Source organism: Pyxidicoccus sp. MSG2, assembly GCF_026626705.1.
In the GTDB taxonomy this organism is placed as follows: Bacteria; Myxococcota; Myxococcia; order Myxococcales; family Myxococcaceae; genus Myxococcus.
Genome location: NZ_JAPNKC010000001.1, coordinates 7,435,488 through 7,548,123 on the forward strand (window position 1 = coordinate 7,435,488; position 112,636 = coordinate 7,548,123).

The 112,636-nt window shown below is 70.7% G+C and carries 100 protein-coding genes and 1 pseudogene (1 of these 101 running past the window's edge); 60 read left to right on the forward strand and 41 right to left on the reverse strand.

Annotated features, from left to right (window positions below; genetic code table 11):
- Window positions 1-882 precede the first annotated feature (882 nt).
- The 3 genes from OV427_RS29255 to OV427_RS29265 all read left to right on the forward strand — a co-directional run bounded on the left by OV427_RS29255 (window position 883) and on the right by OV427_RS29265 (window position 4,787).
- Window positions 883-2,508, forward strand: a complete 1,626-nt coding sequence (locus tag OV427_RS29255) for a DUF1800 domain-containing protein (protein ID WP_267859484.1) — start codon at window positions 883-885, stop codon at window positions 2,506-2,508.
- 182 nt (window positions 2,509-2,690) lie between these two features.
- On the forward strand, window positions 2,691-3,935 hold the full coding sequence (locus tag OV427_RS29260; protein WP_267859485.1) for a DUF1501 domain-containing protein: 1,245 nt from the start codon (window positions 2,691-2,693) through the stop codon (window positions 3,933-3,935).
- Between the two features lie 42 nt (window positions 3,936-3,977).
- Window positions 3,978-4,787: an alpha/beta hydrolase gene (locus tag OV427_RS29265; protein ID WP_267859486.1), complete on the forward strand. Its 810-nt coding sequence runs from the start codon at window positions 3,978-3,980 to the stop codon at window positions 4,785-4,787.
- Between the two features lie 59 nt (window positions 4,788-4,846).
- Here the strand turns inward: OV427_RS29265 and OV427_RS29270 are convergent, their stop codons facing one another.
- Together OV427_RS29270 and OV427_RS29275 are read right to left on the reverse strand one after the other, a co-directional pair.
- Window positions 4,847-5,287 (reverse strand): CBS domain-containing protein, encoded by a 441-nt coding sequence (locus tag OV427_RS29270; protein WP_267859487.1) that lies wholly within the window; start codon window positions 5,285-5,287, stop codon window positions 4,847-4,849.
- A gap of 244 nt (window positions 5,288-5,531) precedes the next feature.
- Window positions 5,532-6,710 (reverse strand): SGNH/GDSL hydrolase family protein, encoded by a 1,179-nt coding sequence (locus tag OV427_RS29275; RefSeq protein WP_267859488.1) that lies wholly within the window; start codon window positions 6,708-6,710, stop codon window positions 5,532-5,534.
- Between the two features lie 427 nt (window positions 6,711-7,137).
- Between OV427_RS29275 and OV427_RS29280 the strand changes: the two genes are divergently transcribed.
- Genes OV427_RS29280 through OV427_RS29305 form a run of 6 tightly spaced genes read left to right on the forward strand, consistent with a single transcriptional unit; the run spans window position 7,138 to window position 11,690 of the window.
- On the forward strand, window positions 7,138-7,779 hold the full coding sequence (locus OV427_RS29280; protein ID WP_267859489.1) for a methylthioribulose 1-phosphate dehydratase: 642 nt from the start codon (window positions 7,138-7,140) through the stop codon (window positions 7,777-7,779).
- A complete protein-coding gene (locus OV427_RS29285) occupies window positions 7,776-8,321 on the forward strand; it encodes a 1,2-dihydroxy-3-keto-5-methylthiopentene dioxygenase (protein WP_267859490.1) in 546 nt (181 codons plus the stop codon). Before OV427_RS29280 ends, OV427_RS29285 begins: the two co-directional genes overlap by 4 nt.
- Window positions 8,318-9,013: an acireductone synthase gene (gene mtnC, locus OV427_RS29290; protein WP_267859491.1), complete on the forward strand. Its 696-nt coding sequence runs from the start codon at window positions 8,318-8,320 to the stop codon at window positions 9,011-9,013. The genes OV427_RS29285 and mtnC overlap by 4 nt, the downstream gene beginning before the upstream one ends.
- Window positions 9,014-9,037: 24 nt before the next feature.
- Window positions 9,038-9,922 carry an S-methyl-5'-thioadenosine phosphorylase gene (locus OV427_RS29295; RefSeq protein WP_267859492.1) on the forward strand — a complete coding sequence of 295 codons (885 nt, stop codon included), beginning with the start codon at window positions 9,038-9,040 and terminating at the stop codon, window positions 9,920-9,922.
- Window positions 9,919-11,025, forward strand: a complete 1,107-nt coding sequence (gene mtnA, locus OV427_RS29300) for an S-methyl-5-thioribose-1-phosphate isomerase (RefSeq protein WP_267859493.1) — start codon at window positions 9,919-9,921, stop codon at window positions 11,023-11,025. The genes OV427_RS29295 and mtnA overlap by 4 nt, the downstream gene beginning before the upstream one ends.
- A gap of 29 nt (window positions 11,026-11,054) precedes the next feature.
- Window positions 11,055-11,690, forward strand: a complete 636-nt coding sequence (locus OV427_RS29305; protein WP_267863496.1) for a class II aldolase/adducin family protein — start codon at window positions 11,055-11,057, stop codon at window positions 11,688-11,690.
- 213 nt (window positions 11,691-11,903) lie between these two features.
- Here the strand turns inward: OV427_RS29305 and OV427_RS29310 are convergent, their stop codons facing one another.
- Window positions 11,904-13,094, reverse strand: coding sequence for a metallophosphoesterase (locus tag OV427_RS29310; protein WP_267859494.1), 1,191 nt, complete (start codon window positions 13,092-13,094; stop codon window positions 11,904-11,906).
- 191 nt (window positions 13,095-13,285) lie between these two features.
- Window positions 13,286-13,819 (reverse strand): FHA domain-containing protein, encoded by a 534-nt coding sequence (locus OV427_RS29315; protein ID WP_267859495.1) that lies wholly within the window; start codon window positions 13,817-13,819, stop codon window positions 13,286-13,288.
- Between the two features lie 70 nt (window positions 13,820-13,889).
- On the opposite strand from OV427_RS29315, the gene OV427_RS29320 reads away from it, so the two are divergent.
- The 4 genes from OV427_RS29320 (at window position 13,890) to OV427_RS29335 (ending at window position 18,984) form a co-directional block, all read left to right on the forward strand.
- Window positions 13,890-14,864 carry an alpha/beta hydrolase gene (locus tag OV427_RS29320; RefSeq protein ID WP_267859496.1) on the forward strand — a complete coding sequence of 325 codons (975 nt, stop codon included), beginning with the start codon at window positions 13,890-13,892 and terminating at the stop codon, window positions 14,862-14,864.
- A 333-nt stretch (window positions 14,865-15,197) separates the two neighbouring features.
- Window positions 15,198-17,357 carry a hypothetical protein gene (locus OV427_RS29325; RefSeq protein ID WP_267859497.1) on the forward strand — a complete coding sequence of 720 codons (2,160 nt, stop codon included), beginning with the start codon at window positions 15,198-15,200 and terminating at the stop codon, window positions 17,355-17,357.
- A gap of 97 nt (window positions 17,358-17,454) precedes the next feature.
- Window positions 17,455-18,333 carry a bestrophin family protein gene (locus tag OV427_RS29330; protein ID WP_267859498.1) on the forward strand — a complete coding sequence of 293 codons (879 nt, stop codon included), beginning with the start codon at window positions 17,455-17,457 and terminating at the stop codon, window positions 18,331-18,333.
- Between the two features lie 72 nt (window positions 18,334-18,405).
- Complete coding sequence (locus tag OV427_RS29335; RefSeq protein ID WP_267859499.1) at window positions 18,406-18,984, forward strand: GNAT family N-acetyltransferase; 579 nt, start codon at window positions 18,406-18,408, stop codon at window positions 18,982-18,984.
- Between the two features lie 219 nt (window positions 18,985-19,203).
- Here the strand turns inward: OV427_RS29335 and OV427_RS29340 are convergent, their stop codons facing one another.
- The 4 genes from OV427_RS29340 to OV427_RS29355 are packed head-to-tail and all read right to left on the reverse strand — an operon-like array spanning window position 19,204 to window position 23,454.
- A complete protein-coding gene (locus OV427_RS29340; RefSeq protein WP_267859500.1) occupies window positions 19,204-20,472 on the reverse strand; it encodes a hypothetical protein in 1,269 nt (422 codons plus the stop codon).
- A 14-nt stretch (window positions 20,473-20,486) separates the two neighbouring features.
- Complete coding sequence (locus tag OV427_RS29345; protein ID WP_267859501.1) at window positions 20,487-21,614, reverse strand: hypothetical protein; 1,128 nt, start codon at window positions 21,612-21,614, stop codon at window positions 20,487-20,489.
- Window positions 21,599-22,747, reverse strand: a complete 1,149-nt coding sequence (locus OV427_RS29350; RefSeq protein WP_267859502.1) for a hypothetical protein — start codon at window positions 22,745-22,747, stop codon at window positions 21,599-21,601. The genes OV427_RS29345 and OV427_RS29350 overlap by 16 nt, the downstream gene beginning before the upstream one ends.
- Window positions 22,748-22,752: 5 nt before the next feature.
- Window positions 22,753-23,454: a hypothetical protein gene (locus tag OV427_RS29355; RefSeq protein ID WP_267859503.1), complete on the reverse strand. Its 702-nt coding sequence runs from the start codon at window positions 23,452-23,454 to the stop codon at window positions 22,753-22,755.
- Between the two features lie 358 nt (window positions 23,455-23,812).
- Here OV427_RS29355 and OV427_RS29360 point away from each other — a divergent pair, with 358 nt between their 5' ends.
- From OV427_RS29360 to OV427_RS29375, 4 genes and pseudogenes are all read left to right on the forward strand, one after another.
- The gene (locus tag OV427_RS29360; protein ID WP_267859504.1) at window positions 23,813-24,031 is read left to right on the forward strand and encodes a hypothetical protein; all 219 of its coding nucleotides are present in this window, start codon (window positions 23,813-23,815) and stop codon (window positions 24,029-24,031) included.
- A 69-nt stretch (window positions 24,032-24,100) separates the two neighbouring features.
- Window positions 24,101-24,502: pseudogene (locus tag OV427_RS29365) on the forward strand (IS66 family transposase); the annotation flags it as partial.
- Between the two features lie 113 nt (window positions 24,503-24,615).
- Window positions 24,616-25,389, forward strand: a complete 774-nt coding sequence (locus OV427_RS29370; protein WP_267859505.1) for a hypothetical protein — start codon at window positions 24,616-24,618, stop codon at window positions 25,387-25,389.
- 310 nt (window positions 25,390-25,699) lie between these two features.
- Window positions 25,700-26,050 carry a hypothetical protein gene (locus OV427_RS29375; protein ID WP_267859506.1) on the forward strand — a complete coding sequence of 117 codons (351 nt, stop codon included), beginning with the start codon at window positions 25,700-25,702 and terminating at the stop codon, window positions 26,048-26,050.
- Between the two features lie 92 nt (window positions 26,051-26,142).
- On the opposite strand, the gene OV427_RS29380 is transcribed toward OV427_RS29375, so the two are convergent.
- Window positions 26,143-27,015: an AraC family transcriptional regulator gene (locus OV427_RS29380; RefSeq protein ID WP_267859507.1), complete on the reverse strand. Its 873-nt coding sequence runs from the start codon at window positions 27,013-27,015 to the stop codon at window positions 26,143-26,145.
- 147 nt (window positions 27,016-27,162) lie between these two features.
- Here OV427_RS29380 and OV427_RS29385 point away from each other — a divergent pair, with 147 nt between their 5' ends.
- Window positions 27,163-28,143 (forward strand): alpha/beta fold hydrolase, encoded by a 981-nt coding sequence (locus OV427_RS29385; protein ID WP_267859508.1) that lies wholly within the window; start codon window positions 27,163-27,165, stop codon window positions 28,141-28,143.
- A 77-nt stretch (window positions 28,144-28,220) separates the two neighbouring features.
- Here OV427_RS29385 and OV427_RS29390 read toward each other — a convergent pair whose 3' ends face one another.
- Complete coding sequence (locus OV427_RS29390; RefSeq protein WP_267859509.1) at window positions 28,221-29,132, reverse strand: LysR family transcriptional regulator; 912 nt, start codon at window positions 29,130-29,132, stop codon at window positions 28,221-28,223.
- A 151-nt stretch (window positions 29,133-29,283) separates the two neighbouring features.
- On the opposite strand from OV427_RS29390, the gene OV427_RS29395 reads away from it, so the two are divergent.
- The 3 genes from OV427_RS29395 to OV427_RS29405 all read left to right on the forward strand — a co-directional run bounded on the left by OV427_RS29395 (window position 29,284) and on the right by OV427_RS29405 (window position 31,268).
- Window positions 29,284-30,144, forward strand: a complete 861-nt coding sequence (locus OV427_RS29395; protein WP_267859510.1) for a haloalkane dehalogenase — start codon at window positions 29,284-29,286, stop codon at window positions 30,142-30,144.
- Between the two features lie 363 nt (window positions 30,145-30,507).
- Entirely contained in the window at window positions 30,508-30,810 is a 303-nt protein-coding gene (locus OV427_RS29400; protein ID WP_267859511.1) for a hypothetical protein, read from the forward strand.
- Window positions 30,807-31,268 (forward strand): hypothetical protein, encoded by a 462-nt coding sequence (locus tag OV427_RS29405; protein ID WP_267859512.1) that lies wholly within the window; start codon window positions 30,807-30,809, stop codon window positions 31,266-31,268. The genes OV427_RS29400 and OV427_RS29405 overlap by 4 nt, the downstream gene beginning before the upstream one ends.
- 6 nt (window positions 31,269-31,274) lie before the next feature.
- Here the strand turns inward: OV427_RS29405 and OV427_RS29410 are convergent, their stop codons facing one another.
- The 3 genes from OV427_RS29410 to OV427_RS29420 form a co-directional block, all read right to left on the reverse strand.
- Window positions 31,275-32,918 carry a long-chain fatty acid--CoA ligase gene (locus OV427_RS29410; protein ID WP_267859513.1) on the reverse strand — a complete coding sequence of 548 codons (1,644 nt, stop codon included), beginning with the start codon at window positions 32,916-32,918 and terminating at the stop codon, window positions 31,275-31,277.
- A 93-nt stretch (window positions 32,919-33,011) separates the two neighbouring features.
- Complete coding sequence (locus OV427_RS29415; protein ID WP_267859514.1) at window positions 33,012-34,049, reverse strand: 6-phosphofructokinase; 1,038 nt, start codon at window positions 34,047-34,049, stop codon at window positions 33,012-33,014.
- An 86-nt stretch (window positions 34,050-34,135) separates the two neighbouring features.
- The gene (locus tag OV427_RS29420; protein WP_267859515.1) at window positions 34,136-35,563 is read right to left on the reverse strand and encodes an amidase; all 1,428 of its coding nucleotides are present in this window, start codon (window positions 35,561-35,563) and stop codon (window positions 34,136-34,138) included.
- Window positions 35,564-35,700: 137 nt separating this feature from the next.
- On the opposite strand from OV427_RS29420, the gene nagB reads away from it, so the two are divergent.
- Window positions 35,701-36,447 carry a glucosamine-6-phosphate deaminase gene (gene nagB, locus OV427_RS29425; protein ID WP_267859516.1) on the forward strand — a complete coding sequence of 249 codons (747 nt, stop codon included), beginning with the start codon at window positions 35,701-35,703 and terminating at the stop codon, window positions 36,445-36,447.
- A gap of 158 nt (window positions 36,448-36,605) precedes the next feature.
- Here the strand turns inward: nagB and OV427_RS29430 are convergent, their stop codons facing one another.
- The gene (locus tag OV427_RS29430) at window positions 36,606-38,231 is read right to left on the reverse strand and encodes a vWA domain-containing protein (RefSeq protein WP_267859517.1); all 1,626 of its coding nucleotides are present in this window, start codon (window positions 38,229-38,231) and stop codon (window positions 36,606-36,608) included.
- Window positions 38,232-38,486: 255 nt separating this feature from the next.
- Here OV427_RS29430 and OV427_RS29435 point away from each other — a divergent pair, with 255 nt between their 5' ends.
- Window positions 38,487-39,104 (forward strand): TIGR02265 family protein, encoded by a 618-nt coding sequence (locus OV427_RS29435; RefSeq protein ID WP_267859518.1) that lies wholly within the window; start codon window positions 38,487-38,489, stop codon window positions 39,102-39,104.
- Window positions 39,105-39,116: 12 nt separating this feature from the next.
- Here OV427_RS29435 and OV427_RS29440 read toward each other — a convergent pair whose 3' ends face one another.
- Together OV427_RS29440 and OV427_RS29445 are read right to left on the reverse strand one after the other, a co-directional pair.
- On the reverse strand, window positions 39,117-39,965 hold the full coding sequence (locus OV427_RS29440; RefSeq protein WP_267859519.1) for a lytic transglycosylase domain-containing protein: 849 nt from the start codon (window positions 39,963-39,965) through the stop codon (window positions 39,117-39,119).
- A 9-nt stretch (window positions 39,966-39,974) separates the two neighbouring features.
- The gene (locus OV427_RS29445) at window positions 39,975-40,715 is read right to left on the reverse strand and encodes a TetR/AcrR family transcriptional regulator (protein WP_267859520.1); all 741 of its coding nucleotides are present in this window, start codon (window positions 40,713-40,715) and stop codon (window positions 39,975-39,977) included.
- Window positions 40,716-40,814: 99 nt separating this feature from the next.
- Here OV427_RS29445 and OV427_RS29450 point away from each other — a divergent pair, with 99 nt between their 5' ends.
- Entirely contained in the window at window positions 40,815-41,357 is a 543-nt protein-coding gene (locus tag OV427_RS29450) for a hypothetical protein (protein ID WP_267859521.1), read from the forward strand.
- Window positions 41,358-41,363: 6 nt separating this feature from the next.
- Here OV427_RS29450 and OV427_RS29455 read toward each other — a convergent pair whose 3' ends face one another.
- Together OV427_RS29455 and OV427_RS29460 are read right to left on the reverse strand one after the other, a co-directional pair.
- Window positions 41,364-41,912, reverse strand: coding sequence for a hypothetical protein (locus OV427_RS29455; RefSeq protein ID WP_267859522.1), 549 nt, complete (start codon window positions 41,910-41,912; stop codon window positions 41,364-41,366).
- A gap of 18 nt (window positions 41,913-41,930) precedes the next feature.
- Window positions 41,931-42,566 carry a hypothetical protein gene (locus OV427_RS29460; RefSeq protein WP_267859523.1) on the reverse strand — a complete coding sequence of 212 codons (636 nt, stop codon included), beginning with the start codon at window positions 42,564-42,566 and terminating at the stop codon, window positions 41,931-41,933.
- A gap of 374 nt (window positions 42,567-42,940) precedes the next feature.
- On the opposite strand from OV427_RS29460, the gene OV427_RS29465 reads away from it, so the two are divergent.
- The 15 genes from OV427_RS29465 (at window position 42,941) to OV427_RS29540 (ending at window position 57,255) form a co-directional block, all read left to right on the forward strand.
- Window positions 42,941-44,275: a Tox-REase-5 domain-containing protein gene (locus OV427_RS29465; RefSeq protein WP_324290001.1), complete on the forward strand. Its 1,335-nt coding sequence runs from the start codon at window positions 42,941-42,943 to the stop codon at window positions 44,273-44,275.
- Between the two features lie 17 nt (window positions 44,276-44,292).
- Entirely contained in the window at window positions 44,293-45,018 is a 726-nt protein-coding gene (locus OV427_RS29475) for an immunity 52 family protein (RefSeq protein ID WP_267859524.1), read from the forward strand.
- 245 nt (window positions 45,019-45,263) lie between these two features.
- A complete protein-coding gene (locus tag OV427_RS29480; RefSeq protein WP_267859525.1) occupies window positions 45,264-45,803 on the forward strand; it encodes a hypothetical protein in 540 nt (179 codons plus the stop codon).
- A 186-nt stretch (window positions 45,804-45,989) separates the two neighbouring features.
- Window positions 45,990-46,649 carry a carboxypeptidase-like regulatory domain-containing protein gene (locus tag OV427_RS29485; protein WP_267859526.1) on the forward strand — a complete coding sequence of 220 codons (660 nt, stop codon included), beginning with the start codon at window positions 45,990-45,992 and terminating at the stop codon, window positions 46,647-46,649.
- 1 nt (window position 46,650) lies between these two features.
- Entirely contained in the window at window positions 46,651-47,829 is a 1,179-nt protein-coding gene (locus OV427_RS29490) for a phage tail sheath family protein (RefSeq protein ID WP_267859527.1), read from the forward strand.
- Window positions 47,822-48,310, forward strand: a complete 489-nt coding sequence (locus OV427_RS29495; protein WP_267859528.1) for a phage tail protein — start codon at window positions 47,822-47,824, stop codon at window positions 48,308-48,310. Before OV427_RS29490 ends, OV427_RS29495 begins: the two co-directional genes overlap by 8 nt.
- Entirely contained in the window at window positions 48,303-49,529 is a 1,227-nt protein-coding gene (locus tag OV427_RS29500; RefSeq protein ID WP_267859529.1) for a hypothetical protein, read from the forward strand. The genes OV427_RS29495 and OV427_RS29500 overlap by 8 nt, the downstream gene beginning before the upstream one ends.
- On the forward strand, window positions 49,529-50,272 hold the full coding sequence (locus OV427_RS29505) for a hypothetical protein (RefSeq protein ID WP_267859530.1): 744 nt from the start codon (window positions 49,529-49,531) through the stop codon (window positions 50,270-50,272). The genes OV427_RS29500 and OV427_RS29505 overlap by 1 nt, the downstream gene beginning before the upstream one ends.
- A 5-nt stretch (window positions 50,273-50,277) precedes the next feature.
- On the forward strand, window positions 50,278-51,786 hold the full coding sequence (locus tag OV427_RS29510) for a phage baseplate assembly protein V (RefSeq protein WP_267859531.1): 1,509 nt from the start codon (window positions 50,278-50,280) through the stop codon (window positions 51,784-51,786).
- Window positions 51,786-52,127 carry a hypothetical protein gene (locus OV427_RS29515; RefSeq protein WP_267859532.1) on the forward strand — a complete coding sequence of 114 codons (342 nt, stop codon included), beginning with the start codon at window positions 51,786-51,788 and terminating at the stop codon, window positions 52,125-52,127. Before OV427_RS29510 ends, OV427_RS29515 begins: the two co-directional genes overlap by 1 nt.
- A complete protein-coding gene (locus tag OV427_RS29520; RefSeq protein ID WP_267859533.1) occupies window positions 52,124-52,552 on the forward strand; it encodes a GPW/gp25 family protein in 429 nt (142 codons plus the stop codon). The genes OV427_RS29515 and OV427_RS29520 overlap by 4 nt, the downstream gene beginning before the upstream one ends.
- A complete protein-coding gene (locus tag OV427_RS29525) occupies window positions 52,549-55,140 on the forward strand; it encodes a putative baseplate assembly protein (protein ID WP_267859534.1) in 2,592 nt (863 codons plus the stop codon). Before OV427_RS29520 ends, OV427_RS29525 begins: the two co-directional genes overlap by 4 nt.
- Window positions 55,127-55,642 (forward strand): phage tail protein, encoded by a 516-nt coding sequence (locus tag OV427_RS29530; protein WP_267859535.1) that lies wholly within the window; start codon window positions 55,127-55,129, stop codon window positions 55,640-55,642. Before OV427_RS29525 ends, OV427_RS29530 begins: the two co-directional genes overlap by 14 nt.
- On the forward strand, window positions 55,642-56,730 hold the full coding sequence (locus OV427_RS29535; RefSeq protein WP_267859536.1) for a hypothetical protein: 1,089 nt from the start codon (window positions 55,642-55,644) through the stop codon (window positions 56,728-56,730). The genes OV427_RS29530 and OV427_RS29535 overlap by 1 nt, the downstream gene beginning before the upstream one ends.
- Before the next feature lie 9 nt (window positions 56,731-56,739).
- Window positions 56,740-57,255, forward strand: a complete 516-nt coding sequence (locus tag OV427_RS29540; protein WP_267859537.1) for a hypothetical protein — start codon at window positions 56,740-56,742, stop codon at window positions 57,253-57,255.
- 21 nt (window positions 57,256-57,276) lie between these two features.
- Here OV427_RS29540 and OV427_RS29545 read toward each other — a convergent pair whose 3' ends face one another.
- The 4 genes from OV427_RS29545 to OV427_RS29560 all read right to left on the reverse strand — a co-directional run bounded on the left by OV427_RS29545 (window position 57,277) and on the right by OV427_RS29560 (window position 61,509).
- A complete protein-coding gene (locus OV427_RS29545; protein ID WP_267859538.1) occupies window positions 57,277-57,756 on the reverse strand; it encodes an STAS/SEC14 domain-containing protein in 480 nt (159 codons plus the stop codon).
- A 92-nt stretch (window positions 57,757-57,848) separates the two neighbouring features.
- On the reverse strand, window positions 57,849-58,655 hold the full coding sequence (locus tag OV427_RS29550; protein WP_267859539.1) for a hypothetical protein: 807 nt from the start codon (window positions 58,653-58,655) through the stop codon (window positions 57,849-57,851).
- 297 nt (window positions 58,656-58,952) lie between these two features.
- Window positions 58,953-60,584: a cell wall anchor protein gene (locus OV427_RS29555; protein WP_267859540.1), complete on the reverse strand. Its 1,632-nt coding sequence runs from the start codon at window positions 60,582-60,584 to the stop codon at window positions 58,953-58,955.
- A 103-nt stretch (window positions 60,585-60,687) separates the two neighbouring features.
- A complete protein-coding gene (locus tag OV427_RS29560; protein WP_267859541.1) occupies window positions 60,688-61,509 on the reverse strand; it encodes a hypothetical protein in 822 nt (273 codons plus the stop codon).
- A gap of 161 nt (window positions 61,510-61,670) precedes the next feature.
- Between OV427_RS29560 and OV427_RS29565 the strand changes: the two genes are divergently transcribed.
- Together OV427_RS29565 and OV427_RS29570 are read left to right on the forward strand one after the other, a co-directional pair.
- Window positions 61,671-63,017, forward strand: coding sequence for a hypothetical protein (locus OV427_RS29565; protein WP_267859542.1), 1,347 nt, complete (start codon window positions 61,671-61,673; stop codon window positions 63,015-63,017).
- A gap of 15 nt (window positions 63,018-63,032) precedes the next feature.
- Window positions 63,033-64,349 (forward strand): hypothetical protein, encoded by a 1,317-nt coding sequence (locus OV427_RS29570; protein ID WP_267859543.1) that lies wholly within the window; start codon window positions 63,033-63,035, stop codon window positions 64,347-64,349.
- Here the strand turns inward: OV427_RS29570 and OV427_RS29575 are convergent.
- Both OV427_RS29575 and OV427_RS29580 read right to left on the reverse strand, forming a co-directional pair.
- Entirely contained in the window at window positions 64,346-66,142 is a 1,797-nt protein-coding gene (locus tag OV427_RS29575) for a hypothetical protein (protein WP_267859544.1), read from the reverse strand. The genes OV427_RS29570 and OV427_RS29575 overlap by 4 nt on opposite strands.
- Window positions 66,143-66,154: 12 nt before the next feature.
- A complete protein-coding gene (locus OV427_RS29580; protein ID WP_267859545.1) occupies window positions 66,155-66,511 on the reverse strand; it encodes a hypothetical protein in 357 nt (118 codons plus the stop codon).
- A 180-nt stretch (window positions 66,512-66,691) separates the two neighbouring features.
- Between OV427_RS29580 and OV427_RS29585 the strand changes: the two genes are divergently transcribed.
- On the forward strand, window positions 66,692-68,098 hold the full coding sequence (locus OV427_RS29585) for an FAD-binding oxidoreductase (RefSeq protein WP_267859546.1): 1,407 nt from the start codon (window positions 66,692-66,694) through the stop codon (window positions 68,096-68,098).
- Between the two features lie 24 nt (window positions 68,099-68,122).
- Here the strand turns inward: OV427_RS29585 and serA are convergent, their stop codons facing one another.
- Both serA and OV427_RS29595 read right to left on the reverse strand, forming a co-directional pair.
- A complete protein-coding gene (gene serA, locus OV427_RS29590) occupies window positions 68,123-69,373 on the reverse strand; it encodes a phosphoglycerate dehydrogenase (protein ID WP_267859547.1) in 1,251 nt (416 codons plus the stop codon).
- A gap of 11 nt (window positions 69,374-69,384) precedes the next feature.
- Window positions 69,385-71,043, reverse strand: a complete 1,659-nt coding sequence (locus OV427_RS29595; protein WP_267859548.1) for a sensor histidine kinase — start codon at window positions 71,041-71,043, stop codon at window positions 69,385-69,387.
- 412 nt (window positions 71,044-71,455) lie between these two features.
- Between OV427_RS29595 and OV427_RS29600 the strand changes: the two genes are divergently transcribed.
- Window positions 71,456-73,345, forward strand: a complete 1,890-nt coding sequence (locus tag OV427_RS29600) for a PAS domain S-box protein (protein ID WP_267859549.1) — start codon at window positions 71,456-71,458, stop codon at window positions 73,343-73,345.
- A 185-nt stretch (window positions 73,346-73,530) separates the two neighbouring features.
- Here OV427_RS29600 and OV427_RS29605 read toward each other — a convergent pair whose 3' ends face one another.
- The 4 genes from OV427_RS29605 to OV427_RS29620 form a co-directional block, all read right to left on the reverse strand.
- Window positions 73,531-74,532: a hypothetical protein gene (locus tag OV427_RS29605; RefSeq protein WP_267859550.1), complete on the reverse strand. Its 1,002-nt coding sequence runs from the start codon at window positions 74,530-74,532 to the stop codon at window positions 73,531-73,533.
- Window positions 74,533-74,964: 432 nt separating this feature from the next.
- Window positions 74,965-76,191: a GAF domain-containing sensor histidine kinase gene (locus OV427_RS29610; RefSeq protein WP_267859551.1), complete on the reverse strand. Its 1,227-nt coding sequence runs from the start codon at window positions 76,189-76,191 to the stop codon at window positions 74,965-74,967.
- A 339-nt stretch (window positions 76,192-76,530) separates the two neighbouring features.
- Window positions 76,531-78,162 (reverse strand): trypsin-like serine peptidase, encoded by a 1,632-nt coding sequence (locus OV427_RS29615; protein ID WP_267859552.1) that lies wholly within the window; start codon window positions 78,160-78,162, stop codon window positions 76,531-76,533.
- A 104-nt stretch (window positions 78,163-78,266) separates the two neighbouring features.
- Window positions 78,267-78,644, reverse strand: coding sequence for an STAS/SEC14 domain-containing protein (locus OV427_RS29620; protein ID WP_267859553.1), 378 nt, complete (start codon window positions 78,642-78,644; stop codon window positions 78,267-78,269).
- Between the two features lie 214 nt (window positions 78,645-78,858).
- Here OV427_RS29620 and OV427_RS29625 point away from each other — a divergent pair, with 214 nt between their 5' ends.
- Window positions 78,859-79,161 (forward strand): hypothetical protein, encoded by a 303-nt coding sequence (locus OV427_RS29625; protein WP_267859554.1) that lies wholly within the window; start codon window positions 78,859-78,861, stop codon window positions 79,159-79,161.
- 160 nt (window positions 79,162-79,321) lie between these two features.
- Complete coding sequence (locus tag OV427_RS29630; protein ID WP_324290002.1) at window positions 79,322-81,268, forward strand: TonB family protein; 1,947 nt, start codon at window positions 79,322-79,324, stop codon at window positions 81,266-81,268.
- 14 nt (window positions 81,269-81,282) lie between these two features.
- Here OV427_RS29630 and OV427_RS29635 read toward each other — a convergent pair whose 3' ends face one another.
- Together OV427_RS29635 and OV427_RS29640 are read right to left on the reverse strand one after the other, a co-directional pair.
- Window positions 81,283-83,232 (reverse strand): S9 family peptidase, encoded by a 1,950-nt coding sequence (locus OV427_RS29635; protein ID WP_267859555.1) that lies wholly within the window; start codon window positions 83,230-83,232, stop codon window positions 81,283-81,285.
- 25 nt (window positions 83,233-83,257) lie between these two features.
- Complete coding sequence (locus tag OV427_RS29640) at window positions 83,258-85,183, reverse strand: alpha/beta fold hydrolase (RefSeq protein ID WP_267859556.1); 1,926 nt, start codon at window positions 85,181-85,183, stop codon at window positions 83,258-83,260.
- Window positions 85,184-85,416: 233 nt separating this feature from the next.
- Between OV427_RS29640 and OV427_RS29645 the strand changes: the two genes are divergently transcribed.
- Together OV427_RS29645 and OV427_RS29650 are read left to right on the forward strand one after the other, a co-directional pair.
- On the forward strand, window positions 85,417-85,929 hold the full coding sequence (locus OV427_RS29645; RefSeq protein ID WP_267863499.1) for a pilus assembly protein PilB: 513 nt from the start codon (window positions 85,417-85,419) through the stop codon (window positions 85,927-85,929).
- 127 nt (window positions 85,930-86,056) lie between these two features.
- Window positions 86,057-87,082 carry a class I SAM-dependent methyltransferase gene (locus tag OV427_RS29650; RefSeq protein ID WP_267859557.1) on the forward strand — a complete coding sequence of 342 codons (1,026 nt, stop codon included), beginning with the start codon at window positions 86,057-86,059 and terminating at the stop codon, window positions 87,080-87,082.
- A 28-nt stretch (window positions 87,083-87,110) separates the two neighbouring features.
- On the opposite strand, the gene OV427_RS29655 is transcribed toward OV427_RS29650, so the two are convergent.
- A complete protein-coding gene (locus OV427_RS29655) occupies window positions 87,111-92,075 on the reverse strand; it encodes a protein kinase domain-containing protein (RefSeq protein WP_267859558.1) in 4,965 nt (1,654 codons plus the stop codon).
- Between the two features lie 220 nt (window positions 92,076-92,295).
- Complete coding sequence (locus tag OV427_RS29660; RefSeq protein WP_324290003.1) at window positions 92,296-93,207, reverse strand: LysR family transcriptional regulator; 912 nt, start codon at window positions 93,205-93,207, stop codon at window positions 92,296-92,298.
- A 139-nt stretch (window positions 93,208-93,346) separates the two neighbouring features.
- On the opposite strand from OV427_RS29660, the gene OV427_RS29665 reads away from it, so the two are divergent.
- The 5 genes from OV427_RS29665 to chrA all read left to right on the forward strand — a co-directional run bounded on the left by OV427_RS29665 (window position 93,347) and on the right by chrA (window position 98,257).
- Window positions 93,347-93,847 carry a hypothetical protein gene (locus tag OV427_RS29665; RefSeq protein ID WP_267859559.1) on the forward strand — a complete coding sequence of 167 codons (501 nt, stop codon included), beginning with the start codon at window positions 93,347-93,349 and terminating at the stop codon, window positions 93,845-93,847.
- Window positions 93,848-94,109: 262 nt separating this feature from the next.
- Window positions 94,110-95,090, forward strand: a complete 981-nt coding sequence (locus tag OV427_RS29670; RefSeq protein ID WP_267859560.1) for a fumarylacetoacetate hydrolase family protein — start codon at window positions 94,110-94,112, stop codon at window positions 95,088-95,090.
- Window positions 95,087-95,746: a maleylacetoacetate isomerase gene (maiA, locus tag OV427_RS29675; RefSeq protein WP_267859561.1), complete on the forward strand. Its 660-nt coding sequence runs from the start codon at window positions 95,087-95,089 to the stop codon at window positions 95,744-95,746. The genes OV427_RS29670 and maiA overlap by 4 nt, the downstream gene beginning before the upstream one ends.
- 29 nt (window positions 95,747-95,775) lie before the next feature.
- Window positions 95,776-96,939: a 4-hydroxyphenylpyruvate dioxygenase gene (gene hppD / locus OV427_RS29680; protein ID WP_267859562.1), complete on the forward strand. Its 1,164-nt coding sequence runs from the start codon at window positions 95,776-95,778 to the stop codon at window positions 96,937-96,939.
- Between the two features lie 52 nt (window positions 96,940-96,991).
- A complete protein-coding gene (gene chrA, locus OV427_RS29685; protein ID WP_267859563.1) occupies window positions 96,992-98,257 on the forward strand; it encodes a chromate efflux transporter in 1,266 nt (421 codons plus the stop codon).
- Between the two features lie 6 nt (window positions 98,258-98,263).
- On the opposite strand, the gene OV427_RS29690 is transcribed toward chrA, so the two are convergent.
- Both OV427_RS29690 and OV427_RS29695 read right to left on the reverse strand, forming a co-directional pair.
- Window positions 98,264-99,076 carry a hypothetical protein gene (locus OV427_RS29690; RefSeq protein WP_267859564.1) on the reverse strand — a complete coding sequence of 271 codons (813 nt, stop codon included), beginning with the start codon at window positions 99,074-99,076 and terminating at the stop codon, window positions 98,264-98,266.
- 78 nt (window positions 99,077-99,154) lie between these two features.
- A complete protein-coding gene (locus OV427_RS29695; RefSeq protein ID WP_267859565.1) occupies window positions 99,155-100,228 on the reverse strand; it encodes an aminomethyltransferase family protein in 1,074 nt (357 codons plus the stop codon).
- Between the two features lie 38 nt (window positions 100,229-100,266).
- Here OV427_RS29695 and OV427_RS29700 point away from each other — a divergent pair, with 38 nt between their 5' ends.
- From OV427_RS29700 to OV427_RS29710, 3 genes are read left to right on the forward strand one after another with little or no spacing between them, the layout of a single operon-like run.
- A complete protein-coding gene (locus tag OV427_RS29700) occupies window positions 100,267-100,593 on the forward strand; it encodes a cupin domain-containing protein (RefSeq protein WP_206724673.1) in 327 nt (108 codons plus the stop codon).
- On the forward strand, window positions 100,590-101,993 hold the full coding sequence (locus OV427_RS29705) for a thioredoxin domain-containing protein (RefSeq protein ID WP_267859566.1): 1,404 nt from the start codon (window positions 100,590-100,592) through the stop codon (window positions 101,991-101,993). The genes OV427_RS29700 and OV427_RS29705 overlap by 4 nt, the downstream gene beginning before the upstream one ends.
- Window positions 101,994-102,004: 11 nt before the next feature.
- Window positions 102,005-102,394: a translation initiation factor gene (locus OV427_RS29710; protein ID WP_267859567.1), complete on the forward strand. Its 390-nt coding sequence runs from the start codon at window positions 102,005-102,007 to the stop codon at window positions 102,392-102,394.
- Window positions 102,395-102,457: 63 nt separating this feature from the next.
- On the opposite strand, the gene OV427_RS29715 is transcribed toward OV427_RS29710, so the two are convergent.
- Window positions 102,458-103,462, reverse strand: coding sequence for an isocitrate dehydrogenase (NAD(+)) (locus OV427_RS29715; protein WP_267859568.1), 1,005 nt, complete (start codon window positions 103,460-103,462; stop codon window positions 102,458-102,460).
- 154 nt (window positions 103,463-103,616) lie between these two features.
- Window positions 103,617-104,399 carry a DUF2270 domain-containing protein gene (locus OV427_RS29720; RefSeq protein WP_267859569.1) on the reverse strand — a complete coding sequence of 261 codons (783 nt, stop codon included), beginning with the start codon at window positions 104,397-104,399 and terminating at the stop codon, window positions 103,617-103,619.
- 141 nt (window positions 104,400-104,540) lie between these two features.
- Between OV427_RS29720 and OV427_RS29725 the strand changes: the two genes are divergently transcribed.
- Window positions 104,541-106,613, forward strand: a complete 2,073-nt coding sequence (locus tag OV427_RS29725) for a response regulator (RefSeq protein ID WP_420718371.1) — start codon at window positions 104,541-104,543, stop codon at window positions 106,611-106,613.
- A gap of 56 nt (window positions 106,614-106,669) precedes the next feature.
- Here OV427_RS29725 and OV427_RS29730 read toward each other — a convergent pair whose 3' ends face one another.
- Complete coding sequence (locus OV427_RS29730; RefSeq protein ID WP_267859571.1) at window positions 106,670-107,497, reverse strand: NIPSNAP family protein; 828 nt, start codon at window positions 107,495-107,497, stop codon at window positions 106,670-106,672.
- An 80-nt stretch (window positions 107,498-107,577) separates the two neighbouring features.
- Between OV427_RS29730 and OV427_RS29735 the strand changes: the two genes are divergently transcribed.
- The gene (locus tag OV427_RS29735) at window positions 107,578-109,056 is read left to right on the forward strand and encodes a PLP-dependent aminotransferase family protein (RefSeq protein WP_267859572.1); all 1,479 of its coding nucleotides are present in this window, start codon (window positions 107,578-107,580) and stop codon (window positions 109,054-109,056) included.
- Between the two features lie 11 nt (window positions 109,057-109,067).
- Entirely contained in the window at window positions 109,068-110,369 is a 1,302-nt protein-coding gene (locus tag OV427_RS29740; protein WP_267859573.1) for a tetratricopeptide repeat protein, read from the forward strand.
- A gap of 3 nt (window positions 110,370-110,372) precedes the next feature.
- Here OV427_RS29740 and OV427_RS29745 read toward each other — a convergent pair whose 3' ends face one another.
- Window positions 110,373-110,987 (reverse strand): DUF4230 domain-containing protein, encoded by a 615-nt coding sequence (locus OV427_RS29745; protein WP_267859574.1) that lies wholly within the window; start codon window positions 110,985-110,987, stop codon window positions 110,373-110,375.
- Window positions 110,988-111,071: 84 nt separating this feature from the next.
- Between OV427_RS29745 and OV427_RS29750 the strand changes: the two genes are divergently transcribed.
- Window positions 111,072-111,674 (forward strand): 2OG-Fe(II) oxygenase, encoded by a 603-nt coding sequence (locus tag OV427_RS29750; protein ID WP_267859575.1) that lies wholly within the window; start codon window positions 111,072-111,074, stop codon window positions 111,672-111,674.
- A gap of 9 nt (window positions 111,675-111,683) precedes the next feature.
- On the opposite strand, the gene OV427_RS29755 is transcribed toward OV427_RS29750, so the two are convergent.
- On the reverse strand, window positions 111,684-112,241 hold the full coding sequence (locus OV427_RS29755; RefSeq protein ID WP_267859576.1) for a helix-turn-helix domain-containing protein: 558 nt from the start codon (window positions 112,239-112,241) through the stop codon (window positions 111,684-111,686).
- Window positions 112,242-112,326: 85 nt separating this feature from the next.
- Between OV427_RS29755 and OV427_RS29760 the strand changes: the two genes are divergently transcribed.
- Window positions 112,327-112,636: the 5' portion of an SDR family NAD(P)-dependent oxidoreductase gene (locus OV427_RS29760; protein ID WP_267859577.1), read on the forward strand. It continues 419 nt past the right edge of the window; 310 of the gene's 729 nt are visible here — the first part of the coding sequence; its start codon is at window positions 112,327-112,329; the stop codon falls past the right edge of the window.

Sequence of the window (112,636 nt, forward strand, 5' to 3'; positions counted from 1 at the left end):
CTTCCTGCACAGGCACCCGGAAGTCGAAGGGCAGCCGGCGCCTGGCAGTGCGGCGCGGGCCATGGTGCGAGAGGTGCTCCTGAAGGGAGAGCAGGAGGGGGCGCTGGTGCCCGGCTGCGCCCGGGTGGGCGAAGCGCTGGTGTGGGGCACGCTGGCGGAGTGGGTGCGCGTGCTGACGGAGAGGAACAAGGAGGTGTACCGGGAGGACGTCCTCGAATCGGCGGAGGCCCTCTGGCGCGCGTTGGCGAAGGTGGACGACTCCGGCGGCTCGCGCCGAGACGGCACTCCTCCTGGTGCCACTCAGCCCGAGTCACAGGCGGCTGTGGTCGACTCCGGCGGCTCCCCTGGGGACGGCACTCCTCCTGGTGCCGCTCAACCAGAGTCACCGACGACGGAGGACGACTCCGACGAGCCACGTGATGGCGGCATCTCTCCTGGTGTCGAGCAGCAGGTGCCAGTGGAGGATTCCAACAGGCTTCGTGGGAGCGGTGCTTTGCGTGGCGTCGCACGGCCAGCGCCACGGACGTCGGTGGAGTGCTCTGCCGTCTCCCACGAGGAGGGCACTCCTCTTCCTGGCGCACCCGGTTCGAACCCTCGGTGCCGCCAACGCGCCCGGCAACCCCAGCTTCGTGCCGTGGGAATGGTCAGCAACCGTCTTCCCCGGCATCCGAGTCCACGGAGGCCCGCGCACAAGCGCCCAGCCTGGATGGCGATTGGCGAATCGAGGCGGACCCTTCCTTCGCCCGGAGTGGGCCACGGCAGGCGCTTCGTCTGCATGGGCCTGGACGGACGTGCGCCGTTTTCTCCCGTGTCTCGAATGAGCCCGGCCTTTCGGAAGGCGCCACGTAACTTCCGGCCGCCTCCCGGGTTGAACCCCCTGCCATGCGTTTTCTGCCCCTCTGGTCCGTGGTGGCCGTCCTGCTCTCGTGTGCGGGCAATTCCCACCCGCCGGTCGCGTCTCCCTCCGAGCCGCCGCCCTTTGACGAGGCGCGCGCGGTACATGTCCTCCGCCGCCTGGCCTTCGGACCTTCCGCCAGGGATATGGGCGAGGTGCGGCGGTTGGGCGTGGAGGGCTGGGTGGAGGCGCAGCTCGCCCGCTCGGACGGGAAGCCACCGCCGGAACTGGAGGCGAAGCTCCAGGCGCTCCCCACGCTGACGATGTCGATGGCCGACCTCGCGCGCGACTTCCCGGCGAAGAAGCAGCGGGAACAGGCGCTGCTGGACGGGCGCGAGCTGCAGCGTCCCGCGCTCATCGTCTACGACCTGTCCGCCGCCAAGGTGCTGCGCGCGGTGGAGAGTCCGAACCAGCTCGAAGAGGTGCTGGTGGACTTCTGGTTCAACCACTTCAACGTGTCGGCGGAGAAGGGCGCGGCGCGGTGGATGGTGACGTCCTACGAGCGCGACGCCATCCGCCCACACGTCTTCGGCCGCTTCCGAGAGTTGCTCGGAGCGACGGCCCGCCACCCGGCGATGCTCTTCTACCTGGACAACTGGCGGAGCACCCGCGACGGCATGCCGAGGCTCCTGCGCCGGGACGCGCGGCCCGCGGACCTGTCCGGGGACGACGCCATGGCGGAGCCGGACGAAGAGGAGGAGCCCCGGCCCGGCCTCAACGAGAACTACGCGCGCGAGCTGCTCGAGCTGCACACGCTGGGCGTGGACGGCGGCTACACGCAGCAGGACGTTCGCGAGGTGGCGCGCTGCTTCACCGGCTGGAGCATCCGTCGGCCACGCCGCGAGCCCGAGTTCGTCTTCCGCCGCAGGGCGCATGACCCGGACGAGAAGCGCGTGCTCGGGCAGCGCATTGCCTCGGGAGGGAACCTGGAGGATGGCGAGCGGGTGCTGGACCTGCTCGCGCGTCACCCCGCCACCGCGCGGCACCTCGCGACGAAGCTGGCGCAGCGGTTCGTCTCGGACACGCCGCCGCCCGCGCTGGTGGAGCGGGTGGCGAAGGCGTTTCTCGACTCGGATGGAGATTTGCGCACGGTGTACCGCGCGCTCTTCCAGGCGCCGGAGTTCTGGGCGTCCGAGGCGCGAGGGGCCAAGGTGAAGACGCCCTTCGAGTTCGTGGTGTCGGCGCTGCGGGCCACGGGGGCGGAGGTGACGGTGCGGCCGAGGCTCGTGCAGTCCCTGGCCCGGATGGGCGAGCCGCTCTACCGCGCGCCCGCGCCCACGGGCTTCCCGGAAGTCTCGGGGCCCTGGGTGAACAGCGGCGCGCTGGTGGCCCGGCTCAACTTCAGCCTGGAACTGGTCTCCGGACGGCTGCCCGGGACGCGCGTGACGTTGGGGGCACGGGCCACGCCGGCTACCCGCACCGCGGAAGACACAGTGGATGCGCTCGGCCACGCGCTGATGGGAGCACCGCCCTCGGCGGAGACACGGGCCACCATCCTCGCCGCGCTGTCGAAGCGGGCAGAGGCAGCCAGCGCCGAGGGCGAGCAGGGCCCCGTGGACATTCCCCTCATCGCCGGGCTGCTGCTCGGCTCGCCGGAGTTCCAGAAGCAATGAGCCCGCGACGCGCCTTCCGCCCCTTCGCCGGGCTGTTGCTCCGTGTGCCGGAGGTCACGAACCCATGAGCGTCTTCCGCCCCTTCGCCGGGCTGTTGCTCCGTGTGCCGGAGGTCACGAACCCATGAGCGTCTTCCGCCCCTTCGCCGGGCTGTTGCTCCGTGTGCCGGAGGTCACGAACCCATGAGCGCCTCGCTCTCCCGCCGCCACCTGCTGCGCGTCCTGGGACTCTCGGGCGCGGGCCTCGTCCTCGCTCCGGGCTTCCTGGGCCGCGCGCTGGCCGCCAGTGCCAACAGCCCCGCTCGCCGCGCACTCGTCACCGTCTTCCTGCGCGGCGGCGTGGACGGCCTGTCCCTGGTGCCACCAGTGGAAGACTCGGCGTACCACCGTGCGCGTCCCACGCTGGCGCTGAAGTCGCCGGGCAGCGGCCCGGACGCCGCGCTGAAGCTGGACGGGCGCTTCGGCCTGCACCCGAAGCTGGAGCCCCTGCTCCCGCTGTGGAACGAGGGCCGGCTGGCGGTGCTGCACGGCGTGGGGCTGCCGGAGCCGGTGCGCTCGCACTTCGATGCGCAGGACTTCGTGGAGTCGGGCACGCCCGGGCGCAAGTCCACGCCGGACGGGTGGCTCAACCGCGCGCTGGAGGACGAGGAGGGAAGCGCCGCGCTGCGAGCGGTGGCACTCCAGCCCACGCTGCCCCGGGCGTTGTTCGGAAGCTCGGGCGCGCTGGCCATGGGACGCCTGGAGGAGTTCCGGCTCCGCGGAGGAAGGCGCGGCGAGGAGGCCGCCAGTGGCTTCAGCGCGCTCTACGCGGGCGCGGTGGATGAAGCCCTGCGCACCACCGGGCAGGGCGCCTTCGAGGCGCTGTCGCGGCTGGACGAGGAGCGCCTGTCACGGCTGGCCCCGGCCTCGACGGTGGAGTACCCCAGGGGCCCGCTGGGACAGCGACTGCGGGACATCGCGAGGCTCCTCCGGGGCGACGTGGGGGTGGAGGTCGCGGCCACGGAGATGGGCGGCTGGGACACGCACGCGGCGCAGGGCGCGGCGGCGGGCGTCTTCGCCAACCGGTGCCAGGAACTGGCGGGCGCGCTGTCGGCCTTCGCCGCGGACCTGGGGCCGAAGCTGGAGCAGGTGACAGTGGTGGTGCTGACGGAGTTCGGCCGCACGGTGCGGGAGAATGGCAGCCGGGGCACGGACCACGGCGTGGGCAGTGCCATGCTGGTGCTCGGCGGAGGCGTGCGGGGCCGGAAGGTGTACGGCCGCTTCGACTCGCTGGCACCGGAGCACCTTCAGGACGGGCGCGACGTGCCCTCGTGGACGGACGTGCGCGCGCCGCTCGCGGAGGCGCTGCGCGCGTGCCGCCCTGGAGTGGACCTGGCGAAGGTGTTCCCGGGCTTCACTCCGCCAGCGCCACTGGGGCTGTTCGCGTAGCCCAGGCATTCGGGGGCGAGCCTGAGGCAGACTGGGGCCTTCATGCTCCGGCTCCGCCGCATGCTCACCCTCCTTCTCTCCCTCGTCGCGATTCTCTACGTGGTGCTGTGCGTGGCCGCCTTCGCGCTCCAGCGCCCCATGCTCTTCCCCGCGCCCAGGGCGGCCATCGACCTCCCGAAGAGCCAGGGGTTCGACCGCCTGCCGCTGGGGGGAGACCTGTACGTGGACACGTACTACCTGCCCGCGCCTCCTGGAGCGCCGACGGTGGTGCACTTCCATGGCAACGGCGAACAGCTCCTGGACCAGTTGGACATCGGCGCCAGGATGCACACGTGGGGCCTGGGCTTCCTCGCCGTCGAGTACCCCGGCTATGGCGCCTCGCCCGGCAGCCCCTCCGAGGACGGCATCTATGCCGCCGCGGACGCGGCGCTCGCCTGGCTGCGGGCGCGGGGCGTGCCGCCGGAGCGCACGGTGCTCAGCGGCCGAAGCCTCGGCACCGGCGTGGCGGTGGAGATGGCGCGGCGTGGATACGGCTCGCGGATGATGCTCGTGTCGCCCTACACCTCCATCCCGGCCATGGCGGGCCTGAGCTTTCCCTTCCTGCCCACCCGGCTGCTGGTGAGGGACCGCTTCGACACCTTCTCCAAGGCGCCCGAGCTGAAGCTGCCGGTGCTCATCATCCACGGCGAAGAGGACACGCTCATCCCGGTGGCGATGGGGCGCGAGCTCGGGACGCGCTTCCCCCATGTCACGGTGGAGACGGTGGCGGGGGCCGGGCACAACGACGTCCTGGAGCGCTCCGGCCCGGCGCGCGTGGACCGCATGGCCGCCTTCGCGCTCGGCGGTCCGTGAGCGGCACGGCCAGCTCGCGAGGGCCCGAGTCCTCCCGCGAAGTCCGTGCCTCGGCGTCTTCAGTGAAGCATCGACGGCGTTCTCGTGTGCGAGGAGACCTCGCGCACCAGCTCGGCGGTGTCCTCGGCCTCCATGTGCTGGGCGAGGTCCGCCTGGGACACCATGCCGCAGACGGTGCCGTCATCGTCGATGACAATCATCCGGCGGACCTGGTTCTCCTCCATCAAGTCGCGGCAGTCCTCCAGGCTCGTGTCCCTGTACACGGTGGCCGTGGAGTGCGTCATCGCGTCATCCACGTGCAGGGAGTAGGGGTCCTTCCCGTTCGCGATGATGCGGCAGGTGATGTCCCTGTCGGTGATGACGCCCAGCGGCTTGTTGTCGATGTCGATGACGGGCAGGGCGCCGCAATCACCATCGACCATCCAGCGGGCCGCCTGCTGGAGGCTCGTGTCCGGCATGCAGGTGACCGGGTTCTCGGTCATGACCTCTTCGACCTTCATGGGCCTTCTCCGGAAGTGAGGGGTTTGCCCATTCAAGGTGATGCGCCCGCGCGAAGACGGCAGAGGCCGTCCCAGGGGTCCGCCACCCGGGCGACCCGGCGCTCACGGACGCGGTGGCCCGCTCGGATGCCTGGGCGAACCGGAGGCTCGCACGATGGGCGCGCGGCCGGGCGTGGAGGCGCCTTCCGGCGCGCCGGGGCAGGGTCCGGAATCCGCTCGGCGGGAGGCCGTGCCGTGCGCCGGCTCAGCGCGACCTTTCCAGCCGCAACGAGCCGAGCATCCGGTCGAGCGTCCTGGCGTCCTCCTGCACCGCCGTGCCCACCAGCCTCCCGTCGGCGGACAGCACCGCCTCGTAGCGCACCTCGCCCGGGAGGTTTCCGCTGAACGGGGCGGTGAAGCGCAGCGTTCCTTCCGGGGAGCGCTCCGCTCGCATGTCGAAGGGGCCCTCGCCGCGTCCGTCCGCGAAGGTGATGCGAAGCACGCCGTCGTACCGCTCCCCGTCGGGGGACAGCTCCAGCCGCATCATGGCGGGCGAGTGGCCCATCTCCTCGGAATAGAAGCGCAGCTCGCCCTTCCAGGTGCCGGGGAGCGCGTCCCAGCGCATGCTCGTGCCCTTCGGGAGCGACGGAAGCGTTCTCGGCGGGAGTGGCTCGACGGCGTCGACCCGGGCCTTCAGCGCTTCGACACTCCGCCAGGCGGTCTGCTGGAGCAGCCTCGCGGTGGGCTCGGGAAGTGACACGAGGGTGGTCTCCCCTCCACGAGGCTCCCCGTCGGGCGTGGGGACTCCGCGCACGGTGGAGGTCAGTCCCTCCGGTGAGCGTCCGAACAGCGCCGCGTACAGCGTGCATGCCGCCAGGTAGGTGCCGGTGGGGTTGGGGTGGCTTCCGTCGGCGAGGTACAGGGCGAGGTCGGGGTGCTGCTCGCGCACGGTCAGCCACGCGGGCCCCATGGGGACGACGGTGGCCTTCAATTCGCGGCCCAGGGACAGGAACGCGTGGTTCAGCAGGGCCTGGGCCTCCGGGGCCCGCCGTCGGGACCACGTGAGCGAGAGGACGGTCCGCGCGCCGCGCTTCTGCGCCTCCGCGTGGAACCTGCGCGCGTAGGGGAAGAAGACGCGCTCGGGGTCATTGATTTCGTTCCGCCCGTCCACCCGCAGCTCGCCCAGCGTGCTCTGCTCCTGGAGGATGACGTAGTCCCAGCCGCCCTCGCGCAGGGCCTTCACCGCGTCCTCGTCGTCCCAGTGGGTCTTCAGCCGCGCGCCTCCCACCGTCACCGCGTGCGTCTCCAACGGGATGGGCGGGGACGCGGAGGCGGCCAGGGCCTCCAGCATCCGGGGCAGGTTGTTGTAGTAGGTGTAGCTGTTGCCAATGAAGAGCACGCGCGTCGCGCGCGGCCCCGCCGGTGTGTCCCCGCCGGCTTGCACGCGGCGAGCACCGAGAAGCCGACCGCCAGCGCGAGGAGGAACGTGCGCCGCGTACGAGAAGCTCTTGCCATGATGTCGCTCATCCCTTCCGATTCTCCTCGAGTGGGACGAGCTGGCCGTCGCGCACGTCGAAGTGGACGAGCCTGCCGGGGACGTCGAAGTCGGAGAGCCAGACGGAGGCCATGGGCGCGGAGGATAGCCCGGCGGGTTCTCGAAGCCGCGGGACCCGGCGGAGCAGGTCCGGAGCGCCCACCCACGCGCAGTGTATCCGTTACCCACCCGGTAGCCCGGTGGGGAGTGCCCGCGCCCACGAGGCCGGCTCCCTCCGTGGCCTCGCTTGCGTGGGGTGGGGCCCGGCCCATACGCTCGGACTCCTCGGAAACCTCCCCCCGCTCCCGTCTTCCGGGGAGCCCCCAAGAGAGTACGGATGAGTGCCCCGGCAGTCGCTTCCACCCCCACCTCCACCACGCTGGCGGATGCCGCGCGGGAAATCGTCGAGGTGGGCCGCTTCCTCAGCGTCCGTCATTTCGTCCCCGCCACCAGCGGCAACTTCTCGCGGCGCCTGGACGCCCGCACCGCCGCCGTCACGCGCTCGGGCGTGGACAAGGGCGAGCTGACCGAGACCGACATCTGGGCGCTGGACATCCACGCCCCGCCTCCGCCCGGCTCCTCCGCGGAGACGCACCTGCACCTGCACCTCTACCGAGATCGCCCGCACGTGCAGGCCGTGCTGCACACGCACTCCATGGTCTCCGCGCTGCTGTCCAACCTGCGCAAGGCCGAGGGCGAGCTGCCCCTGAGCGACTACGAGTTGCTCAAGGCCCTGGGCGACACCCGCACCCACGAGACGACGGTCTCCATCCCCATCTTCCCCAATGACCAGGACGTGCCCCGGCTCGCCGCGCGCGCGTCGGAGCTGCTGGCGAAGCGCCCGGAGTGCGTGGCCTACCTCATCGCCGGCCACGGCCTCTACACCTGGGGCCGCTCCATGGCCGAGGCCCGCCGCCACACCGTGGCCCTGGAACACCTGCTGACGTACGAGCTCGAAACGATGAAGGTGCGACGATGAGCCAGCTGACCATCTACCCCGACGCCCACCCCGAGTCCCCCGTGGGCACGTACACCGAAGTCGACTCCATCCGCCGCGAGCTCAACGCCATTGGCGTGCGCTTCGAGCGCGTGGACGCCTCCATTCCCCTGCCGGACGGCGCCGGTCAGGACGACGTGCTCGCCGCGTACAAGCACGTGGTGGACGCGGAGAAGGCGAAGCACGGCTACAACACCGTGGACGTCGCGCGAATCAAGCCGGACGCCCCCAACGCCGCGCAGGCCCGCCAGAAGTTCCTCTCCGAGCACACCCACACCGAGGACGAGTCCCGCGTCATGGTGGAGGGCAGCGGCTGCTTCTACCTGCGCACGCAGGGCAAGGTGTTCCAGATTGTCTGCACGCGCGGAGACCTCATCAGCGTGCCCGAGGGCATGCGCCATTGGTTCGACATGGGCCCCCGCCCCGAGTTCGCCGCCATCCGCTTCTTCATCCGTCCGGACGGCTGGGTGGGCAACTTCACCGGTGACGCCATCGCCGACAGCTTCCCCCGCTACGAGACATGAGCGGCATTCGCGCCATCGTCACCGACATCGAGGGCACCACCAGCTCCATCTCCTTCGTGAAGGACGTGCTGTTCCCCTTCGCGAAGCGCAACCTGGAGGCCTTCGTCACCGCCCACGCCCACGAGCCCCGGGTGCGCGAGTGCCTGGACGGCGCTCGCTCGCTCGCGGGCACCCCCGGCCTGTCCGACGCGGACACCGTGGCCCTGCTGCGCCAGTGGATTGACGAGGACAAGAAGGCCACGCCCCTCAAGTCGCTCCAGGGCCTCATCTGGGGGCAGGCGTACACGAGCGGCGAGGTCCAGGGCCACGTGTACCCCGACGCGGTGGACGGCCTGCGCGCCTGGCACGGGCGGGGCTTTCGCCTGTACGTCTACTCGTCGGGCTCCATCGCGGCGCAGAAGCTCATCTTCGGCCACACGGCCTCGGGTGATTTGACGCCGCTGTTCTCCGGCTACTTCGACACCACCACCGGCCCCAAGGTGGAGAGCCCTTCCTACGCGAAGATTGCGCAGGTCATCGGCCTGCCTCCGGCGGAGGTGCTCTTCCTGTCGGACAGCGTCGCGGAGCTGGATGCCGCCCGCTCGGCCGGTATGCACACGGCCTGTCTGGACAGGGGGGAAGCCATCATCCCCGCCGGGCATGGCCACCCCACGTTTCACGGTTTCGCCACGCTGGACCCGTCCGCCCTCTAAACCCCCGAGCCGGGAGTCCCCACCATGTCCACCCCCACCACGCCCGTCATCGGCATCCTCGGCGGCAGCGGCCTGTACCAGATTGACGGTCTGAAGGACGTCACCTGGAAGAAGGTGTCGTCGCCCTTCGGCGAGCCCTCGGACGAGCTGTGCTTCGGCACGCTCGACGGGGTCCGCGTCGTCTTCCTCCCGCGCCACGGCCGGGGCCACCGCGTGTCGCCCAGCGAAATCAACTACCGGGCGAACATCGACGCGCTCAAGCGCAGCGGCGTCACCGATTTGCTCTCGCTGTCCGCCGTGGGCAGCCTGCGCGAGGACCTGCCCCCCGGCACCTTCGTGGTGACGGACCAGTTCATCGACCGCACCTTTGCGCGCGAGAAGTCCTTCTTCACCACCGGCATGGTGGCCCACGTGTCCATGGCGAAGCCGGTGTGCGGGCGCCTGGGTGACGCGCTGGTGGCCGCGTGCGAGGGCCTGGGCGTCAACGTGAAGCGCGGCGGCACGTACCTCGTCATGGAGGGGCCGCAGTTCTCCTCGCTCGCGGAGAGCCGCATGTACCGCGGCTGGGGCTGCGACGTCATCGGCATGACCAACATGCCGGAGGCCAAGCTCGCCCGTGAGGCGGAGATCTGCTACGCGACGGTGGCCATGGTCACCGACTTCGACTGCTGGCACCCGGACCATGACGCCGTCACCGTGGACCAGGTCATCGCGCATCTCTTGGGCAACGCCGGCAAGGCGCGCGGGCTGGTGAAGAACGTGGTGCCGCTGCTCGGCACGCACACGGGCCCGTGCAACAAGGGCTGCCAGACCGCGCTGGACCACGCGCTCATCACCTCGCCGGAAGCGAGAGACCCGGCGCTGCTGGAGAAGCTGTCCGCCGTGGCCGGCCGGGTGCTGCGCAAGTGAAGGTCCACGGCAAGCCGATGCGCTCCATCTGGGTCGAGCCCGACGGCACCGCCGCCGGCGTCATCGACCAGACGCGCCTGCCGCACGCCTTCGTCACGGTGCGGCTGTCCACGCTCGACGAGGCGGCGCACGCCATCCGCAGCATGCTGGTGCGGGGTGCTCCGCTCATCGGCGCCACCGCGGCCTATGGCGTGTGGCTGGCCCTGCGCGCGGACGCGTCCGACGGGGCGCTGGAGAAGGCCCTCACGGTGCTGCGCGGCACGCGGCCCACCGCCGTCAACCTGCACTGGGCGCTGGATGAGATGCGCCGCGCCCTGGCCCCGCTGCCTCCGGGCCAGCGCGTGGCCGCCGCCCTGCGCCGCGCTGGCGAAATCTGCGACGAGGACGTGGCCATCAACCGCTCCATCGGCGAGCACGCGCTGAAGCTCTTCGAGGCGGCGTGGGAGAAGAAGGGCCGCAAGGGGCGGCTCAACGTCCTCACCCACTGCAACGCGGGCTGGCTGGCCACGGTGGACTGGGGCACGGCGCTGGCGCCCATGTACCTGGCGCACGACGCGGGCCTGCCCATCCACGTCTGGGTGGACGAGACGCGCCCGCGCAACCAGGGCGCGGTGCTGACAGCGTGGGAGCTGGGACAGCACGGCGTCCCGCACACCGTCATCGCCGACAACGTGGGCGGCCACCTCATGCAGCACGGCGAGGTGGACCTGTGCATCGTCGGCACGGACCGCACCACCTCGCACGGTGACGTGGCGAACAAGATTGGCACGTACCTCAAGGCGCTGGCCGCGAAGGACAACGGCGTGCCCTTCTACGTGGCACTGCCGTCGCCCACCATCGACTGGACGCTGAAGGACGGGGTGAAGGAAATCCCGATTGAGCAGCGCGAGGGCACGGAGCTCAGCGACGTCACCGGGCGCCTGCGCTCGGGGGAAATCGCCACGGTGCGGATTACGCCCGATGGAAGTCCCGCGGCCAACTACGCCTTCGACGTGACGCCCGCGCGGCTGGTGACGGCGCTCGTCACGGAGCGCGGCGTGTGTCCGGCCACCGAGGAGGGCCTCTTGTCCCTCTTCCCGGAGCGGCGGGGGAAGGCGGCGTGAGCGTGGAGCACCGGGCGCTGCGCGAGGCGATGATTGCCACCGCCCGGAGGATGAACACGGCGGGGCTCAACCAGGGGACCTCCGGCAACCTGAGCGTCCGGGTGGAGGGCGGCTTCCTGCTGACCCCCACCGGCATGGAGTACGACGCGCTGGTGCCGGAGGACCTGGTCCTCATGCGCTTCGACGGGAGCCACGAGGGGCGGCGCCGGCCGTCCTCGGAGTGGCAGCTCCACCGGGACATCCTGGCCGCGCGGCCGGAGGCGGGGGCGATTCTGCACGCGCACTCCATGTTCAGCACCACGCTGGCGTGCCTGCGCCGGGGCATCCCCGCCTTCCACTACATGATTTCGGCGGCGGGGGGCTCGGACGTGCGCTGCGCGCCCTACGCCACCTTCGGCACTCCGGAGTTGGCGAAGAGCGCGCTGGATGCGCTGGAGGGGCGCAAGGCGTGCCTGCTGGCCAACCACGGCATGCTCGCGCTGGGGAAGGACCTGGCGGGCGCCTTCAAGCTGGCAGTGGAGGTGGAGACGCTCGCGGCCATGTACTGGCGCGCGCTCCAGGTGGGCGAGCCCGTGCTCCTCGATGGCGCGGAGATGGAGCGCGTCATCGACAAGTTCAAGACGTACGGGCAGCAGCCCGGCCCCGGCGGCGGCGAGCCGCGATAGGGCTCACGGAAGGGTCTGCCCGGGCCCCGCGGCCGACAGCCGGCGGACGTGGAAGGAAGGTTCATTCCACGAGCCGGCCGCCCGGAGGGGGACATGGAAGGAAGGTTCATTCCACGAGCCGGCCGCCCGGAAGGGGACGGGGAAGGAACGTTCATTCCACCTGAGCCGGCCGCCCGGAAGGAGGCACGGTGCGGCGTCTTCTCGCGCCGCGAGTCAGGCCGCTCGCAGGGTGAGAATCGTCACCTCGGTGGGCACGCCCAGGCGGAAGGGCATCCAGTGTCCCGTGCCGCCGGACACGTAGAGCTGGTGGTCGCCCTGCCGGTAGCGGCCGAGCATGTACTTGAAGGCGAACCAGAAGGCCGGCACGCCGAGGAAGGCCACCTGTCCTCCGTGCGTGTGCCCGGCCAGCGTGAGCCGTGCGCCACGCTCCGCCGCGTGCGGGAAGAAGTCCGGGTGGTGCGAGAGGCACAGCAGCACCTCCTCCGGCGAGGCGTCGCGGAAGGACTGCTCCGCGGACTGCTGCATCCGCTCGGCCTTCACGCGGTGGCTGCGGCCGGACATGGGGTAGTCCACGCCCACCACGCGCACGCGCTGGCCCTCGTGTTCGAAGCGGTGGGACGCGTCCACCAGCAGGCGCACCGGGCCGCCACGTGCCTCCAGGTCCGCATAGGCGCGGCGGATGGGGCCCAGCCCGCGCCAGTGCTCGTGGTTGCCGAGCACGGCCAGCATGCCGTGGCGGGCCTTGCACGCGGACAGCGCGGCCATGGTGCCGTCGAGCTGGTCCAGGTCGTCGATGAGGTCGCCCGTCATCACCTGGAGGTCCACCTGCGCGTCGTTCATCGCCTGCACCGCGGCGTGCAGGTACTCGGTGTCGATGAAGGTGCCCACATGGACGTCGGTAATCTGTCCGATGCGGAAGCCGTCCAGCGCCTTGGGCAGGCCGGGCAGCCGCACCTCCACCGGGCGCACCGTGAAGCCGGACACGCCGCTGGCGAGCCCCGCCGAGCTCGTCGTCGCCGCCAGCACCGGCACCGCGCGGCCCACGTTCGTCAGCAGGCTGCGGCGGCTCAGGTTCACCCCCTGCGCGGGGGCGCTCGGAGAGGCGGCGCGTCTGGCGCTCCGGCGCTCCGCCCACGCACGCACCAGTGCGACGGGTGTGCCGAACAGGACCACCATGATGGCGGTGAGCGTCCACCCCGCCGCGAGGACGCGGAAGAGGGCATTTCCCACGGGCAGCTCTGCCTGGTGTCCCGCCAGCATCGGGAAGGCCAGGATGGTGAGTGACAGGAGCGTCCCCGCGACGAAGAGGCCCAGCCGCCACCTCCGCAGCAGTCCGGGCCAGAGCGAGCGCAGGACGGCCCAGGCGGCCACGTTGACCCCGAGGAAAAGCAGCAGCCTGACCATCTACGACGCTCCCTTGCGGTTGGAGGGAGCACTCATAGCGGGGCGGGAGGGCCGGTGCCGTACGAATGCAGTGAGTGGGACCCCTGGAGCCGCGAACGGGCGGAAAGCGGAATTGGCCGGTCGGAGGACCGGGCCCCCGCCCGGCCGAGGGCCTGCCCTACACGCGACGCGAGGGGCGCATTCCCCAGTCGTCACCCGCGACCGGGCGAGGCCATGCGCAGGTGTGCGTGCAGTGTCTCCGTGCGGAGGTAGAGGAACTGCGCGTCGCCGAAGGACAGCGCGTCGCCGTCGTTGAGCATGCGCTCCTGCTCCGGCCCCAGGGCCTGGGCGTTGACCCAGGTGCCATTCATGGAGCCCGCGTCGCGGACGGAGCAGTCATGGGCCTCCGTGTGCCAGCGCAGCGTCGCGTGGTGCTTGGACACGGACGGGTCCGGCACCACGAGCGTGCAGCCCTCGACGCGGCCCACGGTGAAGGACTGGCCGTCGGCGTCGGGCCGGAGGAAGTGCACCTCCAGGGCGTCGAAGCCGCGCAGCATGACGAAGAGCCGGTCCACCAACCGGCTGCGGTGGGCCATGCCCACGGTGCGGGCCTCGCCCAGGCGCATCGCCACCTGCTGGAAGACGGGCTCGGGGGGCTGCTGGACGAGGACCACCGGGCCGGAGGCCTCGAGAAAGGCCTCCAGCGTTGCCAGGGCGAACGGGCGAAGTTGCTTCACGGACGGCATGGTGGGGTGACGTTACCCCGGAGCCCGCGGTTCTTGCCCCTCATGGTGGCCGGGCCGTAAGGAAGTCGTCATGTCCCGGACTCCCACGCCCCTGCCGACGTATGCGACCCATGAGACGGGCTGGCGCCACATCCAGGCGCTACTGCCTCCGGCCCTCCGGCTCGGCGGAGCCCAGGCCCCCATGCCGGAGGAGGAGTGGCTCGACGTGGGCGCCTTCCGTGTCCACCTGGACTGCTGGCGCAGGCCGGATGCACCTGCCACGGTGGTGCTGGTGCACGGCGGTGGAGGCAACGGCCGGCTGCTCTCGCCCTTCGGGGCGATGCTCGCCGGGCTCGGGTACGAAGTCGTCGCGCCGGACCTGCCGGGCTATGGGCTGACGCGGGTGGAGCACAAGCGCGCGCTCGTCTACGACGACTGGCGGGACACCCTGGCCGCCGTGGTGGAGACGGAGGCTGGCCGCTCGCGGCGCCCGCTCGTCATGTTCGGCGCGAGCATGGGCGGCATGCTCGCGTACGACGTGACGGCTCGCACGCGCCTCCCCGCCGGACTGGTGGCGACGTGCTTCCTCGCGCCCCGCGACCCGGTGGTGCGCCGCCGCATGGTGCGCTGGCCCTGGATGGCGGGGCTCGCGGGACCGATGCTGACGGCGCTGCCCTTCCTCACGGACCCGCTGCCGGTGCCCATGGGGCTGGCAGGCAACATGCTCGCCATCACCAACTCCGCCGAGCTGTCACGCGCCATCGCGAGGGATTCGCTGGCGGGAGGGACGTGGATGCCCGGGCGGTTCCTGCGCACGTTCCTCGAGTCCGAGCCCCTGGTTCCGCCGGAGTCCTTCGACATGTGCCCCGTGTTGCTGACCCACCCGGCCGCGGACCGGTGGACGCCCGTCTCCGCGTCCCAGCCGTTCTTCGACCGCCTGCGCGTGCCGAAGCGGCGGGTGATGCTGGAGAACGCCGGCCACTTTCCGGTGGAGGAGCCCGGCGTGTCGCAGCTCCGCCAGGCCATGTCCGACTTCCTGCGCGAGCGGGCCGCGCATCCACGGTAGGGGTGGCCCTCGCCTGAGTGCTGCTCCGCTGCTCCCGGCCACCGGGAAGCCAGTGGGCCCGTTCGTGGGAGAACGGGTGGCGGCTGTCACCGTGTGGCGCGACGCGTCGCGAGCGCGAGCCCGTGCAGGTGCTTCCCCTCTCCGGGCGCGTTCGGTTACATCCGTGTCACGCGAGTGACTCCGAAGTGTGAGCCCGAGCCGTGCGCGGGGTGAACCGGGGCCAGTCGGAGCGTCGCGAGGCCCCAGGGGCCGGGTGGGTGTCACGAGGTCCTGTGTCCGGGGGGAGGCTTCAGGAGCGCCCGCCGCCATGCCGACACAGGAGCGAGCGACAACATGAGTGAGCAGAGGCGGAAGTACAGCGCGCTGGCGCTGGTGACGATGCTGCTGGTGGTGCCCGCGTGCTCGGACGACCCGGAAGAGGTGCCCCAGCAGGACGCGGGGCCCCAGGTGCGGGACGCGGGCCACGACGCGGGTACGTCCGGGGAGGACTCGGGCACGGTTGACGCGGGTGATGATGCGGGCACGTCCGGGGAAGACTCGGGTACCGCCGATGCGGGCGACGATGCAGGCTCGTCCGGGGAGGACTCGGGCACTCCGGACGCGGGTGGCGACGCGGGTACGCAGTTGCCGCCGCTGGAGGTGACGCAGGGCTGCAACCCGATTGCGGCGGAGCATGACTGCCTCCTGCCGTTCCCCTCGGACTACTTCCTCGCGGAGGACGCGACGCTGCCCTCGGGCCACCGCGTGCGCCTCACCGAGGCGGCGAAGCTGAAGATGCCGGATGGTGGCTCGTTCGACTTCACGGACCTCCACCCGGCGGATGGCTGGTCTCATGGCACGCAGGTGCTCGCGCTCTTCCCGGGCGGCGTGGATGCCACGAACCTCCCAGCGCTGGCGAGCCCGACGGCGGCGACCACGGGGAGCACGGTGCTGCTCGACGCGGAGCGGGGCGAGGGCGTGCTCCACTTCGCGGAGCTGGACCCGCGCGCTTCGAGCGACGCCCGCCGCGCGCTGTTCGTGAGGCCGCTGGCCCGGCTGCGCAATGGGGCCCGCTACATCGTCGCGCTGCGCGGGCTGAAGGCGAAGGACGGCACCCCGGTGCCCGTGCCCGAGGGCTTCCGCCGCATCCGAGACGGGCAGACAGCGGGCGACCCGCTCCTGGCGCCGATTGCGGCGCGGTACGAAGAGGACGTCTTCCCGGCACTGGCGGCCGCGGGAGTGCCGCGCGCGGAATTGCAGCTCGCGTGGGACTTCACCACCGAGTCGGAGGAGAACGTCACCCGGGACATGCTCGACGTGCGGAGCCTGGCGATGGAGGCGCTGGCGGCCACTCCACCCGCCGTCACGGTGACGGAGGTGAAGGATGACGTGGACGCGAACGTCGCCCGCCGCATCAAGGGCACGATTCTCGTACCCCTCTTCCTGGAGAGCACCCAGCCGGGAGCGCTGCTGACGCGGGACACGCAGGGCCGCGTGCGGCGCAACGGTGAGGCGGCCGTGCCCTTCACGCTGCAGATTCCCCGGAGTGTCTGGGGGCAGGGCGTGGCGCCGGTGCGCTTCATCCAGTACGGACACGGCTTCTTCGGGAGCCAGGCCGAGGCGGATGGCTTGTTCGTGCGGCCGTTCATCCAGGCGACGCAGACGGTGGTGATGACGGTGGACTGGTGGGGCATGTCCAACGTGGACGCCCCGGGCGTGCTGCAGGCAATGGGCAGCAATCCCACCCAGACGCTGCGCTTCACCGACCGCGTGCACCAGGGCATGGCGAATCAACTCGCCGTCACCTACGCGGCGCGCACCACGCTCAAGGAAGTGCCGGAGCTGCAGGACAAGGGCGTGCTCGTATATGACCCGGAGCAGACGTACTTCTACGGCATCAGCCAGGGGCACATCCTGGGAGGCACCTACGTGGCGCTCTCGCCGCACGTCTCGCGAGCGGTGCTGAGCGTGGGCGGGGCGGACTTCTCGCTGATGATGTTCCGGGCGAGGCCCTTCAGCCCGTTCCTCAACAGCATCGCCCAGACGGTGCCGGACGCGCTGGACCAGCAGAAGTTCGCGGCGCTGACGCAGACGGGCTTCGACCGCATCGACCCGATGACCTACGCGCGGCATGTCCTGACGGACCTGTACCCGGGAGCACCGGCGTCGCGCCGGGTGCTGGCGCAGTACGGCCTGGGAGACGCGTCCGTGCCCAACGTGGCGACGGAGCTGCACGCGCGGGCGATGGGGCTGACACAACAGCTCCCGGCGACGTGGCGCGTGCCGCTGCTGGCCGCGCAGGAGGGGGCGATTGATGGCTCCGGGCTGGTGCAGTTCGACTTCGGGCTGCCCGCGCCGCTGCCGGGGACGGAGGCAAACCTCCCGGCGCAGGACAACGCCGTGCACGAGGGCGTCCGCCGGGACGATGAAGGCCGCGAGCAGGTGAACCGCTTCCTGCGGCCGGACGGGCAGGTGGAAGTCACGTGCTCCGGCATCTGCCGGGGCGGGAACTGAGGGCGGGGTAGGGGGCTGACGTCGCGTGCCGGATGTCACGGGCGCGCGGCGTCACCCGGGCTCGCGGGTCCTTGCTATACGCAGGACCCGCACAGCCATGATTGATTACAACCCCAAGGACTGGTTCACCTTCATCTTCCGGTTCCACCAGGCGGACACCGTCCGGAAGCTGTTCCCGATGCTCATCGCCATCAGCGTGTACTCGGCGCTGGTGGCGTGGCTGGAGCAGGCGGTCTGGAAGCTGCCGGACGACAGCCGCGTGAAGAACATCTCAGTGCTGCACAGCCTGCTGGGGTTCGTCCTCTCGCTGCTCCTCGCCTTCCGCTCCAACAGTGCGTACGACCGGTGGTGGGAGGGACGGAAGCTGTGGGGCTCGCTGGTGAACAGCAGCCGGAACTTCGCCCTGAAGCTGCACGCCCTCCTGCCCGCGGAGGACGTGGAGAGCCGGCGGTTGTTCCGGGCGATGATTCCCAACTACGCCTTCGCCCTGAAGAACCACCTCCAGGGAAAGCACCGTCCGGAGGAGCTGGTGGCGGCAGGCGGCTTCGAGCTCCACCAGGTGGACCCGGCGAAGCACGTGCCGAACCAACTGGCTTCCGTGCTCGTCCAGAAGACCTACGCGCTGCAGCGGCAGGGCGTGCTGACGGGGGAGCAATTGCTGTCGGTGAACGCGGAGCTCCAGTCGTTCACGGATGTCTGTGGCGCGTGTGAGCGCATCCTCAGCACTCCGGTTCCGTTCTCGTACTCGGTGTTCCTGAAGAAGTTCATCTTCTTCTACGTGATGACGCTGCCGTTCGGCCTGGCCTTCAGCCTGGGCTATTACGTCATCCTCGCGGTGGCCTTCACGTTCTACGTCCTCGCGTCGCTGGAGCTCATCGCGGAGGAAATCGAGAACCCGTTCGGCACGGATGCCAACGACCTGCCCACCGACCGCATCAGCGCCAACATCCGCCGGCACGTCGAGGAAATCCTCTGAGGCTTCACCTGTCCTCCGGTGTCAGGAAGTCGGAGTTGCACCGCGTCCGCGTCGCCGAGGAGGGATGACCACATGGCGGCACCGGAGTTCGACAGGGTGGAGAGTCCGAGGCTCGTGTTGAGGCGGCTGCGCGCGGAGGACCTGGACGCGCTGGTGGCCTACCGGAGCGATTCCGAGGTGGCGCGGTACCAGAGCTGGAGCGACTACGACGCCGAGCGGGGACGGAAGCTCATCGAGTCGATGCAGGGACGCCAACCCGGTGAGCCCGGCTGGTTCCAGTTCGCGATTGCCCTGAAGGACACGGACGCGCTGATTGGCGACTGCGCGCTGCGGACGGACGAGTACGACGCTCGCCTGGGCGAGATTGGCTTCACGCTGGCCCGGGAGCACCAGGGGCGGGGACTGGGCACGGAGGCGGTGAAGGCGCTGCTGGGCTACGTGTTCGGCGCGTTGAACCTGCACCGGGTCATCGCCGTGACGGACGCGAAGAACACCGCCGCCGCCACCGTGCTGGAGCGCGTGGGGATGCGCCGCGAGGGGCACTTCATCGAGAACATCTTCTTCAAGGGCGCCTGGGGGGATGAGTTCCTGTACGCGCTGCTCGGACGGGAGTGGGTGTGGCAGACCTCAAGAATCGCGTCCTCGAAGTAGTTGAACGGACGCGGATGATCTGGAGGCAGAGACCATCCGAGTAGTGCTCGACAACCGCTCCACGCACAGCCCCAAGCACGCCAGTGGGTTGAACATGGTGGAGATTGAAATCGGCATGCTGAACCGCCAATGCCCGGACAGGCGAATCGCCAACAAGGCCATCCTGAGGCGGGAGGTGGCCCGCTGGGAGCGGATGCGCAACAAACTCCCTGTGCCGAGCTACTGGTACTCTGGGTTCTCTGGAATGTGGACCCACCTGCCGTTGAGCGCCAGGAACAGCAAGGAATCCCGCTCGCCGGCCGACTCCAGGTCCAGCTCACAGAACCAGAGGTCCTGCTTCAGGCCCAGGAGTTCGACACGGCTGATGAAGAGTTCCTGTAGGTCATGGAGTCTGGCTTTCGCGAAACGCATGGGGATCAGACCGCAGCGCGGGAGTGAAGGGACTTTCATCATCGAACGCGCCAGGGCGAGCCCCTCGCGAGCCATGGGCCCGGATTCAGTGGGCGAGGGCTCCAGATTGGCCAGACCCTCCTGGTAATTCGCCCAGAGGCTTCCGGGCACCTTCTCGACGAAGACGGCACGGAAGTCCTCCTCTGTCGCGGCGAACCGGCGCGCGAACTGCCTCTGAGGATCCATCCCAAGCGTGAGAAGCTCGGCCTGCACCGCCGCCCAGAGGCCAGGCTCCGTGCACATCAGGTCCTCGGCACGGACCTCCGCCTGGCTCTTCGTCATGAGCCGCTGGGCGGCACACCCACAGGTTGGCATGACGTTCCAGGTCAGGCTGACCTCCGTGTTCCCCTCCCCCTTCATCAGGGTGTCCTGGATTCGATCAAATGGAATCCCCTTGGAGACGCCGTCCTTCCCCTCGCTCGCGGTGCTGATTCCAATGACGGTATTCACGTAGTCGATGATGGGGGCTCCGGAGCCCCCGCGGATGGTCCCCAGCCCCTGGAACAGGAGCCTTCCGGCCTCATCACTCCGCACCCAGCTTCCCCAGAGGGGCTCGAAGAGCGCGCGGGGCAGGCCCAGCATCATCCGGGACGCTGGCCTGAGCATGTCCGTACACCCCACCGCCACGGAGTAGGACGCCGGGGCCTCGCCGACCGGCACCACGACCATCGCGGTATCATCCCCGGCATCGAACAGCCCGAGCGGCAGGGCCATTCTCGGACCGCCGACATCCCACTGGGAGCGCACCTGGATGCGGGCAGCGGGCTGCCCATCCGGCCGCCGCACGAGGTGGTTGGCCGTGACGACGAGCAATCCCTTCTCGATGCACGCAAGGCGGATCGCCGCTGGGCCCGAGCGAGGCTGTTCCGAATCACAGCCCTCCCCGCTGAGCTGGCCCACAATCAGGCCATGACCGTGCTCGGCTCCGCCGTCGCGATGCTGTGCGTCGATCTCCACGACGAACTCCCACCAATGCCGCACGGGAGGCCCTTCTTCGTCCGCCCGGGCCTGGGAGGTTGGCACCAGCGCGGCGACCAACAGGATGAAGCACCTCAATCGGTCGGCAGCCATATCCACCTCCCGTTCACCAGTACGAACAACGCAAGGGTGTTGTCATCGGGAAGCACGGTGACCTCGCAGGCCACCGCCTCCCGGCTCTTCTCGAAGTGATACGGAGACTCCGGGTCGCCCGCGAGCTCGTTGAGCGAAAAGCACCAGGTCAGGACATCCATCCTACCTAGCGAAGGCCCTTCGTACCGTCCCTCCCCGACTTCGGCGACCTTCTCGTACAGCACGGCCTTGATGGCCTGGAAGGCTTCCGGCCCGAAAAGCCAGAGCAGCTCCGCATCCGAGGGCGCGAACGCGCGATGTATCTCGCTCCAGCTCCGCCCCGGCACGAACTGCTCGGCGATGAGGGAGCGCAGCCTCCTGCTCTCGGGCTGGGGCGCGAGCCGATCCCAGAGACAGCCTGCCTGCGGCATCATCGCGGGGGAGATTCCGTGCTTCGCCAGGAGCAGCATCAGGCCTTCAATCGAGGCCACCTGGAGGACGGGGGCCTCCCCCTCCGCGGGGAGGCCCACGACGAGCCCGGCGATGACGTCGCCCAGGAGCACGGGCGCGCCCAGGAGCTCTCCGGCCTCGGTGGGGCGGAACGCCATGCGGAGCTGTGCACGGCCCTTCTCGAACGGACGGATGAACATGCCTGGGATTGTCTCCAGCTCGCCGGTCCGGGAGCTCCGGCGAAATACCGTCGCGCGCGCTCCGGCCTCGACCAGTTGCTCGCACCCATGAGTGGGCGGCTCCCCTCCCAGGCTGCCCTCCACGAACAGGAGGCCCAGGTTCCGGTCGTGGTCGCGGAACTCCAGCAGGCTCGCGGGCACGGGTTCCATGAAGCCGGCCCGCGCGACGCGGAGCGAGCTCACCTCGACCTCCGGTAACTCGGAGCGCAGCAGGCTGTTCGCGCTGACGAGCAGCACGCCTCCACGATGGCTCGCACACGCAAGCGCCTGGCCCTTCCGGGTCGTGCCATCCGTCATCACGGCCTCCACCTCCACCAGATAGTCCGCCTGGAAATCGACGCTGCCCCGTGGGCTTGCCTCCTGTGCCGCCCCGGGTGCCGCCATCACACAGCACAGCGCCAAGCCCAGCGGGCCGCTCGCGCGCCTCAGCCACCGAGCCATCGCTTCACGCTCCATAGAACCCCCCATACGAAGGCCGCCGCGCCCCAGAGGAGCTCGCGCTGTCTGGCGTTGTAGAAATACTCGAGGTACGTCGGGGTCAGCTCCTGGGCGAAGTCCTCGGGCCCTACCCAGACTCCCGAGGCCCGGCCTTCCGCGCGGAGCAGCATCGTGCCGCCAATCCGCAGCTCGCTCACGCGCCCGTTGAACTCCAGCAGCCGCAGCCGCGCCCCTTCCGGGAGCACCACCGTTTGTCCCGAGTCCGCCAGGAAGAGCTCCGCGCGCCGCACCGTGGACACGACGGTGTGGGTCCCCGGCTCCCCGGGAACCTCTCGAACGAACGCCAGACCTTTCACCTCCAGGTCCCTGAAGACGAGCTCCGAGCCGGCGTCCAGGGAGAAGTCCAGCTGGGTGGGGTTCCGGGGGCTACCCGTGGCGGCGAGCTCGAGGGACTCGGCCAGCGGCTTGTCGATGACCTCGACACCGCCTGCACTCGCGTTCTCCTTGCAGCGCTCTCGGGACAACAGGACCGGCCCCCACAGGCCCAAGCCGAGGGTCAGGGTCGAGCGCCAGATGAACCACCTCGGGAGCCCCGCCTGATGCAGCTGGACCTCGACGCTCGAGACCGCTGGTCGTCCGTCACCCGCGTCCGCATCCGGCGCGGCGGGCACCACCTGGAGCCCCTCCAGGATGAACTGGCCCTGGCACAAGTGAAGCGTACCCGCGGAGGAGGCGCCCGCCAGGGGCAGGCCTGTTTCCGCCCGGAGTGCCTCGCTCCCGGAGACAGACAGCAGCTGGCCGGTGGCACGACCTCTCTCGGGGAGCGCATCCTTCAAGGGCGCCTTCAAGTCCATCCGCACGCCCGACACCTCGCTCGTCAAGACGATGCGGGTCGGGGTCTTCCGAATCGTCCACGCGAAGCCCGCGCCCACGATGCTGAGCATGGCGATGACCAGGGGAAGGAGCAGCCGCCGATACCAGGGCACCGGGAGCTGCTCCAGCAGCTCCCGGTAGATTTCCAGTCGCTTGTGCCGGGCCTCCAGCTCCCGTGGGTCCCCCGAGGTGGCCTCCTCCACCATGCTCTCGAGCAGGGCCTTGAAGCGCTTCTGCAGCCTGGCGCGAGCCGAACCCTTCATGGCGCTCAAAGCCGGACGTGCAGAGTGATGCGCTCCGGGATATCCCGGTCCGCCGGCTGCCCATGGACATCCACGGTCATGACGCCTTGGAGCCCTGGTGGGATGATGAGCTCGAGAGGCTCTCCTGGCGGGAAGGTTCCGTCGAGCTCGCGCCAGCCCGCCTCGGCCGTTCCTCGAGTCATTGGAGAGTGGATTCGCCACTTCACCCACTCGAAGCGGAGGGGTGAGCGGACGACCAGGGTGAGCGGAGCGTCCTGGGCGCGCACCGTGGGCACTTGCTGGAACACGGTCAGGGGCACGAAGACGTTCTCCCCCTCGCCGCTCACCCAGCCGAGATAGCCGAGATCCGTCATCGACAGGCCCTTCTTGTCCAGCACCGTGCCGGTGGACCAGGACACGGTGGTCGCGGACCTGCCATGGGCATCGAGTTGGTAGTAGGTCTTCTCGCGCAGCGCCCGGACCTGGATGCGCACGTCGCTACCGGGCCCTTCGGGAATCAACGGGAGCAGGACCCCGATGCTCCCAGCCAGGTCGGAGTCCGGCTCCGGGACACGGGCGAAGGAGAGGACCTCGAAGGCCGCGCTGGTCGGTGCTTCGTAGATCCCCTCGCACAGGTCCCCGCCGCGGGGCTGATATCCGAGCTGGCCCTCAATGGGGCGCAGGCCGGGTGCGCACGGCGGGTCGGCGCGTGCCGGCGCCTGCGCCATCAAGGCAGTCAGTAATGGGAGCACTTGCATGCTGGGAAGGCACTTGAACCGGCGCGTCCTCATGCTTCACAGGTGGCCCTCTTCATGCGTCAGGACCAGTGCTCACAGGGAGGAGCGACAGGTGTGCGGCTTCATACACCCATGTGAAGAGAGCAGCCCATCAGGTGCCAGCACGGACGAAGGGCGGAGACCGCCTCGCCCTGGGAACGACCCGCTTGGCGAGCGGGTCTCCACGCCGGGAGCCTGCCCTCGCACGTGATACCTCCGCGAGAAACAATTCGCCCTGCTCGGGGAGGCCACGAGGGCGAACAGCGCCCTCCCCGCCCGCGCTCATCACCCTCCTGGAGGCGAAGACACCATGGAGATCAGGAGCACGGTGTTCCTCGCGCGGCATGAGTCCGTGGTCGCGGACTTCGGAGAGGGCGCATGGCGCTCGTTCCTGGCGGAGTACGCGAAGACGGCCCCCGTTTTCGCGAAGCTGGTGCTGTCCGTCTGTGTCCGTCCGGTGAACGCCGTGCCGGACTGCTTGAGGACGAACGGGAGCTGTGCGCGGCGGTGGTCGCGAGCCCTGACGTGAGCGGGCTGATGAACTCCCGCTGCGTCTGCTCGCTCGCTTCGAACTCCTCGGCGATGCGCAGCCACTGAGGACTTCGAGCGAAGGATGCCCGAGGTGGAGCGAGAGCTGGGCTGCCTGTTGCGCCGGGCCGTGGTGCGCGCGGAGAAGAAGACGGTCGGCATGGCCTGCGAGATTCTCAGGCGGGAGAAGTGCCTGCGGACGTTTGTCGACGTGCCGGGCCTGGAGCCGACGAACAACTTCGGCGAGAGGTGCCTGCGTCACGCCGTCATGTACCGCAAGACTTCCTTCGGGACGCAAGGCCCCGAGGGCAGCCGCTTCGTGGAGCGAATCCTCACGGCCGTCACCACGCTCGAGTTGCAACGGCGCTGCGTCCTGGACTTCCTGACGAACCCCCTGCACGCGCATCAGCATCGCCCTCCATCCCCCTCGCTGCTGCCGACTGCCGCGGTGATTCAAGTTGCGAACGCCGCCTGGGGGGCCGGTGAACGGTTACTCCGCTGGCTCTTCACCATGCCAAAGGCCCCAGCGAAGTTCCGTTACTGCCCACCACACTTCACCCGGTCAAAGAACTAAAGAACCCGCTGATGGATTGGCCCCTTGTCATCGAGTTCATCCGGCAGCGCGACCCGGCCTTCCTGTCCCGCGTGGAGGGGGTGCCGGCCGCCGCCGTCGCAGCCCTGGCTGCCGGCCGCGGCGTCACGCTGCCTGTCTCCTATGTGGAGTTTTTGCGGCGCATGGGTGTCAACAGCAATGGCTATGCCCCATTTGGCTCCATGCAGGACCACTGCTTCGCCGCCATCTCCGAGCGACTCGACGACGAAGACGCTGCGCCGGCCGGTCGCTTCTTCCCGGTGGCCATCGAAACCGACCCATCGATGGTGGTGTTGTATGACCACTGCCTCGACCTGCAGCGCAGTGATGGCGATGACGCGCCGCTCGTGATGCTGGAACAGGGCGTGTCACTCGAATTGCAGACGCCGGTCGAGACCCACGAAACCTTCGGCGAACGCATCACCGCCAGCGTGTTCAACCACTTCGCGCTGCGCCGCCTCGCCAGACGCGAAGTGGTCTCCGTGGGCGGCGGCACGCTACAGGCAGGCGGAGGCCGTGCCGCGTTGCAGCGGGCCCTGGTGCTGCTGCAACGCGCCGGGTTCGCACCTGTCCTGCCGCTATCGGGCCGCGTGGCCTGTCTCCAGGCGGGGCCGCTCAGCGTGTATGCCCGGGTGAACGACAACTACGAGTTGCTGACGCTGCGGCTCGGCGGCGACGACCCTCGGGCCGTAACGGCGTTGGTCGAGCAGTTGCTCACCGACCTCCCCGGCGCGCGGAGGCCGGCCGGCCCTCGTCACCGGGACTGAGCTCGTCGCGTCAGGTGGCCGGGGAAACGCGGGGCCGGATTCGGAGTGGAGCGCCGGACGGGACCAGTCGCGGCGCCGAACCAGACTGTCGCGTACTTCACCGTGGCTGATCCGCATATCTCGGAAGGTTCCACGTCTGGCGGTGCCGGGCTCGCGTGGCCGCACCGATACTGAGATGCTGTAACAACTGACCACACAACCGCATAGCCGCAATCCACGAGACGGTTCTCCACGATAGCGAAGGGGCCGCGAAAGGCGGCACATGGGCGGCGGAGTCCGGCCGGTGGGCTCCATCACCCAGGAGAACAACATGAAGACGCTATCGTTGGTCGTGGCGGCGGGGCTGGCGCTGGGGCTGCTCGCGGGTTGCGGTCCAGAGGATGCGCAGCCGGCGGATGCGGAGGCCACGCAGGGGCCCCGCTATGTCGCCACCCGCGCGGACGGCAGCCTCGTGACGATTCGGGACGCCACGGGCGAGAATCTGGCGAGCGCCCAGGCCATCGACGGAGAGCGGACCGTCAACGCCCAGGGTTGCTGGGTGACGCTCCAGTGGTGTTCCGAGCCGGGCACCGGAGATGCCGTCTGCACCCAGAACGGCCAGTGCACGCTCCAGCAGTTCGTCAGCGCCTGCCTGTCGCTGATTGACGACATCTGCGGGTAGCTGTCACCGCTGAGCTCGCGCGGGAGGAGCCCGGCCCCGGCATCCGCTGGGGCCGGGCTCGGGGTTCGGTCGTCAGACGCCTGCTGCACCACTCACCGAGACGAACCCGCGATTTGCGAGGGGCTCAGCCCCAACACGCGACGCATGCAGCGGGCCATGTGACTCGGGTGCGAGAAGCCTGCCTCCAGCGCGATTTCCGTCAGGCTCCTTCCTCCTTCGAGCAGCCGCAGCCGCGCGCGCTCCACGCGCCGCTCGAGGACGAAGCGATGCACCGGCATCCCCATGGCCTGCCTGAACAGGGGTTTGAAGTGCGACAGGCTGAATTCCGCCACGCGTGCGAGCTCGGCGAGCGTGAGGTCTTCATCGAGGTGCGCCTCGATGTACTCGAGCACACGGCGCAGCCGCCAGGCCGGCAGCGCGCGACCTGGCTTGGAGGTCGTGGTGTCCTTGCGCGATTGCAGCGCGAAGAGGCGCGCGGCGAGCGCGGTGGCGAGACTGTCCGCGAACAGCCGGCCCCCCGGATAGCCGTCATGGTCTTCGGCCTGCATCATCCAGCCGATGCGTTCGACCTGGGGGTCGCGGATGTGAATCGAAGGCGCGAGCTCGGTACCTCCCGAGCCCAGGCCCATGGCCTCCGCCGTGTCCAGCAGGAGCGAGGGCGTCAGCCGCAGCAGCAGCGAGCGCGCGGGCCTCGACACCGTCCAGCGAGTGCTCGAGCGCGCGGGCACGACGCAGAACTGACCGTGGAGTCGCATCCCCTGCCGCTCGTGGTTGCCCACGCGGTAGGAGACGGGGACGGGGTCTCCCAGGTGCAGGCAGAGGACATGACGGTCATCCAGCGGCGAGTTGAACAGTCCAGATGGCACCGGAGAGGTGAGGACGTCGAGGAGCGGCAGGCGCTCCGTCCCGACGCTCGACATCAGCGCGGCCGGAGGGCCCGGGTAGCACGAGGGTCTGTCGCTCATCGCCTCAACCTTCTCTCCGGCCCCGGCCTGGTGCAAGCGCCGAGAGTCATCCGTCTGTGCTCGGCACCGGCCGTCTGTGCGCGCGCGGCGGCGGCTGCGGTGGAAGCATTCTCGCAGGCAGCAGCACTCGTCGCCTGGAGACTCGCAATGAGACGTAGACAGTTCCTGATGTTGACCGGTGCCACGTTCGCCGCCGGTGTCGTCAGCGCGTGCGTGTCGCGCGTGGACACCGGCCGTGGCGCGGTGGGCCCGGCCCCGTCACAACCGACAGACGCAGAGGCCTTTCGCGCGGCGCGGCGTTTCGCCGACCTCCCGTTCGGCAGGATTGCCTATGTCGAGCGCGGCTCGGGCGAGGCCGCGCTGTTCCTGCACGGCGCTCCACTCAACGGCTTTCAGTGGCGCGGCGCGATGGACCGGCTGTCCGCATACCGGCGATGCGTCGCACCCGACTTCATGGGCCTCGGGTACTCGCAGGTTCCCGAGCACCAGTCGCTGGCGGCGGACGCCCAGGCCGCGATGCTGGTGGCGTTGCTCGACGCGCTCGCGATTTCCAAGGTCGATATCGTGGCAAGCGATAGCGGCGGCACGGTCGCGCAGTTGTTCATGGTCCGTCATCCCGAGCGTGTCCGGACGCTGCTCCTGACGAACTGCGACACCGAGCCCAACAGCCCTCCGCCCAAGGTGATGCCGGTGATAGAGATGGCGCGCGCCGGAACACTCGCGGATGCAACCGCCCAGTGGCTGACCGACAAGGCGCTGGCGCGCTCCACGTTCGGCGCGGCCGTCTTTCGCGACCCCAGCCGCTTCGCTGACGAGACCATCGAGTACTACGCCAGGCCGCTCGCGAGCTCACCGTTGCGCAGGGCGCAGTACCACGCGTTCCACCTCGCGCTGGAGCCCAACCCGCTGGCTGGCATCGAACCAGAGCTCAAGCGCAGCAAGGTTCCGGTGCGAATCGTGTGGGGTGCGGACGACGACATCTTCTCGACAGCGGACGCCAGCTACCTCGACCGCACGTTCCCGCGGTCCCAAGGCGTCCGCTTCGTGCCCGGAGGGAAGCTGTTCTTTCCAGAGGAGTTCCCCGACGTCATCGCCGAGGAGGCGCGGCGCTTGTGGCGTGTGGTCTGAGGGGAGTGGGGCCACGGGCGCGGCTTGACTCCATTTCGTCGCGCCAGGCTCGCCGGAGGAGCCGGTGTTCGAGCCTGTCACTCTTCCAGGACTGCGCGCCGGACGAGCCCGCGAAACCACTGCGCCGCGGGGTCGGCGTGGGTGCGCTCGTGCCAGCACAGGGAGAGCTTGACGACGTGCGCGGGTAGCGGCGCGTTGACGGGGCGCACGCCCAGGCGCGCGCCCTGTGCTGCGACGAGTGACTCCGGCAGCGTCGCGACGAGGTCGGTCTCGGCCACGACCGCGGCGGCGGTCGTGAACGAGGGCACTGTCATCGCGACCTCTCGGCGGATGCTCGCGCGCGCGTACGCGGCACCGACGAGGTCACGGAAGCCCTTGCCCGGCACCATCTCCACGCCGACGTGCCGGAGCTCACCGAGGGCGCGCGCGGACAGGCGCTTGCCAAGCGCGGGATGGCCTTCGCGAGCCACGAGGAGGGTGCGCTCGACCCGCAGCGGCTCGATGTGCAGGCCCGCGCCCTTTCCGGCGAGACCGATGTGCAGATCGATGTGGGACGAGGCCAGGTCGCCGAGCGAGACGAGCGAGGCGATACCGACGACGGAGAGGCGCGCGCTCGGCATCTCCGCGGTCATCAAGGCGGCAATCCGTGGCACCCAGGTGAGCTGACCCGCATCCGCGACGGCGAGGGTGAAGGTGCGCGTGCAGCGCGTCGGGTCGAACGGGGCCTCGTGGATCGCGACCTCCAGTTCGTGCAGGGCGCGCGCGATGGCTGGCGCGAGCGCACTCGCGCGCGGCGTGGGGACGATGCCACGGCCGTTGCGCGTCACCAGCGGGTCTCCGAGCGCGGAGCGGAGGCGGGCGAGGCCGTTGCTGATGGCGGACGGCGTGACGTGGAGTCGCTCCGCCGCGCGCGCCACGCTGCGCTCGGAGAGGACGGTGTGGAGCATCAGGAGGAGGTTGAGGTCGAGGGACGCAATCGAAATGCTCACGGTTGGTGAGCTTAACGCTCACGAATCATCACTACCAGGGAGGAGTCCCGGGGCCCATATTTCGGGCATGCACAGATTGCTCGGCTGCCTCATCGCGGGCGCGCTCGTCGCGTGCCACCCATCCACTCCTCTTCGTCCCCGGAGCACTCCCATGGCCACGGCTCAGCACATCCAGGTCCTCGACTCGTTCATCTCGTACCGCGAGGCCGGGACGGGCTCGCCCATCGTGTTCCTGCACGGCAACCCCACGTCCTCGCACGTGTGGCGCAACGTCATCCCGCAGCTTGCCGACCGCGGCCGATGCCTCGCGCCCGACCTCATCGGGATGGGGAGCTCGGGCAAGCCCGACATCGCGTATCGATTCGCGGACCATGCGCGGTACCTCGATGCGTGGTTCGAGGCGCTCGACCTGCGCGACGTCGTGCTCGTCGGGTACGACTGGGGCGGTGTGCTCGCCCTGGATTGGGCGCGGCGGCACCCGAACCGCGTGCGCGGCGTAGTCGTCTTCGAGACCTTCCTCCGGCCGATGCACTGGAGCGATTGGCCTCCGCAGGGCGAGCAACTGTTCCGCGCGCTGCGCACTCCGGGAGTCGGCGAGAAGCTGGTGCTCGAGCAGAACGAGTTCCTCGCGAAGTCGTTCGCGAACGGCGTCCAGCACGGGCTCTCGGAGCGTGACCGCGGCGTGTATTACGCCCCGTACCCAGATGCGGCGTCGCGCCGCCCGGTGCTGCAGTGGCCTCGTGAGATTCCCATCGACGGCGAGCCCGCCGACGTCGCGGCGGTCATCGAGCGCTACGACGCGTGGCTCGCGCGCCCGTCAGGGAAGCCGGCGCTCCTGCTGACGTTCGGGGACACCGGGCTCAGCGCGCCGAAGATTGTCGAGTGGGCGCGCAGCACGCTCACGGCGCTCGAAGTCGTCCCGCTCGGCCGTGCGGGGCACCATGCGCCCGAGGACGCGCCGGATGAGATTGCTCAGGCCATCCGGAGCTGGCTCGACCGCAAGGCGCTGTGAGCGACCGGCGCGTCACTGTCTTCAAGGGTGCCTGGAGTGACGATCTCCTGTACGCGCTGCTCGGGCGGCAGTGGGCGCGGAAGGTCATGAAAATCGAGTTCTCGGGGGAGTGCTCACGGCCACCTGGTGCGTGCATTGCACGGAGTGAGGTCCAGCACCTCAAAACGGCTGCGACCATCTCGATAGTGAGACTCCATGCAACCACCCCGAAAGAGACGCTCCGGACCTGCACACTCGTCCATTTCACGGACGGCCATGAATGGAGGGCAGCACCGTGTTGACGGTCCACGACCTGAGTGGGACGTTGCTCCTGCTCGTTCGGATGGCCGACACGGTGTGCCCGGGGCCGGTAAAGGAGGCAGCATGGCCAGGTACTGGCTCTCGTATGACCTGGGACTGCGCGGTAACTACGACGACCTCTACAGGTGGTTGGCCAAACACGACGCCAGGGAGTGTGGAGACGGCGTCGCGACCTTCACCGCGGACCTGACGCCCGAGCAAATCAAGAGAGCGCTCAAGTCCATCGTGGGCAAGAAGGGGCGCGCCTATCTGGTGGGCGCCGGCAAGGATGGAAAGTGGAGTGGCAAGTGGCTCTTCGGCAGCAGAAGGCCGGCCCCGTGGGTTGGCTATGCCGAGGTCGCGGACGAGGAGCAGGACGACGCATGAACGTCTGCGTGGATGCCTGCTTCATGCTCGCGCTGTATGACAAGAAGGACGGACACCACGAGGTCGCGACAGAGCTCTTTCAGCAACTCTTCGACTCGGCGTCCCACCAGCTCGTCGTTCCCTGGCCCATCCTGTACGAGACGGTCTCGACCCGTATGACACGGCGACGCGAGTCGATGGAGTTCCTCGAACGCGACCTGACGCGCCTTCGGCGGCAGAACCGTCTGTTGATGCTGTTCGACAGGAAGATGCGCGAACAGGCGCTGGGTGAGTGCTTCGACGAGTTGAGACGGCGCGGAAGTAGCTACCGCGCCTTGAGCCTGGTCGACAGGGTCATGAGGCTGATGCTGCTCAACCCGAAGCATCGCCTGCATGCCCTCATCACCTTCAACAGGGATGACTTCGAGGATGTGTGCGTGAGCCGGAAGATCCGGCTCATCGACTCGTCGGACGGTTGAGCGCGCCTACCCTGCCGAGCTCACGCCCGTGTTCTTCAGCAGGTAGTCGCCGAACTCCTCGCGCAGCTTCGACTTGAGGAACTTGCCCGTCGAGTTGCGAGGAATCTGCGGGATGAACAGGTAGTCATCCGGCATCCAGAACTTCGCGAACTGCTTCTCCAGGACCGCGGCCAGCTCTTGCTTCGTCGCCGTCTGTCCCGGCTTCAACACCACCGCCGCCAGGGGCCGCTCGTCCCACTTCGCGTGCTTGCCGGCGAACACGGCCGCCTCCAGCACCGCCGGGTGCGCCATCAGCGCGTTCTCCAGCGCCACCGAGGAAATCCACTCGCCGCCGGACTTGATGACCTCCTTCGCCCGGTCGCAGATGCGGACATAGCCATCCTTGTCGATGGTGACCACGTCCCCCGTCTTGAACCACCCGTCCGCCGTCCAGCGGTCCTTCCCCTCGTCGCCGAAGTACGAGCCCGCCACCCACGGCCCGCGCACCTCCAGCTCGCCCATCGTCCGTCCGTCCCACGGCAGGTGCTTGCCGTCGTCCGCCACCACCCGTGTCTCCACGAAGGGCAGCGCGAAGCCCTGCGAGGCCCGCGCCGCCAGCTGCGCCTCCTGCGCCGCGTCCCGCAAGTCGCCCTTCAGCTTCGCCATGGTGCCCACGGGGCTCAGCTCCGTCATGCCCCACGCGTGGACGACTTCGAGCCCGTGCCGCTGCTTGAAGCCGTCAATCAGCGACGGCGGCGCCGCCGAGCCGCCAATCAACATCGAGCGCACCGTGCTCAAATCCCACTGCTTCGGCGTCGCATCCAGCAGCGCGAGGATTCCCAGCCAGATGGTGGGCACGCCGCCGGCAATCGTGACTTTCGTCTCGTTCATCAAGTCCAGCAGCGACTGCGGGTCCAGGTGCGGCCCGGGGAACACCAGCGTCGCCCCGGTGAAGATGGCGTCGAACGCGAGCCCCCACGCGGCCGCGTGGAACATGGGCACCACCGGCATCACCCGGTCCGCCTCGCGCATCCCCGTCGCATCCGGGAGACACGACGCCATGGTGTGCAGGACGATGGAGCGGTGGCTGTACAGCACGCCCTTCGGGTTGCCCGTCGTGCCCGACGTGTAGCAGAGCATCGCCGCCGTGCCCTCCTCCAGCTTCGGGAAGTCGAACGTTTCCGACTCCGCCGCGAGGAGCTGCTCGTAGTCCAGCTTCCCCTCCGGCGCGGGCCCGGCGTCCGGCACCACGATGATGTGGCGGAAGCTCGGCACCTGCGCGGAGAACTTGTCGAACAGCGGCAGGAGCGAGCGGTCCACCACCAGCACCGAGTCCTCCGCGTGCCGCGCGATGTAGCCCAAGTCGTTCGGGTGCAATCTCAGGTTGAGCGTGTGCACCACCGCGCCCATGGCCGGCACGGCGTAGTACGTCTCCAGGTGCCGGTAGTGGTTCCAGCTCAGCGTGGCCACCCTGTCGCCCGCCTTCACGCCCAGGCGCGTCAGTGCGTTCGCCAGCTTGCACGTGCGCTTGTAGAAGTCCGCGAAGGTGTAGCGGTGCAGCGACTTGTCGGGATTGCGGCTGATGACTTCCGAGCGCGGATAGTACGTGCGCGCGCGCTCCAGGAAGTGGGTCAGCGTGAGCGGGAAGTCCATCATCCGTCCGGCGAGCATTGGCACCATCCCTTGTCCGTGAGGGGTGAGGGTGCCGATGCTACCGGAACCCCGGGCCCTCGTTTCAGGGCCTCCGGGCGATACCGCGTTGCGTCAGCCGAAGAACACCTGGGCCACTTCGAAGAACTCCTTGGGCACCTTCTTCAGCTCGCGGGTGGCGTCCGCCAGGTCCACGGTGATGATGTCGTTGCCCTTGAGCGCGGCCATCTTCCCGAACTCGCCGCGGGCCACCATGTCGCAGGCGTGGACGCCGTAGCGGGTGGCCAGCACGCGGTCATGCGGGGTGGGCGCGCCGCCGCGCTGGATGTGGCCCAGCACCGACACGCGCGTCTCGAAGCCGGTGCGCCGCTCGATTTCCGCCCCGACGATGTTGCCCACACCGCCCAGGCGCGGCCGGCCCGCCTCGTCCAGGGCGCCCGTGGTGACGAGGTGCTCGCTCTGGTCCTGGGACGTCTTGATGCGCGTGCCCTCCGCCACCACGACGATGGAGAACGTGCGCCCGCCCGCGTGGCGGCGCTGGATGTGCTCGGCCACCTTCGTCAAATCCGCGGGGACTTCCGGCACCAGGATGACGTCCGCGCCGCCGGCGATTCCCGCGTACGTCGCAATCCACCCCACGTGCCGTCCCATGACCTCGCAGACGATGACGCGCTTGTGGGACTCGGCGGTGGAGTGCAGCCGGTCGATGGCCTCCGTCGCAATCTGCACCGCGGTGTCGAAGCCGAAGGTGAAGTCGGTGGCGTTGATGTCGTTGTCGATGGTCTTGGGCACGCCGACGATGCGCAGGCCTTCCTGCGACATGCGCGTGGCGGCGGACAGCGTGCCCTCGCCGCCGATGGCGATGATGGCGTGGATGCCGTTGCGCTCGACGGCGCGCTTCACGCGCTCCAGCCCGTTCTCCACCTTGAACGGGTTGACGCGCGAGGTGCCGAGGATGGTGCCGCCGCGGTGGAGGATGCCCGACGTGGTTTCACGCGTGAGGCGGAAGTGGTTGTCCTCCAGCAACCCCTTCCAGCCATCCCGGAGGCCCATCATCTCGAAGCCGTGCTCGGCGGCGCGGCGGACGACGGCGCGGATGACGGCGTTGAGACCGGGGCAGTCACCCCCACCAGTGAGGACAGCGACTTTCATATGGGAATGTTCTATCTCGCCCGGCGCCGGACGGAACCCCTCAATTGCGCCTGAGCGCTCACCGGGGGACTTTCCGCCTACCCGAGCTACCCGAACACGGCCGGGCGGCGGTGCGTCCACGGGTGGGCGGACTCCAGCTGGGCGGCCAGCCGGAAGAGGGTGGCCTCGTCCCCGAAGCGGCCGATGAACTGCACGCCCACGGGCAGCCCCTCCGGGCTCCAGTGCAGCGGCACGCTCATGGCCGGACACCCCGTCATGTTCGCCATCGGGCAGTAGGGTGTGAAGGCGGCGGCTCGGAAGAGGGGCGCCAGCGGCTCGTCCGGCGGCGCGGCGAAGGTGCCCAGCGGCGCGGGCGGCTCGGTGACGGTGGGCAGCAGCCAGACGTCCACGTCCTCGAAGCGGCGGGCGATGAGCCGGCTGAAGCGCTGCAATTCCGCCTGGGCCAGCAGGTAGGCTGACAGCCCCTGGCCCAGGCCGAACTGGTAGAGGGCCCAGGTGAAGGGCTCGAAGTGCCCGGCTTCCGGCGCGCGGCCGGAGCGCTGCGCCATCCGGTCCACGGCGTAGACGACGCCCGCGGCCCACACCGTCATGAAGTGCTGGCCGAGGGCCTCGTCGCCGGGCGCTTCCAGGCTGAGCTCGAGGACGGAGTGGCCCAGCCCCTCCAGCAGCCGGGCGGTGGCGGCGACCGCGGCCAGGCACTCCGGGTGGACGGGGGCGCCCACGGAGTTGCGCAGCGCCAGGCCGACGCGCAGCCGCCCCGGCGGGGCTCCCGCCTCCAGGGCATAGGGCCGCGCCTTGGGCGGGGCGATGTACGGGGCGCCCACGTCGGGCCCCTCCGTGGCGTCGAGCAGGGCCGCGCTGTCGCGCACGGAGCGGGTGAGGGCGTGGTCCGCGACGAGCCAGTGGTAGGGGTCCGCGAGGTCCGGCCCCATGGGGTTGCGGCCGCGCGTGGGCTTGAGGCCGAAGAGGCCGCAGCTCGACGCGGGGATGCGGATGGAGCCGCCGCCGTCGGACGCGTGCGCGAAGGGCACCATGCCGCTGGCCACCGCCGCCGCCGCGCCGCCGCTGGAGCCTCCCGTGGAGCGCTCCAGGTTCCACGGGTTGCGGCAGGGGCCGAGCAGCTCGCTCTCCGTGGTGGGCAACAGGCCCAGTTCGGGAGTGTTCGTCTTGCCCAGCACCACGAGCCCGGCGCGCAGGTGGCGCTTCACCAGCTCGCTGTCGTGGTCGGGCACGAAGTCCTTCATGAAGCGCGAGCCAGCGGTGAGGGGTTGGCCCTCCTGCGCGGCGAGCAGGTCCTTGAGCAGGAAGGGGACGCCGGTGAAGGGGCCTTGCGGCAGCGCGCCCTTCGCCCGCAGGCGGGCCGTGTCGAACTGCTTCTGCGTCACGGCGTTGAGCTTCGGGTTGTGACGCTCGATGCGGGCGATGGCCGCATCCACCAGCTCCAGCGGAGTGACTTCACCCCGGCGGACGAGCTCCGCCTGGGCCGTCGCGTCGAGGCTGACAAAGGGGTCCATGGTGGGACTCTAGCGCTTCCGAGGCACGGGCCGGCTGTCCGTCGTGGACACACCGGTCATGTCGCGCCGCATTGAAGTGAACGGGGCGGGCACTTCCGCGCTCCCGCGCGGGCCTGGGCTCCCTATGGTCCGCTTCCGTGAAACTCCGCGTCTTCGACTCAGAGCAGCAAGCCGCCGCCGCCTGCGCGGCCCACATCGCAGAGGCGGTGCGTGCGCGGCCCTCCCTGGTACTGGGATTGCCCACGGGCCGCACGCCACTCAATGTCTACCGTGAGCTGGTTGCCCTGTCCGCGCGCGGGGCGTTGGACCTGTCGCGCGCCAGCAGCTTCAACCTGGATGAGTTCTTCGGGCTTGTGCCCGAGGATGCGGGCAGCTTCCGCGCGTACATGGAGCGGCACTTCTTCCAGCATGTGAAGCTGCCTCGCGAGCGCATCCACTTCCTCGACGGGAGCGCGCCGGACGCGGAGGCGGAGTGCGCCCGCTACGACGCGGAACTGGCCGCGGCGGGAGGGCTGGACGTGGTGCTGCTGGGCATCGGTGGCAACGGACACATCGCCTTCAACGAGCCTGGGGACAGCCTGCTGGCGCCGTGTCACCGGGTGAAGCTGGGGCGCGAGACGCGGCTGGCCAACGCCGGGCTCTTCGGGGATGACCCGACGCGCGTGCCCATGGAAGCGCTCACGCTGGGCATGGGCGCCATCCTCCAGGCGAAGCGCGTGGTGCTGCTCGCGTTCGGCGAGGGCAAGGCGGAGGCGGTGGCGGCGATGGTGGAGGGGCCGGTGACGCCTCGCTGCCCGGCGTCCTTCCTCCAGTTGCACCGCGATGCGGAGGTGTGGGTGGACCCGGAGGCCGGCCGACGCGTGTCCGCGCAGGCCCGGCCGTAGTGCGTGAGCGCAACGGAAGGAAGGTTCATTCCGGAGTACCGCCCGAGCAGGGGCGGCCCTCGTGAGCGCAACGGAAGGAACGCTCATTCCGGAGCGGCAGCCGGGCAGGGGGGACCCGGGGAGTGGGCCCGCTCCAGCGCTTCCGGCTGCAATACGTCTCAGTACTTCCTGGCGGCCTCGGCCCAGTTGTTCCGGGGCAGTATCGAGCGCACGCGGCGCAGCAGTGAGAGGAACTCCTCGCGGTCCTGCTGGTCGTCCAGCGCATCCTCCACCAGCGACTCCGCCGTCTCGAGGCTCATGCCCGAGGCCTCACGCGCTCCACGGAGCAGGTCCGCCGTGCCCGCCACCGCCGCGGCGAAGCGCAGGTCCGACGACGCCTCCGCCAGCGAGGCGTGGACCTGGTGGCGCTCCAGCGTGAAGCGCTGCTCGGCCGCTTCCTCGCCGCGCGGGCGCTTCGCCCGGACGCGCACGGTGGCCAGGCGCGTGCCCTCTCCCGTGAGCTCCACCTCGTACAGCGCGGTGACGGAGTGGCCCACGCCAATCTCGCCCCCGTCCACCCTGTCGTCGCGGAAGTCCTTGTCCGCCACGTCGCGATTCTCGTAGCCCACCAGCCGGTAGCCGCGCACCGCGTCGGGCTCGAAGTCCACCTGCACCTTCACGTCCTGGGCAATCACCTCCAGCGTGCCGGCCAATTGCTCCTGGAAGACCTTCCGGGCCTCGCGCTCCGAGTCGATGTAGAAGGAGTTGCCGTTGCCCTTGTCCGCCAGCCGCTCCATCAGGTCATCGCGGTAGTTGCCCATGCCGAAGCCGATGGTGGACAGCGTCACGCCCGCGCGGACGTAGCGGGCCACGCTCTCCAGCATCGCGTCCGCGGTGAGGTTCTTCCCGAGGTTGGTGTCCCCATCCGTGAGCACCACCACGCGTGACACGTTGTCCGCGCCCACCATTCGCACCGCGTGCTGGTAGGCCAGTTCCAGGCCGTCGCCCATGGCCGTGCCGCCGCCCGTGCAGAGCGAGTCGATGGCGTCCTCGATGTGCCCGCGCTCCGACGCCGGCGTGGTCTCCAGCACGGTGCGCACGTCGCCCGCGTAGGTGGTGATGGCCACCGTGTCCGTCTCATTGAGCCCGCCCACCGCCAGCTTCATCGCCTTCTTCGCCAGCTCCAGCCGGTCCTCTCCGGACATGGAGCCGCTGGTGTCCACCAGGAAGACCAGGTGCGTGGGCTTGCGCTGGCTCTTCGCCACCCGCCGCCCCTGGAGCCCCACCTTCAGCAGGTGACGGTCCATCGAGAAGGGAGACGGCGCCATCTCCAGGTCCACGTGGAAGTCTCCCTCGTCGGGCCGCGGCTCCGGCAGGCGGTAGCGGAAGGCGTTCACCCACTCCTCCACTCGCACCGAGCTCGGGTGCGGCAGTTGGTTCTCCTGCTGCACCGCGCGGCGGAACAGCGAATAGGACGCGGTGTCCACGTCCACCGCGAAGGTGGAGAGCCGGTCCTCCCGGGTGAGGGTGAAGGCGTTGGGCTCATGCCGCGTGTGTGTGTTTCCGGAGGCCAGCGGCTCGGCCGCAGCTGGCGCCCTGCTCGCCGCCACGGGCTGCGCGTCCGGGGACTTCACTCCGAAGGAGCGCATCGCCTTGCGCGAGGGGCCCGCCTCGGGCGAGCCGGCCAGGGACGTGGAGGAGGCGCCGAACAGCTTGCGGATGTTGTCGCCGTACAGTGTCACCCCTCCGACAATTCCAAGGACGGTCAGCAGGGCGATGAAGCTGAGGGTGAAGGTTCGGCTCATGGACGCCTCGGGGAGTGGCGGGAAACGCGGTATGGGCGCCCTTGTCCCATGGGCCGTGAAGGCCTCGCGTCCGTCATCCGCCCGAGGTCGGTCAATGGGAGGAGGTCGGTCAATGGGCGGATGGCGCGGACCGTGTTACGCAGGTGCCGCGGTCGGCGAGGACGTGCCGTGGCGCGCAACGCTCGGAGGATTCGGGCGTCGGAGCGCGCGCCAGGGTGGTCGGATGCGGTGCTTCGGAATCTGATGAGGCGTCACATGGAATGGAACGAGACCACGACAGGGCAGGGCACGGTGGACCGGGTCCGGGACCTGGAGGAGCGGCTGGCGCTCGCAACGCCAGACAAGACGTGCCGGGGCATGTTCCTGAAGGGCGTCCTCCAGGTGGTGGGCTCGTACGGGGACGAGGCCGTGGTGCAGCGGTGCCTCGAGGCCGGTGGGCAGACGCGCATCACCGACTTCTCCAACTACCCCATGGCCGCGCGGCTGCGGATGACCTGGGTCGCCGCGGAGTTCATGGCGCCGAAGGTGGGCGGCTTCGACGCGGCGCTGCGACTGATTGGCCGGCAGGCGACGGCGGACTTCATGGCCTCGCTGGCGGGGCGGACGATTCTGGCGCTGACGGCGCGGGACGTCGTGAAGATGGTGAACAGCCTGCCCACGGCCTTCGGCGCGTCCATCAACTACGGGAAGTACACGGTGGAGTGGACGGGCCCCAGGAGCGGCCGCTTCTTCCTCGACGGTGACCTCATGCCCGAGCCCACCAACTCCGGAATCATGGACGCCGTCCTCGCGGCGGGGAACGTGAAGGGCGCGAAGGTGCGGGGACGCCAGCTCGCGCTGACGCAGTGCGAGCACCTGTTCTCCTGGGAGTGAGGCCGGGCCTGCTCAGCCGCGCCGCGCGCTCGCGGTGACGCCCGGCTTTGCCTGCACGTCCGCGGACGCAGGAGCCTTCGCGGCGGGCTTCGCACGGGCGACGGGCCTCACGGCCGGAGCGGGCTTCGCCGTCGGCGCGGGCTTCGTCGCGGTCTGCGCCGCCTGCCTCGTGACGGGGGCGGGCTTTACCGCCGGCCGGGCACTCACGCGCGCCGTCACGGGAGCGGGCGCTTTCGGTACCGTCCGCGCCGCCACGGCGGGCGTGGCCGGCCGCGTGTGCTTCCAGGCCGCGAGCACCTTGGGCACGTAGTACTCCGTCTCGCCGTTGCGAGGCACGCGGCCATTCACCGCGCCCGGGCCCGCGTTGTACGCGGCCACCGCGAGCCGCACGTCCCCGAAACGCCGGAGCTGCTCGGCCAGGTAGCGCGCGCTCGCGTCGATGGCGGGCGCCGGGTCGAACGGGTCCTCCACGCCCAGCATGGACGCCGTCGTCGGCATGAGCTGCCCGGGGCCCATGGCACCCGCCGGGGAAATCCGGTGCACGCGCGTCTCCGACTCCACCTGCACCAGCGCTCGCAAGAGCCCCGGAGGCAGCCGGTGCCGGCGCTCGGCGGCGTCGATGAGGGGCTCGAGCTCCGCATGCCCCTCCAGCAGGCACGAGGGCCGGTGCTCCGCGTACGCGCGCAGCGCCCCGGCCTTGGCCTCCAGGAAGGAGAACGACAGCGGGGACACCGTCGTCCCGCCCAGCCAGGAGATGCCCACGTTGAGCAGCACCACCGGCACGAGCGCGCACGGCACCAGCCAGGCCCACCCGGGGATGCCGAACCCGCCGCCGCCGCTCCTGGCCCGCTTGCTTGCCACGCCCCACCCTTAAGGGCGCTTGGGGCCTCCGTCCAGCTTCCGGCGCCCGGGCTTGTTGACTCCGGGAGGCAGCCGCAGCCCGTCCAGCACCAGCGCCGTCAGCGCGTCCGGCAGCTCCAGCGGGTTGCCGATGTCCTCCTCGCTCAGCACCGCCAGCAGCAGCCGCTCCACCGCGCCCACCACCGCGAGTCCGCTCACCGCCGGGCGGATGGGCCTGAGCAGCCCGTGCGTGTGAGCCTTCTGCGTGATGTCCACCGCGTGTCGGGCCACCAGCCGGGACAACTCGGCCACCTGGGTGCGCGCGCCCACCGCCGGCCCGCGGCTCTCCTGGAGGTACAGCCGCACCACGCCCGGGTACTGGAGGAGCGCACCGACGATGACGGCCGCCACCGCGCGGTAGGCGTCGAACATGGCCTCCACGTCGCGCGCCTGCGCGAGGGAGCGGCCGCACGCCTCCATCCCCGCGAGCAGCTCGCCGCGCACCGGCGCCAGCAGCGCGTCCACCAGGGCGGCCTTGTCGTCGAAGTACCGGTAGAACGTCCCCTTGGCCACCCCGGCCGCCTGGGTGATGTCGTCGATGGTGACCGCGTCCAGCCCCCGCTCCACGAAGAGCTTCAGCGCCGCGTCCTCCAGTTCCTTCGTCCGCTCGCGCCGGTGGGCTTCCCGCCGCCCGCCCGGACGCCCGGGCCTGCTTCCCACCCCCGCGGAGGTGTCCCCTCCCTCGCTTCGTGGGCCCGCTCTGGTCGCCATTCGCGTGCACTCCGTCTTCTTGCGTTATAGAAAAAGAGTGACCAAATAGTCATCATTCGCAGCGTGGCGTCGGCCGGGCGCCCGCCGGAGAGAGCAACCATGATCGGCATTCCACTCGGCTGGGCGTACTCCAATTTCGGGGAATGGGTGCTGCACCGCTATGTGCTGCACGGCCTGGGGAAGCACCGGGGGAGCCTCTGGAGCTTCCACTGGCACGAGCACCACCAGAAGTCGCGGCGGCACGACATGGTGGACGACCAGTACCTGCGCTCGCTGTGGACCTGGTCGGCGAAGACGAAGGAGTTGCTGTCGCTGGCGGCGCTGGCGGTGGCGCACGCGCCGCTATTCCCCGTGGCGCCCTTCTTCGTGGGCACGGTGTGGGCCTGCGCGGTGAACTACTACCGGGTGCACCGGCGCGCGCACCTGGACCCGGCGTGGGCGCGCGAGCACCTGCCCTGGCACTACGACCACCACATGGGCCGCAACCAGAATGCCAACTGGTGCGTGACGCACCCGTTCTTCGACCTCGTGCTGGGCACGCGGCGCGAGTTCCTCGGCATCCAGCCGCCCGCGCCGGTGGCAGCCTGTGTGCCCGTGGAGGCCAGGGAGCCCACGGCCTGCGTGTCCCCTGGCCTCCGCTGAGCGGCCTCAGAAGATGAGGTCGAAGTAGTTCGCCTTGGCGCGGATGCCGGCGCACGCCCGGAGGGTGGCCGTCCACGACTCGGTGGGCAGCGAGCCCCGGGCGTCGAAGACGAAGTCCAGCTCGTCCTGACGGGCCAGGTCCAGCAGGTCCACGGCGCCGCTGCCGGACAGGCGCAAGGTCTGCGTGGGGCCGCCGGAGCCGGTGCGGCGGAACTCGCCGATGAGGATGGTGTCCTCGCTGCCCGGCTTGCGCACGGACACGCTGGCGCGCTCGATGCCGCTGATGTCCGTGTCGGCCGTCACCTCGAAGACCTTGAGGCGCAATTCGGTCTCCAGGTCGGCCTCCTCGGGGAGCGGGTCGGCGAAGTCGCCCAGGGGGAAGGTGAGGGTCTGCTGGACGCTCGCGGTGCCGGGGAAGGCGGCGGGGAAGGAGAGGTCCGGCTCCGTCTTGCAGATTTCCTCGGCCTCGGCCTCGATGGCGAAGAGCGAGTCACAGCCGGTGGCGAAGAGCGCCGCGGAGGAGAGCAGCAGGGCGCGGAAGGAAGTCGTTCGCATGGTGGGTGGGCTCCGGCTCTAGAAGAAGTACAGGAGGAACCCCACCTTGACGGAGGGGATGGTGGCTCGCACGGAGAGGTTGCGGGCGGTGACGCTGGGGTCGTCGGTGGCGTCCTGGATGAGGGCGCTCGCGTCGTCCACCTTGAGGGCCACGTAGCTCAGGCCCAGGTGGAGGAAGAAGTTGAAGCGGCTGGCCGAGCCGATTTCCAGGCCCACGCTGCCGCCGACGTAGTCGTAGGTGACGTCGCGGATGGCGGCGGCGGCGCTGCTCGGGGTGGCGCCGAGCCAGTCGACGACGTCGTTGTAGTCGGAGCCGAAGTAGTGCCCCGCCTCGGCGTTGAGGGAGGGGGCGACGAAGGTCTGGAAGGGGAGGAGGCTGACGCCGCCGCGCAGGCCGAAGCTGAGCGTGTTGGTGGTGGGGCCCGCCTGGAGCCGCAGCCAGGGCAGCGGCCGCAGCACCGCCGATACGCCGACGCCGTGCGGGGCGCCCGCGTCCAGCAGGACGCCGAAGCGGCGCAGCTGCGGCTCACCGGCGCCGTCCTGGGCCAGGGCCGGTGAGGCGGCCAGGAGCGCCAGGAGACAGGCCCATGCGGCGGCGTGCTGTCTTGGGGGGAGTGCCGTGCGTCTACTCGTCGAGGATGTCGCCATCGTCATAGGGATGTTCCAGCGTGGTTCCGGCCCGGCGCCATCATTTCGCGCGCCCGGGCGGAAAGAGAAGCCACGTCGAGGGAAATGACCCGGGAGTGGTGGTGTGCGGACAGGGGTGGCTGTCGTGGGGACCTGCCTGGAGGCTCGGGGGCCACGATTTCCGGGGCTGTCGTATAGCCTGGAGGTTCACGCGCCCGAGGTGGAGCGCTGGCGACTGGAGGCTCCTGATGGGGAGAGGCTGGGTCTGGCTGCTGGCGTGCGTCGTCACGGGTTGCGCTTCGGTGCCTGCGACTCCTGGTTCCGAGGGGGCCTTGAGGTACGGCTCGCGTCGCGGCACGGGAGATACAGGACGCCCGTCACACCGGGGCGCGCAGGTTGAGATGGCGAGCCCCGCGGACCTGGCCGTGCGAGCCGTCGCGCAGGGGGTGGTGCGGCGCGACGCCTTCGAGGAACTGCTGGTCGCCGCCGGGCTGGACAGTACGGCCACGCTGCCACTTCGCGAGGATGTGTCACCGCGCGAGGCCGCGCGGGTGCTCGCAACGCTGCTGTCGAGGCCCGTGACGCTGGGCAACTTTCCGCCCCGACTTGCCGCGAGCCATCTGCTGCGCGAGGTGCTGGCGGGCGGCGAGGTGTCTCGGGAGGAGCTGCTGCGAAGGGTGGAGGGCTTCGCCAACGTGGCAGTGCTGCGGCCGGATGGGTACCTGGCCTGGGCTCGCAGCGGGCGCACGCAGCAGCGCGTGGGGCCGGTGCAGTGGAATGACGGTTCCTTCCGCGCGGGCCCCTTCGAGCTGGGGCGCTTCTACTCGGGGAAGGGTGGGGCGTTCCGACTGCTGGACGACCGGCTGAGGGACGCGGGCGGAGGTGCGCTGGCTGAGGTGTACGACGACGCCGACTACCTGGGGCGCTCACTGGATGGCGCGGAAGAGGCGTTCGTCGAGCTGGCCGCGGCGCTGGGGCAGTTGCTGACGTACCCGACGGACAGTGTCCTGGCGCTTCGGAGCCTGCCGGCGGGGCTCGCGGCCCTGGTGGCTTCGTCACCGGAGTACCTGGAGCGCTTCCGTCACATGACGCGCGGTGAGCAGGTGAAGGCGCTCTCGAAGCTGACCACCAACCTCATCGCAACGTGGGGCGCTGCTTCTGGTGTGACACGCACGGTGACGGGAGCGCTGCGTGGCGTGGAGGCCAGCGTGCCGGTGCTGTCGCTGTCCGCCGAGGGCGTGCTGGTGATGGAGCGGGTCTCGGTACCGGTGGGCCAGGCGGCCACGGTGCTGGGAGGCGGGCCCGGCGCGGCCATCATTCTCCAGAAGGCGCGCACTGGAAGCCAGGCTTCGCCGCCTGCTGATGGTCCGGGGAGGTGGGAGTCCGCGCACGAGAGCATGAGCCAAGCCTCGCGTGAGTATCAGGCCCAGGTTACCGGTGCCCCCGAAGGACTGGCCTACAACGTCCGGGGCGTGAAGTTTGATGGCTACACGAACGGCGTGCTGTTGGAGACCAAGGGACCGGGCTACGCAAAGTTCCTCAAGAATGGGAGTTTCAGGTCATGGTTCCGAGGTGCGGACGGAATGCTTCAGCAGGCGGAACGCCAGTTCAAGGCAGCCATGGGGACGCCCATCGAGTGGCACTTCGCCGAGCGTGAGGTCGCTGATGCCGTCAGAGCCATGCTTCGTGAGAGCGAGCTCGGAGACATCCAGGTGGTCGTCTCGCCAGTCCGCTAACAGGGAGCATCCGAAGCATGATTGAGACGTACTACGCAGGCGCGTACTGGTCCGGCCGGGTCGAAACGCTCGATGCCTATGCTCGGCGCGCCGAGGTCTTCTTCCGCCTGCTTGCCGTTGCTGACGAGAGCTTCGCCCGGTGGCTCGAAAAGGCGGATTCCCGCTCGGCGGCGCTCAAGCTCCCGTTCACGCCGGATGCCGAAACGTTGCGCGGCCTGTTCGAGAAGAAGAAATACCGGCGCGACGAGACCGGCATTGCCTTCTCCGCCTGGAACGGAGCGCCAGATGGGGCCAGCAGTGGGGTCAGGTTTGCTTGTGGCTCCGACTCCCCGCTCCTGGGAGACCTCTGCACGCTGAGCCTTCCCACAGAGGGGGCCGTCCGGGAGCGTGTCCTGTCAGCCGCCACGCTCGCGAAGGTCCTGCGAGCCATGGCCCTGGCCTGGGAGCCGGCGTGGGGCATCGCTACGTCCCAGGTTCATCGGGATGAGGTCTTGAAGCGCTCCAAGGCCGGGACGTTTGTCGGCTGGGTCACGTACTTCGCACACAGCCGGGGGACGCTGCCCCGGTTGCCTGACCCTGTTCGCACGGAGCCCGTGGGCGACAAGGGAACTCTCGTCATCCTCACTCCCGAGCGCTTCACGGCCAGCAGCCCGGCGCATGTCGAATTGGCGGCGCATGTTCAGGACCTGCTGGAGCAGGCGGGACTGCTGAAGCCACTCAATGCAGCAGCGGCTTCCGGGTGAAGGCGTTCCCTGTGGGCGACACCCCGCCTGCGGCGCGTGCTGCGGGGTCTCCGCAAAGAGCGGCGCGGGCGCGCACCGGGAAGGTGTCCCTACACTTGCAAGGTTCCGGACCTCCTCAACGCAGGAGTGCCGGACGACACTGGAGGCGACACTGAAGAGGATGTCTGAAGAGATACCCACTCCTGGAAGACTGCTCCACATCACAGGGTTGCCTCCCATTCATACAACCCGGTAGGTTGACCGGCATGGGTGACTACTTCCAGAACATCGTGGCCCGGGACGTCTCCGCCGAGGACGCCCCGCGCCTCGCAGCGAAGATTCGGGACTGGCTCATCGCACGTCGCATCATCGAGCCCGAGCTCTCCGACTGCACGTTGGGTGACCCGGGTCATCGCCCCGGGCCCGAGTATGCGCTCGCCCAGGAAACACCCAACTCCGACGTCCTGCACCTGTCGACGAACGGCCTGCAAATCGAAGTGGGCCGGACGGTCCTCTACAACCTGCAACCTGAGCTGACCTGCCGCGTCTGCGGTGCCCGCTTCGAGCCCGGGCGTGGCTACCAGGATGCCGTGAGCATCTGGTTCGAGGGCAACGACGCCGTCACCTTCGGCTGCCCTCAATGCCATACACCCGAACGCCTCACCCAGTGGGACGGTGCCTCTCCGTGGGGCTTTAGCCACCTGGGTTTCACGTTCTGGAACTGGTCGGTCCTGTCCGAGCGCTTCATCCGCGAGGTCTCCGAGCAACTCGGTCGCCGCACGCTCGTGGTGCGCGACAAGCTCTAATCAACGCACCAGTTCGCTCCGCCTCCTGTTGAAGTCCCGACGTCCCTCCGCCCCGCGGGTCACTACCTGAGCCCAGGGGCGGGTGAGACCTTGCCATCCCGGAAAGCACGGGCGGCGAGGCGCTGCACGTGAGCTCCGGCCCAGGACCCTGGGGGGGACCGGATGATCGACGAAGTCGATCAACGCATGAAAGCGTGGGTGGGCCGCATTGCCGGTGACGTCCCCGTGTTCCTCGGGGTGCCGGACCGTGAGTCCCTCGAGCGCGGCGTGTGCCTCTACCTGCTCGAGCTGGGCCCCGCCCCGCCCGCGCGAGGTGGCGGCCGTCCGCCCCTGCAAATCTCCGTCTGCTACCTCGTCACAGCCGGCGGCGAGTCCCCCGAGCGCGCCCACCGCCTCCTCGGTGAGCTCGTCTTCGCCGCCATGGAGGAGACCGACTTCGACGTGGAGCTCACCCCCGTCCCCACCACCGTGTGGGCCGGCCTCCGCGCCGCGCCGCGCCCCGGCTTCCGCCTGCGCGTCCCCGTGCGCCGCGAGCGCCCGCAGCCCGTGGTGCACCGCGTGCGCTTCCCCGTCGTCACCACTGCCGTCCCAGCCGAGGCGCTGCTCGGCTGCGTGGTGGGACCCGGCGACGTGCCCATTCCGGGCGCCCTGGTGGAGCTGCCGTCGCTGAGGCTCACCACGCGCACGGACGCGCAGGGCTGCTTTCGTTTTCCCCGCGTGCCGCCAGTGGCCACGCTGGGGCGGCTGGAGGTGCGGGCGAAGGGGGAGGTGCTCGCGCTGGGACCGGAGGCGCTCGCCGCCGAGCCACAGCCGCTGCTCATCCGCCTGCCGCTGAAGGAGGAGTGACGTGCCGAATTACCTGACACCCGGCGTCTACGTGGAGGAGGTTCCCAGCGGCTCACGCTCCATCCAGGGCGTGGGTACCACCACCGCCGCCTTCATCGGCCGCGCACCCGCCGCGGACGCTCGCGTCCACCAGGCCGTCGCCGTGAATGGCTGGGCCCAGTTCGTGAAGGAGTTCGCCCCACCCGGCACGCCGAGCACGCCGCTCGCTCGCGCCGTGTACGGCTACTTCGCCAACGGCGGCCGCCGCTGCTTCATCGTCAACATCGGCGACAGCGAGAGCCTCGTGGGCGACGCGCGCCGACGCCAGGGCGTGGCCGTGCTGGAGGAAATCAGCGAGGTGGCCATGGTGGCCGCGCCCGGCTTCGCCAACGCCCCCGCCTGGGACGCGCTGCTCACCCACTGCGAGAAGATGCGCGACCGCTTCGCCATCCTCGACGCACCCGAGGACGTGGACGACGTGGGACGCCTCACCAAGGTGTCCACCGGCGACGCCGGCGGCGGCCTGCGCCCCCGCACGTCGGACCAGGGCTACGGCGCCTTCTACTACCCGTGGTTCTCCACGCCGGACCCCCTGGGGGACGGGAAGACACTGGTGAATGTGCCGCCGTCCGGCCACATGGCGGGCATCTACGCGCGCACGGACATCACCCGCGGCGTGCACAAGGCCCCGGCCAATGAAGTCGTGCGCGGGGCCCTGCGGCTGGTGCGCGACGTGACGCCGGAGGAGCAGGGCGAGCTCAACCAGGTGGGCGTCAACTGCATCCGCTACTTCCCGCGCGGCGGCATCCGCGTGTGGGGCGCGCGCACGGTGGCGGGTGACGACAGCGAGTGGCGCTACATCAACGTGCGCCGGCTCTTCAACTTCGTGGAGGAGTCCATCGCGCTGGGCACCAACTGGTCGGTGTTCGAGCCGAACGACTCCAAGCTGTGGAAGTCCCTCGCGCGCGACGCGCACGCCTTCCTGCTGCGGCTGTGGCGGGACGGGGCGCTGATGGGGCGCACCCCGGAGGAGGCGTTCTTCGTGCAGTGCGACGAGCAGACGAACACGAAGGAGACCATCGACGCCGGGCAGCTCTTCGCGGTCATCGGCCTGGCGCCGGTGAAGCCCGCGGAGTTCATCGTCTTCCGAATCGGCCAGCACGCGGGCGGCGCGGAAGTGGAGGAGGTGACCAATGGCTGAGGCCAAGACTCCCGAGGCGCCGCCGCCGGACCAGCCCGCGGGCGCGCAGCCCGGTGGGCAGTTGGAGATGTTCCGGGGTTACAACTTCAACCTGCTCATCGACGGCATCAACGCGGGGCACTTCCTGTTCTGCTCCGAGCTGCAGGTGAAGGTGGCCGCGCTGCGCTACCGCGAGGCCGGCGCCGGGCCGGTGGTGCGGCGGCTGCCGGGCCCCGTCTCCCACGCGGACGTGACGCTGCGCTGCGGCTTCACGCAGTCGCCGGAGCTGTGGGCCTGGTTCCTCGCGTCGATGAGCGGCCTGCCGCAGCGCAAGAACGTGTCCATCCTCATGCTCGACGTCGATGGGGTGACCGAGCGGCTGCGGTGGAACCTCAACGAGTGCTGGCCGTCGGAGTGGAAGGTGCATCCGCTGGATGCGCTCGGCCAGGAGATTGCCATCGCCTCGCTCACGATGGTCTACGAGTCGCTCACCCGTGGCTGAGACGTCCCAGACACCCTGGCGCCCCGCCTGGGTGCGCGCCGTGGCCCGGCGGATGAAGGCGTGGGCGGAGTCCGTGCTCGCCGAGGAGCCGGATTCCTCCGCGACGCCCGGGACGGCTCCGCGCCCGGAGTCCGTCGCGGCGGGCTCGCGAGGCGCGGAGGGTGTCGCGCCGCCCTCGCCCACGGCGCCGGAGCCCTCGTTCGAGGACCTGGAGGCGCGCTGGCTCCGCGACCTCGAGGCGCGCCGGAGCGTTCCGCTCGGGGACTGGGTGGCTCGCGTGCGCCGGGGCGCGCCCCGGTTCCTGGAGGAGGTGCAGCGCGACGGGCTCGTGCCCGCTCCGCCTCGTGGGGCTCGGAGCGTGACTGGCACGACTGCGCACGGACCACCGCCGCCCGCGTGGACGGCGCCGAATGAGCTTCCTCCTCCTCCGCCCCCGTCTCCGCCCGACGTCCAGGCGGAAGGCGGGGAGGTGCACGCACGCCGCGAGTCCCCTCCGGCCATTCGCAGCTCCAGCGCTTCGAGGCCGTCCCCTCCGCCCGCGGTTCCGTTCTGGACGGCGGCGCCGTCACCCCGGCCGGAAGCCGACGTCGCTCGGAGCGCGCCGTCCACCCCTCCCAGCCCCGAGCCGCGCGCCGCCTTCCGCGCGCCATCGGCGCCGGAGCGCCCTCCCGTCGGCGACGAGTCCTGGCCCGCTCCCGCGCCTCGCGCACCGCCCCTGCACGAGGCAGGCGCTCCGGTCCAGCGCTCACCCTGGGACGACTTCCCGCCCTTTGCGAGCGAGGGGCGCACCACGCGGACACCCACGCGCGTGCCGTCCCCCGTGCCGCCACGCGCCGAGGAGGAATCGCCCTCGCCCACGGAGCGCGTGAAGGTGTTGCCGAGGCCAGCCCCTCCCCGGGCCCAGACTCCCTGGGTGGAGGCGGACGCCGGTCCCCGCTTCGCGCCGCGCGAGCCCCCGCGCAATCAGGTGTCCTCCCGGGAAGACGAAGGCACGTGGGACGGCGACCGTTCCCCGCACATGTGGAGGCCCCGCCTGGTGGAGGCGCCTCCACCCACGCAGCCCGAGTTCTCCGCCACGCCTGACGAGCCCGCGGCGGGCCCTGCGAATCCCTGGCCCGAGCTTCCGCCCGTCCCCGTTCCGGAGAGCACGGAGACGGTGGTGGAGCTACGTCAGTGGGAGCGGCGCCGTCGGCTGGACCGTGAACAGCGAGGCGAGTGATGGAGCGCGTGGCCTTCCTCATCGAGCCCGGCGGCGAGCGCATCGGGTGCCTGCTCAACCCGGAGACGCTCGTCATCCGTCGCGTGGCCGGCCTGCAGCCGAGGCGCGCGCTGGGGGGCTCGCTGCCGTGGGGGGGGCCCGGGGACGACCCGCTCCTCTTCACCGGCGGGGGAAGCACGGAGCTGACGCTGGACCTGCTCTTCGACGTCTCGCTCTCCGACTCCACGCTCCAGACGGAGGACGTGCGCGAGCTGACCGACCCGCTGTGGCGGCTGGCGGAGAACGGGCTGCGGGAGGACGGCAGCATGCGGCCGTCACTGGCGCGGCTCGTCTGGGGCAAGTGGCTCAACTACCTCGGCGTGGTGGCCGCGGTGGCAGAGCGCCTGGAGCAGTTCACCTCCACAGGCGCGCCCCGCCGCTCGTGGCTGCGCATGCGCCTGTTGCGCGTGGAGGACGAGACGGGCCCGCAGGAGCCCGTGCTCGCGAGCGAGCCGCCGGACGCGGACGCGGTGGCGGCGGCGCTGGGACCGGAGGACTACGAGGCGCACACGGTGCTCGGCGCGAGCGAGGAGGAAGGCGCGCCCGGTGGACAGCGCCTGGATGAAATCGCCTACCAGCGCTACGGCGACCCGTCGCTGTGGCGGCTCGTGGCCGGGCTCAACGGCGTGGCGGACCCCAACAACCTCCCAGCGGGACAGGTGCTGCGACTGCCCACCGCCGAGGCGCTCCGGAGGGTGATGTGAGCCGCATGCGCGGACTGCCAGAGCTGCGCATCGAGGCCGGGGGCTCGCCCCTGTCGGTGGCGGACCTGCGCAGCCTCTCTTCCGTGCGCGTGCAGCAGCGGCTGGCGACGCCCGCGCAGTGCGAGCTGACCTTCACGGACCCTCGCGGCACCCTGGCTTCCTCGGGCCTTCCGCCGGGGACTTCCCTGCGCGTGGCGGCCGGCGCGGGCACGGAGAACCTCTTCACCGGCGAGGTGACGGCCGTCGAGTTCGCCCACGCCACAGGGGGCGCGCGCGAGGTGCGGGTGCGCGGCTATGACGTGCTCCACCGCCTGCGCAAGCGCCAGCCGGTGCGCGCGCACGTGCAGGTGACGCTGGAGGACCTGGCGCGCGAGCTGGCGTCGGGGCTGGGCCTCTCCGTCGACGCGGCGGCGCCCGGGCCGCTGTGGCGCCACCTCATCCAGCACGGCCAGTCCGACCTGGACTTCCTCGTGGAGCGCGCGGACCGCTGCGGCCTCTACCCCGTGCTGCATGGCGACACGCTGAAGCTGGTGACGCTGGAGGGCGAGGGCACGCCGGTGCCGCTGCTCCTGGGCGAGTCGCTGCTGGAGGTCACCGTCGAGGTGAATGGTGACGCCTCCTGTCGCGAGGTGTCCGCGGAGGGCTGGGACGCCCTGCGCGCGGAGTCCCACGCCGGCCATGCGGAGTCGCCGCGCGTGGGGCGCCGCGTGGACGCGGAGGTGTCCCCGGGGAGCGTGGGCGGCGAGGACCGGCGCTCGCTGGTGGACGAGGCGACGGAGGGCATTCCCCACGCCGACGCCGCGGCCCAGGCGGAGCTGGACCACCGCGCCGCCCGCGAGGTGGTGCTCACCGCGGCAGCGGAGGGCGATGCTCGGCTGCGGCCGGGGGCCCGCGTGGAGGTGAGCGGGGTGGCGGCCTCCGTGGCGGGCCGCTACGTGCTCACCGCCGTCACCCACCGCGTGGACGCGCGCCACGGCTTCATCTCCGAGCTGTCCTCCATGCCTCCGCCCCGCCGCGCGCGGGCCCGGGGCTCGGCGGTGACGCTGGGCGTGGTCAGCCGCGTGGACGACCCGGACGGCAAGGGCCGCGTGCGCGCCACGCTGCCGGCCTATGGCGGCGTGGAGACGGACTGGATGCAGGTGCTCGCGGCGGGCGGTGGCTCCGGCAAGGGGCTGATGCTGTTGCCGGACGTGGGGGACACGGTGCTGCTCGCGCTGGGCGGCGAGGACCCGGCGCGCGGCGTGGTGGTGGGCGGCCTGTACGGCGGCGGCGGGTATCCGGACGCGGGCGTGGAGGGGGGCGCGGTGCGGCGCTACACGCTGCTGACGGCGGGCGGGCACAAGCTGCGGCTGGACGACGAGGGCCGCACGCTGCGGCTGGAGGACACCACGGGCAGCTACCTGGAGCTGACGCCGAAGGGCGTGCGCCTGCACTCGGAGGTGTCGCTCGACATCGAGGCGCCCGGCCAGGACGTGGTCATCCGTGGGCGCTCCATCGACTTCCGGAGAGGGTAATGCGGGTCCTGACGGTGGATGCGCTGGTGGTGTGTGCCCATGAGCTGGGACGGGTGGGGCTCATCCACTCGCAGTCCTTCGTGACGGTGGAGGGCCGGCCCGTGCTCGTGCGCGCGGACCCGGAGGGACGCCCCATCGGCGGGTGTCCCAACATCGGCCCCACCATCAAACCCTGTACCTCCACGCTCGCGGTGCAGAAGGGCTACTCCACGCTGGCGACGATTGACGGGAAGCCCATGTGTCTGGACTCGCTGACGGGGCTGACGGACGGCACCCCGCCCGGCACGGTGAAGTACAAGGTCAACGCCCCCGGGCAGACGCTGGTGACGGAGGCCGGATGAGCGCACCCCGCTACCGCACCTGGCGCTTCGCGCATCCCGACTTCGAGATGGCGGAGCTCTCCGGCCTGCGCCTCGCCCCCACGGGCAGGGCGGAGATGGTGGAGGAGCACGCCTCCATCCGCCAGGCCGTGCTGCTGCTGCTCACCACCACGCCCGGTGAGCGCGTCATGCGCCCGGACTATGGCTGCGAGCTGCACCGCCTGCTGTTCGCCAGCAATGACGACACCACCGCCGGCCTCGCCATCCACTACGTGCGCCGCGCGCTGGAGCGCTGGGAGCCGCGAATCGCGGTGCTCCACCTGGACGCCACGCGCAGCTCGGACGAGCCTCACCGGCTGGACATCTCCCTGGAGTACCGCGTGCGCGCCACCGGCCGCACCGAGCGGCTCGCCTATCCCTTCTCGCTCACGGGAGGCCCGACATGACCTCGCTCCCGTCGCCGCGCCTGGATGACCGCAGCTTCGCGCAGCTCGTGGAGCAGGCGCGTGCCCGCGTCCAGGCGTCGTGCCCGGACTGGACGGACCTCACCCCGCATGACCCGGGCATGGTGCTGCTGGAGGTGTTCTCCCACCTCACGGAGACCATGCTGTACCGGCTCAACCGGCTGCCGGAGAAGGCGTACGTGGAGTTCCTGCGCCTGCTCGGCGTGCGCCTCCAGCCGCCCGCCGCCGCGTCGGTGCGCCTGAGCTTCACGCTGGCGCGCCCGGCCGAGCGGCCCGTGGAGGTGCCACGCAACACCCCCGTCACCCTGGCCCGGGCGGGCGCGGGCGCGGAGCCCGTCGTCTTCCACACCGCGGACTCGGTGACGATTCCGGTGGGGAGCACGGAGGTGGAGGTGCTCGCCTACCACTGCGACCAGGTGGACGCGGAGGTGGCGGGGCAGGGCACCGGCCAGCCGGGCCTCACCGTGCAGGCGCGGCGCCCGCCAATTGTCGCGCCCACCGGCGACTCGCTGGACCTGGTGGTGGGCGTGGAGGCATCGCCCGGCGAGCTGGACGCGCGCGCCCCGGCCCGCCGCCATGAGGGCCGCACCTACCGCATCTGGCGCGAGGTGGAGAACTTCGCCGCGCTGGCGCCGGAGGAGCCCGCCTACGTCGTGGACCGGATGACGGGCACGATTACCTTCGCCCCCTCCGCGCGGCTGGCAAACGAGGCCGGGGAGCTGGACGCGCCGCGCGCGCTGGCCGGGACTCCGCGCGACGGGAGCAAAATCCTCCTCTGGTACCGGCGCGGCGGAGGCGACCGGGGCAACCTGCCCTCGGGCACGCTGGAGCTGCTCAAGGTCCCCATTCCGGGCGTGAAGGTGACCAACCCCCGCCCGGCCACGGGCGGCCGGCCCGCGGAGACGCTGGACAATGCGCTCCTGCGCGGGCCGCAGGAGCTGCACTCGCTGCGGCGGGCCGTGACGGCGGGCGACTTCGAGCTGCTGGCGCTTCGCAGCTCCGGCGCGGTGGCGCGCGCGAAGGCCGTCACCCTGGCGCAATTGTGGGCGCACGCGCCCGCGGGCACGGTGGAGGTACTGCTGGTGCCGCACCTGCCGCCGGACGTGCAGGGCACCGCGGGCGAAGGCATCACCGAGGACACGCTGCGCGTCCACGAGACGGAGGAAGCGCGCGCCCGCATCCTCGCGGAGCTGGACGTGCGCCGGCCGCTGGGCACCGCGTGCCACGTGGAGTGGGCGCGCTACAAGACGGTGCGCGTGCAGGCGCGCGTGGTGGCGCACCGCGAGGAGGATGCCGCCGCGCTGCGCACGCGCCTCATCGAGCGGCTCCACCGCACCCTCACGCCGCTGCCCTCGCCGCTGCAGCCGGAGGGCTGGCGCTTCGGCCAGGCGCTGCGGGCCTCGCACGTGTACGACGCGCTGCTGGCCGAGCCGGGCGTCAGCTACCTGGACAAGGTGCGCCTCATGGTGGACGAGGTGCCGCGCGAGGTGCGCACCCTCGCGGCGGACACCTTCCAGCCGGGCACCTTCTACGCGGGCGGCGGTGAGACGCTGTTCCGCACCGTGAATGACGCGGACGGCTGGGAGAAGGCGGGCCTGTTCCCCGGCGAGGACGTGGACGCGGTGGAGGCGCACCCGCAGCGCGCGGGCTACGTGGCCGTGTCCGGGCGGCTGGCGAGCGACGCGAAGCGCTCGCGCATCCACGTGTCCTTCGACTGCGGCGAGACGTGGGAGTCCGCCACGCACACGCTGGACGCGGTGGAGGACATGGCGTGGGCGGAGCGGGACGGGGTGCCCGTGCTGCTGCTCGCCACGCGCGTGGGCCTCTTCGAGCTGATGGTCCGCCCGGGCGCCACGCCGATTCAGGTGCTGGTGGACCCGGCGAGCCAGGACCTGGGCTTCTTCGCGGTGGCGGCCACCACGGACGCGCGCGGCGCCGTCAACGTGGCGGTGGCGGCCATGGGCACGCGCGGCGTCTTCCTCTCCGCCGGTGGCGGGCGCAGCGGCACCTTCCGCCCCATTGGCCCGCGCGGCGCGGACGTGCGCGTGCTGGAGGTGCAGAAGGACGGGCCGCGCTCCTTCCTCTGGGCGGGGCTCGCCGCCGCCAGCGGCGCGGACCCGGGCAAGGGCTGCCTGTACTGGGAGTTGATGGGCACCGCGGACCCGCCGGACGGGTGGCGGCCCTTCGACAAGGGCTGGGACGGCGGTAGCTGTCTCACGCTCGCCTTCAGCGGCTCCACCGTGTACGCAGGCAGCCACCGCGTGGGCGTGCTGTGGCTGGACGCCAGTCGCCCGGGCGCGACGTGGAAGCGGCCCGAAGTGGGCAGCGGCCTCCCGCTGCGCGAGGCCGAGCGCCTCTTCCAGCCCGTGTACGCGCTGGCCACGTCACCGAAAGGCGCGCCGCTGTTGGCCGGCGGCCCGGACGGCGTCTTCCGCAGGCCCTCGGGCAGCGAGCGCTACGAGCCCGTCTCCACGCGCGAGTTCACCGAGAAGGTGACGCTGCCGCCCACCTGGCTCCTCTGCTCCGGCGCCCACGTGCTGGAGGTGGTGACGGACGATGCGGAGCCCTGAAATCGAGCGCCTGCTGCCGGGCGTCTTCCAGCGTACCGTGCAGCCCGAGTCCCCCCTGGCCGCGCTGCTGGAGGTGATGGAGGCGCTGCACGCGCCCAGCGAGGAGGTGCTGTCCCACCTGGAGGCGCACTTCGACCCGCGCCGGGCGCCGGACCGCTTCGTGCCCTTTCTCGCCCGCTGGGTGGGCATGGATTTGCCGGTGACGACGGGCCTGGGCCGCCTGCGCGAGTTGGTGGCCGCGGCGGTGGAGATTTCACGGTGGCGCGGCACGGCGCGCGGCCTGCTCCTGTTCCTGACCACGGCCACGGGGCGCACGGACTTCGCGGTGGACGAGCAGGTGCCCGGGCCGGACGGCCGGCCGCGTCCCTTCCACGTCCGGGTGCGCGCGCCCGCGGAAGTCGCCACCCACCGGTTGCTGCTGGAGCGAATCATCGAGCGGGAGAAGCCCGCCTACGTCACCTACGAGCTGTACTTCGTGCAGCCGCCCAAAGGAGCAGGTTGATGCCACGCGCCTTCGACATCACCGCCGTGACGGACTCCATCCGTCTGAATTCGGCGGGACAGGGGGAGGTGGCCTTCACGGTCTCCAACGCGCTGCGCGCCGCCGTGCGCGCCCGCGCCTCCGTGGTGCCCGGCCCCGGCGCGAAGGCCGAGTGGTTCACCATCGACGGCGAGGCGGAGCGGGACTTCCCTCCGGATGGCACGCAGCAGCTCTCCGTGAAGGTCCGCGTGCCTCCGGGCACGCCGCCGGGCCGGCTCACCTTCCACGTGCTGGTGGTGGACGTCCTCAACCCGGACGAGAGCTACGCGGAGGGGCCCTCCACCGCCTTCGAGGTGGTGGCCGCGCCCGTCCCGAAGAAGCCCTTCCCGTGGATATGGGTGGCCCTGGCGGCGGGCATCGTCCTCATCCTCGGGACGGTGATTGGCATCATCTCCTCGCGCGGGGGCAGGCCGGAGCTGAAGGAGTCGTGTCCGGAGGGGGAGTGCGACAAGGGCCTGACCTGCACGGGCCAGGACGGTGGTGTGTGCCTGCTGGCGGCGGGACAGGCGTGCGACGGGGGCGCCATCTGCTACACCGGCTTCTGCAACCGGAGCAGCGTGTGCGAGCTGCCGCTGGGCGAGGCGTGCACGAGCGAGGCGGACTGCAAGGGCCCGCTGAATTGCACCCAGGTGCTCGGCAATCGCATCTGCATGTTGAAGCCGGACGCGCCCTGCGAGCGGGACAGCGACTGCTCCAGCTTCTTCTGCCGGCCGGACAACAAGTGCAACCGGGACGACGGGCGCTGCGACAGCAACGCGGAGTGCCGGACTCCGTCCACGTGCAGCCCCACCAAGCTGTGTCAGCTTCCCGATGGGCAGCAGTGCACGCGCAATGAGACGTGCCTGTCCGGCTTCTGCTCGGGCACCTGCCAGCCCGCGCCCGCCGGCTCCCTGTGTCCCGCCGGGTGCCCGCCCTTCTCCGCGTGCAGCTTCGGAAGATGCATCCCGGTGGCGGGGCAGACCATCAACCAGGACGTCCTCATGGGCTCACCGAAGACGCGCGAGAGCATCCGGCAACAGCAGCAGCTCCAGCTGAACCTCCAGCGGTAGCCACACGCCATGCCCGAGCTGAAGCCCATCCACGCAGTGCTCATCCTCGCCATCATCGCGATTGTCGCGCTGTACGTGCTCGGCGTGGGGTTGGGGGCGACGAGCGACTCGCCGCGCGCGGTGGACCCGGCGGCGTCGGCCGAGAAGCTGAAGGAGCGCTTCCTGAAGCCCCGCCCGGTGACGGCGGAGGACCTGGCCACGGCGTGCCCCTTCGAGGACGGCGCGCTGGCCGTGTCTCGCGCTGCGACGTGCACCGTGGACGTGAAGGCGTCGGATACACGCTCCCGCTCGATGGAGCTGGTCCCCCGCTCGCCGTCCTCGGTCAAGGTGCAGTGGGCGCCGCGCGGGAAGCCGTCGGTGCCGGCGACCTTCAACACGCTCGACGAGGCGAAGAAGCTGGATGTGACGAAGGAGGGCGCGGAGCTGAAGGTGACGTGCCTCGTGCCCCTGCCACCGCTCCCGTTCTGCGAGCTGCGCCTGCTCCCTTCGGCCACCTCGCGAGCGGACGCCGGGCGCCAGGAGTGAGCCGCAGGGAGCCCGTGACGCTCAGGGCAGCAGCGCCTGGGCAACGTCCATCAGGCGCCGGACCTGCTCGTCGGTCATCTTCAGGTGCCAGGCCGCGGCCTGCAGGTCCTCCGGTGGGAAGGCGCGCATGGCCCGCGGGGTGAACCAGTTGAAGAGGGTGACGATGCCGCGCACCATGGCGGAGCGGGTGAGGACGGCCGTGGGCGGAATGACGGCGCCTGGTGCTCCCCGATTGAGCGCCTGCTGGCGTTGGGTGGCGTTCGGACCGGGCCCATCCGCCAGCACGAACTGCGCGCTCATGGTGGGCAGGTACCTGGAGATGAGGTCGCAGTAGCGCACCCACTCCTCCTGCGCGGGATGCTGCGCGTCGTGCGCAATCACCAGCACGTCTCCCACCATGGCCACACCCATGGTGCGGCCCTTGAATACGTCCCGTACGTCCGGTGCGTCGAGCTTCCCCTGTGCCGTCGAGAGACCCGCCTGTCCGGAGACTCCGCTCATGCCGGGATGCTCCCCGCAAGCCGCGCGCGCCGCAACCCTCCGCGCCCCAGCAGGCACCTCCGAGCGAGGTCAGGGGCGCCCCATGTCACGTTTCAATACATCGACTGGCACACGGACCTGCTCGCGTCACGGGTGTCCCAGTCGCTGACGACGCAGGTGTTGCCGTAACGGTCGCGCTGGACGGAGCCGCCTCCGGAGAGCCTCGCGATGTCGGACGTTCCGAGCAGCGGGCAGATTTCCCCCAGTCGTTGCCGGGCGTCGTTGGGCGACACGAGCCCCTGCCACGGCGCGCAGGGCCAGTCACCGGCCTTGCGCTCGAAGGCGAGCTGTGTGGGCTTGCAGAGCGACCAGCCCATGACTGCCGGGTCCTGGTCCTGGATGGTGCAGTAGGTGCTGTAGCCCTTCCCGGTGATGGAGCCTCCTCCCGAGAGGCGGACGTGGTCCCACCGGCCGATGGAGTTGCACAGGTCCAGTCCGCCGTTGCGCGCCTCCTGGGGACTCATGAGCTCGGAGCCCTGCGGGCAGGACCCGTCGCCCTTCTGCTCGAACCAGGGCACGGGCGGCGGCATGCACAGGCTGCCCAGTCGCTTGCTATCGGTGACGTCGTAGATGGCGCAGTTGTATGCGGTCCCACCCATCGCGCCGCCTCCCCCCAGCCGGACGAAGTCCCCCGGGGCGAGCCTGTAGCAGACGGGCTTCAGGTTGGCGCGGGCCACCGAGACGGGCATCAGATAGGTGCCCGGCGCGCACGTCGAGTCGCCGGCGACCACCTCGAGTTGCCCGACGAGGGGCGCCCGGCTCCGGGCCGTTTCCTCCGGGAGTGGCTCGGGTGACTCGGTGCTACCGCCGCATCCAGTCGAGGCCAGCAATGACAGACAGACGAACAGGTGCTTCCTCATGTGTGGCTCCAGGGCTGTGCCGCGAGCGCGTGGGGCGCTCGCGGCGTGACGGGAGGGCACATGAGCAATGGCGGGACCAGGGCGCTGGCACCGGGCCCGGCGCACGGAAATCAACGGGTTGGCGCCGGAGTTCTGGCCCCATCGCGGCTGCGGCAGGTGGAACGTGCCAGTCCTGGCACGCGCGAGGCGGCCTTCGGTGGACAGGGATGTCACGCCCCTCGAAAAGAGTCGTGAGGTTCGAGGTGCGCCATGGCGGGCGCCCCCGCGTGAGTCCGGGAGCGCCACACCTCGCGATGGTTACTGCCGGACGACGCGCTTGAGCTTGAAGGGCGAGGGGCTCTCGCTCATCGTGAAGTAGCTCGCGCCGTTGGCCTCGTACTCGATGGCCTCGCCCTGGCCCTCCACGGTGTCCGTCAGCGTCACCGGCGCCGCCGCGAAGGCGGCCTCGAAGCCGCTGCCCGCGGGCGCGCGGAACTCATAGACGACGCGGTACGTGCGCAGCAGGAAGCGGTTGGCGCAGGGGTGGATGGCGCCGGCCGTCGCGTAGGAGAAGTTCGGGTCCGTCGTCGTGGGAAGCTGGAGGTTCGACACGAAGACGAGCGTGGACATGGTGCCCGGCGCGGGCAGCGGCTGGGGGAACTTGTAGACCTTGCTCGCCCCCGTGCTCGACTTGGTGATGACGTAGATGTCGCCGGTGGTCGGGTGCACCATGATGGTCTCCGCGTCCTTCGGCGAGTCCGGGTACTGGAAGGGGAACTTCTCCGCCGTCAGGCTGCCGCTCGTCTGGCCGGCGCCGATGTTGGGCTCGGGAATCCGGTACACGGCGAAGGTGGACGGAGGCGTGGGGAAGTTGGCGCTCGCCCGGCCGATGTCGCCCATGTAGATGCACTGGCCGGCGGGGCAGGGGCCGGTGGCGACATCCTCCCAGTCGGCCGGCGTCACGTCGGCGACGTTGAACGTGCCCAGCGTGCTCGCGTTGGCGGTGCTGATGGCGACCACGGCGGTGGTGTCCTCGTTGTGCACGTAGATGACGCCCGGCGTGAGGCGGCTGGCGGCGAGGCCCGACGGCTCGACGATGGCGGTGGACGCCACGGTGCCCACCGTCGTGTACGTGCTGGCGTACGTGTCACCCACGGTGCACGTGGGTGCGCCCGCCGGCCGCAGCGCGACGACCTGCGCGATGTTCGTCTCGGCGTATGGAGAGCTTCCGTTGAACGCCGGCTGCGCCCCCGCGGCGCCCAGGCCCAGGTACGCCGCGTCGAAGATGAGCCCCGTGGACGAGGAGACGAGGCACGTGTCGAACGCCTCGGTGAAGCCCGTGGGCGGGACGATGGGGCTCGCCGGGCAGGCCGCGCCGGTCCAGATTTGCGAGCCGAACCACACCGCCAGGCCGTCGGCCGAGGTGGTGGTGATGGCGGGGGTGATGAAGCTGGCGGTGAGCCCGTTCTTCTGCCCGCTCTGCGTGTCGATGGGGTTGGCGGTGTCGACGCCGGAGAACGCGGAGACGCTGCCCGCCATGTAGCTCGCCAGGTCGATGGTGAAGCTGTAGCTCGCGGGCTCGGAGGCGCCGGCGACCTTGTAGAGGACCCAGGCCTTGATTTGAGACGCGCTCTGGTCCGAGCGCAGCACCGTCCAGCCCGTGGGCGGCGTCAGCACGGCGGCGACGTTGTTGCGGTTGATGATGCGCGCGAGGAGCACGTCCCCCTGCACCGTCCCGGCTGGCGTGTTGATGGCGAGCGAGGTGATGCTCTTCCCGCTGGCGGTGGTGCTGCTCCGGTAGCCGATGGTCGTCAGCGCCTGGGCCTGGGACGGGGAGCCGGACTCGAGGGGGGCCTCCTGTGTCTCCACCGGCCCGCAGCCCAGCAGGGCGAGGAGTGGGAGCGCGCAGGCGAGGCGTGTGGCGTTCAGCCTGAAGACCTTCAATGTCATTACAATCTCCGAGGGGGCTGCCCCGCGGATTCGCTGGGCATTGCGTCTGTGTTACATCAGCAATGCCTTCAATGTATATGTATCGCTGACGGCGGCCCGCGGCTCACGCCGTGGCCATGCGCTTGAGGCGCAACACCTTGACGATGGACACCAGCGCGCCCACCAGCAGCAGCACGGCCCAGATGAGCCCGAGGATGGCGACGATGATGGCGCCCACCGCGTCGGTGATGCTCACCAGGATGCCGGGGACCATGCCGTGGAGGAAGGACACCACGGCGTTGGCCAGCAGCGAGGTGAGGTAGAGCAGCACCAGTCCCTTGTTCTGCAGGAAGCGCTGGTGCGCGAGCACGAGGCACACGCCCGCCGCCAGCTTGAAGGTCATCAAGAGCCCCAGCGTGCCGGCCGCGCCGCCCCGGTTGAAGAAGCCCCATACCGCCAGGTATGCGAGGGTGCCGAAGGGCGCGGCGCACAGCAGGCTCACCATGGTGATGAGCAGGGCGATGGCTGCGATGAGCAGGCCAATCCCCGACAGCAGCGCCACCACCGCGCCAATCAGCGTGGCCAGCCCCTGCACGCGCCCGTGGACACGCTCGGGGATGATGAGGCTGGCCCCCATCAGCGCGAGGGTGAGCAGCAAAAGCCCGTCCACCAGCGCGAGGTAGGGGATGCCCATTCCGGGCGTGGGCGGGTTCTCCTGCTGCGTGCGCAGTACGTCGTCCGGGTCCACGCCCTCGCCCTCGCACACGGACTTGTGGAGGGGTAGGCACGCGTCGGGGAGGGCGGCGGGCGGAGGCGCGCACGGCTTCGTGCCCCGCAACGCCGAGCAGTCCGGCGGCTTCTGCGGCAGCAGCACGGGAGAGCCCACCTCCACGAGCACCGACAGCGCCAGCAGCACCAGCGCGGCGATGAAGAATGGTTTGCGCAAGCCACCCATGCGGCGTCCCCCCGGCCGGCGCGCGTTGCGGTCGCGCGCGAGGAGGATAGGCATGGCGCCAGCGGGTACCCCGGCGGGACGGCACGGACTGTCCGGCGGCGCACCGGGACTCCTCCCGGAGGGCAGCGCCGCGCCGGTATGCTGCGGAAGCAATGTCCGAACGCGCACGCGCCAGGGGGATGGTCCGGGAGGAGCTCCTCGCCACGGACGAGGACACGCGCCGCAAGTTGGAGGGGCGCGTCGAGCTGCTGGAGGCAGGCCTGCAGCGCTACCGGTGGCTCGACGACGCGCTGAAGGGCGGCGACTGGGAGGATTTGCTGCGGGCTCAACCCGCGCTCATCCAGGAGGTGCTGGAGCGGGACGCGGCGTGTCTGGAAGCGGTGGAGCGCGTGGGGAAGCGCGCGGAGGTGGAGGGCTGGCGTGAGGACGCGCCGGTGCTCGGGCTCGCCTGCGAGGTGACGGCGAGCCGGGCGCAGCTGGAGACATGGGTGCGCAAGCGGTTGGGCTCGGTGACGACCGTGCGCGGCGCGCTCTCGCTGGAGGAGGCGCTGCGCCGGCTGGAGTCCATCGTCCGCGTCCCGGTGTCCCTGGTGCGCGAGCCGGGAGAGTCCTTCTCGCTGCCGTGCGGGACGCTGGATGCGTGGAAGCAGAACCTGACGGCCGCTACCTACCTGCTGTCGCTGGTGGGCATCATGGGCCTTGCCCTGTTCGCGTTGGTTCGGTGGCCGTCGTTGAACGACCTGGCGTGGCTGCTGTGCCCGGCACCGTTCCTGTTGACCGGGGGCGCCATCCTCGCCTTCCGCCGGCTGCGCCCGGGCGTGCTCTGGCTCACGCCCCGGCGCCTGGTGTGGGCGCCCTCCCGGAGCGAGCCCGTCGAGCTGCGCCTGGACTCCATCCCGGAAGGAGGCATCGAGATGAAGTGGGGCAGTCTCCGGGTCGAGGGCGGCCGGCTGATGCACCTGCGCGGGCTCGGAGAAGTTCCTGCGAAGAAGCTGCGGCTGTGGCTGGAGCTGCTGGTCCGGCAGCCGGAGCTGCGGGAGCGGACCGCGCTCGTGGAGCAGCCGGTGGATGTGGTCTGCTTTCCGGCCCTCCTCCGCCGCAACAAGATGTGGGAGCCGGGACAGGCGGTGTTGCTGCGGCGCATGCTCTTCTTCCTTCCCGGGGAGGACGCCGGAGCGACCCTGGTGCGGGCCGCGACGGGGCGGACGCTGGACTTCCACGCCGAACCGTCATGGGTGCTGAGCCTGCTCCGCTGGCAGCCCGAGTCCGACCTCGACGCGTACCTGCTCCGGGCGGTCAAGGCGAGCCGTGGCGTCGCGTGGCCCTCGGACCTCGCCCGCCACTCCCGGGGCGTCCCACTGGAGCAGGAAATCCACATCACCTACGGAGACGACGTGCTCGCGGGCCGGGCGCCGGGCAGAGACCTGCCGCCCATCGCGCGCATCCTCGAGTCCTGGGAAGTGTCCGGGACGTTTTCCCCGCCGGGGCGCGGCGCTTAAGCTCTCCACCCTCACATGGCCGAACGCACCCGCACCGGCGGCGTCACGGGAGAAGGGCTCTCCACCGAGGACATCCACCGCCGCCTGGAGGGACGGGCGGAGGTCCTCGAGGCCGCCCGCGCGCGCCAGGCCACGCTGGAGTCGGTGCTGGGCGCGCGGCGGTGGAAGCGCCAGCTCCGCGCCCTGCCGGAGCTGATTCCAGAGTGGCTGAAGCACGCGCCCGCCGTCACCGAGGCGCTGGAGCGCACGCGCCGCCGCGCGGAGCTGGAGGGCTGGCCCGAGGACACCCCGGTGCTGGTGGCCGCGCGCGAGCTGGTGGACGGCGGGAAGCGGTTGTCGGCGCTGGCGCGAAGCCGGCTGGCCGCGCTCGCGCCCGTGTCCGGGGCAGCGTCGCTCCAGGAGGACCTGTCGCGGCTGGACGCGCTGGTGCGCAAGACGGCGGCGCTCACGCTGGAACCGGGGGAGGTGCTCGTCTTCGAGGGCCAGCAGAAGTGGCAGGCCTCGCCCCACATCTCGCCGCTGGTGGCGGTGCTGCTGCTCGGCACCGGGGCGCTCATGCTCTCCGCCATCCTGGTGGACAAGTTCATCGGCTTTGGCGGCGGGGTGGCCCTGCTGCTGATGATGGCCGCCGTCGTGCCGTGGATGGTGGTGGCGATGCGCTCCGGGCGGGCGTGGCTGACCAGCGAGCGGCTGTTGTGGCAGCCCGTGCTCGGAGAAGCGGTGTCCGTGCCGCTGGCGTCCATTCACCCGGGTGGCGTCTACGTGGACCCGGGGCTGCTCAACGTCCGAGTGGAGGGGGAGCGCCGGGCCGACGTGCGCCACCTCCAGGACGCCCACCAGCTCGGCGTGCTCGTGGAAATGCACCGCCAGCCTCCGCTGCGCGGCGTGGCCCGGGCCGGGGTGCGGCTGGCGGACGTGGCCATCTACCCCGCCGAGCTGCGCGGCGAGGCCACCGGGCCGCGGAAGGGCCATGCCGTGCTGCGCCCGGACGGCGTGTCCTTCATCCCCGAGGGAGCCGCGCTGGTGGCCCTGCGCGCGGTGACGGGGAGCGCGGCGGACCTGCCGGTGGAGACGGAGTGGGTGCTGGAGCAGCTGCGCTGGCTGCCGGACACGGAGTTCGACGCGTACGTGGCGCGCGTGGTGAAGGCCACGGGCGGCCAGCGCTGGTCGGCCTGGGACGCGAGCTACCGCCCGGGGACGCCCGTCTGGAAGGAGGTACGCATCACCCGGGGCCCCGTGGTGCTGATGGGAGGGGTGGACTGGTCCCGGCAGGATGCCACCGAGCGCATCCTCCGCTCGTGGCCCCGGCCCACCCCGGGTGAGTCCCGTTAGGGCGACAGGATGAGCTCCACGAGCAGGTCCTCGTCCTCATCCTCCTGGACGGCCGCGTCCACGTCGTCCACGTCGTACCCCTTGAACGAGAAGCCCGCCGGCATTCCCTGGCCGAGACACGCAAGGCTTCGCGGCGGCGCGCCCACGCCGTCCCCATCCTCGTCCCCGTAGACGACGGCCCAGCGGAAGAGGTCCGGCGCCGTGTCGTCGCAGTCGTTGCCCGTCGCCTGCGTGAAGTAGGGCGCCGGCAGCGCGGCACCCACGCACTGCTGTCCCTGCTCGGGCGTGGTGTGGCCGTCCGCGTCCCGGTCCACGTGGAAGTAGGAGCGCGTCTGCCAGCGCGTGCCGTCCTCGGCGGCGCAGTCCGTCCCGGTGGTGGACCAGGGCGCGCGCACGGTTCCATCCGTACACAGCATCGTCGCGGTGCCAGCGCCCACGCCGTCCGCGTCCGTGTCCGCCCAGGCCTGCAGGCGCAGGTGCACGGTGAGGTTCGCGTCGTCGCAGTCGAAGCCATTGGACGCGGTGCGGAAGCCGGGCGGAAGCGCGGCGCCCGAGCACAACAGGCCCGACTCCGGCACGGTGTAGCCGTCGCCGTCCATGTCCCGGTGCAGATAGGACAGCAACTGCCACGCGGCGGCGTTCATGGACGCGCAGTCGGTGTCCACGAAGGAGTAGCCCTGGGGCCGCTGAGGTCCTGCGCACAAGGTCTCCCGGGCTCCCGAGCCCACTCCGTCCCCGTCGGTGTCCGGGTACAGGCTCCAGCTCACCCGGACGTCGCGGTTCCCATCGTCGCAGTCGTGGCCGAGGGGCCCTTCGTGATGTCCCTCCGGCAGCGCTCCAGCGGTGCACAGCACGCCGCTCTCCGGCACCGTGGCCCCGTCGCCGTCATGGTCGCGGTGCGAATAGGAGCGCCACTGCCAGAGGGTGCGGTCCTCGGGGGCACAGTCCTCTCCCTCCGCCGCGTAGCCCGGGTCCGGCGTGGCGCCCATGCACCGTGACTCAGACGCTCCGACGCCGAAGCCGTCCCCGTCCGTGTCCACGTACGTGTCGCTCAGGGCCCAACGCGTGCGGTCCGTGTCGTCACAGTCGCGGCCGCTCTCCACGTTGGTGTAGCCAATGGGCAGCCGCGCGGCGCACAGGGTGCCCGACTCGGGCACGGTGGCGCCGTCCACATCCCTGTCCCGGTACAGATAGGGGAGTAGCTCCGAGCGCGAGGAGTCATCGGGCGCGCAGTCGCCATCGAGCGCGGCGTAGCCCGGCGGAGGTCTCGCGCCCAGGCAGTAGGACACGCTCTCTCCGCTGCCGACGCCGTCCCCATCCGAGTCGAGCCAGCCCGGGGTCGACTGCTGGAAGCGGGGCGCGGCGTCATCACAGTCCGGAGCACCGGGCGCCTCGCGGTAGCCGGCCAGGGAGTCGCCCACGCATGCCGTCACCGGCCCCGTCGCCGTCGCGCCGTCCCCGTCCAGGTCGGGGTAGAGGCCCTCCACCTGTCTCCACCGGGTGGAATCCGCGTCGTCGCAGTCGCCCGCTTCGGGGGCCCAGCCGTCGGGCAGCGTCCCAGCGGTGCACGGCGTCGCCAGGGGCCCCGCGCCCAGGCCGTCTCCGTCCGTGTCGCGGTAGCCCGGCAGCGGCTGCCAGGCCTGCGCGGAGTGGGCGGCGCAGTCTTCGGCATCCGCCACGCCGTCACCATCCGAGTCCGGCCCGGTGCCCTCCGCGCCGCCGCCGGAGCACGCGGACTGGAGTCCCACCAGGACCAGCACCAGGGCCAGCCATGTGCTTCGCATCGTGCCCATGAGTGGAGTCCGTCAGCGACGCGTCAGCCGGCAGGTGGGGGCGATGTAGGAATCCGCCCCTTGCACCATCTCGAAGGAGTAGAGGCCCGGTTTGCTCATGGCGAGCAGGGCCATCCGGTCGCAACGGGTGAAAAGCAGGTGGGGGTTGCTGATGGCGTTTGCACTGAAGGCAAAGGTCCGCGGGGCGCTCTCGCCTTGAAGGATGCCGGTGACCTCGACCCTGCGTTCGTTGACGACGACGTAGCTGTCCACCGTCTCGAAGATGTAGGGCTTGTTCGACTGCGGCGTCTCCGCCGCCAGGGCGGAAGGGGCCAATCCCAGGGAGGCGGCCAGCAGCGCGGCGAAACGGAGGGAGCGGTTGTTCAACATCGCGGAATTCCTCGTGGGGGACGGTGGCGAAGCCGGTGCCTGGAGGCGCCGCCTCGTATACGGAGCGAGCGGACTTTCCTGATCATTTCCAGGCGTTTCCGGCGTCCTCCCGACGCAAGTCGCGTCCCCGGGCCACGCTCCGTCTTGTCACGGCGCGGCCCCTGCAATACGCCTGGAGGCATGTCCTCCCCCGTGCTCCCCGCCGACTTCCTCCGCGCCATCGCCGAGGGCTTCCCCCCGGACTTCCTCACCCGGGAGCCGGCCGAGTTGCAGGAGTTCGGCCGCGACTGGACGCGCGTCTACACGCCGGCCCCCAGCGCGGTGGCGCTGCCCCGGAGCACGGACGAGGTGGCCCGGCTGTTGGCGCTGTGCCACCAGCACCGCGTGGCGGTGGTGCCCTCCGGAGGCCGCACGGGCCTGGCGGGCGGCGCGGTGGCGGCCCGGGGCGAGGTGGTGCTGTCGCTCCAGCGCATGGCGCGCATGGGCCCGGTGGACCTGCTCGGCAACACCGTGCGCGTGCAGGCGGGCGCGGTGACGGAGGCCGTGCACCACCACTGCGCCGGGCACGGCCTCACCTGGCCGGTGGACTTCGCCTCCAAGGGCTCCAGCACGGTGGGCGGCAACATCGCCACCAACGCGGGCGGCGTGAAGGTCATCAAGTACGGCCTCACCCGTCAGTGGGTGCTGGGCCTTCAAGTGGTGACGGCCCAGGGCCAGGTGCTGGAGCTCAACGGCGCGCTGGAGAAGAACAACACCGGCACCGACTTGCGGCAGCTCTTCATCGGCAGCGAGGGCACCCTGGGCGTCATCACCGAGGCCACCCTCAAGCTCACGCAGCTTCCCGGGAAGCTGGACGTGTTCCTCTTCGCCGTGCCGGACGTGGCCGCCGTGCTGCGGCTGTTCCGCGACGCGCGCCAGCAGACGGCCTTCGGCATCTCCGCCTACGAGTTCTTCACCGACAAGTGCCTGGCGCGCCTGCAGCGCCACCGCAAGCTGCGCTCACCCTTCGACGCGTCCAGTGGCTGCTACGTGCTGCTGGAGGCCGAGCCCCGTGACGCGGCGGCGGTGGAGGTGTGGCTGGGCTCGCTGTTCGAGCGCGGGCTGGTGACAGACGGTACCCAGGCGCAGGGTGCGTCGCAGGCGGCGGAGTTGTGGGCGCTGCGCGAGGGCATCAGCGAGAGCCTCTCCGCCACCGGCATGCCGCACAAGAACGACATCTCCCTGCCCGTGGCGGGACTGGAGGGCTTCTGCGCGGAGCTGGAGTCCGTCTTCGCCGCGCGCTACCCGGGCTGGGAAATCTGCCTCTTCGGCCACATCGGCGACGGCAACCTGCACGTCAACATCATGAAGCCGGACGACATGGAGAAGGCCGAGTTCCTCTCTCGCACGAAGCAGGCCGACCCCACCATGTTCGAGCTGGTGAGGAAGCACGGCGGCAGCATCTCCGCCGAGCACGGCATCGGCCTGTTGAAGAAGGACTACCTCGGCTACTCGCGCTCCCCGGCGGAGCTGGAACTGCTGCGCGCGCTCAAGCGGGCGATGGACCCCCAGGGCATCCTCAACCCCGGGAAGGTCATCGACGCGTGAATCGCGCGAGGAGCGCCGCGGACGTCAGGACACGATGCGCGTCTTGATGTCCGTCTGCAGGCCGGCGATGGCGTTGCAGACCGGCTGCGACACGTCCTGGTCCAGGTCCATGACGAGGTAGCCGATGTTGGCGTCCGTGCTGAGCACCTGCGCGTGGATGTTGGCGTTGAGGTCCGAGACGATGCGGTTGATGTCGCGGAGCACGCCGGGGATGTTGCGGTGCACGTTGAGGATGCGGTGCGTGCCGGGGATGAGCGGCGCCTCCACGTTGGGGAAGTTCACCGCGCCCGTCGTCGCGCCCGCCCGGTAGAACTTGAGGAGGCTGGTGGCCACCTCCTTGCCGATGGCCGCCTGCGCCTCTTCCGTGGAGCCGCCGATGTGCGGCGTGAGCACCACGTTGGGCAGGCCCTGAAGCTCGGTGACGAAGCCGTCCGAGTTGCTCTCCGGCTCCTCCGGGTAGACGTCCACCGCGGCGCCGCCCAGGTGCTTGGAGGTGAGCGCCCGCGCCAGCGCGGGGATGTCCACCACCGTGCCGCGGCTGGCGTTGATGAGGCACGCGCCCTTCTTCATCCGCGCGAGCTGCTCCGCGCCCATCATCATGTGCGTGGACGCCAGCGCCGGCACGTGCAGGGTGACGAAGTCCGACACCGCCAGGAGCTCGTCCAGCGTGGTCGCGGACTGCGCGTTGCCCAGGGGCAGCTTCGTCATCACGTCGTAGTACAGCACGCGCATGCCCAAGGACTCGGCCAGCACGCCCAGCTGCGAGCCGATGTGGCCATAGCCGATGATGCCCAGCGTCTTGCCGCGCACCTCGCGGCTGCCGGTGGCCACCTTGCGCCACTGGCCGGCGTGCACCTCGCGGCTGCGGTCGAAGAGCTGGCGCGTCAGCACCACGACCTCCGCCAGCACCATCTCCGCCACGCTGCGCGTGTTGCTGAATGGGGCGTTGAACACGGGGATGCCGTGCGTGTTGGCCGCCGTCAGCTCCACCTGGTTGGTGCCGATGCAGAAGGCGCCAATGGCCAGCAACTCCTCCGCGTGCACCAGCGCGGAGGCCGGCACCGTCGTCTTGCTGCGGATGCCCAGCAGGTGCACGCCCCGCAGGCGCTCCGCCAGCTCCTCCGGCTTGAGGGCGGAGGAGGTCCGCTCCACCTGGAAGCCCTCGGCGGCCAGCATCTCCTCCGCGGAGGGGTGGATGTTCTCCAGCAGCAGGGCGCGGAAGGGGCCCGTGTTGCTGATGGGACGCGTGGGCGAGGGGAACCGGGCAGTGTTCATGGCGCTTTGCGTTAGACCTCGGCTCCGGAGCTGTCAAGCGTGGGGTGAGCGAGCCGCCGCCCGGGTGGCTGCGGGAGCGTGAAAGTGAATGTGCTGCCGGCGCCGGTGACGCTCTCCACCCACAGCCGGCCGCCGTGGGCCTCCACCAGCCCCCGGGCGATGTAGAGGCCCAGGCCGCTGCCCTGGTGCGCGGTGTCCCGGGACTGCCAGTAGCGCTCGAAGAGGCGGGGTTGCTCGTCCTCGGGGATGCCGGGGCCGGTGTCCCGCACGGCCACGCGTACCTCGCCCTCCTCGGCGCGGGCCTCCACCGTCACGGTGCCACCCGCCGGGGTGAACTTCACCGCGTTGCCCAGCAGGTTGGCCAGCACCTGGAGGATGCGCTCGCGGTCGCACAGGCCCATCAGCCCCGGAGGCAGGTGCTGCTCCAGCCGGAGCCCCCCGCGCGTGGCCTGGGGCTCAATCAGGGCGAGCGCCTCGCCGATGAGCTCGCCCACCGGCTCCGGCCGGGGCTCCACCGCCAGCGGCTGGCCCGCGTCCAGGCGGGCCGCGTCCAGCAAGTCGGTGATGAGGCCGAGCATGTGCACCGCGGCCCGGTCCATGGCACCCACCCGGCCCACCAGCCCCTCGCCGCCGGGCAGCCGCGCCAGCTTCTGCTGGAGCACCGCGGCGCTCAGCCGCACCGTGGCCAGCGGGTTCTTCAAGTCGTGGGAGACGATGGCCAGCACGTCCTCCCGCTCGCGCGCAGCGGCCTCGGCGAGCCGGGCCAGCCGCGCGTTCTCCACCGCCAGCCGGCGTTGCTGCTCGGCCTCCTCGCCCGCCTGCTTCCATGCGCGGACCTGTTCCTGGTGCAGGCGGTTGCTCTCCCCGGCCGCCCGCCACACCACGGCCGTCAGGGCCACCGTCATCGCCGTCGCGAAGAGGGGCCGCGCCAGCCGCGCCTCCAGGAAGCCCCGCCGCGCGCCCAGGTCCACCAGCACGCCCACCACCAGCGGCAGCAGGCCCGCGAAGATGAGCCGGCGCGCCATGACGCCGCCCGCCGCCACCGACGTCACCGTCGCCACGGGCCCCTGGTCCGGGCGGAGGAAGAGGATGCCCAGCGCCAGCAGGAGCTGCCCCGCCGCGTTGTGGGGGGCGGCGCCAATGCCGCCTCCCAGGCGGTAGATGCGGTGCTCCGCGAAGGCGTAGCCCAGCAGTACCGTCAGGGGGATGAGCATGGCGGCCAGCGCGAGGAGCTGGGAGCGCGCCGTGCCCCACCGTCCCCTGCGGTCCACGGTGAGCAGCGACAGCCCGAGCAGCGTCAGCGCCGACGCCGTGTGCGGCGACATGCGGCGCCCGGACAGCAGGCCGGACAGCTCCATGCCCACCGGGCGCCAGGCGTACGACAGGAGCGTGAGGACGCCCGCCGCCGTCACCAGCGCCGCGGCGATTCCCGCCAGCCAGTGGCGGGTGGGGCTCCCCCTCAGCAGCCACGCGATGGCCACCGCCGTGAGCGTGAGGCACGCGGCGGAGGTGGGCACCATGGCGGGCACGCCGGGGCGGGCGAGCACGTCCTCGCCCTGGAGCACCCAGCCGGCCAGCACTCCCGCGCAGAGGGGCAGCACCAGGGCCACGGCGACTCGAGGCAGCCTTCCCGCCCTGCGCCAGAGCCGCAGCTGTTGCGCTTCGTCCACGCACCGCCCCCTGGCCTCGGCCCTTCAACCTATGAATCACCCCGGCGGGCCGCCCGGGCGGGGGAGCGGGCCCTGTCCGGACTGGCGCCCCACGCCAGGCTGGAAGGTTGCCGGGCGGTGGGGGGTGGGCGCTCGCCGTCGGGAGGCCGCGTCATCCCGGCACCGTTTCTGTTATGTCGAGCCGCGTGCCGGGCGCAGGGGGGGCTCGTCCACCTGCTCCCAGCATGACGCGACTCGCGCTCCGCCTCCCGAACTCGACCGCCTGACTGGTTTCTGGGTAGCCTCCTCCCCACCCGGGACGGCCGGAACGCCGGCCCGGCCCAGCCCCCTCCCGTCCCTCGTGAGCATGTCCATGCACGGCCCAGGACCCGCGGCTGCTCCCCCTCTCGCGGCAGGGGCCTCGCGGGTGTGGGTGGTTGATGACAGCCCGACGCAACTGGACCGGGCCCTCAAGCTCCTTGCGAAGCGCTACGCGGTCGAGTCCTTCCGCGACGCGGAGGAGATGCTGGAGCGGCTCGCCGATGGCCCGCCGCCCGACGTGCTGCTGCTGGACTGGGAGCTGCCAGGCGTCTCCGGCCTGGACGCGTGCCGCTACGTGCGCGACCTCTACGATGACGTCACGCTCCCCATCCTGATGGTGTCCTCTCGCGGAGCCCACGCGGACTTCACGGAGGGGCTCCAGGCGGGGGCCAGTGACTACGTCGCCAAGCCGTTCGACGACGCGGAGCTGCTCGCACGGGTGGCCAGCCTCCTCCGCATCCGCGACCAGGGCCAGCGGCTGCGCGAGCGCGAGGCGTACCTGGCCACGACGCTGTCCAGCATCGGCGATGCCGTCGTCACCACGGACCGGGCCGGGCGCATCACCTTCCTCAACCCCGTGGCCGTTCGCCTCACCGGCTGGACTGACGGTGACGCCCGCCAGCGGCCTGTGTCCGAGGTCGTCCGCCTCGTCGACGCCTCGTCGCGGACCCCGGTGGAGAACCCCGTCAGCCGGGCGCTCGCGCTCGGCACCCACCAGGGGCCCGACCACCCGACGCTGCTCATCCGCAAGGACGGCTCGGAGGTTCCCATCGACGACAGCGCGGCCCCCATCCGCGCTGGAACGAGCGAGCTCATCGGCGCCGTTCTCGTCTTCCGCGACGTCACCGAGCAGGCCCAGGCACGGCTGCTTGGCGAGGCGCTCGCGGCCAAGGTCCGTGCCAGTGAGACCGAGCTGCGCGTCCTGCTGGACGCCATCCCCGTCCTCGTGTCGTTCGTCACCGCGGACGAGCGCTACGGCCGGGTCAACAAGGCGTACGAGGACTGGTTCGGGATATCGCAAGAAGACCTCCGCGGCCGGAAGATCCGCGAGGTCATCGGGGAGGCGGCGTACGCCGTGCTCGGCCCCTACGTGAAGCGGGGGCTGAGCGGAGAGAGCTTCTCGTTCGAGCAGTACGATGTGCCCTACCGTCTGGGCGGCGTGCGTGACGTGAAGGTGACCTTCATCGCGCAACAGGAGCCGGGCGGGCCGGTGCGGGGCTACGTCGCCCTCCTCCAGGACATCACACTCCAGAGGACACTGGAGAAGGAGCGCGAGCGGTACATCCAGCAGCAGCAGCGGCAAGCCGAAATCGAGCAGCAGCTCATCGGCATCGTGAGCCACGACCTGCGCAACCCCCTGAGCGCCATCCTGCTGGGGGCCGCCCGGCTGAATCAGCGAGACGACCTGGACGCGAGCGCCCGCAGGGTGACGGCGCGCATCGAGTCGTCCGCCGCACGGGCAGTGCGGATGGTGAACGACCTGCTGGACTTCACCCAGGCCCGGCTCGGCGGCGGCATCCGAATCGCGCGCGCCCCCACGGACCTCCACGCGCTCAGCCGGGTCGTGACGGAGGAGGTGGAAGCGGCCCAGCCTTCCGTCATGCTGGAGGTCCGGGCGAGCGGGAACGGACAGGGCCTGTGGGACGCGGACCGTCTCTCCCAGGTCATCCAGAACCTGGTGACGAACGCCGTGAAGTACGGCGAGCCCGGGAGGCCCGTCCAGGTCTCCACCGAGGGTGACGGCACGCGGGCGACGCTCCGCGTGCACAACGATGGCACGCCCATCCCGCCCGAGCAGCTCGCGACGCTCTTCCAGCCCCTCCAGCGGGGCACCGACGCGGTGGACCGGACGGGCCGCAGCGTGGGGCTCGGCCTCTTCATCGTGAGGTCGATTGTCGAGGCGCACCAGGGCCACATCGAGGTGGAGTCCGCTCCCGGGCAGGGCACCACCTTCGTCGTGAGCCTGCCGCGGCAGCCGGTCGAGCATTCGGCGCCCCACTGACTCGCGGCGCCACTTCTGTAGCTGGCCTTCCGGGGGCTGCTGGAAGGCGGCTGGCGTGACAGCGCACGGGCCACGGTTCCGTAGGCGCAGGGTGCTGGGGACAGATGGACGTGCCCCTGACACGCCGAGGGTGTCAGGGGCACGCCCCAATGCAGGTGCTGTCTTTCGTCAGCACTGGCGTTGGCCTACCCACCCGTCATGCGCCGGAAAAGGCCGCCCAGTCCCTGCGTCTTGTTGCCCGGCCCGCCCTGGCTCGGAGCGACGGGCACGGGAATGCTGGGGCCGCGCTCCTCGGGGCCCTGGGCCTTCACTCCGGGAGCGACGACCGCCGGGTACTCCTTCGCGGCGGGGACATTCGGAATGTGGGAGGCATCATTCACCGCGCCCTGCAGCTGCGCCGCCGGGCTTGCCGGGACGGCGATGTTGTCGTTGTGGGCCATGTCCCGAGCCGGCGTCGCGGTAGACGCAGGCGCCGGAGGGGAGGGGGCGTCGTTGTGCGCCGCACCGCGTGCTTCGGGCGCAACGAGGGCATGGGTGGGCTCGTCCACCAATGCCGCCGCCAGCCGCTTCATCTCCTTCTCCGGGATGTCTCGCAGGGTGATGAAGAGCTCGCCGAGGTGGTTGCGCGCGTCCACCCGGATGCTGAGCCGGTCGGTGAAGTGCCGCTGGAGGTTGTCGCGGTAGTGCTGCACGCGGGCCGCGGCGGCTTCCGGCAGCGACTGGGACGGCGCTCGCTTGTGCCTCATCGCGCTCTGCAGGTCTTCCACGGAGCAGTCCGCGAAGGGCTTGGACTGCACCACTCCATCCTTCTGTGGAACCGCGATGGGCAGGTCTCCCGGGTCGCTCTGCTCCACCGTGAGGCCTTCCAGCTTCGCGTACGCCAGGAGCATATAGAGGTTGCGCATGCCGTACTTCACCGCCACTTCCTCGGTGAAGGAGCGGGCTACCGCGCCGTTCATCGACAGCACGGTTTGGCTGACCACCTTGACGCGCTGCTTGAAGAAGTCCTGTGCGTCCTTGAAGCCGCCCTTCTGCGCCAGCTCGCTGTTGACGACGTAGTTGTAGAGCCGACCAATGTGATGGCCATTCCGGTGGCCCTTCTCGACGAGCGTCAGGATGCGCTTGTGCACCTGCTCCAGCGTCAGGTCAGGCGAGCGCGCGGGGGTGTTTCCGTTGAAGTGTTCCATGGGTGCTTTCACTGATGTGTCGCGTGATTGCGACGCAGCAGGCGAGAGCAGGCACCAGGCCAGCGCTGAAAACCTGTGATTGAGGATGGTTACGCGCCATGCCGGGCAACGCTGCGTCCGGGAACGCGCCGTGTCATCTCATTCGCGAGACGGTCGGCCGTCATTCTGCATCTTCGAGCGTGGCCGTTGTTCCCGGGCGTTCTACTTCCGCACGTGCGGAAGTGAGGAGCCCGACGAGGTGGGGCTGGGGCTCTACTTCCGCACGTGCGGAAGTGAGGAGCCCGGCGAGGTGGGGCTGGGGCTCTACTTCCGCACGTGCGGAAGTGAGGAGCCCGGCGAGGTGGGGCTGGGGCTCTACTTCCGCACGTGCGGAAGTGAGGCTCTCCCAAGGAAGGCGAGGCGGGCACTCGCGAGGTGGCCCGCCGGGCCCCTTCAGGCCGTGGGAAGGGTGAACAGGAACGTGGTGCCCCGGCCCACCTCGCTTACCACCCGGAGCGAGCCGCCATGGGCCTCGACGATGCCGCGGGTGATGGAGAGCCCCAGCCCCACGCCGCTGCCGGGCACGCGTGCGGGCGGCCGCTGGACGCGGTCGAACAGGACGGGCAGCACGTCTGGATCGATGCCCGTGCCGGTGTCCGACACGCTCAGCTCCACCTGGCTCTCCCGGATGGTGGCCGCGAGCTGGATGAGGCCGCCCGCGGGCGTGTAGCGGACGGCATTGCCCACCAGGTTGGAGAACACCTGGTGGATGCGGTCCGGGTCGCACCGCACGGCGATGTCCCGCTCGGGCGGCCGGAGTTCCAGGCCGATGCCGCGCTCATGGGCCAGCGGCCCCAGCTCCGCGGCCTGCTCCATCAGCGTCGTAATCGTCAGCGGGACGGGCGCCAGCCGGAAGGAGCCGGCTTCAATCGCCGCGAAGTCCAGCAGGTCATGGATGAGCCGGTCCATGCGCAGCGCCGAGCGGTTGATGGTGTCCAGGTGGTTGCGGGCGCGCCCGTTGAGCGGGGCCAGCAGCGGGCCCAGCAGCGACGTCGTCATGGTGATGACGCCCAGCGGGTTGCGCAAATCGTGGGACACCATGGCCAGCAATTCCTTGCGCAGCCGCGTCTCGGCCTCCGCGGCCTGGCGCGCGGCGCGCTCCGCCGAATAGAGCCGCCCGTTCTCCACGGCGACCGCGGCGGAGTCCGCCAGGGCCTGGAGCAGCGCCACCTGCCGCGTTCCGGGCGTGGTGCGCTCCGCCCAGTACGCGCCAATGGAGCCAATGGGCTCCGCGCGGCGGATGGGCACCATGGCCAGGCTCTTCACGAAGGTGGGACGGTACGCGTCGGCGGGGATGCGCTCGTCGGCGTAGATGTCCTCGATGACGGCCGGCGTGCGGTTGAGCATCACCCAGCCGGAGATGCACGCGTGGATGGGGAAGCGGCGGCCCTTCCACAGCGGGGAGATGGCCTCCTCGTCCGCGTAGTGGACGAGGTCCCCCTCGCGCAGCACGAAGGTGACACCGTCCGCGCCACTCAATTGGCGGGCGGCGCGACGCACCAGCGCCATGATGTCCTCGAGCTCCCGTAGGTGGGCGAGCTCACGGACGACCTCCAGCAGCACGAGCGCGTCGTCGTGTGACAACTCCTCGAACGGAAGCGGGTCCTGGAACCTACGCAAGGAGCTCCTCCTCGGTCGGATGGACTCAAGCAACATGGTCGGGAGGCGATACGTTCATTCGCTCGGCGCGGATGGACGGAGGCACACCAGTCAGTCGCGGGCTTGCTTGCATGGCCGGCCATATAGGAATTGCCCGGATGGGTCGCAAGCCCGCGTGGTGGGAGTCAGCGTCGGGTATCCAACAGGCGCTTGGAGGGGCCGAAGACACCCCTCGGCACTCGGTTCCACGTGGCCAGCGGCGCCTGTCGAAGCACCGGAGGCCGGACGTGAAAACGGCGGGAGCCCGGGTCCGAAGACCGGCCTCCCGCCGTCAGGTGAGTCCGTGGTGGGCGTTCCCGGCTACTGGATGGTCCAGGCCACCGTGCCGCCGCAGCTCGTGCTGCCGTAGCAGCCCGCGCGGAGCTGGTACGTGCCGCCCGCGCCCGTGGGCACGGTGTACGTGGCGTATGACAGGGAGCCGCAGGCGTCGTCGTTGACCACCACCTGCTGGCCGGCGGCGTTGTACAGGCGCAGGTAGGTGTCCCCGGTGCCGGAGGCGCCCGCGACGGTGCAGGTGCCGAAGGCGATGCTCTGGCCGGCGGTGAGGGCGATGTCGCGGTTGGTGGTGTTCTGCTGGGCGTTGTTGGTGTTGGTGGCGTTGAACGCGAGCGAGCCGCCGGCCGGCGGGGTGCCCGTCTCGATTGTCCACGCCACCGTGCCGCCGCAACTGCCGGTGGAGTAGCAGCCCGCGCGGATTTCGTAGTTGCCGGCGGTGGCGGCGGTGAACGTCAGGCTGGAGCCGCGCCCACCGCAGGCGTCGTCGTTGGAGCTCACCTCGGTGGCGGCCGGCCCGTACAGGCGCAGGTACGTGTCCCCTGTGAAGCTGGAGCCCGTCACGCCGCAGGTGCCCACGGTGATTTTCTGCCCCGCGGTCAGGGCCACCACCTTGTTGGTGGTGCCGACGGTGGCGCCGTTGGTGTTGGTGGCCGTGTACGTGAAGTTGGTGCTCGGAGGGGGAGTGGTGTTGCACAGGCGGGCGCTGGTGGAGGCCGCGCAGAGTGCGTCCACGGCGGGCTTCACGTAGGTGATGTCCTCGCCGCGGCAGCCCGTCTCCGTGCACGTGTTGACGATGTAGCAGCTCCCGTTCGCGCGGTAGTCCGTCTCGCCGCGCACCAGGATGCCGGCCACCGTGTAGCCGCCCGTCTCGTACACGCCCGAGCCGGAGTTGCCGCCGAAGGTGTCCGTGCTGGCGACGAAGTAGTCCAGCGTGCTCGCGCGCGCGTTGCGCACCGAGCCGCCCGAGTCAATCTTGAAGGGGATGCCGCTGCCCGAGCCGATGACGGCCACGTTGGCACCCACCGCCAGCGCGGTGGCGGCCGTGCGCACCGGGGCCGGCGTGAAGCGCGGGGTGGCCGCGCGGTCCAGCCGGACAATGGCGAAGTCCAGGGTGCGCCCGTTCACCGTGGCCTCCTGGCGCACGACGATGGAGCTGCAGGAGAAGATGTCCTGCGTCGTCACCGTCTGCATGCCGCTGGCGGACGTGCGGTAGAAGTTGAAGACGAAGCGTGTGTCGCTGCACTCCGAGGCGTTGGTGACGCAGTGGCCCGCGGTGAGCACCAGGTCATCGTCGATGAGCGTGCCCGAGCAGAACGCCGGCGTCAGGTCGTTCAGGAAGCGCTGGTTGCTGCACAGGCCGTAGGCGTCCTCCAGCGTGTCCGCGATGAAGGTGACGTCGTTGGGGTTGGACGCGTCGATTTCCGACGGGGTCATCAGCGCTACGGTGGCCTGCTGGGCGCGGGCGCGCAGGGTGGCGTCCGCGTGCGCGTACACGTCCATGCGGTTGTCCGTGCCGTAGACGACGGGCTGCTTCCCGGTGCCCGTGGGCGTGGCGGCCGGCTCGGCCCCCGGCGTCGGCCCGCAGGCCGCGACGGAGAGGGTGCACAACAGCGCGCCGAGCAGCTTCCTGCGGGCGTCGGTCCAGGGGAGGTACATGGGACGGCTACTCCTACGAGCGGGGAAGAGACGGCCTGCCCGGGGGGCAGGCGGGCCCACTATAGGTGAAAAGTTGGAGTGCTGTCAGAATGCCGAGCCGGAGCTCAGTCGGCCTCGGGGTCCTTCAGCCACCCCAGGGCCTCGCCGCGCGTCTCGAAGGTGCGGGTGGGGATGGTGAGCATGGCCCGCTTCGTCATGCGCCAGGCCTGGAGGCCGGAGGGCGGGTCGATGACCACGCGCGCCGAGCGCTTCATGCCGTGCAACTGCGCGTAGGCATTGAGGCTGGCCATGGCGCTCACCACGTCGCCGGGCATCACCCGCAGCTGCGACTGGTCCACCAGCGCGGACCACTCCCCGTCGAAGGAGGCCATGGCCTTCTTCACCTCGGCCAGGTACTCGGCGAGGTCCCCCGCCGTGACTTGCGGGGGATAGACGACCTCGAGGATGCGGTCCTGCGCGTGGACGGTGATCTGGAAGGGCATATGCGGTGACGGCTCCGGACGGGCGCGCCATCCTAGCCGCAGCCGGTGACAAACCGATACCAGACGACGCGCCACCCTCCCTGCGGGGTGGTCCCCTGCCCTGTCCGGGAGTCCGGGAAATGTCAGATCCGGATGGTACCTACGTCCTTCCGGCTGCCCCGGTACCGCCGCGCCGAGGGGGCGTGGCGGCGGAGGTGCCCGGTAAGGGGGTCTCATGAACACGAAGCTCTACGTCCTGGGTGCGGTGCTGGGTGCCGTTCCGGGGCTGCCGCCGGAGGCGCTGTCGGCCCCGGTGGCTCCACCGCAGGAGTCGCGTCCCGACTCGCGCGGGGCTTCGCGCAAGAGCCGCGGAGGCCGCGCGACGGGCGCGACGACGCGCAACACGAGTGACGCGGAGGTGCCGCGTCACCCGTGCGAGCTCATCACCATCATGCAGGTGCCTTGCGACGCGTCGAAGGCCACCTGCGAGTACACGTACTGGAAGTGCCCGGAGGTCGTGAGTCCGCTCCGGTCCTGAGCCACGAATGAGCGCGCGGGCGGCCGGTTCCGCCCGCGCCATGCAGTGACTGGCGCGGTGGGCCGGCCTCGAAGCGGGAGGCCGGCCCACCGCGCCGGTGTTTTGACGGGCGCCATGTTGCGCCGTGTTGGCGGCGCCGTGACTGCCTCTCGACGGTGCCGTGACGGCCGCGTGCAACGGTGCCCCCGAGGTCATCGCCATGCAGACAGACTCGCGCGTGTCTTCCAGCGTCGTCGTGGACCCCTCCGCCGATGTGTTGATTGGCCAGGTCCTCCACGGCCGCTTCAAGGTGCTGGAGCCGCTGGGCGCCGGCGGAATGGGGCGGGTGTACCGGGCGCTGCAGCTCCCGCTGGAGCGCGTGGTGGCGCTCAAGGTGCTGAGCCCTTCCTTCTCCACGGTGCTGGACCCGGACTTCCAGCGCCGCTTCCTCCTGGAGGCGAGCGTCACCGCGAAGCTGCGCCACCCCAACACCGTCACCGTCATCGACTACGGCAAGACGGATGACGGCACCTTCTACATCGCCATGGAGTTGCTGGAGGGGCGCACGCTGGCGGAGCACCTCGCGTCCGGCCCGCTGCCCTGGGCGCGCGCGGTGGACATCGCGCAGGGCATCTGCCGCTCGCTGCGCGAGGCGCACCGGCTGGGCGTGGTGCACCGCGACCTCAAGCCCGCCAACGTCATGCTGGTGGCGGAGGAGGGCGGCCGCGAGCGGGACCACGTGAAGGTGCTGGACTTCGGCCTGGTGAAGTCCTTCGTGGTGGATGAGGGCCGGCGGGCCATGCCGGAAATCACCCAGGGCGGCACCTTCCTCGGCTCGCCCACGTACATGGCGCCGGAGCAGGCGCGCAACGTGGCGGACGCGAGGAGCGACATCTACTCGCTGGGCGTGCTGCTCTTCCATGCGCTGGTGGGCCGGCCTCCCTTCGTGTCGAAGGACCCGCTGGAGCTCATCTTCGCGCACCACAAGGAGGCGCCCCCGCACCTGCGCGCGCTGCGTCCGGACCTGGCCATCCCCGGGGCGGTGGAGGCCGTGGTGCGCCGCTGCCTGGAGAAGCTCCCCGAGCAGCGCTACGCCACCATGGACGAGGTGCTGGACGCGCTGCACGGAGCCTCCGGTCAGACGGGCAGTGGCCCCGTCAGCGCCCCGCACGCCGCGCTGTCCACCGCTCCCCACGCGCAGCCGCAGGGCACCATGGTGCTGGACATCAGCGTGGACGAGGACGCCGTGCGCGGCCCCCGTCGTGTCGTGCCATGGGTGGCCGTGGCCGTGGGCGTGCTGGCGCTGCTGGGCCTTGGCGCGGGTGCGTACCTGCTGGGCGCGCGCGGTGGGCCCGCGTCCGTGGCTCCGGTGGCCGCGCCCGCTGCTCCGGTGGCTGCCGCTCCGGAGCCTGTCGCGCGGGCGCCCCTCGCTCCGGTGCGCTTCCGCGTCTCCAGCGAGCCCGCGGGGGCGCGCGTCTTCTGGAAGGGACAGGAGCGCGGCGTCACGCCGCTGCTGCTGGAGGTGCTGCCGGACGCGGATGGCGTGGCCACCGCGGAGCTGACCTTCGTGCTGGAGGGCTACTCGACGGACCGCGTGGTGGCGGGAGGCTCGGGCGAGGTGCACTTCACCCAGCGCTTGCAGCGCCAGCGGGGCGGAGGGAGCCGGCCCGCCGTGGCGGCCACCTCCGAGCCTGCGTCCGCGTCCGCGCTTGGAGAAGGGAGCCTGAGCGCGCCGGAACTGCTGAGTGCCCCGACGCCCCTGGAGGCGCCTCTTCCGGTACGGCCCGCGGTGGGAGGGGCCCTGGAGAAGCCGGCGGGCGCGGCGGCGCGGCCCTCGGGGCCCATCAACCTGCCGGAGGACGCGAGGCCGCCGGTGGAGTCGGCCGCCAACGTACCGCCCGAGTTCCCCCAGTCCGCGCGCGCCGCCGGGCGGGAGGGGCAGGTCATCCTCAAGGTCGTCGTCACCGAGACGGGCCAGGTGCGCGACGTCAGCGTCCTGAGGGGCGAGGAGCCCTTCGTCTCCGCGGCGGTGCGTGCGGTGGGCACCTGGCGCTACCAGCCGGCCCTGCTGGAGGGCCGGCCCATTGCCGTCTACCGCGTGGTGAAGGTGCCCTTCCGCCTGCGCTGAAGGGCAGCCTTCGCTCAGTTCGTCGCGCTGGCCTGCTTGAGGTACTGGTCCAGGAAGGCACGCGTGCGCGAGTAGGCCTCAATCTCGTTCTTCTTCTTGGTGAAGCCGTGGCCCTCGTCGGGGAAGACGACGTACTCGACGGGCACCTTGTTCTTCTTCACCGCCTGGACGATTTCGTCCGACTCCACCTTCAACACGCGCGGGTCATTGGCGCCCTGGATGACGAGCAGCGGCTTTCGAATCTTGTCCGCGTGGAAGAGCGGCGACGCGGCGCGGAGCATCTCCTCCTGCGTCTCCGGGTTGCCCATCTCCTGGTAGAGCGCCTGGCGGAAGGACTCCCAGTAGGGCGGCACGTTCTTCAGCGTGCGCAGCCAGTTGGACACGCCGAAGATGTCCACGCCCACGTTGAAGCTGTCCGGGTGGAAGGCCAGGGCCGCCAGCGTCATGTAGCCGCCGTAGCTGCCGCCGATGATGCCGATGCGCGAGGCGTCCACGTACGGCAGGCTGGCGAGGTACTTCTTCGCCTCCAGACAGTCCTGGAGCGGCTCCTTGCCGTGCTTCTGGTCGTCCGCCGTGAAGAACGTCTTGCCGTAGCCGGAGCTGCCGCGGTTGTTGATGCCCAGCACCACGTAGCCGCTATTGACGAGGTACTGGAAGAGCGGGTTGTAGCCCTTGCGCGTCTGCCCACCCGGCCCACCGTGCACATAGACGAGCGCGGGCAGCTTGTTCTCGGGCGTGGCCTGGTGCGGCTTGTAGAGGACGTTCGGAATCTCCATCCCGTCGAAGGACTTGAAGCGCACCCCTTGCGAGTCCACCAGGTCCTTCGGGTCGATTTCGGGGTTGAGCGAGTCCGTCAGTCGCAGGGTCTTCTTCGTGCCGAAGTCATGGACGTACAGGTCCGTGGGCGCGCGGTCGCCCTTCACGAAGAAGGCCATGCGCTTCTCGCTGCGGGCCATCACCACGCCGTTGAGGTCGCCCTCGGGCAGTTGCGGCAGGGTGAGCGGCTTGCCGGCCTTCACGTCGTGGATGCGGATGACGGTGCGGGCGTCCTCGTTGATGCCGGTGACACGCCAGGCGCCGTTGCGCGAGAAGGACGTGTACATGATGTCCCAGTCCGCCTTCTCCACCTCCTCCATCTTCCCGGTGGCCAGCACGTAGCGGACGATGCGGGTGAACTCCGAGCCCTCGTCGGTGTGCAGGTACAGCGCGGAGGAGTCCGGGGTGAAGGTGGCCGTCCTCCAGGCCGCGGCGCCCTTGTGCGGCGTCAGGTGCTTCAGCTCCTTCGTGGCGACGTTGTAGAGGTAGACGTCGCTGTCGGACGTGGTGTTGGACTTGTCGAGCGCCAACCACTTCTGGTCCGGGGACACGTCGGCGGGGTCATTGCCGTCGTCGTTCTGGTAGAACAGGGTGCGCGCGTACGTCTTCACGTCGTAGCGGTACAGGTCCATGAAGCGCTCGTCGCGCTCGTTGCTGCGCAGGAAGAAGGCGGAGTCGTCATGGCTCCAGCCGAAGAAGTCCGCGCGGTGCTTGTCGCCCGGCGTCAGGTCCTTCTCCTTGCCGTCCGGCGTACGGACGTAGACGTGGGACAGCTCGTTGCCGCCCTGGTCCCTCTCGAAGAGGATGCGCTCGTCCTTCGGGAAGTAGCCCACGGCCCAGGTGCTGTCCGTGGCGCGCGTGAGCTGCGTGGGCTTGCCGCCCGCCACCGGCACGGAGAAGAGGTTGTAGATGCCCGTCTGGTTGGACGAGAAGAGCAGCCGCTTCTCGTCCGGGGAGAAGGACGCGCCCCGCACGCTGGTCGTCTTCATGAACTGCTCGACGGTGTACTGCTTCGACGGGCGCGGGGTGAGCTTCGCGGCGGGCGCCTTCGTGGGCGGCGGGGCCGGCGGCTGCGGCGTGGCCAGCGCCAGGGTGGGCACGAGCGCCATGGCGGCGAGTGCTCGGGACAAAGGGGACCAGGGTGGCATGGGAATCTCCGGGAGAAGGGGACGCTCAGTTCGCGGGCCGAGCCGTCGCGGGGGACTGCTTGAGGTACGTGTCCAGGAAGGTGCGGATGCGGGTGGAGCTCTCCAGCTCGCTCTTCTTGCTGCTGAAGCCGTGGCCCTCGTCCGGGAGGACCAGGTAGTCGACGGGGACGTTGTTCTTCTTCACGGCCTCGACCATCTGGTCCGACTGCGCCTTGAGCACCTTCGGGTCATTGGCGCCCTGGATGACGAGCAGCGGCTTGCGAATGGTGTACGCATGGAAGGCGGGGGAGATTGCACGCAGTTGCTCCGCTTCCGTGTCCGGGTTGCCCAGCTCCTGGTACATCGCCTGGCGGAAGGACTCCCAGTACGGGGGGATGTTCTTCAGCATGCTCACCCAGTCGGACGGGCCGAAGGCGTCCACGCCCACGTCGAAGGTGTCCGGGTGGAAGGCCAGGGCGGCCAGCGCCATGTAGCCGCCGTAGCTCGCGCCGAGGACGCCCACGCGGGAGCCGTCCACGTACGGCAGGCCGGTGAGGTACTTCTTCGCCTCCACGACGTCCCGGAGCGGCTCCTTGCCGTGCTTCTTGTCATCCGCCGTGACGAACGCCTTGCCGTAGCCGGAGCTGCCGCGGTTGTTGGGCGCGAGCACCACGTAGCCCGCGTTGACGAGGTACTGGATGAAGCTGATGTAGCCCCGGTACGCCTGGTCACCGGGGCCGCCGTGCACCCAGACGACCGCGGGCAGCTTGTTCTGGGGCGTGGCCTGGAGCGGCTTGTAGAGGATGCTCGGAATCTCCAGTCCGTCGAAGGACGTGTAGCGGACCACCTCGGCGACCACGAGGTCCTTCGCGTCGATGGCGGGGCTGAGCGTGTCCGTCAGCCGCGTGGCCTTCTTCGTGCCGAAGTCGAAGACGTAGAGGTTGTTGGGCGCGCGGTCATCGGTCAGGTGGAAGGCCATGCGCTTCCCTCCGCGGGCCAGTTCCACGTCGGAGATGCTGCCCTCGGGAAGCTTCACGGCGAGCGGCCTGCCCGCCTTCACGTCGTGGACCCGGAGCAGGGCGCGGCCATGCTCGTTGATGCCGGTGACGCGCCACGCGCCATTGCGCGAGAAGGCCATGGACGTGATGTCCCAGTCCGCCTTCTCCATTTCTTCCCGCTTCCCGGTGGCCAGCACGTAGCGCACCACGCGGGTGAACTCGGAGCCCTCGTTGGTGAGCAGGTACATCGCGGAGGAGTCCGGCGCGAAGGTCGCCGTCTTCCAGCTGGCGTCGCCCTGGTGCGGGGTGAGGTGCTTCACCTCCTTCGTGCCGAAGTCATACAGGTGCACATCGCTGTCGGACAGGGAGCGGGACTTCTCCAGGGAGAGCCGCTGGCCGTCCGGGGACACCTTCCCCAAATCGAAGCCGTCGTCGTTCTGGAAGACGAGGGTGCCCGCGTACGTCTTCGTGTCATGGCGGTACAGGTCCATGAAGCGCTCATCGCGCGCGTTGCTGGAGACGTAGAAGGCGGAGCCGTCGTGGCTCCAGCCCTGGAAGCCGGCGCGCACCTTGTCGCCGGGGGTGAGGTCCGTCTCCTTGCCGTCCGGCGTGCGCACGTAGAGGTGCGTCAGCCCGTTGCCCGCCTGGTCTCGCGTGAAGAGGACGCGCTCGTCCTTCGGGAAGTAGCCCACGGCGAACGTCGCGTCCGTGGTGGAGTGGGTGAGCTGCGTCGGCTTGCCGCCCGTCACCGGCACGGAGAAGACGTTGAAGACGCCCGTCGGGTTGGACGTGAAGAGCACCCGCTTCTCGTCGGGGGAGAAGGACGCGCCGAACACGTCCGTCGTCTCCATGAACTGCTCGATGGTGTACTGCTTCGACGGGCGGGTGACGGGCGGCCGCGGCGCGGCCGGCGCCAGGGTGGGGACGAGCGCCAGGGCTGTGAGCGCGAGGGACACGGCCTGCCAGGACGGCATGAGCTCTCCAGGGAGCGAGGAAGGGCCGCGAATCTCGCGCAACGCCTCACGCAAGGCGAGGTTCTCGACACTTCCCGTCACGGGCTGTCATTCCGAAAGCCAGGCGGTGGAAAAGGTTTCACCCGGGCTGAGCATGCCCGGTGCAACCGTGCGGAAGCACTGGGCCACTGTGTGGCACGGCGTACGCACGTCCCACTCCGCGAAGCATGCCGTGGGGGTGGGTCGTGCGGCGCATGCGGTTGGGGGAGCTGCTGCTTCACCTGGGACTGGTGACGCGGGAGCAATTGGAAGCGGCGCTGGCGTACCACTCGCGGTGGCACTGCCGGCTGGGCGAGGCGCTGGTGTACCTGCGGCTGCTCACGCCGGAGCAGGTACAGCGAGCGCTGTCCAGCCAGCTCAGGGTGCCCTTCGTCCGGGGTGAGCAGATGGAGAAGGTGCCGGCCGCGGTGGTGAGGAGCGTCCCGGCGGACGTGCTGACGCGGCTGAGGGTGTGCCCGCTGCGCGTGGAACGCCAGGGCTCGCGCGGCATCCTCTACGTGGCGACCGACCAGCCAGAGAACCTGCCTGCCCTGGACGAGCTGTCGTTCATCACCCACTTTACCGTGCGCCCGGTGCTCGCCCTGCCGGACGACATCGAGCGGACGCTGCGCCACCACGGCCTGTCCGGCACGCGGGGCATCGCCCCCCTGGAGCTGGCGCCCGACGACGGGCCCGCCCTGGAAATCACGCGGGGAGGTGAGCCCTAGCCCCACCTCGCCTGCCGTCCTGGAGTGAGCCACCAGGGTCGCGCCTGTCCGGTCGCCTGAAATGCGGGGCGGGTGGGGGCTGCTTCTGGGGGAAGTGAAAGCCATCCCCTTCCGCGTTGTGTTGGCGATGCACGATTCCCAGACCACTCCCATCAGCACCGCCCCGAACCTGCTCCCTGCCCAGCGCAACCAGCTGGTCGTCCCGGTGCCCGAGGACTCGTTCCGGGAAGCCTTCGAGGAAGCACGAGAGTGGCTCGACAACGTCCACGAGCGGATGTTGGGCGGCCCCGACGAGGTACTGCGGCAGAACATGCACTCGTTGCACCTGGGCCTCATCACCCTGCGACGGCGGTGGAGCCCGGAGGTATGGCGGCGCTTCTGCAAGGAGACGGCGAAGAAGCACCCGCTGCGGCCCTTCCTGCACCAGTGCCCCTTCACGCGCCGCGCGTTCGAGCGCCCCCGCGGGTACGCCGGGGACGCGGTCCTCATCGACTACCTCTACATGGACCGGGCCGCGGACGAGCTGCACGCGGGCCGTGAAATCTACAAGTACATGCACCAGCAGCCCAGCTCGCTCAGCGTCCGCGAGCGGAAGCTCCTGCTGGCGCGGGCCATCGACGACACGGCCGAGCGCGTCCCCGGCGGCGCGCGCATCCTCTCCGTGGCGTGTGGCCACCTGCGCGAGGCCGAGTCCTCGCGCGCGGTGGTCGAGCACCGCGTGGGTGAGCTCATCGCCTTCGACCAGGACCCGCTGAGCCTGGCGGAGATTTCCCACCACAACCCGCTCGACGTGGTGAAGCCGGTGTGCGGCTCGGTGCGCGCGCTCCTGTCGGGCAAGACGAAGTTCCAGGACATGGACTTCGTCTACTCGGCGGGCCTCTACGACTACCTCTCGGACTCCGTGGCCACGCGCCTTACCGGGCTGCTGTTCGGCATGCTGCGCTCGGGCGGGAGGATGCTGGTGGCCAACTTCGCCATGTACCCGCCGGAGACGGGCTACATGGAGGCCTTCATGGACTGGTGGCTCATCTACCGCGACGAGGACGGCATGCGCGCGCTGCTGGGCGAGGTGCCCCTGGACCAGCTCGCCTCCGTGCGCCTGTACCGGGACAGTCAGGACAACGTCATCTACCTGGAGCTGACGCGGCGTTGACGCGCGCACGGCGCGCGGGGCTCGGATTTCAGTGCACGGGCCCCGAGCGGGGCAGGGTGACGGTGAAGGTGGAGCCCTGGCCCGGGGTGCTCTCCACGTCGATGGCGCCGCCCAGGGCCTGCACGATTTCGCGGACAATCCACAGGCCCAGGCCGAAGCCGCCGTAGTGGCGCACGGACACCGCGCGCTCGAAGCGCTCGAAGATGCGCTCGCGGTCCTCCTCCGCGATGCCGATGCCGAAGTCGCTCACCTTCAGCCGGACGATGCCGTCGTTCTCCTGCAGGTCGATTTCGATGGGCTTGCCCGCGCCGTACTTCATGGCGTTGGCCAGCAGGTTGCCCACCACCTGCTCCAGCCTCATGGCGTCCCAGCGGCCCACCATGGCGGGCGCGGAGGTGCGCAGGCGGGCGGGGCACTCGGCGCGGGTGAGCGCCTCGCGGCTGCGCTCCAGCTGACCCTTCACCAGCGCCACCAGGTCCACGTCCTCCAGCTTGATGTGGAGCTGGCCCTGGGCGATGCGGGAGATGTCCAGCAAGTCATTCACCAGCCGCCCCAGCCGCTGCGTCTGCGAGTAGGCGGACTCCAGCTTGGCGCCGAGCTTCTCCGGGGACAGCGGCTTCTGCGTGCCCGCGCGCACCTGGGACTGGAGCCCCTGGATGTGGAGCTGCAGGGAGGTGAGCGGCGTCTTCAATTCATGCGCGGCGATGGAGAGGAAGTCGTCGCGCCGGCGCACGGCCTCCTGCTCGGCGCGGTACAGGCGGCCCTGCTCCTCGGAGAGGGCGGCGATGCGGGCGAAGTTCTCCGCGTTCTCCAGGGCGGCGCCCGCCAGCACGGTGACGAACTCCGCCAGCCGCTCCTCGTCCTCACCGAAGAGCGCGCCCACCTGCCGGTGGCTCGCCACCACGCAGGCCACCGTCTTGCCGCGCACCTGGATGGGCGCGCACAGCAGCGAGCGCACCCCGAGCAGCTCCATGCTCTCGCTCACCCCGCCGGGCAGCCCCTGGCCCATGACGGCGATGCGGCCCGTCTCCAGCGTGCGGGCCAGCGCCGTGCGGCTGACGCCCTGGGCCTGCAGTTCCTCGTCGGGCAGCAAGACTTGCGGGTCCAGCACCACGCAGTGCTCGGCGCGCAGGAGCTCCAGCATGGACTGGCGCACGGCCTCGATGACGGCCTCTCGCGACAGGGCGGAGGCCAGGCGGCGGCCGGCCTCGAGCACGCGCGGGAAGCGGTCCACCAGCGACAGCGTGCCCACGCCGCCGTTGTCGCGCTCGGCCTCGGGGGTGACGCCCTCCCCCAGGGCCTCCAGCTCGCGGGTGGCCTCCGCCACGTCCTCCACGGCGCCGGGCCAGTCCAGCGCCCGCCCCAGTTCGCCGCGCGCCTTGAGCGTCAGCGCGCGCTCCTCGCGCATCTCCTGGGCCTCGGCCACGCGCAGGGACTGCTCCAGGTAGCGGCGCGCGCGCCGGGGGTGGCCGCGCATGGCGGCCAGCAGGCCCCGCTCGCGCAGCGCGTGGGGGAGGTTGTTGTGGTACGTGCGGGCCGTCTGGTGGGCGCGCTTCGCCACCGCGTCCGCGCGCTCCAGCAGCGCGTCGCGGCGGGCGGGGTGCAGGCTGGAGGTGCCCTCGGCGAGCTGGCGCAGGGCGGTGGCGAGCCAGGGAGCAATCGGCGCCACGTACTCCTGCCGCAGGTGGGCCTCGTCGACGAGCCGCTCGGCGCGCTCCAGCACCTCCACCGCGCCGGCGGCGTCGCCCAGGCGCAGCAGGCGGATGGCCTCGGCCTGGAGGACGCCCGCGTAGCTCTGCGGGTCCGGTTGGTCCGGGTTGGTGAGCTCGGCCTCCAGGAGCGAGCCGGGGATGCGGCCGCCGGCGGCCTTGGCCCAGGCCTCCAGGCCCAGCCGCTGCGCGTAGCGGTCCCCCAGCGCCGTCGCGGCCGCGTGCAGCCGCTGGCTGGTCTCCAGCGCCTCCTTGAGGCGGCCCAGCCGGTAGAGGGACATCGCAATCTGGAAGGTGGCGTTGTTCACCTCCCACGGGTCGCCGGTGCGCTCCAGCAGGCGCACCGCCTCGCGGCACTTCTCGATGCAGTCGCGGAAGCGTGACGAGGCATAGAAGGCCAGCCCGTAGAAGTGCAGCGACTGGCCCTGGCCCCACACGTCGCCCTGCTGCCGGCGCAGCGCGAGCGACTTCTCCGCGTACGCGTACGCGCGGCTGAACCAGGGCAGGGTGGTGAGCGCGGGCGAGTGCGCCGAGTACGCCTGCGCCAGCTCCGGCGTGGGCGGGTAGCGCTCGGCGAGATTCAAGTCGCGCAGGTGCGCCCACAGCACGGCCATGCGCCCGCGCCGGTACCAGTAGCCGTAGGCGAGGCGGCTGTAGAGCTGGATGGCCAGCATGTCGTTCTCGCCCCGCTCCAGCGGGCGGCGCGCGAGGAACGCGCGCGGGGCCACGGTGTGGCCCGCCTGCGAGAGGATTTCCCACAGCGAGCTGGCGCCGGTGAGCAGGCCGCGCGGAGGCACCCAGCGCCCCAGCAGCTTGAGGCTCTGCTCCAGGTACGTGTTGGCCTGGCCGAAGTCTCCGCGCTTGAAGGCCAGCTCCCCCAACTGGCCGAGGATGCGGGCCTGCTCCGGCTTGTCGTGGGCGAGCGACTGGGCGCGCTCGAGCTGCTGCCGCGACTCCTCGTAGCGGCCGCGCAGCATGAGGACGTTGCCCAGGCCGGCGGCGATGCTGAAGCGGGTGCCCGCGTCGGCGCCGGGCGCGCCGCGCTCGGCGATGCGGTAGTTCAGCTCCGCCGTCTCCAGGGCGAAGCGCTGGCGGGCCTGCTCGGCGGCGATCAGCGCATGGGGCAGTGCCTGCTGGTACTCGCCCGCAGCGTCGAAGTGGTACGCCAGCTCGAAGGAGTCCTGCGGGACGCTCTTCGCCGCGGCCCGCGCCGCCAGCCGGTGCAGCTCGCGGCGCTCCTGCGGCGTCAGCATGTCCAGCAGCACCTCGCGCAGCTTGTCGTGCACGAAGGTGTAGCGGGAGCCGTCCGCCCACAACATGTGCCGGCGGCGTGGCTCGTCCAGCGCGCGCACCACGTCCGCGGGGGTGTTGCCGGCCAGGGCCGCCATGCGCCCCAGGTCGAAGGCCTTGCCCAGGATGGCGCCCACCGACATGAGGCGCAGCGCATCCGGGGGCAACAGGCGCAGGCGCCGCACGAGGAAGGTGGCCGCCTGACGCGAGGAGCGCGCGTGCGCCATGGCCTCCGCCTGCACCTGCCAGCCGTTCGGGCCGGGCACCAGCACGCCGTCCTCGACGAGGCCGTGCAGCACGGCGCTGGCCATGAAGGGGTTGCCCTCGGACAGGCGCGTGACGAGGTCGGTGGCCTCGTGCGGGAGCGCGCCGGCCATGGACTCAGCCAGCCGCGTCACGTCCGCGGGGCCGAAGGCGGACAATCTCAGATGGGCGGTGGGAGCCAGCCGCCGCAGCACGTGCGTGGAGGAGATGTCCTCGCTGCGAAAGGAGACGACGACGAGCACGCGGCCCCGGGCCTGGCGGCGCGCGAGCGACCAGCCCTCCAGCGCGCGCAGCGTCAGCTCGTCCGCCCACTGGCAGTCGTCCAGCACCACCACGGCGGGTTCGTCCTCCGTGCCCAGCGCGCCCAGCAGCGCGGTGAGGGCCCAGATGCTGCGGCTCTCACCCAGCGACTCCGGCCCCAGGCCCTGGGCCGTGGCCTGGGGCACGGGGCAGAGCGCGGGCTCCAACTGCGGCAGCACCGTGCACAGCCCGGCCTCCTGGCCCGCCAGCCGCTCGCGCAACACCTGCGCCAGTGCGGGCCGCTCCTTCATGGCGGTGGTGATTCCCGTGGCCACGCCGGCGAAGAGCTGGAAGGGCCGCTGCGCGGCCTGGTCCAGCGCCTGGCCCTGGAGCACCCACGCGCGGTGCTGCAGGGCGCGCGCGGAGAACTCCTCCAGGAGGCGGCTCTTGCCGCCGCCGGACTCGCCCTCCACCACGACGAGCCGGCCCGGGTCCGTGCGGGTGCGCTCCAGCTCGCGCTCCAGCGTCGCCACCTCCTCTTGGCGGCCGACGAAGGAGGGCTCGGTGAGGCTGCGGCGCTGGTCGTGCGCGCCGGTGACGAGCTCCGGCTCCGCCTGTCCGTGCGCCAGCGCCTCCTCGATGTCGCGCAGGTCGGCCAGCGCGGACTCGGCGGACTGGTAGCGGTCCGGCGGGTCCGTCTGGAGAAGGCGTGAGATGAGTTCCTCCAGCGCGCGTGGCACCTCCACGCCCACCGCGCGCAGCCGGGGCCGCGTCGCCAGGTGCTGGCGGAGGACTTCCCCCACGGAGGTGCCGTCGAAGGCGGGCCGGCCGGAGAGCGCCTCGAAGAGGACGATGCCCACCGAGTACAGGTCCGACGTGGCCTCCACCGGCCGGTTGAGCAACCCCGCCTGCTCCGGCGACAGGTAGCGCGCGGTGCCCACGGGCAAATCACGCAGGGACGGGTCCAGCCGCTCGCTGCGGGACAGGCCGAAGTCCACCAGGGTGGCGTGGGAGAGGGGCTTGCCGGAGACGAGGAGGTTGGAGGGCTTCACGTCGCGGTGGAGGACGCCGTGGCGGTGGGCCTCGGCCAGCGCGGTGAGGACCGAGCGGCCCAGGATGAGCGCCTCCGGTACGGAGAGGGGCCCCTCGGACAGGCGCTCCTCCAGCGTCTCGCCCTCCAGCCAGGGCGTCACGAGGTAGAGCAGCTCGCCAGAGGTGCCCAGGTGGCGCACGGGGACGATGGTGGAGGAGTCCAGGCGGGAGAGGACGGACGCCTCGTGCTCCAGCCGATGCCGGGCCGCGGGCGCGAGCGCCACGGCGGAGGTCAGCTTGACGACCACGCGCTCACCGGTGCGCAGGTCGTTGCCCACCCACGTGGAGATGCCGCGGCCGGTCTTCAGGCGTTGAACCAGCTCGAAGCGGTTCCCCAGACGCCTGCCTGGCTGCGGCTCTCCGGGAGCGGCGCCGGCATATTGGAAGCCCTCAGCCATTCAGTGCCCTCGCCCCCAATCGAATCGCTCCCCGCGATACGGTCGGCCGTGCGTCCCTCCCACAACCTTGGGTGCCGGAATGGATGGTGCCAAGGGGGAGGCAGGCGCACGCCTTCCGTGCACCGCCTGGGACATCAACAGTCGTACACGCTTCGCTTCCCACCCGCTCGGGTGGCCGGGTGGAGGTGGCTCGGAGCCCGGGGGTGGGGACGGTGGCTCGCTACGTCTGGTTGCCCCTGTGCGAAGGGGCCCTGGAGTCGGGGAAGAGTGTCTTCACGAAGTCGAGGAACACGCGGACCCGGGAGGGCAGGTGTCGGTTGGGAGGATGCAGCGCGTGGATGGGCCGCTCCTCGCAGGCGTGCGCGTCGAGCACCGTGACGAGCGCGCCCGTGGCCAGCTCGCGCGCCACCATGAAGTCCATCATCCAGGCAATGCCGAGCCCCATCACCGCGGCGTCCCGCAGCGTGGCGCCCTGGCTGACGTGGAAGGCGCCGCGTGGCACGACGCGGCCGTCCTTGAAGCGCCACTCCCCCGTCACCCCCTGGCGCAGGAAGCCCAGACACTGGTGCCGCGCCAGGTCCGTGGGCGCCACTGGCGTGCCATGGCGTTGCAGGTAGGCGGGGGAGGCCACGGCCACCAGCCGCGCCACCGCCAGCTTGCGCGCCACCAGCCGTGAGTCCGTCAGTTGTCCCATGCGGATGAGCACGTCGGCGCCCTCGGTGATGGGGTCCACGACTTCGTCGCGCAGCGTCAGGTGCAGCTCGACGCCCGGGTAGGCCTCCAGGAAGCGGGGCAGGGCGGGCGTGAGCACGAGCTGCCCGATGACCTGGGGCGCCTCCACGCGCAAGAGGCCCGTGGGCCGACTCCGGGAGCGGGCGAGTGACTCCCTGGCCTCGTCCAGCTCCGCGAGGATGCGCTGGCAGCGGGCGTAGAAGTCGCGCCCGTCCTCGGTGAGTCGGAGCGCCCGCGTCGTCCGCTGGAAGAGGCGCACGCCCAGCTCCTCCTCCAGCCGGGCGATGCGCCGGCTCACCGCGGAGGCGGTGACGGCGAGCCTGCGCGCCGCGCGCGTGAAGTCACCGTCCTCCACGGTGCGGACGAAGGCGTCGATGTTGGCGAGCGAGTGCATGGACATGCGGGCACGGGATTGATGCGAGGGACGCATGGATGATGTGCCGGGGCTTCACTCGCACTCAACCGGAGCGCACGGCACATCCCTCCTCGTGAGTCACGAGGCCCACCCATGGGCCCGTGTACCCGAGGAGGAATGCGTGATGGAGACCGGGAAACCGTCGATGTTCCGGGGCGCCGCGGGCCGCTCCGCCGTGGCTTCGCTCACCGTGCTGTTGCTGACGAGCGTGCACCATGCCTACGGCGCCTTCATCTACCGCACGCCGTGGCGGCTGCACATGGTGGGCGTGGCCGCCGTCACCGCCGTCGTCCTCCTGGGCGCGCTCGCCCTGTCACGCGCGAGATGGGCGTTCTTTCTCTTCGCCTTGACGACGCTCGCGGTGCCCGTGGGGATGGTGGGCGCGTTCGAGGGCTTCTACAACCACGTCCTCAAGAACGTCTTCTACTTCGGAGGCGCGTCCGTGGCCCTGCTGGAGCGGCTCTTCCCGCCGCCGACCTATGAGCTGCCGAACGACTTCTTCTTCGAGCTGACCGGTGTGCTCCAGGTCGTCCCGGCGGTGCTCGCCCTCGTCCAGTTGCTCCGTGCCTTCCGCCGGGCTACCTGCGCACGAAGTACCGGGACGACCAGAGCAGCATCTTCGTGAAACTCAACAACCAGATGCGTGGGACCTCTACGTGGCCGCCACGGCCAACGGCGAGTGGGACAGCAACACGGGCGCGAACTTCTACGCTCGCCTGCCGGCGCGGATGCCCTGCTGGTAATCCCTTAGGACCTCCTGCTGGTAATCCCTTAGATGGTGTGTCGGGCGAATCGTCACGCTTGACACCCCCGGCCCCCCGGCGGAAAAGCCGGGCCACAGATGGCGGCCCTGCCGTTCCCCCCATGGGCCGCCGGGGAGCCCGGGATTGAAGCTCGCGACGCTCAAGGACGGAACCCGTGACGGCCGGCTCGTCGTCATCAAGCGGGACAACACGGCCTACGCGCTGGCCACCAACGTGGCCCTGACGCTGCAAGCCGCGCTGGACGACTGGGACACGAAGGAGCCGCAGCTGCGTGCGCTGGCCGCGCAGCTCGAGGCGGGCACGGTGCAGAGCCGTCCGCTGGACGTGCGCGCCCTCCACGCCCCGCTGCCCCGCGCCTACGAGTGGATTGACGGCAGCGCCTACCTCAACCACGTCCTGCTGGTGCGCAAGGCCCGCAACGCCGAGCCGCCGCCCACGCTGAAGACGGACCCGCTCGTGTATCAGGGTGGCTCCGGCGACTTCCTCGCGCCCACCGCCGACATCCCCCTGGCCGACGAGGCGTGGGGCCTGGACTTCGAGGGAGAGGTCTGCGCCATCCTCGGCGACACGCCCCAGGGCACGAAGGCCGCCGACGCGGAGAAGCACGTCAAGCTGCTGCTGCTGGCCAACGACGTCTCCCTGCGAAACCTCATCCCCGACGAGCTGGCCAAGGGCTTCGGCTTCTTCCAGAGCAAGCCCGCCACCGCCTTCAGCCCCTTCGCGGTGACGCCGGACGAGCTGGGCGCCGCCTGGCATGACGGCCGTATCCACCTGCGCCTGCAGTCCGTGCTCAACGGCGTGCAGGTGGGCGACACGGACGCCGGCCCGGAGATGCACTTCTCCTTCTTCGACCTCATCCAGCACCTGTGCAAGACGCGCAGCTACACCGCCGGCACCCTCCTCGGCAGCGGCACCGTGTCCAACGCGGACCGCGCGCGCGGCATCTCCTGCCTCGCCGAGCGCCGCATGATTGAGACCATTGAAGAGGGCAAGCCGAAGACGCCCTTCATGAAGCCGGGCGACACGATTGATATCGAAATGCTCGACGCGGAAGGCAACAGCGTCTTCGGCCGCATCTCCCAGACGGTGAGGAAGGTGCCATGAAGAGCCTGCGCCTCCACAGCTACTGGCGCTCGTCCGCGTCGTGGCGCGTGCGCATTGGCCTGGGCCTCAAGGGGCTGAAGTACGAGTACGTGGCGGTGCACATCTTGAAGGACGGCGGGCAGCAGCACTCGGAGGCCTACCGGGCGCTCAACCCCATGCGCACCGTGCCCACGCTGGAGTGGACCGAGGACGACGGCACCGCGCGCCGGCTGTCCCAGTCGCTCCCCATCCTGGAGTACGTGGAGGCACGGCACCCCGCGCCTTCCTTCTTCCCGAAGGACCTCTACCTCCAGGCCCGGGCCCGCATGCTGGCGGAGATGGTGAACTCCGGGATTCAGCCCCTGCAGAACCTAGGCGTGCTGCAACGCATCAAGAGCGAGCTGCACGGGGACGACAAGGCCTGGGCGGCCTGGTGGAATGCGCGGGGCCTTGAAGCGTTGGAGGCGGCGGTGAAGCCCACGGCGGGCCGTTATTGTGTGGGGGACGAGGTGTCGCTGGCGGACATCTGCCTGGTGCCCCAACTCTATGGGGCGCGGCGTTTCGCGGTAGACCTGACGCCGTACCCCACGCTGCTGCGAATCGAAGCGGCGTGTAACGAGCTTGCCGCCTTCCAGGCGGCCCACCCGGACCGGCAGCCCGACGCGGCACCGGCCTGACACCCGCGGCACCGTGAAGGAGTCACGACATGGCCAGACCGGAATCCCTGGGCATCAAGACGCTGGAGAGCGTCCACTGGTACGTGCATGACCTGGAGCGGAGCCGCAACTTCTACACGAAGGGGTTGGACTTCGCGGAGCTGGGCGTGTCGTCGCCGGAGTTGGACACGAAGGGCCGGCAGAAGTCGGCGGTGTTCCAGGCGGGCGACGTCGTCCTGATGGTGAGCCAGCCGGTGGGTGAGGGTGGCCGCGCCGCCCGCTGGCTGCGCAAGCACCCGGACGGGGTGGGAACCCTCAACTTCGAGGTGGAGGACGCGGAGAAGGCCTTCCGCCTGCTGGACCAGCGGGGGGCCACCTTCATCACCGACATCGTGCGCGCCACCGACGCGCGCGGCGGGAAGCTGGCGATGTTCTCCATCACCACGCCCTTCGGTGACACCACCTTCCGCTTCGTCCAGCGCGACGGCTACAGCGACCTGTACCCGGGCTACATCCGCCACGCGACGCCGCAGGGCGGGAAGAACAAGTACGGCTTCGGCCGCATCGACCACGTCACGTCGAACTTCCAGACGATGCGCCCCATGCTCCTGTGGATGGAGCACGTGATGGGCTTCGAGAAGTTCTGGCACATCGAGTTCCACACCGAGGACGTGGCCGCGAAGGAGAAGCGCGCGCACGGCAGCGGCCTGAAGTCCGAGGTGGTGTGGGACCCGAGGAGCGGCGTGAAGTTCGCCAACAACGAGCCCTACCGGCCCTTCTTCAAGTCCTCGCAAATCAACATCTTCAACGAGGACCACCGGGGCGACGGCGTGCAGCACCTGGCGCTCACCGTGAAGGACATCCTCACCTCGGTGAAGGACATGCGGCGGGGCGCGGGCATCGAGTTCATGCCCACCCCGGGCACGTACTACGACGCGCTGCCCGAGCGCATCCAGAAGCTGGGCATCAAGAAGATCGACGAGGACATCCAGACGCTGAGGGACCTCGAAATCCTCATCGACGGGGACAAGGAGCACAGCTACCTGCTCCAGATTTTCATGAAGGACGCGGCCAGCCTCTACAAGGAGCCGTCGGCGGGCCCGTTCTTCTACGAAATCATCCAGCGCAAGGGAGACCAGGGCTTCGGCGGCGGCAACTTCCGGGCGCTGTTCGAGAGCATCGAGCGCCAGCAGCAGTCCGAGGGGCGCATCTAGCGTCGCCGCGACGTTGCACTCACGCGGGCCCGTGCCGGGTAGGGTACGGGCCATGTCGTCCCCGCAGTCCTCCCTTCCCGAGGCCACCGCTCCGGACCGCGCCACCGCGCTGAAGGAACTGGCGCTCCTGTTCCTCCGGTTGGGCACCACCGCCTTCGGCGGCCCCGCGGCCCACATCGCGATGATGGAGGACGAGGTGGTGCGGCGCCGGAAGTGGCTCACGCGCGACGAGTTCGTGGACCTGCTCGGCGCCGCCAACCTCATCCCCGGCCCCAACTCCACGGAGCTGGCCATCCACATCGGCCACCGGCGCGGAGGCTGGCCCGGGCTGGTGGTGGCCGGTGTCTGCTTCATCCTCCCGGCCTTCCTCATCGTCGGCGCCATCGGCTGGGCGTACTCGCGCTTCGGCAGCCTGCCCCGCGTGGATGCGCTGCTGTACGGCGTGAAGGCCGTCATCATCGCCGTGGTGCTCCAGGCGCTGTGGGGCCTGTTGCGCAACGTGGTGAAGACGCGACTCGCCGCCGCCGTGGGCGTGGTCTCCGTGACGGCGGCCTTCCTGGGCGTGCACGAGCTGCTCCTGCTGCTGCTGGCCGGGCTCGCCGTGCTGCTGTGGCGCGCGGGCGAGCGGAGTCGGCGGAGGCCGCCCGGGCCGCCTCTGGCGCAGGACCCGGTGCCTGCACGGGCGGCGACGCGTGAGGCCCCCCCGGCGTCGCCCGGCGGGAGCGGCTCCACCACGGCAGCCGTGTTGCCCCTGTGGCCCGTCGTACCGGTGACGGGTGCGCTCGCCACGGCGGTGCCCTTCTCGCTGTCCGGCCTCTTCCTCTTCTTCGTCAAGGTGGGCTCGGTGCTGTACGGCAGCGGCTACGTGCTGCTGGCCTTCCTGCGCTCGGACCTGGTGGAGCGGTACGGGTGGCTCACGGAGGCGCAGCTGTTGGACGCGGTGGCGGTGGGGCAGGTGACGCCGGGCCCCGTCTTCACCACGGCGACCTTCATCGGCTACGTGCTGGGCGGTGCGTCCGGCGCGGTGCTGGCCACGGTGGGCATCTTCCTGCCCGCCTTCATCTTCGTCGCGCTCAGCGGACCGCTGGTGCCGCGCCTGCGCCGCTCGTGGGTGGCGGGGGCCTTCCTGGACGGCGTCAACGTGGCGTCGCTGGCGCTGATGGCCGTGGTGACGTGGCAGCTCGGACGCGCGGCGCTGGTGGACGCGTGGACGGTGGGGCTCGCCGCCGTGTCCGCGGTGCTGCTCATCCGCTTCCGCGTCAACTCCGCGTGGCTGGTGCTGGGCGGAGGCGCGGTGGGGATGCTGCTGGCGCGTTGACGCGAGTCACCGCGCGTACGCGGCGCGCTTCCTCCGGGCGGCGGAGATGGCCAACCCCAGCACCGCCAGCGGCACGCCGATGACCACCGGCCACAGCCACAGCGGCTCGCCGCCGTGCACCACCGCGCGGAACTCGCGTCCCTCCGAGGACACGTCCACCAGCTCCGCGAGGGGCACCTTCCACTCCACGGTGTCCTTCTTCTCGTTCACCGTACCGTTCGTCTCGCCGATGCCCGGCCCGTGGACGCGCACGGTGATGTGGTTGTTCGCGAAGAGGGCCTTCGCCATCCCCTTCGCGATTTCCTTCGCCGCCAGCTCGGCCGCGTCTTCGCGGTCCTTCACGGGCGCCGCGGCCTTGTCCGGGACGAAGCGCTGGGTGAAGAGGTAGTCGCCACCGTTGCGCTCGATGCGGAAGTCCCAGTTGCCCGCGCTGCCCTTGCTCTCGCGGGCCACGTCGTCCGCGAGCTGCCGGTACAGCTCCGGCAGCTTCGTCGCGTCGTGCACCGTCAGGTCCTGCACGAGGTGGACCTTGTCGCCCTCCTCGTAGGTCCGCTGCTCCAGCTTCTGGACGTTGGGGTCCTTGCCCACCTTCTCCCGGGCGGACTCCTGCTTCTCGCGGACCTGGTCCAGAAGGCTCTTGCCGCCCCCCGCTTCCCCGAGCGCCATCAACCCCTTGGGAATGGCGAGGTCCAGCACCACGCGCGCGGAGCCGTCCGGGTTGATCCACACCTCCTGCACGAGGTCGAAGCAGCCGGTCAGCGTGAGCAGCACCAGCGTGGCGAGCAGCCACGGCGGGCGGGGCGTGGAGCGCGGGGCCATGAAGTCCGTTCCATTCTCGCGCCGGCACGGCCCGGCGACAGCGCCCTACTGTGCCCGAAGGGACGCGCCCCGCGCCACTCAGGCCGGAGTGAAGGGCAGGGCGGCCACCTTCGCGGTGGCGGGGCCCTCCGCCAGCGTCAGCTCCGTGCCCGGCTCCAGCGAGTCGCGGTGCACGTAGCCCAGCGCCACCCGCTGGCCCTTCACCGGCGAGCGCACCACGCTGGTGAGCCAGCCCACCTTCTTCTCCCCGCGCCGCAGCTCCGTGCCCGGCGCCACGTCCGCGTCACCCAGCAGCAGGCCCGTCAGCTTCCGGTTCATGTGTCCGCGGAAGGTGGCGCGGGCGATGACCTCCTGCCCGATGTAGCAACCCTTGTTGTAGGAGATGGCGCTCGCGAGGTTCGCCTCCAGGGGAATGGTGGTGTCCACCATGTCCTGCCCGTACCGGGGCACGCCGGCCTCCACGCGCAGCAACTCCAGCACCTCGAAGCCCAGGGGCTTCAGCCCCTGCGCGGCGCCGGCCTCCGTCAGGGCCCGCCACACCGGCTCCAGTCCGGCGCGCGGCACCCACACGTCCACGCCATGGGGCTCCACCGCCGTGTTGCCCACGAGGACGACTTCCTGCCCGGCGAGCGAGGCCGCCCGGGTGGCATGGTGGGCGAGCACCTCGAAGGGGCCGCCCAGGGCGGCGGCCAGCACCCCGGCCGAGCGGGGGCCGAGCAGCCGGAGGAGGCCATGCTCGCCCGTCGCCTCATGCAGCTCGGCATCCTCGGAGATGAGGTATTTGTCCAGGAACTCCCGGACCTTGGTGCCGGTGCCGGGCTCCAGCTCCAGCAGCAGGTCCGCCTCCCGCTTGAGGATGCGGGCGTCCGCCACCATGGCCCCCTTGGCGTTCACCATGGCGGCGTAGGCCGCCGAGCCCACGGGCAGGTTCTTCACCTCCTGGGTGACCATGCCATGGAGGAAGGAGGCGCGGTCCTCCCCCGTTATCCGGAGGATTTCGCGGTAGGAGGCGTCGTGGAGGGCGACGGCCTCGTGTGCCGCCCGGTACTCTCCCTCCCCGTCCCCATAACCGGCCACGGCCTCACGGCCGCCCACGTCCATGAAGCGGGCGCCCGTCGCCTCGTGAAGAAAATGCAGAGACAGCGGTTCCATGTCCGTCGCTATATAGAGGCGAAGGAGCGAATGCCACGATGGATGTGAAGCACCTGTCCACCTTCCAGGGTTTCTCCCCGGAGAAGCTCCAGAAGCACAACCTCTTCCAGTCCGGGCGCTTCTTCCTCGACGTCTACTGCGTCGCGCCCGGGCAGGCCCAGAAGCCGCACCGCCATGCCACGTCCGACAAGGTGTACGTCGTGCTGGAAGGGCGCTGCCGCTTCCGCGTCGGCGCCGAGGAGGAAGTGCATGGCCCCGGCGCCTCCATCTTCGCCCCCGCGGGCTCCGAGCACGGCGTCGTCAATGACGGCCCGGAACCCGCCCGACTCCTCGTCCTGATGACCCCGCCCCCGGAGCACGCATGAGCCCGAAGTCCTCCTCCAAGGCCCCCTCTCCCACGGCTCCCGTCCGCGGCGCACTGGCGTTGCTGGTGCTGGGCCTCGCCGAGAGCGGGCTCGCCATCTTCCAGTGGATGCAGCTCGTCACCCTGCGTGGGGGTGGCCCCACCGTGTGCGGCATCTCCGAGACGGTGAACTGCGAGACGGTGTGGAACTCGCCCTTCGCCAGCCGTGTCCACGAAATGCTCGGCATCCCCGTCGCCGGCCTGGGCCTGGTGTGGGGCCTGGTCGCGGTGGGCCTGTCCGCGCTGTACCTCGCGTGGGCTCGCGCGGGCCGCTCCGTGCGCCCCGCCGCCAATGGCCTGAGGCTGGTGGCGCTCGCGGGCGCGGTGTCCGTGCTCGTCTTCGGCCTGGCCAGCTTCAGCTCGGGCGCGGTGTGCCCGACGTGCCTGGGCACCTACGTGCTGGTGCTGGCCTTCGCGGGCGTGGCCTGGCGCGGGCTGCCGGGCCCGGTGGCGCCGGCGTCCGGCGAGTGGGGCTCCACGCTGCAGTGGACGGTGGGCATCACCGTCGCGGCCTTCCTCGCGCTGCTGCTCCCCGGGCGCGCCACGCCGAAGGCCAGCGACAACATCAGCGCGCTGCTGCCGCCGCCGCCGCCCGTCTCCAGCCAGGGCAGCCAGGGCTCGGGGCAGGCCAGCACGCCGCCCGCGTCGCTGGAGGAGTTCCTCGGCAGCCTGAGCGCGGACCAGAAGCAGTTCATCGCGGACGGGCTCGCGCAGTACCGCGCCAGCCAGCCGCTGCCCGCCGTGGCCCCCGCGCGCAAGCTCTACGGGCCTCCGGACGCGCCGGTGAAGATTGTCGAGTGGACGGACAGCAAGTGCCCCCACTGCAAGGCGCTGGTGGAGGAGCTGTCCGTGCTGAAGAAGCGCGTGCCCGAGGGGAAGATGTCGCTGGAGGCCCGCCAGTTCCCGCTGGACGGCGCGTGCAACCCGGCCATTCCGCGCCGCGGCCCGGATGCGCCCAGCGTGCGCTGCAGCGCGGCCCGGGCCCAAATCTGTCTGGAGGGCGCGCCGGACTACTGGGAGCTGCGCGAGAAGCTCTTCGCCGCGCAGGCCTTCCTCGACACGGAGCGGGTGCTGGAGATTGCCTCCTCCGGCTCGGTGTCCCGCATGCAGTTGGACGCGTGCATGTCGAGCCCGTCGACGGCGGCGAAGCTCCAGGAGGACTCCACCTACGCGATGAAGCACCACATCAGCGGCACGCCGCTGGTGGTGGTCAACGGCCGCCAGGCGCCGCCGTCCGCGCCGCTGCTCTACGCGCTGGTGATGGCGGGCGGCAACCCGAGCGCCCCCGCCTTCAGCGTGCTGCCGCCGCCGCGCCCCGTGCCGGCCGGGGGGCATGACGACCACGCGGGCCACAACCACTGACGAGCCACGCCATGGGCAAGCGCGACAAGAAGGCCGAGGCGCCCGCCGCCCCGGCCGCCCCGTTCAACAACCCGTTCGCCGCGCTGTCCTCCAAGCGCGAGGAACTGCCCCAGGCGCCCGCCGCGCCCGTGAAGCCTCCGCCCGCGAAGCCCGAGCCGAAGGGCCCCGCGCGCGCCGTGGTGCGCATGGAGCGCAAGGGCCGTGGCGGCAAGGAAGTCACGGTGGTGGAGCACCTGGAGCTGCCCGCGCCCCAGCGCGAGGTGTGGCTCAAGGCGCTGAAGAACTCGCTGGGCTGCGGGGGCGTGGTGGAGGATGACGCCCTCGTGCTCCAGGGCGACCAGCGCGAGCGGCTGCCGGCACTGCTGGAGGCGCGCGGCGTGCGCAAGGTGACGGTGGGCTGAAACGCAGCGGGCCCGGGCCGCTCGCAGCGCCCCGGGCCCGTGTGTGCGACGTCGCCGTGCTGGCTACAGCGCGGCGATGATGGCGTCGGTGAACTCGCGGGTGGTGGCGCCGCCACCGAGGTCGCCGGTGCGCACCGTGCCGCCGCTGTACACCTTGTGGATGGCGTTCTCCATGCGGCGGGCCGCCTCCCGCATGTCGAGCCAGTCCAGCATCATCACCGCGGACATCATCAGCGCGGTGGGGTTGGCAATGCCCTTGCCCGCGATGTCCGGGGCGGTGCCGTGCACGGCCTCGAAGACGGCGGTGCGCTCGCCGATGTTGGCGCCGGGCACCACGCCCAGGCCGCCCACCAGGCCCGCGCACAAGTCACTGACGATGTCGCCGTAGAGGTTCTCCGTCACCAGCATGTCGAAGCGCGTCGGGTCCTTGACGAGCTGCATGCAGAGGTTGTCGACGATGACCTCCTCGTAGGTGATGTCGGAGTACTCGCGGCCCACCTTGCGGCAGCAGTCCAGGAAGAGGCCATCCGACAGCTTCATGATGTTGGCCTTGTGGACGGCCGACACCTTCTTGCGCCCGTGCCGCTTCGCGTACTCGAAGGCGAAGCGGGCGATGCGGGTGGACGCCTTCTCGGTGATGATTTTGAGGGACTCCACCACGCCCGGGACGATGATGTGCTCCAGGCCGGCGTAGAGGTCCTCGGTATTCTCACGCACGACGATGAGGTCCACGTTGTCGTAGCGCGTCTTCACGCTGGGCACGCTCTTCACGGGCCGCAGCGACGAGTACAGGTCCAGCCGCTTGCGCAGGCCGACGTTGGCCGACGGGAGGCCGCCGCCCACCACGGTGCCGGTGGGGCCCTTGAGCGCGACGCCGCTGCGCAGCACCGCCTCCACCGTCTCGTGGGGAAGGTTGGTGCCGTACTTGGCCACCACCTCGGTGCCGGCGTCCTTGTGCTCGAACTCGAGAGGCACCTTGAGCGCCTCGAGGACGCGCACGGTGGCCGCCATCACCTCGGGGCCGATGCCATCGCCATTGATGATCGTGACAGTACGGGTGTTCGCCATGGGTGCGGATTCACAGCACAAAACCCCAGGGCCCGAAAGGACGAAAACAGCCGCGTTTCAGCGGCGGGCATGGCGGCCATGAGTCCGGAAGGCCCGGGGGACGGGGGACGCCCGGCCCCTCTCCGGACGGGTGGGCCGGCCCCGGTGCCGCCGCTCAGTGCTCGGAAGACGACGACGGGCGAGGCGACGGGGGGCGGCGGTGGGCGGGCGTGCGGCGCCTGTGGATGGCGTAGGGCCGGTAGAACGACTCCCAGAGGGCGGCGCGTCGGCCCCGGGGGCGCGTGCGCAGCTCCCCCATGGGGGCGCGGATGAAGAAGGAGGAGATGAACAGGTAGGTGGCGGCGATGGTGAGGAAGACCAGGAAGGCCATCACCACGGGGCCGGGGAGCCAGGCCACATGGGCGCGGTACAGGAACTCGGCGAAGTCCTTCGGCGGCTTGGGGTGGCTGTAGACCTTCACGAACCACGTGGCCATCAGGACCATCAGGATGGGCCCGTAGGCGCGGTTGAGCCGCGTGGAGATGGCGGAGAAGAGCGACAGCTGGATTTGCGGGCGGGACATCTCCACCGCCAGTTCGCGCATCGCGTCCGGGTCCACGGGCTCGCGCCGGAGCATGGGCGCCCACCAACCGTCCTCCAGCAGACGGACCCGGCGGTTCCACAAGTCGTAGTAGCGGTAGCGCCGCGCCTCGATGAGGAGGAAGGACAACACCATCCAGATGCCCACCAGGAAGGTGACGTGGGAGCTCTGCGGTGTGGCGAAGCCGAAGGAGATGACGGCCGCCGTCGTGGTGAGCGCCCAGTTGGTGGTGGTGTCCAGGCGCGTGCGCCACGTGTCGGAGCGGCTCAGCTCGCCACGGAAGAGCTGCGCCATGGCCTGCTGCGAGAGCCAGGGCGGCTCCAGCAAGTCGTTCTTGTTGCGCTCGGTGCCTGCCATCCGTCCCTGCAAGGTGGGACGACTGCCAGGCGGATGCAACGCGGGTGATGACCGGCCAACGCGCGGTGGCGGGGCGGCGAGCAGCCAGGCAGGCGCAGGGTGGCCATGGCGGGCGGGCGTGCGCACCTTCCCGTCTTGAACGTGTCCGCCGTGAATCCCATCCAGGCCCTCTCCGACCTGCTCCAGGAAGAGCGCGAACGCGTGGCGCGCCTCTGGGCGAAGCGCCTGCGCGCCGAGACGTACGAGGTGGACATCCCGGGACGCGACTTGCGCGCCCCACTGCGCCGGCTCCTGGACGAGCTGGCCCGGCTGCTCAGGGACCGGGGGGATGATGCGGTGCGCCTGTGGCCGGAGGTGGTGCGCTCACACGGCGCCTTTCGCTACAGCCAGAGCTTCGACCCCGAGGACCTGACGCGCGAGTTCAAGTCCCTCGAGGAGGTGCTGCTGTACGTCTACGGGCGCCGCAACGGGAACTCCATCGAGCCCGAGGTGGCGGAGCTCATCGCCGAGCTGGTGTGGGAGGCGCACGCGGCGGCGCAGGCGTCCTATGCGCGGGTGCTGAAGACGGAGGAGGTGCGCTTCCGCGAGGCGGCGGTGATGGAGTCGGTGCTCAACCAGGTGGACGTGGGCATCCTCCTCGCGGAGGTGGACGGCACGGTGTCGTTCGTCACGCCGCCGGTGAGCCGGCTGATGGGGCTGCCCATGCGCGCGGTGCTGGGCGCGCGCGCGGCGAACACGCTCAGCCCGGTGCTGTCGCAGGTGAACGCGCGCCACCTGACCGGTGAGCCGTTCAAGGTGACGGACATGCCCTTCCTGCGCGCGCTCAAGGAGAAGGGGCCGGTGCGCGGGGTGATGATGGTGGTGGAGCGTCCCAGCGGCGGCGAGGCCACGCTGGAGCTGAGCGCCACGCCCGTCTGGGAGGAGGAGGGTGAGCTGGCCGGCGCCATCCAGACCTTCACCGACCGCACCGAGGCGGTGAACAAGACGAAGGCGCTGCAGAGCGCGCACGGCGAGCTGCGCCGCCTCCAGGGGCGCCTGTTGCAGCGCACCCGTCAGCAGGCGCTGGGGCAGCTGGCCAGCGGCGCGGCGCACGCGCTCAACAACTTCCTCAACGTGCTGCGGCTGCGAATCACGCTGTTGCAGCGCGAGTTCAAGGCCGAGCACCTGGAGGCGCTCGACAAGACGGTGGGGCAGATTGGCGAGCTGGTGGCGCGGCTGCAGGAGTTCAACGTGCAGCGCACCCAGGAGCAGCCCACCGACGTGCCGGTGGACCAGACGGTGCGCGAGGCGCTGGAGCTGGCGCGCGGGGAGCTGGAGCAGCGCGAGCACCCCGTCCACGTGGACCTGGACCTGGGCAGCCCGGGGCAGGTGCGTGCGGACGCGGGCTTCTTCCGCGAGCTCATCGTCAACCTGCTGCTCTCCGCGAGAGACCGCATGGAGAATGGAGGCCGGCTGCGCGTCACCACCCGTGCGGAGGGCGAGCCGTGGCTGACGTTGCGCATCGAGGACGAGGGCCCGCCGTACGCGGTGGAGGAGCTGACGCAGCTGTTCGACCCGCTGCGGAGGGACACCGGGGCGCCGCAGCTGTCGCTGTACCTGGCGGTGGCGCGCGCGCAGGTGCAGCGCTGGGGTGGCGAGCTGACGGCGGAGAACAGCACCTCGGGACACGGTGCGGCCTTCGTGGTGCGGCTGCCGCGCGTACATGAGGCGGCGGCGCAGGCGCCCCGCGGGGAGGCCTCGCGCGCGGAGGTGACGCGGCCGGAGGCGCCCCGGCGCTTCCAGAAGACGCGCCGCGTGCTGGTGGTGGATGACGATTTGGACAACGCGCGGATGATGGCGGAGGTGCTGGGCGAGGAGGGTTACGAGGTGCAGGTGGCCATCAGCCCGGAGGTGGCGCTGGGGATGTGGGACCGGCGCCGCTTCGATGCCGCGCTGCTGGACGCCGTCATGCCGGAGATGAGTGGGTGGGAGCTGGCGCGCGAGCTGCGACAGCGCTCGCCGCAGACGCTGCTCGCCATCGTCACCGGCATGGACGTGCGCGGGCAGAACCGCGCCAACCTGGCGCTGGTGGACGCGGTGTTCCGCAAGCCCATCGACGTGGGCGCGCTGGACGACTTCCTCGGCCAGTCGGAGGGCGGCGCGGGCGAGGGCGGGCCGGCCGGGGAGGCGGGCCCGGAGGCGCCGGACCTGGGCCCCTCGGGAATCCAGCACTGAGCGCGCCGCGCGAGGCCTTCACGCGGTGCGGGCCGTGTCGGCGGAGTTGCCACGCTTCACTCCCGCAGGCGTGAGCGAGCACCGGGCGACAGCCGGAGCACCTCGGGCGCGGACTTGAGGCGGCGCTTCAACTCCGGCTCCACGCGCGCGCTCCACGCCTGCGAGGCCGTGAGCCGTGACAGGCGCTCCTGGAGGGCCTCGGCGGAAGGCGCGCCGGAGAACCAGACGAAGACGTGCTCACCTTCCCGGACGGGCAGCGGGGTGAAGGTGTTGGGGCTGTCGTCCGTCTGGAAGTACGCCGAGACGGGCAGGCCGGCCTCGGCCAGCGCGGGCTTCAATTCGTTCTCGAAGAAGCGGACGAAGTCCTCATCCACTGGCGCGTCGAAGGAGTACACGGTGGCGAGGACCACGCTCGGGGGAATGGCGGTGGCACCCTTCGGGGGACGCTCGCCCAGGGGGTGGCCGAAGCCGGAGTCGGGGCGGGAGGGCTTGAGCAGCAGCACGTTGGAGGAGTCCAGCATGGTGCCGTTCGCCGTCTCGCGGTTCGCCTTCCAGACGGGGCCGCCGTAGAAGGTGGTGAGCCCCTGGTGTCGCGAGGCCATGTCGGAGAAGCCCCGGAGCCAGACGAAGCGCTCGGGCCGGTCGAGGTCGCGGAACTCCCCCGGAATGGGCATGCCGACGGCCTCCTGGCTTTCGATGAACTCGCGCTCGAAGAGGTCCACCAGCGTGTCCCGCTGTCCGGGCTTCAGGGTGTACTGGCGGAGCTCGACAATCGCGCAGCAGGAGTCGTGGGGCATGGAGGGCGCGTCCGTGGTGGGTCGGGAGCCCGCGCAGGCCAGCGAGAGCAGCAGGAGGGCGGGAGTGAAGACTTGAGGCCGTGGCATGGGCCGCAATGTCCATGCTGGAGTGGCCATCCTCAATGACCGCTTTGGCCGGCTACCGTATGGCCATTATCCTGCGGGCCATGAAGCGAGCCCCGTCGGGCATCGTCCCCATCATCGCGGTGGACCGCCGCTCGGCCGTGCCGCTGTACCGGCAGATATACGAGGGCTATCGCGAGGCCATCGTCGACCGGCGGCTGCGCGCGGGAGAGCGGCTGCCCTCGACGCGGAGCCTGTCCACCGAGCTGGGAATCTCCCGCATCCCCATCCTGGGCGCCTTCGAGCAGCTCCTCGCGGAGGGCTACTTCGAGAGCCGCGTGGGGGCGGGCACCTTCGTCGCCCGCTCGCTCCCCGACGAGGCGCCACCGGCCGATGCCCACGCCCCGGTGCGAGGCACCCCGGGCCGGCGCATCCTCTCGCAGGGGAGCGCGGTCCTCGGAGAGAGCCTCACGTCCGAGCCCTGGCACGGAGGCTGGGGCGCGTTTCGCGTGAGCCAGCCCGCGGTGGACCACTTCCCGTTCCAGGTCTGGTCGGCGCTGCTGGCGCGGCACTCGCGCAACCCCACCCGGAGCCTGCTGACCTATGGCGACCCCATGGGGTACCGGCCGTTTCGCGAGGCGCTCGCCGCGTACCTGCGCACGTCGCGCGCGGTGCGGTGCGAGGCGGACCACATCATGGTGGTGAGCGGCTCGCAGCAGGCGCTGGAATTGTCGGCGCGTGTGCTGCTGGACGCGCGCAGTCCCGTCTGGATGGAGGAACCGGGCTACCCGGGGGCGAAGGACGTGCTCACGATGGCGGGCGCTCGCATGGTGCCAGTGCCCGTGGACGCGGAGGGGCTGGACGTGAGCGCGGGCATCGAGCGCTGCGCGAATGCGAGGGCCGCGTATGTCACGCCTTCGCACCAGTACCCGCTCGGGGTGACGCTGAGCGCGTCGCGCCGGCTGCAATTGCTGGACTGGGCGCAGCGCAGCGGCGCGTGGATTCTGGAGGACGACTACGACAGCGAGTACCGCTACGAGAGCCTCCCCGTGTCCGCGCTGCAGGGGCTGGATAGGGATGCGCGCGTCATCTACATCGGGACCTTCAGCAAGGTGCTCTTCCCGGCGCTGCGGGTGGGTTACATGGTGCTCCCACCGGACCTCGTGCCGCGCTTCGCGCGCGTGCGCGATGCGATGGACATCTTCCCGCCCACGCTCTTCCAGGCGGCGCTGACGGACTTCCTCACCGAGGGCCACTTCGCGCGTCACCTGCGGAAGATGCGGCAGCTCTATCGCGAGCGGCGCACGGTGCTCGTGGAGTCGCTCGCCCAGGAACTGGGCGACACGGTGGAGGTCCTCGGCGCGCAGGCGGGCATGCACCTGGTGGCGGCCCTGCCGAAGCGCTTCAAGGACCGACAGCTCTCCGAGCGCGCCGCGAAGGAGGGCATCTGGGCCATGCCGCTGTCGTCCTGCTACCTGGAGAAGGCGTCCCGACCGGGGCTGGTGCTGGGGTACGGCGGTACGGACGCCGGGCGGATTCCGGACGCGGTGCGACGGCTCCGGAAGGCCATTCGCGCAGGCTGACAATCCTGCCCATGGGGTTGGGCCCGCCCGGGCGTGGCACTAGAGTCGCGCGGGTGAGCGCCTCCCAAGAACTGGAGCGCGTCCGCCGGAAGGTGGAGGCGGGCGAGAGTCTCAGCGACACGGAGTTGGAGTTGCTGCGCGTGGAGGCACGCAGCACGCCCGGCCCGACGCCGAGGCTCGCGGTGGCCCATGCGCTCATCAACGCGGGTGCAGAGCGCGAGGCCCTGCCATTGCTGGAGTCCCTGCGACGCGACTTCCCCCGGGACATACCCGTGCGTCTGGGCCTCGCCCGCGCGCTGCTGGGCCTGGAGCGCCATGGCGACGCGGAGGCGTTGCTGCGCGAGGTGCGGGCGCAGGAGCCGGATGACCCTGAAGTCCTCAAGGTGCTCGCGGTGCTCGGGCTGCGGCGCGGCGAGGCCGACAAGGCCCGCGCGTATGTGAAGGACGCGCTCGAGCGAGACCCCTTCGACGCCGAGGCCCGGCTGCTGAAGGAGGAGCTGGAGGCCGCCGACCTGCCGCCTCCGCCCGCGCCCCAGGAGCAGGTGCTGCGTCCGGAGTTCACCACGGCGCTCGCCGCCGCGCTGGGCCGGGCCCGGGTGACCTTCCGGCGGCAGGGGAAGGACCTGTTGGTGAAGCTCGCCTCGGGAGGAGTGGGGCGCGTGGACGTGGGCTCGCTGTACGCGGCGTGGTGTGAGTCGCCGGGCACGGAAGGGCTCACCGCGCACGTGGATGCGCTGGCGGCGCGGCTGGGAGGACTCTCCTCGGGTCTGAGCGCGGAGGGCGCCGCGCTGGAGTCACGGCTGCGGCCGGTGTTGCGGCCGGCGGACTTCGCGGCGCGGGCAGTGGGCGCGCTGCACCGGCCGGGCCCCGCGGGCCTGAAGGTCTTCTACGTGCTGGAGGACGCCGACTTCGTGCGCTACCTGCCGGAGTCCGCGCTGGCCCCCGTGGGACTCACGGCCGAGGCGGTGGACGCGGCGGCCTGGCGCAACCTGGAGGCGAGCCCCGCGCCGGTGCGGCCCGTCCTCATCGACCAGGGAGAGGTGCGGCTCGCGGAGGCCTTCTCCGGACTGTGGGCCGTGGCGGCGGGAGATGGCCACGACGGTGCACGCCTGCTCACCACGTCGCAGCGGGAGCGGTTGACGCTGGAGGCCGGTGACGAACCGCTGCGGGTGTCGCTGGGCCGACGGGAATTGGCCCTCGTCTGCCGCGAGTCGGACGCCGCCGCGCGGGAAGCGCTGGAGCGACTGGTGCCGTCTCCTGATGGGATTGCAGGCGTCTTCCGCCTCACCGCGGAGGGACTCTCCGCTGTGTGAAGGTCAGCCCGCGGTGGCCGTGGGCAGGTTCTCCACGAAGAGCACCTCGCGGTAGCCCAGCGTGAGCAGCAGTGCGCGCAGGGAGCGCTCCGCGGAGTCCCGGGCGCGCTGGCGCAGGCGAGAATCGGCGCGCACCTCCTGCTCGAAGGCCACGCGAGCCTTCTCCAGGAGCTGCGCCGTCTGCGCGCTGTCCAGGTTGGAGTCGATGACCTCCGTCTCCCCGGGGCGCAGCTCCACCTTCACCTCCAGCGGCGGCAGCACCACGTACACGCGGGTGCCAGCCACCTGGAGGTGGGACGCGTCGAAGCGCTGGAAGTCGAAGCCCAGCCGCGCGTCCGCGAAGACGATGGCGCGGCCATGCTGATTGCGAATCGTGTAGGCGGCCCAGCTCAGCACGTCCTTCCACAGCGCGTCGGTGGCCTCGGGCTGGGGACTGAAGGCCACCTTCTTGTAGAGGGACACATCCAGCGTCTCCAGCCGGGCCACGTCGCGCATCTGCTGCACGACGGACGGCGTGTCCGGCAGGGAGGTGGGCGGCGGGCGGAGGAGCAGCCAGGCGCCCACCGCGCCGAGCGTGGCACCCAGGAGGATGGTGAGGACTCGCGAGAGGTGCGCCATGGGGGCAGTGTACCTCCTTCCCTGGAGGGGACGTCTGGGGCACGGTGTGCGCACGGGAGCGACGTGTCGCGTGGAGGAAGTCGGGTGGAGCTGACGGACAACGAGGTCGAAGCGCTGGGGACGCGCGGATATTTCATCCGGCCCGCATTCCTGGGCGAGGCGCGGGCGCACGCGGCGCGGGACGAGGCCCTGGCCCGCGCGGACTCTGGCGGCCTGCGGCCCGCGGCCATCCGGCGCGGCGCGGACCGCACGCGAGACACGGCCGTGCGCGGAGACCTCATCGACTGGGTGCTGCCGGAGCCGGGCACGCCACTGGGCGTGCTGTGGGAGTCCTTCCGCGAGCTGGGCGAGGCCCTGTCCGCCGGCGCATACCTGGGGCTCGGGCGCTTCGACTTGCAGCTCGCCTGCTACCCGGGCGGAGGGGCTCACTACGCGCGCCACCGTGACGCGTTCCCCGGCCAGTCCAACCGGCGGGCCACGGCCATCTGGTACGCCAACGCGGGCTGGACGCCGGCACACGGCGGCGTGCTGCGCCTGTACCCGGAGGACTCGGCGCCGGTGGACGTGGAGCCCTCCCTGGACCGGCTGGTGGTGTTCCTGAGCGAGCGAATCGAGCACGAGGTGCTGCCCGCCTTCGCCCCGCGCCTTGCGCTCACCGCCTGGTACTACGGGCGCGACGCGGGCTGAGCCGCGCGCTCACACCGCGGGCGTCAGCAGCACGACGGAGTAGCCCACGGCCGTCTTCGTCCCCGGGTTCTCGTACGAGTGCTTCTGGTCGCCCCGGAAGACGACGACGTCCCCGGGCTGGAGGTGGAAGCGCTCGCCGCTGGCGATGAGCAGCAATTCGCCGGACTCACAGGCGAGGTACTCCCGGGTGCCGGGCGTGTGGGGCACGCCGGTGATGCGCACCTGGGGCGGCAACTCCATCCGGTCGAACTCCATGCCGGGCAGCGGGTCGGGCAGCAGCTTGCGGAGCATGCCCGCGCCGCGCATGCGGACGGGGAGGCTGGCGCGAGGGTAGTGCCGGGCGCTCGCCCGGGGCTTCGCGATGAGCTCCTCCAGGGACACCTGCAATGCGCCCGCCACCCGGTGCAGCACGGACAGCGTGGGGTTGGCCGCTCCCGACTCGAGATTCGCCCAGGTGGCCCGGGGCACGCCCGCCAGCTTCGCGAGCTGCGCCTGCGTGGCGCCGCGCGTCTCGCGGAGCGTCCGGATGTTGCGTGCCAGCCTGTCCGGCAGGTCCTCGTCGTTCATGGATTGGCAATCTGCCAAGGCATTGGCCGCCGCACCAATCTTTTGGCAGCGGCCGTGTATCCCTCCAGGCATGGAGGACATACGCATGAAGCTGGTCGGAAAGGCCGTACTGGTGACGGGGGCGAGCCGGGGGTTGGGCCAGGCGCTGATGGCGGCGTTCGCCCGCCGGGGTGCCCGGGTGGTGGGCGTGGCGCGCCACGCCGGAGAGATGGAGGCCGCCGCCGCGGCCCTGCGCGCGGAAGGCCTGGAAGTCCACGCGCTGGCCCATGACATGGGGGACAAGGAAGCGATTCATCCGCTGGTGGGCGCGGCCACCGCGCTGGTGGGCCCCATCGACGTGCTGGTGAACAACGCGAGCACGCTGGGGCCCACGCCGCTGCCGCTGCTCTTGGACA

Coding starts and splice junctions, on each gene's coding strand:
- OV427_RS29255 (WP_267859484.1), top strand. CDS start 883: ATGCGTTTTCTGCCCCTCTGGTCCGTGGTGGCCGTCCTGCTCTCGTGT.
- OV427_RS29260 (WP_267859485.1), top strand. CDS start 2,691: ATGAGCGCCTCGCTCTCCCGCCGCCACCTGCTGCGCGTCCTGGGACTC.
- OV427_RS29265 (WP_267859486.1), top strand. CDS start 3,978: ATGCTCCGGCTCCGCCGCATGCTCACCCTCCTTCTCTCCCTCGTCGCG.
- OV427_RS29270 (WP_267859487.1), bottom strand. CDS start 5,287: ATGAAGGTCGAAGAGGTCATGACCGAGAACCCGGTCACCTGCATGCCG.
- OV427_RS29280 (WP_267859489.1), top strand. CDS start 7,138: ATGAGTGCCCCGGCAGTCGCTTCCACCCCCACCTCCACCACGCTGGCG.
- OV427_RS29285 (WP_267859490.1), top strand. CDS start 7,776: ATGAGCCAGCTGACCATCTACCCCGACGCCCACCCCGAGTCCCCCGTG.
- mtnC (WP_267859491.1), top strand. CDS start 8,318: ATGAGCGGCATTCGCGCCATCGTCACCGACATCGAGGGCACCACCAGC.
- OV427_RS29295 (WP_267859492.1), top strand. CDS start 9,038: ATGTCCACCCCCACCACGCCCGTCATCGGCATCCTCGGCGGCAGCGGC.
- OV427_RS29305 (WP_267863496.1), top strand. CDS start 11,055: ATGATTGCCACCGCCCGGAGGATGAACACGGCGGGGCTCAACCAGGGG.
- OV427_RS29310 (WP_267859494.1), bottom strand. CDS start 13,094: ATGGTCAGGCTGCTGCTTTTCCTCGGGGTCAACGTGGCCGCCTGGGCC.
- OV427_RS29315 (WP_267859495.1), bottom strand. CDS start 13,819: ATGCCGTCCGTGAAGCAACTTCGCCCGTTCGCCCTGGCAACGCTGGAG.
- OV427_RS29320 (WP_267859496.1), top strand. CDS start 13,890: ATGTCCCGGACTCCCACGCCCCTGCCGACGTATGCGACCCATGAGACG.
- OV427_RS29325 (WP_267859497.1), top strand. CDS start 15,198: ATGAGTGAGCAGAGGCGGAAGTACAGCGCGCTGGCGCTGGTGACGATG.
- OV427_RS29330 (WP_267859498.1), top strand. CDS start 17,455: ATGATTGATTACAACCCCAAGGACTGGTTCACCTTCATCTTCCGGTTC.
- OV427_RS29335 (WP_267859499.1), top strand. CDS start 18,406: ATGGCGGCACCGGAGTTCGACAGGGTGGAGAGTCCGAGGCTCGTGTTG.
- OV427_RS29345 (WP_267859501.1), bottom strand. CDS start 21,614: ATGGCTCGGTGGCTGAGGCGCGCGAGCGGCCCGCTGGGCTTGGCGCTG.
- OV427_RS29350 (WP_267859502.1), bottom strand. CDS start 22,747: ATGAAGGGTTCGGCTCGCGCCAGGCTGCAGAAGCGCTTCAAGGCCCTG.
- OV427_RS29355 (WP_267859503.1), bottom strand. CDS start 23,454: ATGGCGCAGGCGCCGGCACGCGCCGACCCGCCGTGCGCACCCGGCCTG.
- OV427_RS29360 (WP_267859504.1), top strand. CDS start 23,813: ATGGAGATCAGGAGCACGGTGTTCCTCGCGCGGCATGAGTCCGTGGTC.
- OV427_RS29370 (WP_267859505.1), top strand. CDS start 24,616: ATGGATTGGCCCCTTGTCATCGAGTTCATCCGGCAGCGCGACCCGGCC.
- OV427_RS29375 (WP_267859506.1), top strand. CDS start 25,700: ATGAAGACGCTATCGTTGGTCGTGGCGGCGGGGCTGGCGCTGGGGCTG.
- OV427_RS29380 (WP_267859507.1), bottom strand. CDS start 27,015: ATGAGCGACAGACCCTCGTGCTACCCGGGCCCTCCGGCCGCGCTGATG.
- OV427_RS29385 (WP_267859508.1), top strand. CDS start 27,163: ATGAGACGTAGACAGTTCCTGATGTTGACCGGTGCCACGTTCGCCGCC.
- OV427_RS29395 (WP_267859510.1), top strand. CDS start 29,284: ATGGCCACGGCTCAGCACATCCAGGTCCTCGACTCGTTCATCTCGTAC.
- OV427_RS29400 (WP_267859511.1), top strand. CDS start 30,508: ATGGCCAGGTACTGGCTCTCGTATGACCTGGGACTGCGCGGTAACTAC.
- OV427_RS29405 (WP_267859512.1), top strand. CDS start 30,807: ATGAACGTCTGCGTGGATGCCTGCTTCATGCTCGCGCTGTATGACAAG.
- OV427_RS29410 (WP_267859513.1), bottom strand. CDS start 32,918: ATGCTCGCCGGACGGATGATGGACTTCCCGCTCACGCTGACCCACTTC.
- OV427_RS29415 (WP_267859514.1), bottom strand. CDS start 34,049: ATGAAAGTCGCTGTCCTCACTGGTGGGGGTGACTGCCCCGGTCTCAAC.
- OV427_RS29420 (WP_267859515.1), bottom strand. CDS start 35,563: ATGGACCCCTTTGTCAGCCTCGACGCGACGGCCCAGGCGGAGCTCGTC.
- OV427_RS29430 (WP_267859517.1), bottom strand. CDS start 38,231: ATGAGCCGAACCTTCACCCTCAGCTTCATCGCCCTGCTGACCGTCCTT.
- OV427_RS29435 (WP_267859518.1), top strand. CDS start 38,487: ATGGAATGGAACGAGACCACGACAGGGCAGGGCACGGTGGACCGGGTC.
- OV427_RS29445 (WP_267859520.1), bottom strand. CDS start 40,715: ATGGCGACCAGAGCGGGCCCACGAAGCGAGGGAGGGGACACCTCCGCG.
- OV427_RS29450 (WP_267859521.1), top strand. CDS start 40,815: ATGATCGGCATTCCACTCGGCTGGGCGTACTCCAATTTCGGGGAATGG.
- OV427_RS29455 (WP_267859522.1), bottom strand. CDS start 41,912: ATGCGAACGACTTCCTTCCGCGCCCTGCTGCTCTCCTCCGCGGCGCTC.
- OV427_RS29460 (WP_267859523.1), bottom strand. CDS start 42,566: ATGACGATGGCGACATCCTCGACGAGTAGACGCACGGCACTCCCCCCA.
- OV427_RS29465 (WP_324290001.1), top strand. CDS start 42,941: ATGGCGAGCCCCGCGGACCTGGCCGTGCGAGCCGTCGCGCAGGGGGTG.
- OV427_RS29475 (WP_267859524.1), top strand. CDS start 44,293: ATGATTGAGACGTACTACGCAGGCGCGTACTGGTCCGGCCGGGTCGAA.
- OV427_RS29480 (WP_267859525.1), top strand. CDS start 45,264: ATGGGTGACTACTTCCAGAACATCGTGGCCCGGGACGTCTCCGCCGAG.
- OV427_RS29485 (WP_267859526.1), top strand. CDS start 45,990: ATGAAAGCGTGGGTGGGCCGCATTGCCGGTGACGTCCCCGTGTTCCTC.
- OV427_RS29495 (WP_267859528.1), top strand. CDS start 47,822: ATGGCTGAGGCCAAGACTCCCGAGGCGCCGCCGCCGGACCAGCCCGCG.
- OV427_RS29505 (WP_267859530.1), top strand. CDS start 49,529: ATGGAGCGCGTGGCCTTCCTCATCGAGCCCGGCGGCGAGCGCATCGGG.
- OV427_RS29510 (WP_267859531.1), top strand. CDS start 50,278: ATGCGCGGACTGCCAGAGCTGCGCATCGAGGCCGGGGGCTCGCCCCTG.
- OV427_RS29515 (WP_267859532.1), top strand. CDS start 51,786: ATGCGGGTCCTGACGGTGGATGCGCTGGTGGTGTGTGCCCATGAGCTG.
- OV427_RS29520 (WP_267859533.1), top strand. CDS start 52,124: ATGAGCGCACCCCGCTACCGCACCTGGCGCTTCGCGCATCCCGACTTC.
- OV427_RS29525 (WP_267859534.1), top strand. CDS start 52,549: ATGACCTCGCTCCCGTCGCCGCGCCTGGATGACCGCAGCTTCGCGCAG.
- OV427_RS29530 (WP_267859535.1), top strand. CDS start 55,127: ATGCGGAGCCCTGAAATCGAGCGCCTGCTGCCGGGCGTCTTCCAGCGT.
- OV427_RS29535 (WP_267859536.1), top strand. CDS start 55,642: ATGCCACGCGCCTTCGACATCACCGCCGTGACGGACTCCATCCGTCTG.
- OV427_RS29540 (WP_267859537.1), top strand. CDS start 56,740: ATGCCCGAGCTGAAGCCCATCCACGCAGTGCTCATCCTCGCCATCATC.
- OV427_RS29545 (WP_267859538.1), bottom strand. CDS start 57,756: ATGAGCGGAGTCTCCGGACAGGCGGGTCTCTCGACGGCACAGGGGAAG.
- OV427_RS29550 (WP_267859539.1), bottom strand. CDS start 58,655: ATGAGGAAGCACCTGTTCGTCTGTCTGTCATTGCTGGCCTCGACTGGA.
- OV427_RS29555 (WP_267859540.1), bottom strand. CDS start 60,584: ATGACATTGAAGGTCTTCAGGCTGAACGCCACACGCCTCGCCTGCGCG.
- OV427_RS29565 (WP_267859542.1), top strand. CDS start 61,671: ATGTCCGAACGCGCACGCGCCAGGGGGATGGTCCGGGAGGAGCTCCTC.
- OV427_RS29570 (WP_267859543.1), top strand. CDS start 63,033: ATGGCCGAACGCACCCGCACCGGCGGCGTCACGGGAGAAGGGCTCTCC.
- OV427_RS29575 (WP_267859544.1), bottom strand. CDS start 66,142: ATGGGCACGATGCGAAGCACATGGCTGGCCCTGGTGCTGGTCCTGGTG.
- OV427_RS29580 (WP_267859545.1), bottom strand. CDS start 66,511: ATGTTGAACAACCGCTCCCTCCGTTTCGCCGCGCTGCTGGCCGCCTCC.
- OV427_RS29585 (WP_267859546.1), top strand. CDS start 66,692: ATGTCCTCCCCCGTGCTCCCCGCCGACTTCCTCCGCGCCATCGCCGAG.
- serA (WP_267859547.1), bottom strand. CDS start 69,373: ATGAACACTGCCCGGTTCCCCTCGCCCACGCGTCCCATCAGCAACACG.
- OV427_RS29605 (WP_267859550.1), bottom strand. CDS start 74,532: ATGGAACACTTCAACGGAAACACCCCCGCGCGCTCGCCTGACCTGACG.
- OV427_RS29615 (WP_267859552.1), bottom strand. CDS start 78,162: ATGTACCTCCCCTGGACCGACGCCCGCAGGAAGCTGCTCGGCGCGCTG.
- OV427_RS29620 (WP_267859553.1), bottom strand. CDS start 78,644: ATGCCCTTCCAGATCACCGTCCACGCGCAGGACCGCATCCTCGAGGTC.
- OV427_RS29625 (WP_267859554.1), top strand. CDS start 78,859: ATGAACACGAAGCTCTACGTCCTGGGTGCGGTGCTGGGTGCCGTTCCG.
- OV427_RS29635 (WP_267859555.1), bottom strand. CDS start 83,232: ATGCCACCCTGGTCCCCTTTGTCCCGAGCACTCGCCGCCATGGCGCTC.
- OV427_RS29640 (WP_267859556.1), bottom strand. CDS start 85,183: ATGCCGTCCTGGCAGGCCGTGTCCCTCGCGCTCACAGCCCTGGCGCTC.
- OV427_RS29645 (WP_267863499.1), top strand. CDS start 85,417: ATGCGGTTGGGGGAGCTGCTGCTTCACCTGGGACTGGTGACGCGGGAG.
- OV427_RS29650 (WP_267859557.1), top strand. CDS start 86,057: ATGCACGATTCCCAGACCACTCCCATCAGCACCGCCCCGAACCTGCTC.
- OV427_RS29655 (WP_267859558.1), bottom strand. CDS start 92,075: ATGGCTGAGGGCTTCCAATATGCCGGCGCCGCTCCCGGAGAGCCGCAG.
- OV427_RS29660 (WP_324290003.1), bottom strand. CDS start 93,207: ATGTCCATGCACTCGCTCGCCAACATCGACGCCTTCGTCCGCACCGTG.
- OV427_RS29665 (WP_267859559.1), top strand. CDS start 93,347: ATGGAGACCGGGAAACCGTCGATGTTCCGGGGCGCCGCGGGCCGCTCC.
- maiA (WP_267859561.1), top strand. CDS start 95,087: ATGAAGAGCCTGCGCCTCCACAGCTACTGGCGCTCGTCCGCGTCGTGG.
- hppD (WP_267859562.1), top strand. CDS start 95,776: ATGGCCAGACCGGAATCCCTGGGCATCAAGACGCTGGAGAGCGTCCAC.
- chrA (WP_267859563.1), top strand. CDS start 96,992: ATGTCGTCCCCGCAGTCCTCCCTTCCCGAGGCCACCGCTCCGGACCGC.
- OV427_RS29690 (WP_267859564.1), bottom strand. CDS start 99,076: ATGGCCCCGCGCTCCACGCCCCGCCCGCCGTGGCTGCTCGCCACGCTG.
- OV427_RS29695 (WP_267859565.1), bottom strand. CDS start 100,228: ATGGAACCGCTGTCTCTGCATTTTCTTCACGAGGCGACGGGCGCCCGC.
- OV427_RS29700 (WP_206724673.1), top strand. CDS start 100,267: ATGGATGTGAAGCACCTGTCCACCTTCCAGGGTTTCTCCCCGGAGAAG.
- OV427_RS29705 (WP_267859566.1), top strand. CDS start 100,590: ATGAGCCCGAAGTCCTCCTCCAAGGCCCCCTCTCCCACGGCTCCCGTC.
- OV427_RS29710 (WP_267859567.1), top strand. CDS start 102,005: ATGGGCAAGCGCGACAAGAAGGCCGAGGCGCCCGCCGCCCCGGCCGCC.
- OV427_RS29715 (WP_267859568.1), bottom strand. CDS start 103,462: ATGGCGAACACCCGTACTGTCACGATCATCAATGGCGATGGCATCGGC.
- OV427_RS29720 (WP_267859569.1), bottom strand. CDS start 104,399: ATGGCAGGCACCGAGCGCAACAAGAACGACTTGCTGGAGCCGCCCTGG.
- OV427_RS29730 (WP_267859571.1), bottom strand. CDS start 107,497: ATGCCACGGCCTCAAGTCTTCACTCCCGCCCTCCTGCTGCTCTCGCTG.
- OV427_RS29735 (WP_267859572.1), top strand. CDS start 107,578: ATGAAGCGAGCCCCGTCGGGCATCGTCCCCATCATCGCGGTGGACCGC.
- OV427_RS29740 (WP_267859573.1), top strand. CDS start 109,068: ATGGGGTTGGGCCCGCCCGGGCGTGGCACTAGAGTCGCGCGGGTGAGC.
- OV427_RS29745 (WP_267859574.1), bottom strand. CDS start 110,987: ATGGCGCACCTCTCGCGAGTCCTCACCATCCTCCTGGGTGCCACGCTC.
- OV427_RS29755 (WP_267859576.1), bottom strand. CDS start 112,241: ATGAACGACGAGGACCTGCCGGACAGGCTGGCACGCAACATCCGGACG.